The 91,201-nt window shown below is 60.2% G+C and carries 82 protein-coding genes, 2 other RNA genes and 1 riboswitch (1 of these 85 running past the window's edge); of the genes, 58 read left to right on the top strand and 26 right to left on the bottom strand.

The window, feature by feature from the left end:
- Nucleotides 1-174 precede the first annotated feature (174 nt).
- From EAY64_RS11180 to EAY64_RS11130, 11 genes are all read left to right on the top strand, one after another.
- Nucleotides 175-750: a GspH/FimT family pseudopilin gene (locus EAY64_RS11180; protein WP_103524835.1), complete on the top strand. Its 576-nt coding sequence runs from the start codon at nt 175-177 to the stop codon at nt 748-750.
- Complete coding sequence (gene pilV / locus EAY64_RS11175; protein WP_103524834.1) at nt 747-1,238, top strand: type IV pilus modification protein PilV; 492 nt, start codon at nt 747-749, stop codon at nt 1,236-1,238. The genes EAY64_RS11180 and pilV overlap by 4 nt, the downstream gene beginning before the upstream one ends.
- The gene (locus tag EAY64_RS11170) at nt 1,235-2,299 is read left to right on the top strand and encodes a PilW family protein (protein ID WP_103524833.1); all 1,065 of its coding nucleotides are present in this window, start codon (nt 1,235-1,237) and stop codon (nt 2,297-2,299) included. The genes pilV and EAY64_RS11170 overlap by 4 nt, the downstream gene beginning before the upstream one ends.
- Complete coding sequence (locus tag EAY64_RS11165; RefSeq protein ID WP_103524832.1) at nt 2,299-2,850, top strand: pilus assembly PilX family protein; 552 nt, start codon at nt 2,299-2,301, stop codon at nt 2,848-2,850. Before EAY64_RS11170 ends, EAY64_RS11165 begins: the two co-directional genes overlap by 1 nt.
- 12 nt (nt 2,851-2,862) lie before the next feature.
- Nucleotides 2,863-6,969, top strand: a complete 4,107-nt coding sequence (locus tag EAY64_RS11160; RefSeq protein ID WP_103524831.1) for a pilus assembly protein — start codon at nt 2,863-2,865, stop codon at nt 6,967-6,969.
- An 8-nt stretch (nt 6,970-6,977) separates the two neighbouring features.
- Complete coding sequence (locus EAY64_RS11155; RefSeq protein ID WP_103524848.1) at nt 6,978-7,388, top strand: type IV pilin protein; 411 nt, start codon at nt 6,978-6,980, stop codon at nt 7,386-7,388.
- Nucleotides 7,389-7,491: 103 nt separating this feature from the next.
- Nucleotides 7,492-7,992, top strand: coding sequence for a D-glycero-beta-D-manno-heptose 1-phosphate adenylyltransferase (gene rfaE2 / locus EAY64_RS11150; RefSeq protein WP_103524830.1), 501 nt, complete (start codon nt 7,492-7,494; stop codon nt 7,990-7,992).
- On the top strand, nt 7,989-8,957 hold the full coding sequence (locus EAY64_RS11145) for a biotin--[acetyl-CoA-carboxylase] ligase (RefSeq protein WP_103524829.1): 969 nt from the start codon (nt 7,989-7,991) through the stop codon (nt 8,955-8,957). The genes rfaE2 and EAY64_RS11145 overlap by 4 nt, the downstream gene beginning before the upstream one ends.
- Nucleotides 8,954-9,670 carry a type III pantothenate kinase gene (locus EAY64_RS11140; protein ID WP_103524828.1) on the top strand — a complete coding sequence of 239 codons (717 nt, stop codon included), beginning with the start codon at nt 8,954-8,956 and terminating at the stop codon, nt 9,668-9,670. The genes EAY64_RS11145 and EAY64_RS11140 overlap by 4 nt, the downstream gene beginning before the upstream one ends.
- The gene (locus EAY64_RS11135; RefSeq protein WP_103524827.1) at nt 9,667-10,536 is read left to right on the top strand and encodes an SPOR domain-containing protein; all 870 of its coding nucleotides are present in this window, start codon (nt 9,667-9,669) and stop codon (nt 10,534-10,536) included. Before EAY64_RS11140 ends, EAY64_RS11135 begins: the two co-directional genes overlap by 4 nt.
- Before the next feature lie 114 nt (nt 10,537-10,650).
- A complete protein-coding gene (locus EAY64_RS11130) occupies nt 10,651-11,448 on the top strand; it encodes a YoaK family protein (RefSeq protein WP_103524826.1) in 798 nt (265 codons plus the stop codon).
- A 28-nt stretch (nt 11,449-11,476) separates the two neighbouring features.
- Here EAY64_RS11130 and EAY64_RS11125 read toward each other — a convergent pair whose 3' ends face one another.
- The gene (locus tag EAY64_RS11125) at nt 11,477-12,472 is read right to left on the bottom strand and encodes a M48 family metallopeptidase (protein ID WP_103524825.1); all 996 of its coding nucleotides are present in this window, start codon (nt 12,470-12,472) and stop codon (nt 11,477-11,479) included.
- Nucleotides 12,469-13,596 (bottom strand): YjgN family protein, encoded by a 1,128-nt coding sequence (locus EAY64_RS11120; protein WP_147456210.1) that lies wholly within the window; start codon nt 13,594-13,596, stop codon nt 12,469-12,471. The genes EAY64_RS11125 and EAY64_RS11120 overlap by 4 nt, the downstream gene beginning before the upstream one ends.
- A 235-nt stretch (nt 13,597-13,831) precedes the next feature.
- Here EAY64_RS11120 and speB point away from each other — a divergent pair, with 235 nt between their 5' ends.
- Together speB and EAY64_RS11110 are read left to right on the top strand one after the other, a co-directional pair.
- On the top strand, nt 13,832-14,797 hold the full coding sequence (gene speB / locus EAY64_RS11115) for an agmatinase (protein ID WP_103524823.1): 966 nt from the start codon (nt 13,832-13,834) through the stop codon (nt 14,795-14,797).
- 75 nt (nt 14,798-14,872) lie between these two features.
- Nucleotides 14,873-16,006, top strand: coding sequence for a hypothetical protein (locus tag EAY64_RS11110; protein WP_103524822.1), 1,134 nt, complete (start codon nt 14,873-14,875; stop codon nt 16,004-16,006).
- Here the strand turns inward: EAY64_RS11110 and EAY64_RS11105 are convergent, their stop codons facing one another.
- The 4 genes from EAY64_RS11105 to cobT form a co-directional block, all read right to left on the bottom strand.
- Nucleotides 16,007-16,492, bottom strand: coding sequence for a GNAT family N-acetyltransferase (locus EAY64_RS11105; protein WP_103524821.1), 486 nt, complete (start codon nt 16,490-16,492; stop codon nt 16,007-16,009).
- Between the two features lie 133 nt (nt 16,493-16,625).
- Nucleotides 16,626-17,405 carry an adenosylcobinamide-GDP ribazoletransferase gene (cobS, locus tag EAY64_RS11100; RefSeq protein ID WP_103524820.1) on the bottom strand — a complete coding sequence of 260 codons (780 nt, stop codon included), beginning with the start codon at nt 17,403-17,405 and terminating at the stop codon, nt 16,626-16,628.
- Nucleotides 17,402-18,004 carry a histidine phosphatase family protein gene (locus EAY64_RS11095; RefSeq protein ID WP_103524819.1) on the bottom strand — a complete coding sequence of 201 codons (603 nt, stop codon included), beginning with the start codon at nt 18,002-18,004 and terminating at the stop codon, nt 17,402-17,404. The genes cobS and EAY64_RS11095 overlap by 4 nt, the downstream gene beginning before the upstream one ends.
- Nucleotides 18,004-19,038, bottom strand: a complete 1,035-nt coding sequence (gene cobT, locus EAY64_RS11090; RefSeq protein ID WP_103524818.1) for a nicotinate-nucleotide--dimethylbenzimidazole phosphoribosyltransferase — start codon at nt 19,036-19,038, stop codon at nt 18,004-18,006. The genes EAY64_RS11095 and cobT overlap by 1 nt, the downstream gene beginning before the upstream one ends.
- 153 nt (nt 19,039-19,191) lie before the next feature.
- Nucleotides 19,192-19,391: riboswitch (cobalamin riboswitch) on the top strand.
- 176 nt (nt 19,392-19,567) lie between these two features.
- Here cobT and EAY64_RS11085 point away from each other — a divergent pair.
- The 7 genes from EAY64_RS11085 to EAY64_RS11055 all read left to right on the top strand — a co-directional run bounded on the left by EAY64_RS11085 (nt 19,568) and on the right by EAY64_RS11055 (nt 24,355).
- Nucleotides 19,568-21,412 carry a TonB-dependent receptor domain-containing protein gene (locus EAY64_RS11085; protein WP_103524817.1) on the top strand — a complete coding sequence of 615 codons (1,845 nt, stop codon included), beginning with the start codon at nt 19,568-19,570 and terminating at the stop codon, nt 21,410-21,412.
- Nucleotides 21,413-21,502: 90 nt separating this feature from the next.
- Nucleotides 21,503-22,027 carry a bifunctional adenosylcobinamide kinase/adenosylcobinamide-phosphate guanylyltransferase gene (gene cobU, locus EAY64_RS11080; protein ID WP_103524816.1) on the top strand — a complete coding sequence of 175 codons (525 nt, stop codon included), beginning with the start codon at nt 21,503-21,505 and terminating at the stop codon, nt 22,025-22,027.
- On the top strand, nt 22,027-22,902 hold the full coding sequence (locus EAY64_RS11075) for a cobalamin-binding protein (protein WP_103524815.1): 876 nt from the start codon (nt 22,027-22,029) through the stop codon (nt 22,900-22,902). The genes cobU and EAY64_RS11075 overlap by 1 nt, the downstream gene beginning before the upstream one ends.
- A 21-nt stretch (nt 22,903-22,923) precedes the next feature.
- Nucleotides 22,924-23,151 (top strand): hypothetical protein, encoded by a 228-nt coding sequence (locus EAY64_RS11070; RefSeq protein ID WP_103524814.1) that lies wholly within the window; start codon nt 22,924-22,926, stop codon nt 23,149-23,151.
- Nucleotides 23,148-23,459 carry a cell division protein ZapA gene (locus EAY64_RS11065; RefSeq protein WP_059285823.1) on the top strand — a complete coding sequence of 104 codons (312 nt, stop codon included), beginning with the start codon at nt 23,148-23,150 and terminating at the stop codon, nt 23,457-23,459. The genes EAY64_RS11070 and EAY64_RS11065 overlap by 4 nt, the downstream gene beginning before the upstream one ends.
- 32 nt (nt 23,460-23,491) lie before the next feature.
- Nucleotides 23,492-23,674, top strand: a non-coding RNA gene (gene ssrS / locus EAY64_RS11060) — 6S RNA.
- A 66-nt stretch (nt 23,675-23,740) separates the two neighbouring features.
- A complete protein-coding gene (locus EAY64_RS11055; RefSeq protein ID WP_103524813.1) occupies nt 23,741-24,355 on the top strand; it encodes a 5-formyltetrahydrofolate cyclo-ligase in 615 nt (204 codons plus the stop codon).
- A 21-nt stretch (nt 24,356-24,376) separates the two neighbouring features.
- Here the strand turns inward: EAY64_RS11055 and EAY64_RS20395 are convergent, their stop codons facing one another.
- Nucleotides 24,377-24,535 (bottom strand): hypothetical protein, encoded by a 159-nt coding sequence (locus tag EAY64_RS20395; protein ID WP_158604667.1) that lies wholly within the window; start codon nt 24,533-24,535, stop codon nt 24,377-24,379.
- A gap of 129 nt (nt 24,536-24,664) precedes the next feature.
- Here EAY64_RS20395 and EAY64_RS11050 point away from each other — a divergent pair, with 129 nt between their 5' ends.
- The 7 genes from EAY64_RS11050 to EAY64_RS11020 all read left to right on the top strand — a co-directional run bounded on the left by EAY64_RS11050 (nt 24,665) and on the right by EAY64_RS11020 (nt 31,477).
- Entirely contained in the window at nt 24,665-25,123 is a 459-nt protein-coding gene (locus EAY64_RS11050; protein ID WP_103524812.1) for an EVE domain-containing protein, read from the top strand.
- Between the two features lie 52 nt (nt 25,124-25,175).
- A complete protein-coding gene (gene pip / locus EAY64_RS11045) occupies nt 25,176-26,117 on the top strand; it encodes a prolyl aminopeptidase (RefSeq protein ID WP_103524811.1) in 942 nt (313 codons plus the stop codon).
- 31 nt (nt 26,118-26,148) lie between these two features.
- Nucleotides 26,149-26,541 (top strand): hypothetical protein, encoded by a 393-nt coding sequence (locus EAY64_RS11040; RefSeq protein WP_103524810.1) that lies wholly within the window; start codon nt 26,149-26,151, stop codon nt 26,539-26,541.
- 173 nt (nt 26,542-26,714) lie between these two features.
- Nucleotides 26,715-29,333 carry a leucine--tRNA ligase gene (leuS, locus tag EAY64_RS11035; RefSeq protein ID WP_103524809.1) on the top strand — a complete coding sequence of 873 codons (2,619 nt, stop codon included), beginning with the start codon at nt 26,715-26,717 and terminating at the stop codon, nt 29,331-29,333.
- A gap of 114 nt (nt 29,334-29,447) precedes the next feature.
- The gene (locus tag EAY64_RS11030; RefSeq protein WP_103524808.1) at nt 29,448-30,008 is read left to right on the top strand and encodes an LPS-assembly lipoprotein LptE; all 561 of its coding nucleotides are present in this window, start codon (nt 29,448-29,450) and stop codon (nt 30,006-30,008) included.
- A complete protein-coding gene (gene holA / locus EAY64_RS11025) occupies nt 29,989-30,993 on the top strand; it encodes a DNA polymerase III subunit delta (RefSeq protein ID WP_103524807.1) in 1,005 nt (334 codons plus the stop codon). Before EAY64_RS11030 ends, holA begins: the two co-directional genes overlap by 20 nt.
- 250 nt (nt 30,994-31,243) lie before the next feature.
- Nucleotides 31,244-31,477, top strand: coding sequence for a hypothetical protein (locus EAY64_RS11020; RefSeq protein WP_226034325.1), 234 nt, complete (start codon nt 31,244-31,246; stop codon nt 31,475-31,477).
- Nucleotides 31,478-31,561: 84 nt separating this feature from the next.
- Here EAY64_RS11020 and EAY64_RS11015 read toward each other — a convergent pair whose 3' ends face one another.
- Nucleotides 31,562-32,356 carry a lytic transglycosylase domain-containing protein gene (locus EAY64_RS11015; protein WP_103524805.1) on the bottom strand — a complete coding sequence of 265 codons (795 nt, stop codon included), beginning with the start codon at nt 32,354-32,356 and terminating at the stop codon, nt 31,562-31,564.
- A 114-nt stretch (nt 32,357-32,470) separates the two neighbouring features.
- Here EAY64_RS11015 and EAY64_RS11010 point away from each other — a divergent pair, with 114 nt between their 5' ends.
- The 3 genes from EAY64_RS11010 to ahpF all read left to right on the top strand — a co-directional run bounded on the left by EAY64_RS11010 (nt 32,471) and on the right by ahpF (nt 35,557).
- Entirely contained in the window at nt 32,471-32,863 is a 393-nt protein-coding gene (locus EAY64_RS11010; RefSeq protein ID WP_103524804.1) for a YidB family protein, read from the top strand.
- A gap of 282 nt (nt 32,864-33,145) precedes the next feature.
- Complete coding sequence (gene ahpC, locus EAY64_RS11005; protein WP_045845828.1) at nt 33,146-33,715, top strand: alkyl hydroperoxide reductase subunit C; 570 nt, start codon at nt 33,146-33,148, stop codon at nt 33,713-33,715.
- A 291-nt stretch (nt 33,716-34,006) separates the two neighbouring features.
- Complete coding sequence (ahpF, locus tag EAY64_RS11000) at nt 34,007-35,557, top strand: alkyl hydroperoxide reductase subunit F (RefSeq protein ID WP_103524803.1); 1,551 nt, start codon at nt 34,007-34,009, stop codon at nt 35,555-35,557.
- A 203-nt stretch (nt 35,558-35,760) separates the two neighbouring features.
- Here the strand turns inward: ahpF and EAY64_RS10995 are convergent, their stop codons facing one another.
- Complete coding sequence (locus EAY64_RS10995; RefSeq protein ID WP_226034326.1) at nt 35,761-36,270, bottom strand: YcnI family copper-binding membrane protein; 510 nt, start codon at nt 36,268-36,270, stop codon at nt 35,761-35,763.
- 146 nt (nt 36,271-36,416) lie between these two features.
- Between EAY64_RS10995 and EAY64_RS10990 the strand changes: the two genes are divergently transcribed.
- Complete coding sequence (locus EAY64_RS10990) at nt 36,417-36,866, top strand: YiiD C-terminal domain-containing protein (protein ID WP_158604665.1); 450 nt, start codon at nt 36,417-36,419, stop codon at nt 36,864-36,866.
- 97 nt (nt 36,867-36,963) lie between these two features.
- Here the strand turns inward: EAY64_RS10990 and rlmH are convergent, their stop codons facing one another.
- From rlmH to EAY64_RS10950, 7 genes are all read right to left on the bottom strand, one after another.
- A complete protein-coding gene (rlmH, locus tag EAY64_RS10985; RefSeq protein WP_103524801.1) occupies nt 36,964-37,434 on the bottom strand; it encodes a 23S rRNA (pseudouridine(1915)-N(3))-methyltransferase RlmH in 471 nt (156 codons plus the stop codon).
- 127 nt (nt 37,435-37,561) lie between these two features.
- Nucleotides 37,562-37,933 (bottom strand): ribosome silencing factor, encoded by a 372-nt coding sequence (rsfS, locus tag EAY64_RS10980; protein ID WP_103524800.1) that lies wholly within the window; start codon nt 37,931-37,933, stop codon nt 37,562-37,564.
- A gap of 214 nt (nt 37,934-38,147) precedes the next feature.
- Nucleotides 38,148-38,792, bottom strand: coding sequence for a nicotinate-nucleotide adenylyltransferase (gene nadD / locus EAY64_RS10970; RefSeq protein WP_103524798.1), 645 nt, complete (start codon nt 38,790-38,792; stop codon nt 38,148-38,150).
- The gene (locus EAY64_RS10965; protein WP_059285809.1) at nt 38,789-39,370 is read right to left on the bottom strand and encodes a beta-class carbonic anhydrase; all 582 of its coding nucleotides are present in this window, start codon (nt 39,368-39,370) and stop codon (nt 38,789-38,791) included. Before EAY64_RS10965 ends, nadD begins: the two co-directional genes overlap by 4 nt.
- A 265-nt stretch (nt 39,371-39,635) precedes the next feature.
- Complete coding sequence (locus EAY64_RS10960; RefSeq protein WP_103524797.1) at nt 39,636-40,082, bottom strand: GNAT family N-acetyltransferase; 447 nt, start codon at nt 40,080-40,082, stop codon at nt 39,636-39,638.
- Between the two features lie 4 nt (nt 40,083-40,086).
- The gene (locus EAY64_RS10955; protein ID WP_103524796.1) at nt 40,087-41,079 is read right to left on the bottom strand and encodes a DUF2804 domain-containing protein; all 993 of its coding nucleotides are present in this window, start codon (nt 41,077-41,079) and stop codon (nt 40,087-40,089) included.
- A 33-nt stretch (nt 41,080-41,112) separates the two neighbouring features.
- Nucleotides 41,113-41,976: an MBL fold metallo-hydrolase gene (locus tag EAY64_RS10950; protein ID WP_309545430.1), complete on the bottom strand. Its 864-nt coding sequence runs from the start codon at nt 41,974-41,976 to the stop codon at nt 41,113-41,115.
- Between the two features lie 160 nt (nt 41,977-42,136).
- Here EAY64_RS10950 and EAY64_RS10945 point away from each other — a divergent pair, with 160 nt between their 5' ends.
- The 13 genes from EAY64_RS10945 (at nt 42,137) to uriT (ending at nt 62,847) form a co-directional block, all read left to right on the top strand.
- Nucleotides 42,137-42,463, top strand: coding sequence for an ArsR/SmtB family transcription factor (locus tag EAY64_RS10945; RefSeq protein WP_103524795.1), 327 nt, complete (start codon nt 42,137-42,139; stop codon nt 42,461-42,463).
- A 9-nt stretch (nt 42,464-42,472) separates the two neighbouring features.
- On the top strand, nt 42,473-42,910 hold the full coding sequence (locus EAY64_RS10940; RefSeq protein ID WP_103524794.1) for a YeeE/YedE family protein: 438 nt from the start codon (nt 42,473-42,475) through the stop codon (nt 42,908-42,910).
- 2 nt (nt 42,911-42,912) lie between these two features.
- Nucleotides 42,913-43,332, top strand: a complete 420-nt coding sequence (locus EAY64_RS10935; RefSeq protein ID WP_103524845.1) for a DUF6691 family protein — start codon at nt 42,913-42,915, stop codon at nt 43,330-43,332.
- A complete protein-coding gene (locus EAY64_RS10930) occupies nt 43,320-45,029 on the top strand; it encodes a SulP family inorganic anion transporter (RefSeq protein ID WP_226034327.1) in 1,710 nt (569 codons plus the stop codon). Before EAY64_RS10935 ends, EAY64_RS10930 begins: the two co-directional genes overlap by 13 nt.
- Nucleotides 45,030-45,165: 136 nt before the next feature.
- Nucleotides 45,166-46,617: a M48 family metalloprotease gene (locus tag EAY64_RS10925; RefSeq protein WP_103524843.1), complete on the top strand. Its 1,452-nt coding sequence runs from the start codon at nt 45,166-45,168 to the stop codon at nt 46,615-46,617.
- Nucleotides 46,618-46,921: 304 nt separating this feature from the next.
- Nucleotides 46,922-49,585 carry a pyruvate dehydrogenase (acetyl-transferring), homodimeric type gene (gene aceE, locus EAY64_RS10920; RefSeq protein WP_103524793.1) on the top strand — a complete coding sequence of 888 codons (2,664 nt, stop codon included), beginning with the start codon at nt 46,922-46,924 and terminating at the stop codon, nt 49,583-49,585.
- Nucleotides 49,586-49,713: 128 nt separating this feature from the next.
- Nucleotides 49,714-51,354 (top strand): dihydrolipoyllysine-residue acetyltransferase, encoded by a 1,641-nt coding sequence (aceF, locus tag EAY64_RS10915; protein WP_103524792.1) that lies wholly within the window; start codon nt 49,714-49,716, stop codon nt 51,352-51,354.
- Nucleotides 51,355-51,492: 138 nt separating this feature from the next.
- The gene (gene lpdA / locus EAY64_RS10910) at nt 51,493-53,292 is read left to right on the top strand and encodes a dihydrolipoyl dehydrogenase (RefSeq protein ID WP_103524791.1); all 1,800 of its coding nucleotides are present in this window, start codon (nt 51,493-51,495) and stop codon (nt 53,290-53,292) included.
- A gap of 208 nt (nt 53,293-53,500) precedes the next feature.
- Complete coding sequence (locus EAY64_RS10905) at nt 53,501-55,261, top strand: autotransporter assembly complex protein TamA (RefSeq protein WP_226034328.1); 1,761 nt, start codon at nt 53,501-53,503, stop codon at nt 55,259-55,261.
- Between the two features lie 56 nt (nt 55,262-55,317).
- Entirely contained in the window at nt 55,318-59,097 is a 3,780-nt protein-coding gene (locus EAY64_RS10900; RefSeq protein WP_226034329.1) for a translocation/assembly module TamB domain-containing protein, read from the top strand.
- Between the two features lie 104 nt (nt 59,098-59,201).
- Nucleotides 59,202-60,398, top strand: coding sequence for a M20 aminoacylase family protein (locus EAY64_RS10895; RefSeq protein ID WP_103524789.1), 1,197 nt, complete (start codon nt 59,202-59,204; stop codon nt 60,396-60,398).
- A 92-nt stretch (nt 60,399-60,490) separates the two neighbouring features.
- Nucleotides 60,491-61,435, top strand: a complete 945-nt coding sequence (uriH, locus tag EAY64_RS10890; RefSeq protein ID WP_103524788.1) for a uridine-preferring nucleoside hydrolase UriH — start codon at nt 60,491-60,493, stop codon at nt 61,433-61,435.
- Nucleotides 61,432-62,847 carry a uridine transporter UriT gene (uriT, locus tag EAY64_RS10885; RefSeq protein ID WP_103524787.1) on the top strand — a complete coding sequence of 472 codons (1,416 nt, stop codon included), beginning with the start codon at nt 61,432-61,434 and terminating at the stop codon, nt 62,845-62,847. The genes uriH and uriT overlap by 4 nt, the downstream gene beginning before the upstream one ends.
- Here the strand turns inward: uriT and EAY64_RS10880 are convergent.
- Complete coding sequence (locus tag EAY64_RS10880; RefSeq protein ID WP_103524786.1) at nt 62,827-65,997, bottom strand: bifunctional diguanylate cyclase/phosphodiesterase; 3,171 nt, start codon at nt 65,995-65,997, stop codon at nt 62,827-62,829. The two genes, uriT and EAY64_RS10880, sit on opposite strands and share 21 nt — an antisense overlap.
- 105 nt (nt 65,998-66,102) lie before the next feature.
- Between EAY64_RS10880 and rnpB the strand changes: the two genes are divergently transcribed.
- From rnpB to purD, 6 genes are all read left to right on the top strand, one after another.
- Nucleotides 66,103-66,465, top strand: an RNA gene (rnpB, locus tag EAY64_RS10875) — RNase P RNA component class A.
- 143 nt (nt 66,466-66,608) lie between these two features.
- Nucleotides 66,609-67,628 (top strand): tRNA dihydrouridine synthase DusB, encoded by a 1,020-nt coding sequence (gene dusB / locus EAY64_RS10870; RefSeq protein WP_103524785.1) that lies wholly within the window; start codon nt 66,609-66,611, stop codon nt 67,626-67,628.
- 93 nt (nt 67,629-67,721) lie between these two features.
- Nucleotides 67,722-67,958, top strand: coding sequence for a helix-turn-helix domain-containing protein (locus tag EAY64_RS10865; protein ID WP_045845804.1), 237 nt, complete (start codon nt 67,722-67,724; stop codon nt 67,956-67,958).
- Nucleotides 67,959-68,103: 145 nt separating this feature from the next.
- The gene (gene purH / locus EAY64_RS10860) at nt 68,104-69,681 is read left to right on the top strand and encodes a bifunctional phosphoribosylaminoimidazolecarboxamide formyltransferase/IMP cyclohydrolase (protein ID WP_103524784.1); all 1,578 of its coding nucleotides are present in this window, start codon (nt 68,104-68,106) and stop codon (nt 69,679-69,681) included.
- A gap of 75 nt (nt 69,682-69,756) precedes the next feature.
- Entirely contained in the window at nt 69,757-70,611 is an 855-nt protein-coding gene (locus EAY64_RS10855; RefSeq protein ID WP_113024057.1) for a hypothetical protein, read from the top strand.
- Between the two features lie 78 nt (nt 70,612-70,689).
- The gene (purD, locus tag EAY64_RS10850) at nt 70,690-71,967 is read left to right on the top strand and encodes a phosphoribosylamine--glycine ligase (protein WP_103524782.1); all 1,278 of its coding nucleotides are present in this window, start codon (nt 70,690-70,692) and stop codon (nt 71,965-71,967) included.
- Between the two features lie 328 nt (nt 71,968-72,295).
- Here purD and EAY64_RS10845 read toward each other — a convergent pair whose 3' ends face one another.
- The 9 genes from EAY64_RS10845 to EAY64_RS10805 all read right to left on the bottom strand — a co-directional run bounded on the left by EAY64_RS10845 (nt 72,296) and on the right by EAY64_RS10805 (nt 83,990).
- On the bottom strand, nt 72,296-73,687 hold the full coding sequence (locus tag EAY64_RS10845; protein WP_147456209.1) for a capsule polysaccharide biogenesis protein: 1,392 nt from the start codon (nt 73,685-73,687) through the stop codon (nt 72,296-72,298).
- A 165-nt stretch (nt 73,688-73,852) separates the two neighbouring features.
- Entirely contained in the window at nt 73,853-76,006 is a 2,154-nt protein-coding gene (locus tag EAY64_RS10840) for a capsule polysaccharide biogenesis protein (RefSeq protein WP_103524780.1), read from the bottom strand.
- On the bottom strand, nt 76,003-76,608 hold the full coding sequence (locus EAY64_RS10835; protein WP_103524779.1) for an acyltransferase: 606 nt from the start codon (nt 76,606-76,608) through the stop codon (nt 76,003-76,005). The genes EAY64_RS10840 and EAY64_RS10835 overlap by 4 nt, the downstream gene beginning before the upstream one ends.
- Nucleotides 76,608-78,824, bottom strand: coding sequence for a capsular polysaccharide export protein, LipB/KpsS family (locus tag EAY64_RS10830; RefSeq protein WP_103524778.1), 2,217 nt, complete (start codon nt 78,822-78,824; stop codon nt 76,608-76,610). The genes EAY64_RS10835 and EAY64_RS10830 overlap by 1 nt, the downstream gene beginning before the upstream one ends.
- A 29-nt stretch (nt 78,825-78,853) precedes the next feature.
- Complete coding sequence (locus EAY64_RS10825; protein ID WP_103524777.1) at nt 78,854-80,494, bottom strand: polysaccharide biosynthesis/export family protein; 1,641 nt, start codon at nt 80,492-80,494, stop codon at nt 78,854-78,856.
- Between the two features lie 11 nt (nt 80,495-80,505).
- Nucleotides 80,506-81,621 carry a KpsE/RkpR family capsule polysaccharide export protein gene (locus tag EAY64_RS10820; RefSeq protein WP_158604663.1) on the bottom strand — a complete coding sequence of 372 codons (1,116 nt, stop codon included), beginning with the start codon at nt 81,619-81,621 and terminating at the stop codon, nt 80,506-80,508.
- Nucleotides 81,614-82,276, bottom strand: a complete 663-nt coding sequence (locus tag EAY64_RS10815; RefSeq protein WP_103524775.1) for an ABC transporter ATP-binding protein — start codon at nt 82,274-82,276, stop codon at nt 81,614-81,616. The genes EAY64_RS10820 and EAY64_RS10815 overlap by 8 nt, the downstream gene beginning before the upstream one ends.
- Nucleotides 82,273-83,046, bottom strand: coding sequence for an ABC transporter permease (locus EAY64_RS10810; RefSeq protein WP_103524774.1), 774 nt, complete (start codon nt 83,044-83,046; stop codon nt 82,273-82,275). Before EAY64_RS10810 ends, EAY64_RS10815 begins: the two co-directional genes overlap by 4 nt.
- Complete coding sequence (locus EAY64_RS10805; RefSeq protein WP_103524773.1) at nt 83,043-83,990, bottom strand: KpsF/GutQ family sugar-phosphate isomerase; 948 nt, start codon at nt 83,988-83,990, stop codon at nt 83,043-83,045. Before EAY64_RS10805 ends, EAY64_RS10810 begins: the two co-directional genes overlap by 4 nt.
- A 213-nt stretch (nt 83,991-84,203) precedes the next feature.
- On the opposite strand from EAY64_RS10805, the gene EAY64_RS10800 reads away from it, so the two are divergent.
- From EAY64_RS10800 to ptsP, 8 genes are all read left to right on the top strand, one after another.
- Complete coding sequence (locus EAY64_RS10800; RefSeq protein ID WP_103524772.1) at nt 84,204-84,932, top strand: substrate-binding periplasmic protein; 729 nt, start codon at nt 84,204-84,206, stop codon at nt 84,930-84,932.
- Between the two features lie 80 nt (nt 84,933-85,012).
- Nucleotides 85,013-85,600, top strand: a complete 588-nt coding sequence (gene tsaC, locus EAY64_RS10795) for an L-threonylcarbamoyladenylate synthase type 1 TsaC (RefSeq protein WP_226034330.1) — start codon at nt 85,013-85,015, stop codon at nt 85,598-85,600.
- 26 nt (nt 85,601-85,626) lie between these two features.
- Nucleotides 85,627-86,295 (top strand): protein TolQ, encoded by a 669-nt coding sequence (tolQ, locus tag EAY64_RS10790; protein ID WP_103524771.1) that lies wholly within the window; start codon nt 85,627-85,629, stop codon nt 86,293-86,295.
- Between the two features lie 115 nt (nt 86,296-86,410).
- Nucleotides 86,411-87,286, top strand: coding sequence for a drug/metabolite exporter YedA (gene yedA / locus EAY64_RS10785; protein WP_103524770.1), 876 nt, complete (start codon nt 86,411-86,413; stop codon nt 87,284-87,286).
- A gap of 483 nt (nt 87,287-87,769) precedes the next feature.
- A complete protein-coding gene (locus EAY64_RS10780; RefSeq protein ID WP_059286461.1) occupies nt 87,770-88,504 on the top strand; it encodes a GntR family transcriptional regulator in 735 nt (244 codons plus the stop codon).
- Nucleotides 88,501-89,622, top strand: coding sequence for an N-acetylglucosamine-6-phosphate deacetylase (nagA, locus tag EAY64_RS10775; protein ID WP_103524769.1), 1,122 nt, complete (start codon nt 88,501-88,503; stop codon nt 89,620-89,622). The genes EAY64_RS10780 and nagA overlap by 4 nt, the downstream gene beginning before the upstream one ends.
- The gene (locus tag EAY64_RS10770) at nt 89,603-90,625 is read left to right on the top strand and encodes an SIS domain-containing protein (RefSeq protein ID WP_226034331.1); all 1,023 of its coding nucleotides are present in this window, start codon (nt 89,603-89,605) and stop codon (nt 90,623-90,625) included. The genes nagA and EAY64_RS10770 overlap by 20 nt, the downstream gene beginning before the upstream one ends.
- A 172-nt stretch (nt 90,626-90,797) precedes the next feature.
- Nucleotides 90,798-91,201: the beginning of a phosphoenolpyruvate--protein phosphotransferase gene (gene ptsP / locus EAY64_RS10765; protein ID WP_103524767.1), read on the top strand. 2,095 nt of this gene lie beyond the right edge of the window; only the first 404 of its 2,499 coding nucleotides appear in the window; it begins with the start codon at nt 90,798-90,800; its stop codon lies off the right edge, out of view.

Below are 91,201 nucleotides of genomic sequence, written 5' to 3'. Positions count from 1 at the left end.
AGAAGCCCAGCTCAATCGAGCTGGGCTTTTTGCATTGGGCCTGCTGGGCGCGATGCCTCCGTAAGGTGCCAGCCAGCCCGCCATTCGTCAGCAAAAACTTATCGCTAATCAGAAATTTCTCTCAACAATTTACTGAACATATAAGATGTCAGTGTGAAATTTCAGAGATCCGCCATGGCTGCCTCTTGCCAAAAGCGTGGTTTTACCCTGATTGAGGTTGTGGTGGTGATGGCTGTATTTGCCATCTTGCTGGCAATTGCGGTGCCATCCATGTCGCAGTTTGTGACGGAAAACCGCATCAAGCAGGCAGCCACTGATATCAATATGACCTTGCTGAATGCACGCAGCAACGCCATGCGCATGGGTGTGCCTGTGGTGGTGTGTGCTTCTACCGGTACCGCCAGTGGCGGTGTAGCCAGCTGTGATGCAAGTAGCTGGAGTTCCGGCTGGGTGTCGTTTGTTGATTTTCAGCGTACGGGTAGCCCGACTGCATCCGGTGTGCTGGTCATGCATGGCTCAATTCCGTCTTCCCTGTATGTCACGATCACGCCGAGTGCAACAACGGCTTTTCAGTATTTGCCTGGCGGGCAGATGAAGCTGCAGGCCACTGGTTCGGGTGGCTCTGCGGCGACTACCACGACCAAAATCGCCATCTGTGATGTCACTGGGAAGAGCTCCACCATGGCACAACAGGTGAATATTCTGTCCAACGGTCGCCCGCAGCAATTGAGCCTGGGGACCTGCCCATGACACCACGCACAGGTATTTTCCCCAGAAGTGAAGCCGGGGTGACCATGATTGAAGTCCTGGTTGTGCTGGTGATTGTGGCCATCGGCTTGCTTGGCGTGGCGGCCTTGCAGTTGAACAATCTGCGCTATTCCAGCCTGAGTAGTGGCCGTCAGCAGGCTGCGCTGGTGGCGGAGCAAATGGCAGATCGCATGCGTGCCAATCCGAATGCCGACTATTCCAGTGCATCGGGCAGCTACAGCGGCAATTGCTATGCGGCTACCACTAATTGTCCCTCTACCACGCCGGCTAACCGTGCTGCTTTCGATCTGAGCGAGATCCAGGCGATTGCTGCCAGCAGCGGCTTGTCCAGCTCGACAGTGTCCGTGAGCAAGGTGTCCAGTGGCAGCGTGGTGTTCGGTTATCAGGTGACCGTGAGCTGGCAGGAGCGGGCAACCAGTGTCGCCTCGCAGACGGCCACGGCATCGATGTCGGTATTGGTGAGACCATGATGAACAATCCAGCGCGATCGGGGCTGTGTGCTCGTCGTTCCAGTGCAGGCTTTACCATGCTGGAGCTGATGGTGTCAGTCACCATTTCCTTTTTCATCATTCTGGCGGTGAGCAATATTTTCATTGCCAACCAGCAGACGCTGACCGCGCAATCCGGCAATGCGCTGATGACCGATAACGGCCGCATCGGCCTGGCAGTCATCGGTCGCCTGCTGAAACAATCGGGATATTGCGATGAGGCGTCGTACAGTGCCACCGATGCCAGTGGCAACTGGGTGATTCCCTGCAACCATATCAATGCCACTGCCTCGGCTGGCAGTGCCGGCTCCGATGCATATTCCCAAATAAGCCTGGCGGCTTCACCTGCCGTTGCCATCGCCAGCGGCTCCAGCAGTTTCACCTTGAGCAATGGCAGTACCGCCAGTTTGAGTGCGATGGGGCAGTATAGCGACACCCTGACCATCAGTTATATCAGCGGGCCGCAATCCACTTCTTATACGGCCATGCCTGATTGCCTGGGCAACCCCTCTCCGGCGGCCAGCAATGTGATTGTGAGCAATACCTTCTACATTCAAGTGCAGGGTGTCGGCACCGGTAGCAGCCCGCAAGTCATCCGGCCCCAGCTGATGTGCAAGGTGAGCTGGACCGACATCAACGGCAATGCATTGTCCAGTTCGCTGACCAGCAGCCTGGTTTCTTCCGGTGTGGTGGCGGAGAACATTGAACGCATCGGTGTGTTGCTGGGCGTGGACAGTGCCAGTGACGGGATGCCCGATTACTATGCACCGCCCAGTTCTACGATCAGCATGAACAAGGTGTATGCCGTGCGTGTCGTGCTACTGGCACGGCAGGATCCGGTATACAACCAGGTGCGGGCTGAATCCTATGGTGGTTCGAACTTCAATATGTTCGGAAACAGTTATGGGGCGACTGTCTCCACAACCGACAATTCCTGGGTCAAGCCACTGGCGGCAAGCTCGGTGGCGTGCAGCACCAGCAACCCCTGCTGGGCGCGCCGACTGTACGACTCAACCTTTGTCTTGCGCAACAGGATGCCGTGATGCGGCCATCAACCATATTTCTACGACAACAGGGTGCTGCGCTGGTGATCGCGCTGGTACTGCTGGTGGCCATGATGCTGATTGGCCTGACGGCTTTTTATTCGTCCAGGCAGGAGGAGCGCCTGGCGCGTGCCGGGCGTGATGGTCTGATGGCGCGTGAGGCAGCCGAGGCGGCGCTGCGTTATGCCGAGGGGCAGATTGCCAGTGGGGTCATCACCAGTAACCTCGGCTTCAACAGCTGCCCCAATTCAGCATCTACCGGCTTGTGTTCCAACTACGCCAGTGGGCCGATGAGTGTCTTACTGGCATCGGCGGCCATTGCTACCTCACCGACCACCGTGGCGACCGTACCCAGCACGGCATGGAATGGCGGCAACCTGGGTAGCTATAGTTTACAGGCTCCCCGTTATGCGATAGAGGCGATTCCGGATCAGGCAGCAGGGAGTAACCTGAGTACCGAGGGCTATATTTACCGCATTACCAGCTGGGGCTTTGGATTTAACAGCAATATCGTGACGGTGATGGAGTCCATTTACCGTCCTGCGCAGTAAGTGGAGACACAAATGAAAACAAGGGTATCGATTTCCGGCTTGCTGTTATTTTTGTTGTGGGCTCCCTTGGTGTTTGCTGCCTCGGCAGTGTCGATCGGCTCTTTGCCATTGGCAGGTATTGGCTCTTCTTATGGCCCGAATGTGATGTTTGCGCTGTCGGTCGAGTTTCCGACTGCCGGTTCGGCATTCAATACCAAAACCTCCATCGGCAGTGTGGCGGACCTGGATGTCTCCGGCGTGGGGAATACTCCGTTTCTGGGGTATTTTGATTATGCCAAGTGCTATCAATATACCGGCTCAGGAACAACGGGATACTTCAAACCCTATAGCAGTGCAACATTGACTACGGTAGGTAGTTACCAGATCTATACCTGTGATGGTACGGCGTGGAGTGGCAATTTGCTGAACTGGGCCACCATGTCGGCGATTGATGTCTTCCGCGCCACACTGACCGGCGGCAACCGAGCACTGGGGACCGGAGGCTGGTCATCTGGTAATACCACGGCATCGACACTGACCAGCGATTATTCGGCAGGTGATACGACAAGCGCGACCTATCTGCGCCGTGCGGCGGTTGTTCCTGGACAAAACCAGGGTTATAACCTGACCGGTAAAACCGTATCCGGTTTGACCGTGAGTGGTACTAATTATATGGCCAAGATCACGCCATACAGTACTACCTATAAATATCTATGGTTCAGCAATGGTCCGGGTTACGATAGTTCGTCCACCTCTTCACATCCATGGAGTGTATCCATATACCGGTCCTCGGGCAGCACCCAGCCCAGTTCGCCTTATGAAGTGGACAATGCCATTGTGAAAGTGTGTGTCAGTGGCATGGTGGAAACGGGCAGCACCACACCCTATACCTGCAAGCAATATGGCAGTAATTACAAACCGGAAGGCCTGATTCAGACCAATGGCAGCAAGATGCGCTTTGGCGCGGCCAGCTATCTGGTGAATACCCAGTACACTCAGGACGGTGGTGCCTTGCGCGCGCGCCTGAAATATCCAGGTATTTCCCAGTCGGTAACCGGTAGTTCTGGCAGCACCTATACCCTGGGGGCCGAGTGGAATAGTGATGGTACGTTTGTAGTGAATCCGGATGCCAATGATGCGGCATCCCATATCATTTCTTCAGCAGATACCACGACGACCTATGGTAGTACCCTGGCAGTTTCCAATAGTGGTGTGGTCAATTATCTGAACAAATTTGGCGATACCATTACCAGCAACGTCGGTTACAAGGCCTATGACCCGGCAGCCCATCTGTATTACGCAGCTCTGCGTTATTACCGCAACTATGGGAATTACTCCACTTTTACCAATACGCTGAGCAGCAATACCGCCTGGCAGGGTGGTTTTCCGGCCATTACCGACTGGGATGATCCCATCCTTAATTCCTGCCAGAAAAATTTCATTATCTATATTGGCGATAGCAATACCCATAATGATATTGACCTGCCTGGTTCATCCTGGTCAGGAGCAGTAGCACCGACTGACGATACGGCATTCAATGTCTCGACCTGGACCAATAATCTTGGCCAGGATGAGGGGATGAGCAGCCCGCAGTATCAGACGGTCAATACCGGTTCAACCAACTCTCCTCCCTATATTGCTGGCCTGGCATGGTGGGCCAATACCAATAATATCCGGACCAAATCGGGCGATACCAAAACGGCCTCCGTTAGTTCTTTCATGATCGATGTGGTCGAAAGTGGCGGGTACAAAGGTGTAGGGAATTGCGGCAGTTGGAGCACTAAGGTTTGTAACGCTTTCTTCATGGCAGCCAAATATGGTGGTTTTACCGATTCGAATGCCAATGGCTGGCCAGATCTGGCGAGTGAGTGGGCATCTGCAGCCAGTAGCAGCACCAGTACTACGGGTTCTACTTCCATTTCTGTTTTCCCCAGCCCGGCAACTGGCTATACCGGCACACCAACCAACTATGCCCCGGCGAATAACCCGGCAGCCATGATTACGGCGCTGACCAATGCACTGAGCTCGGTTTCCGGCTCTGCCAATGCTTCGCAGTCCGCCTTGACTTCATCAGCGGGAAGTCGGGTATATACTTCGGGAAGTTATGTTTTCCAGCCGGCATTTAATTCAACAGACTGGAGTGGTGATCTGATCGCCAATACTGTTTCTGTTGTGACCAATTCTGCGGGTACCCAGACTCCAGTTTATACCCCTGCCTGGCAAGCCAAGCTGAAGCTGGAGACCCAGTTAAACAGCGGGGTTTCCTCCCGCAATGTCATCACCTATGACTACACAACCATGGCGGGGGCTACATTCAATACCAGTTGGTTCTCCGGGTTGAGCACGAAAAATGATGTGCCCACCGGTACGGCAAGCTTTCAATATTCAGGATTGAATGCCAGTAGTTATGGCAGTTATCGGGTAGATTATTTGCGCGGTGACAAAACACAAGAGAGCACGACCGCTTCGCCCCAATTCCGGGCACGCAATTATCGGATGGGAGATGTGGTGCATTCCACGCCAGTTTACATTCCGACCCCCAAGGCGGATCCGGCTGGTTGTACTTTTGATGCAAACCTGTCGAATCCGACTTCTGACCGGACCAGTATTTTTGCCCGGCCTGCGGCGGTGGCGGTGTCGGCTAATGATGGTTTTACTCATATCTTTAATGCATCCAGTACATCGTCCACGGTGGGTCAGGAGCTGGTTGCTTATTTGCCGGCCAGCATTTTCCCCAATTTGCCCAACCTGGCTTCCACCACATATTCACATCAATTCTTCAATGATGGTAGCCCGGTTTACAAGGATGTTTGTTTTCTCTATGGCAGCACCGGGTCCTTACTGAGCAATCCGGAAGCACGTTCTGTGGTGGTGGGCACGACCGGAGCGGGTGGGACCAGTGTTTATGCGCTGGACGTGACTCATGTGGATAATATGAGCAGCAGCAATGTGCTGTGGGAATTTTCAGCCAAGGATGATGCCAAGCTCGGTTATACCATTGGTAATCCAGTCATTACCAAACTGAGTAATGGTCGGCCAGTCGTGATTTTTGGTAATGGCTTCAATCAGAGCAGTGGCACTACCGCATCATTGTTTGTACTTTATCTGGACAAGCAGTCTGGCACCAGCTGGACAAAAGGCACCAATTATTTCCGCATTGATCTGCCTACGCCTACGCTGCTCAATACCTCTCCCAATGGTTTGTCAGCTCCGGGTATTATTATTAGTAATGGTGCCGTGCAGGCCGCCTATGCTGGTGATCTGAATGGTAATCTGTGGAAATTCAACTTGTCGGCCACCGACCCTAAAACCTGGGCTGCCCCGACTGCACCACTATTTACAGCGTGTAGTTCGTATACTGTCAGTAGCCCGACCACTCTGCTGACCCAGTGTACCGCGAGCACGGTACAGCCGATTACCACCGGAACCTATGTTACCAAAGACCCTCTGCGCGGGTATCTGATCTTGTTTGGCACCGGTCAATATCTGTCGGGTAATGATTTGAATCAGACCAATACTCAGACTCTGTATGGCATCCGCGATGATGGCTTGCTATCGGCAAAGAATACCTTGACGGCCAGCCTGCTGGCGCAAAAGGTGGGTTCACTGGTAACCACAACCACCAGCAATGGTGTTACTTCATCCTATTATTCCATTGTCAATGATGCAACGAACACCAATAGTAGTTGCTCTGGTGCAGCCAGTTATCTGCCATATGGTTGCAATGGTTGGTTTTTGCCCTTGGCGGCAACCGGCTTTACCAGTGGCAGAGAGGTAGCTACTCCGTATATCTATGAAAATACGCTGGCATTCTTTAGTGTGGCCATGCCGTCCAGTAATAGTGTGTGTGGTAGTGGTGGCTCAACCGCTGATTTTGGTCTCAACTACGCGACAGGCACGGGAACAGTATCGGCTATTTATGACACGTCGGGTAATGGATCAATGAATAGCGCCGACCAGGTTGCCAATGCCATGGTCAATAATGGCATTTCTCTTGGAGGCTCGATGATTATTACTTTGGGTGGCACTACCTACCGGTGTTCGACCAGTTCCTCCGGGGCGATTACCTGCACGGCAATGGCCAATTACACGAGTAGCTATGGCCGGTTATCCTGGCGTGAAATTATTCAATCCTGGTGATACAGATCATGCTTAGAAAAGAAACAGGTTTTACCTTGATCGAACTGATGATTACGGTGGCCATCGTCGGCATCCTGGCGGCGATTGCCTTGCCCTCCTATCGCAATTACGTGATGCGGGGGCACCGTGATGAGGCCGAAACAGTCATGCTGCAGGTGGCACAGGAGCAGGAGCGCTACTACACCATGAACAACCAGTACAATATCGGTGTCACTCAGGTCAGCCCGCTGGGCGCAACCGGTAGCTCCATCCTGTACAACATCACCGTGGCCAGCGGTACGGCTCCGGCCGGTTTCCAGGTAAATGCAGTGCCGGCCAATGCCCAGTCACCGGACTCCCAATGCGGCACGCTGACGCTGGACTCGCTGGGTAACAAGGGCTCCAGCGGCACCTATTCTACGGCCGATTGCTGGAAGTAAGCAGGCCGCCATTTCCGATTGCATTTGTTTCTTGGCCGGTGTGCAGCCTGGGGGCGTGACTACCGTATAATGTCGGCCAGTCACGCTCCTAACAGGCTCTGCCATGTCCTACCCCACTCCCGCATTCGAAGACAAGATCTGCGCGCCCGAGGCTCTGGCGGCGCGGCTGGCGGCTTTGCCGCGACCCATCGTGTTCACCAATGGCTGTTTCGACATCCTGCATCGCGGTCATGTCACCTACCTGGCGCAAGCACGCGCCTTGGGTGCCAGCCTGGTGCTGGGACTGAATACTGACGCCTCGGTCAAGCGCCAGGGCAAGGGCGATGATCGCCCGATCAATAGCGAGCTGAACCGTGCCGCCGTGCTGGCCGCGCTGGAAAGCGTCAGCCTGGTGACCTGGTTTGACAGTGACACCCCGGCGGATCTGATTGAACTGGTGCAGCCGGATGTGCTGGTCAAGGGCGGTGACTGGACGGTAGACAAGATCGTCGGCAGTGCCGAAACCCTGGCCCGTGGTGGCGAAGTGCATTCCATCCCCTTCCTGTTTGCTACCTCGACCACGCAAACCATTAACAAGATCCGCGCCGCCGAGGATCAGCAGTGAGCGAACATGCTTTTGCCGTACTGCGTCAGCTCAGCGATGGCCGCTTCCATTCCGGTGCCGATATCGCGCGCGAGCTGGGCTGTTCGCGCACGCTGATCTGGCAGGCGGTGCATGCCATCGAAGAGGAGTTCGGCCTGACTGTGTTCAGCGTGCGCGGCCAGGGCTACAAGCTGGCCGAGGCGTTCGAATGGCTGGATGTGGCGCGTGTGCGCGAGGCGTTGACCACCCCGGCGGCGGAAACATTCACCCTGGCGGTGGCCGAACGGACCGACTCCACCAATAGCCAGCTGATGGCGCGTGCCGCCAGTGGTGGCCTGCACGGCCTGGTGCTGGCGGCCGAGATGCAGACGGCCGGGCGCGGTCGCCTGGGCCGCCGCTGGCAGACCCGGCTGGGCGCTGGCCTGACCTTTTCCCTGCTGTGGCGTTTTGATCGCGGCCTGGCCGAGCTGGCCGGCCTGTCACTGGCTGTGGGGCTGGCGCTGGCGCGCGCTCTGCATCAGCAGGCGGTGCCGGTACAGCTCAAATGGCCGAATGATGTGCTGCTTAATGGCCGCAAGCTGGCCGGCATCCTGATCGAGCTATCCGGTGATGCACTGGGGCCGGCGGCGGTGGTGATCGGTATCGGTTTGAATCTGGATAGCCCCGGTGAAGTAGACCAGCCGGTGGCTTCGCTGGCCGAGGCCGGCATCCGTCTGGGGCGCAACCAGTTACTGGCTGCGCTGCTCAGCGAACTGGCCACGGTGCTGGATACCTTCAATCGCGAAGGGTTTGCTGCGTTCCGTGATGACTGGATGCGTTGCTCCAGCCATGAAAACGCTCCGGTACGGCTGAGTTTTTCCCATGGCGAGCCGGTGGATGGCATTGCCCGTGGGGTGGCAGAAAATGGTGCCTTGCAAGTGGAAACCGCAGACGGCAGCTTGCGCATTTTCCATGCCGGTGAAGTCAGCCTGCGGAGCCGCACATGAAACTGCTGCTGGATGCCGGTAACAGCAGGCTGAAATGGGGCGTGCATGATGGCAGCAGCTGGCTGGCGCAAGGTGCCGTCGCGCATGACGCCATTGCCGGCTTGGCCGCGCAATGGGCTGGCTGGCCGATTCGCACCGTCCATGCTGCCAGCGTGGCCCGCCCCGAAGTGGCCGAGGCCATCGTGCAAGCTGCACCCTGTGCTGTGCTGTGGGTGCGTGCCGCCGCCGCTTTTGCCGATGTGCGCAATCACTACCGCAATCCGGCGGAGCAAGGGGCCGACCGCTGGCTGGCGGTACTGGCGGCGCGCAGTCTGTGCCCGGACGATGTGGTGGTGGCCTGTGCCGGTACGGCGCTGACCGTGGAAGCGCTGACCGCCGAGGGCGATTATCTGGGCGGCATGATACTGCCCGGACAACAGCTGATGCTGCGCAGTCTGGCGCAGGGCACGGCCCAGCTCGACCGCATGGCAGGACAGGTGCAAGCCTTTCCGCAGGGTACGGCCGATGCGCTGGCCAGCGGTGTGCTGGCGGCGCAGTGCGGGGCCATCGAGCGCATGAGCCGGCAGCTGGCCGCACATACCGGTCGTGGCCTGCCGCAAGTCTTGCTGACTGGCGGCGATGCCGCGGTCATTGCCGCGCAACTCGCCGTGCCGCCGCGTATCGTGGATAATCTGGTGCTGATGGGACTCTTGAGAGTGGCGTGCGAATCATGAAGTGGTTTCTGGTACTGATTGTGGTGCTCAATCTGGCGGTAGCCGGCTATGGCTCGTTCAAGCAACGGCCACCGGCAGACGTGCACGCCCAGGAAATCAGCCCGGAGCAGGTCAAGTTGCTGCCGCCCGACTGGCAGCCCGCTTCTGCGCCGGCCGCCGATGCCAGCGCCCCGCTCAAGCTGGTGGCCTCCATGCCGCAAACCGAGACCCTGCAGCCCGGCGATTTGGGCAAGGCGGCTTCGCAGCCGGCCAGCAGCAAACCGGAAGCAGCCAAGGCGAAAGTGGAAGCCTCCAAACCGGAAGCCAAGGCCGTGGTGAAAAAGGCGGTAGAAACAAAACCGGCGGACAAGCCAGCCGACAAGCCGAAAGCAGAAGCCGCCAAGCCAGAGCCGGCCAAGGCGCTGGCCTGCTATGACTGGGGCACGCTGGATGCCAAGTTGCTGGCGCGGGTCAAGGGGGGGCTGCCCAGCCTCAAGCTGAAGGCCGAGCAAATGACGGAAACCGCCAAAGGCGAGGTCAAGGGCACCGGCAAGTTCTGGGTTTATCACCCGCCACTGGCTACCCAGGCCGAAACCCAGACCCTGTCTGCCGAGCTGAAGGATAAGGGCTTTGACAACTACATCGTGCATAACGACCCGTTCAAGGGCAGTGTGTCGCTCGGTCTGTTCGGGCAGGAGGGCGCGGCCAAGGCCATGCTGGCCAAATTGAAAGCCGCCGGTTTCGACAAGGCCATGACCGAACAGAAGGGGCAGAAGGGCGCGGCCACGGTGCTTGGCTTCAAGGCGCTGGAGCCAGCACAGGCCGAACGTCTGCAGGCGCTGCAAAAACGGCTGACGCCGGGGATCCCGCTGCAATCCTGTCGTTGATTATTGCGTTGCAGCAAATGAAACCGGCCCTGCGCTTGTCAGTGGCCCACCTGAAGATGGATGATGAACGGCAATGCGGGGATGTCCCGCCTTGCCGTTTTTTCATGGTCTGCTATGTCCCGACGTTCAAGCAATATCACCCGCCTGCTGGATCGCGGCGCTTTCAATGACCGCGTGCTGCGCCAGCTAGGCGGCTCCATGGCTTTTATCGCCGGTGCGCTCAATGCCGGTGGTTTTCTGGCGGTACATCGCTATACCTCGCATGTTTCCGGCATTGTTTCCGGCATGGCCGATGATCTGGCGCTGGGGGAAATTCGCCTGTCGCTGTCCATGCTGATCATGCTGCTGTGCTTCATTGGCGGGGCCATGCACTCCACCTGGCTGATCTTGTGGGCCAGGCGCCAGCGCCTGCGTGGCGGCTACGGGGTGTCGATGATGGAAGAAGCCGGCCTGCTGTTGCTGTTTGGCCTGTTAGGCGCCGGGCTGGCCAGTCACAAGGGCTTGTTTACCCCGCCCACCGTGATGTTGCTGTGCTTCATCATGGGCATGCACAACACCATCGTCACTAAGCTGTCCGGCGGCCTGCTGCGCTCCACCCACATGACCGGCATTGCCACCGATATCGGCATCGAGCTGGCCAAGATGAGTTATTACAACCACCTGCACAGCCCCAAGATCAAGGACATCAAGTCCAATCGCAGCCGCTTGTGGGTGTACGGCATGATTCTGTCAGCTTTTTTCCTGGGCGGTGTGGTGGGAGCGCTGGGTTTCAAGCACCTGGGTTATGCCTTTACCCTGCCGCTGGCGCTGCTGCTGTTCGCACTTGGTCTGCGGCCGGTGTGGTACGACATGCGCCTGCGCTGGCGCTGGTGGTCGCAGCATCAGGAGCAGGGCGCGGGCCAGCAGGACTAGCTGCCTGCCACATGGTGTAAGCGGCCTGTCAGGCCGGGCATTGCTGGCCATCGGGGTGGCTGCGTTCCTCGCTGCCGGGGTGGCTGGCCAGCAAGGAGGTGGCCGCGCCATCTGCTCCGCCCAGCCGGGTGAGGAACTGGCCAAGTACGCAGGGAGAGCTGCCACGGGCTGCCAGGGCGCGGAAGGCGTAGCGGTCGGCATCACGTTCGAAATCGCGCGAGTATTTCATGTCGGCCAGCATGATGGGTGCCACCGCCAGCACCGGTGTGGTATCGCCAGTGAACAGTGTTACCGCCAGCGACAGGCCGCCATACTGGATCAGCCCGCGCAGCCCGTGCCGTCCCTCCACATGACCTACCTCATGCGCCAGTACGGCATAGATCTCTTCATCGTTTTTGGCTACCTTGACCAACTGGTCGGTCAGGATGACCTGGCCGGCGGGCAGGGCAAAGGCATTGGCACCGATGTCGCGTGAATCCACCACCCGCAATTGATAGTGATAGCGGCTGTCCTTGGGGACGGCCTGCAGCAGCAGCGCCTGCAAGGCATTTTGCCGTGCCTGTGACAGCTGGGAAGGGCGGATGCTATTGGTTTTTTCCAGCAGGCTGATGGTGGGCGCAGCCATTTGTTCTTCGATGGCGATGGGGGTGCGCCGCGCCGCTTCATCGGCCAGCCAGGGCAGGCCGTAGCGATAGCCGCACCAGACGGCGATGATGGTGAGCAGCGCCAGTACGGCCAGCACCTGCCAGCCGCTGTGCAGCCACTCCAGCAGGCGCACACCCAGCGGCAGGCCGCCGCTCAGGTGGCGGCAGCGGTATTCGCTGGCCACTTCGATCACGCCACCATCGGGCAGTTGCAGCTTGTCGGGCAGGCCGGGCAGGCCGGCTTCGAATTCCACCTCGCGTGCCAGATAGCGGTGAGTGTGCACGCCATCGGTAAATACCAGATGGTGGGCATCACGCTGCAGCATCACCGGCCGGCTGGCGGGGCTGCGGCCATCCATATAACTGCCCGGCAGACTCATAGGCCCAGATCCAGTTCAAAGCCGTCGGCGGCGGCATCGCCCAGCGCGCTGCGCGAGGACTGGGGCCGGGCACGGATGGCATCAAGGTCGTCATCGGGAAACATCTTCAGATGCTCTAATCTGTAGCGCAGTGCGCGCAATTTGGCAAAGGGGTAATACAGTCCCAGTGTCAGCATGGTGAGCAGGGCATTGCTGGCATGCAGGTTCATCAGGCCGCGCAGCGTCATGCTGCTTTCAAAGCGGTGCAGCCGGCCATTGCTTTCCAGCAGGACGTGGTTCCACATCACATTGGCCAGCCCGTCGCGCACCACCTGGCCGATGGACATCCACATCAGCAACAGCATCAGGTAGGCCAGAATACCCAGTGCCAGCAGTGCGAAGACACTGAGCCGCTGGTGAAACAGCTGGCCGATGATGGAGGAATACAGGCCGCCGATAAAACCGAACAACAGCATCATCAGCAAACCCAGCACACTGGCGCGGAAATAGACCCGGTAATAGTCGCCGGCGCATTTGAGCATTTCAAAGCGGGCATTGCCAAACCAGGCGTTGTTGACCAGAAAGCGTTGCTGCATGTGGCGGGCATAGGGATAGCCGATGCCCAGCGTCAGTACGGTAATGATCAGCCCCAAGATGAAGGGGCCGACCGCATCCATGGTACTGGCGCGGAAGTTGAAGCGCATCTGGCGCCAGCTGGTGTTGCGCAGGCGAAAACGCATGGCCATCACCACCACCCAGGGCAGGGCCGGCAACAGCAGCAGATAGAGCAGGGCATGCAGCCCCGGTGAGTATTTCTGTGTCACCGCCAGCAGCAGTAGCACCAGGAAAATCAGTGCCCGGCCCTTGAGGATGGCCAGTGGCTTGCCGTGATAGCCGAAACCGGCACCGGCAAAGCGGCTGTGGCCGTACAGGTAGCGATGGCTGCGCACCTTGCCCCAGGCCGAATAGATGCCCAGGGTGAGGATGGACAGCAGCAGGTTGACGATCCAGATGCGGAAGTAAGCCGCACCGCTGCCGCTGAAGCTGAAGCTCAGGCCGTCATCTTGCGGCGCGGGCTGTGGGGCCGGCTGGCCGATGCGCACCGGCTCCATGGCCAGCGTGTAGTCTTGCGACGAGGAAGTCATGATGGCCCCTTTGTGGCATCTGTGGATGTTTTGTCGCGCCAGCGCGGCGGCGGACTTGAACTGCAGCACGGCTCGCGGCACACTGCCGGTTCCGCGCCAAGGGGCGCGGCAGCCTTAACCCGTCGGCTGTGCAAGATGGACGGCAATCGTCAGTCTCCCACTTATTCTAAGCCGCAGTCCATTGTCATGGAATGGGGCGTGGTAGCGTTGGCGTACTCTCTCTTGGAGAGTGTCTGTGACCGATATCATCAAGGGCGATGGCGCAGTGCGCCGTCAGGGCCTGTATGGCTCTTCCATCGAAAATACCTATGCCGGCGTGCTGTCTTTCATGCGCCGCAACTATAGCCGCGACCTGAGTGGCGCTGATGTGGTGGTGTCCGGCATTCCGCTGGATCTGTCCACCACCTTCCGCTCCGGCGCGCGCATGGGGCCGCAGGCTATCCGTGCCGCCAGCGTGCAGCTGGCCGAGCTCAAGCCCTTCCCCTGGGGCTTTGATCCCTTCGACGACCTGGCAGTGATCGACTACGGCGACTGCTGGTTCGATGCGCACAACCCGCTGACCATCAAGCCAGCCATCATCGAGCATGCCCGCCATATCCTGGCCTCCGGTGCCAAGATGCTGACCTTCGGCGGCGACCACTTCGTCACCTACCCGCTGCTGATTGCACACGCGGAAAAATACGGCAAGCCGCTGGCCCTGCTGCATTTCGATGCCCACTGTGATACCTGGCAGGACGACGAGCCGGACAGCCTGAATCACGGCACCATGTTCTACAAGGCGGTGAAAGAAGGCCTGATCGATCCGGCGAAGTCGGTGCAAGTGGGTATCCGCACCTGGAACGACGACTTCATGGGCATGAACGTGCTGGACGCACCGTGGGTGCACGACAATGGCGTGGATGCCACCATCGCCCGCATCAAGGAAGTGATCGGCGATCATCCGGTCTACCTCACCTTCGACATCGACTGTCTGGACCCGTCCGCCGCGCCGGGCACCGGCACGCCGGTACCGGGTGGCCTGACCAGTGCCCAGGCACTGAAGATCGTGCGCAATCTGGGCGATCTGAACATTGTCGGCATGGACGTGGTGGAAGTGGCCCCGGCTTACGACCAGAGCGAAGTCACCGCCATTGCCGCTGCCCATCTGGCCTGTGACATGCTGTGCCTGATGCGTAACAAGAAAGTGGCTGGTACGCTGTAAGAGCCGGCACTTTCGTGTCTTGATAACAGCGTCGCGCCATGGTGGCCCGGCGCTGTTTTGCTGAAAGGGAATGAGATGTTGCCAAGACTGGCCGGATTGCTGTTGTGGATGCTGAGCCTGGCGGTGCAGGCCGCCCCGCTGCTGTTGCAGGGGCATATCGGTAATGCCGCCGTGGTGATGGAGTTGAACATCGGCCAGGGCGGCGAGGTCGATGGCCGCTATTTCTACCGCAAATATCACCAGGACCTGGCCTTGTCCGGCAAACGCATGGCCGATGGCAGCCTGCAGCTGGGTGAGAACCTGCAGTACGACGAACAGCGCAATGATCTCACCCTGCAGCCGCAAGACGGTGGCTGGCGCGGCCAGTGGCATGGCCCCAAAGCCGCCAGGAGCCTGCCGGTGACGCTGGCCCCTTATGAGCCGGCGCAGTGGCCAGCCAGCACCGATGCAGCCCTCAAGCCCATCCGTCAGCGTTCCGGCTATGACTACACCCGGCTGGCCGGACTGTCGCTCAAGCCTGGCAAGCGTGAGCGCATGCAGGGCCACACCCTGCAATGGTGGGATGAGCCGGTGAGCAAGATCCGACTGTTCCGGGTGCTGGATGGTTATCCCGATGCCAGCCTGCAACGGCTGAACCAGCTACTGGCCGAGCGCCAGTGGCAGGAAGTCGCCAGCTATTTCGATTGCCAGCTGGGCGGCACACATAGCGCCGGGGCGGATTTTGAACAGACCATCACCCCGCATCTGCTCAGCAGCAAGCTGTTGAGCGTCAGCATTTTCACCAGTTATTACTGTGGCGGCGCACACCCTGATTTTGCCGACAACCCGCTAACCATCGATGTTGCCACTGGCCAGGCCGTGCAGCTGGAAGACCTGCTCTGGCTGGGCAAGGGCAAGCCGCAACTGGGGCGCCAGGCAGGAGGCGAGCGCAAGGACTACCAGTATGAAGAAAAAGTGCTGGCACCATGGCTGGCCAGCACCATGGCGCGTCTGCACCCGGCGGATACCAAGCCGGGCAATGACGACGACTGCGATTACCGCGACCCGCAGGTGTGGCAGTTTGTCAGCTGGTATGCCACGCCGCAGGGCCTGTATCTGGGGCCATCCTTTGCCCGCGTCGCCCGTGCCTGTGAATACCCGGAGTGGAGTGTGCTGCCGTGGTCGCTGGTGAAGCAGCACCCCGGCGCACGGCCTGATCTCTTGCCCTGATCAGGCGCTGGCGCGTGGACGCTCCGCCTGGGACCGGCGCAAGCTGAAAGGCCAGCGTAGCAAGGCAGGATGTGCCGCCTGCTGGCGCAGCTCCATATAGCGCTCGCCTTGCTGCAGCGGGCCAAAGCCCAGCTGGCGGTAAAAACCGCGCGCATCGCGCGATACCAGCAGAAAGCGGCGTAATTGTTGCAGATCGGGGTGGGCGATGGCGGCCTTGATCATGGCCTGACCCACCCGCTGGCCACGATGCGCAGGCAGCACGAATACATCGGACAGATAGGCAAAGCTGGCGTAGTCGGTAATCACCCGGGCAAAGCCGATTTGCCGGCCTCGATGATAGGCGCCGATCACCAGCGAATGGCGAATGGCCCGTTGCAGCCGTGCGCCATCCATATCGGCAGCCCAGTGCGCCTGCTCCCGCAGAAATTGCAGAATCATGGCCTGGTCGAGGCGGGTGGGGTCGAACGAAATATCCAGATCGGTCATGCGCCAGCTCCACGCAGTGTCGGGGTTGGCGAGCCACCCGGCGTATCGCCCGGTCAGGCCGCTGGCAGCAGTATGCTGAGCCAAGGTCACCGTCTTGTGACAGGACGATGGCAGGTCTTTGACAGCCCGGCCGTCACAGCCAGTGCATATGGTGCAGTGGGATCAGCAGCAGCCCCAGCAGCAGGATTTCACACACTTCGATGCCGGCACCCAGGCAGTCGCCGGTCATGCCGCCCAGCTTGCGCTGGAGCCAGCTGCGCCACAGCAGCCCGGCCAGCGGAGCCAATAGCAGTGCGGGGGCCAGCCAGACAGACAGGGCGAGCAAGGCCAGCAGGCTGATGGCCTGTACCCGCCATTGCGGCTGCCAGGCAAAGCGTTCGCCGCTGCCGGGGGCCAGTGCCGGCAAGGTGGCGGACCAGAACAGGGCAAACAGCCGCGCCCAGGCCGGAACTAGCAGCAGGCCGGCCAGCTGGGCGGGCTGTCTGGCCAGCAGCATCAGCAATACCAGTTTGCTGATGAGGGCGCTGATCAGGGCAATCACGCCAAAACTGCCGACATGCGGGTCTTTCAATACCTCGAAAAAACGTTCGCGTGAACGATGCGCCGCCCCCATGGCATCAGTCAGGTCGGCCAGTCCGTCCAGATGCAGGCCGCCGGTGACGCCTATCCACAGCAACAGGCCAAGCAGCGCCGCCAGCCAGGGGTCGTATTGAGCACCCAGCCACATGGCCAGCCACAGCAGGCTGCCCAGCAACAGGCCGACCGGCGCAAACCAGCGCGCACTGGCGGCCAGCCATTCCGGGTGGAAGCTGCGCAGCTGCGGCGTGGGCAGGCGGGTGAGAAACTGGATGGCCAGAATCAGCGATTGCCACCAGGTTGCCGGCGGCACCGCGGATGAGGGGGAAGGGCTCATGCTTCGCCGGGGCTTTCCAGATGCATCAGATAGGCCGGGTGGCCTTCCAGAATCGACAGCTGGGCAAAGCCGCCGCGTTGTACCGTCATCAGCTTGGCCACGGCAAACTCGGTGCCCAGCAGCTCGGCCAATAGCGCGGTAATCACCCCGCCGTGGCAGACCAGCACCCGGTGGCTGCCGCGCGCAGTCTGAATCCATTCGCTAAAGCCGTTCAGCACCCGGCTGCGGAAAAGGGCATAACTCTCGCCACCTGGCGGGATCAGTTCACCACTGGCCACGCGGCTGCCCCAGTCCGGATGCTGACCGGACAGGATGGCGCGCGACATGCCATCCCAGTCGCCAAAGTCGAATTCGGCAAAGCGCTCGTCCACCTTCAGCGGCAGCGAGCCGTGCAGGGCCTGGTGCACGGCAAATTCGCGGCAGCGCTGCAGGGGGGACGTGGCCATGCTGGTGACCGGTGCCAGCTGGTTCAGCCGCTGCCAGCTGCGGGCCATCTGTTCACAGCCCAGATCATTCAGCGGCAGGTCGGTACGGCCGATCAGCCGGCCGTCGTGGTCGATCTCGCCATGGCGCAGCAGGGTCAGCGTATAGGGGTTCATCAATCCTTCTCCGTCACCCCGGCCTGGGCAAAGGTGGCCATTTCCGCATGCAGCTTGATGGCCAGTTGCAGCAAGGGCACGCAAGTCGCCGCGCCAGAGCCTTCGCCCAGTCGCATGCCCAGTTCCACCAGCGGCTCCAGTCCCAGCGCCTCCAGCGCCAGGCGGTGGCCGGTTTCTTCCGAGCGATGGCTGGCCAGCAGCCAGGCGGCTACTGCGGGGTCGATGGCACGGGCGGCCAGTGCGGCTGCGCTGGCGATGAAGCCATCTACTAGGGACGGCACACCTTGTGCGGCCCCTTCCAGATAGAAGCCAGCCATGGCGGCGATTTCCAGTCCGCCCAGTTCGGCCAGTACCTGTGTGCCGCTCAACTGCTGTCCTTGCAGGCGCTGCAGCGCCTGTGCCACCACGCGGCGCTTGTTGGCGAGGCCGGCATCGTCGATACCGGTGCCACGACCGACGATGAGATCGACCTCCAGATTGGCCAGACGGCAGATCAAGGCCGCCGACGGTGTGGTATTGCCAATGCCCATGTCACCGGCAATCAGCAGATTGGCACCCTGTTCGATAGCGCGGCGGGCGGCGGTGCGGCCCACTTCCAGTGCGGCCTCCACCTCGGCCGTGCTCATGGCAGCCTCAACAGCCAGATTGGCCGTACCGGCAGCGACCTTGGCGTGCACGATGGGCAGGTCCGGCAGCTGGCCCAGCACACCCACATCCACTACTTCCAGCCGGGCGGCGATGGCACGGGCCAATACGCAGATGGCGGCACCGCCGGCGGCGAAGTTCTTCACCATTTCACCGGTCACGATGGACGGGTAGGCCGATACGCCTTCGGCAGTCACGCCGTGGTCGCCGGCAAATACGGTAATGGCCGGTGTCAGCGCGGCCGGAATGGTCTGCCCCTGCCAGGCGGCAAAGCGGCAGGCCACCGTCTCCAGCACACCCAGGCTGCCGGCCGGCTTGGTCAGCGAGTTCTGGCGCTGCAGGGCAGCCTGATAAGAAGCGTGGGCGGGCAGGGCGATGGACTGGGTCATGATGCGGTGTTCTCTGGGTTGGCATGGACTAGTGCGGGACTCTAAGTCATGGGGGACGGCGCGGCAAGCGGCATGCAGGCATGGCCTGGGCATTGCCATTTGCATATTGCGGCAAATCGCTGCCGATCGCTCCATTTTGGCGATAATTGGCTTTATAATCCCCGCCAGACAGGTGTCCGGGCTTTGCCGCCCGGATGAAACGGGAAGCCGGTGCAAGACCGGCGCTGCCCCCGCAACGGTAAGGTCTGGCCATGGAGTGGCCAAGGTTGTGCCATCGCCACTGTGCATATGCAACGGGAAGGCGCACGACTGCAAGACCAAGCCCGGAGACCGGCCTGTCGCCGGCGGCTGCCTGGGCGGCTGCCGGTGCTGGAGTATCGCGGGGAGGCGATCTTGCAGACTGCGGAGCGCGCCAACTGCGCTGCTTCGCATGCCTTGATGTTCAAGCGGCGAAAGCCGTCCTCTTCGCACTCCTCGCGGCAGCGGCCTGTCAGCCCTGCCGGTTTTTCATTTCAGGAGTGTGTGTTTCATGTTCAAGCCGCAACAAATCGGGCTGCTGGTGTCGCTGATCGGCACCGGTATGGCCCATGCCGACAATCTGCCGCAATTCCAGGGTGAGGAAGTGGTGGTGACGGCCAGTCGTCAGCCGCAATCCATCACCAAGACCTTGTCTGACATCAGCGTGATTACCCGTGACGACATCGAGCAATCTGCCGTCACCAGTCTGCCGCAACTGCTGGCACGCCAGCCCGGGGTGGAAGTGGTCAACTCCGGTGGCATGGGCAGCCAGGCCAGCATCTATCTGCGTGGCAGCAATGCCAACCAGACCGTGGTCTTGCTGGATGGCGTGCGCATCGTCTCCGCCACCACCGGCACGACGGCGCTGGAAAACATCCCGCTGGACAATATCGAGCGCATCGAGATCGTGCGTGGCAGCAGTTCCAGCCTGTATGGTGCGGACGCCATTGGCGGTGTGGTCCAGATTTTCACCCGGCAGGGCAGCGGCACCCCGCGTTTCAACGCCACGCTGGGTGTGGGCGACCATGGCCTGTTCCAGTCGGCTGCAGGTGTGGCGGGCAAGCAGGACAATACCGCCTTCAGCCTGCAGGTCAGTCAACAGCAGACCAATGGCATTTCCGCCACCAATGCGCAGAGCAGCAGCTATAACCCGGACCGAGACCCTTATCGCAACCTGTCCTATACCGCCAACCTGACCCAGACGCTGGCTGCCGGCCAAGAGCTATCGCTGCGCTTGTTCCAGGCTAACGGCAAACTGGATTACGACGGCTACAACAGTCATGGTGAAGATCTGCAACGCAGCCGTCAGAGCGGAGCCAGTCTGGAGTCGAAAAACAGCCTGACTGACAACTGGACCTCCACCCTGCGTTTCAGTCACAGCGTTGACCGGCAAGAGCACTGGACCAATGGCGACATGGCCCAGCGTGCCGACCTGTACCAGACTGCCCAGAACGAATGGCTGTGGCAGAACGACATTCATACCGGGCTGGGCAATCTACTGGCCGGCTTCGACTATACCCAGCAGCATGTGGACAGCAGCACCGCCTTTGATGTCAGCGAACGCAGCAACAAGGCGGTGTTCATTGGCTATAGCGGCGAATTCGGCAAGCATTTGCTACAAGCCAGCGCCCGTCATGACCAGGATGAGCAGTTTGGCGGCAAAACCACCGGTCAGCTGGGTTACGGTTATCGCCTGAGCGAGGCGCTGACCGCACGTGCCAGCTACGGCACTGCCTTCAAGGCGCCCACCTTCAATGACCTGTACTACCCGCTGGATAGCTATGGCTATGCCGGCAATCCTCACCTGCAACCGGAAACCTCACGCAATGCCGAGCTGGCCTTGCAATACAAGGCCAATGGCAGTTCGGCCTCGCTGACGCTGTTTCACAACAGCATCGACAACATGATTGCCATTACCTCCGACTACAGCACCATGACCAATATCAGCCATGCCACCATCCGTGGTGCCACGCTGGCGGCGGCAAAGGCTGTCGGTAACTGGGATTTGTCCGGTTCTGCCACCTATCAGGACCCGCTGGACAATTCCGGCCATCAGCAATTGCAGCGACGTGCCCGTGCCTACGGGCAGCTGGCGGCAGCCTACGACTGGGGCCGGGTGACTACTGGGCTGGAGTGGCAAGTCAGTGCCAAGCGGCGTGACACCACCGATAGCGGCAGCAATGTCTGGCTGGGCGGCTACGCGCTGACCAATCTCTATGCCAATTACCGCTTTGCCCGTGAGTGGACGGCCAATTTCAAGCTCAGCAATGTGTTCGACCGCCATTACACCACGCTCTATGGCTACAACACGGCGGGCCTTGGCGCGTATATCGGCGTAAGCTATCAGCAGAAATAAACCCTGCGTGCCACCGTTTGGTGGCGCTGCTTTTTAGCTTTGCAGCCGGGCCTCCTTAGTGGAGGCCCGGTTTTTCGGGATATCAAGTTCATGACTCACCTGATCAGCGGCGGCTCCCGCTCCGGCAAAAGCCGCTACGCCGAACAACTGGCCGTACAGCATGGCGGCCCGGTCACTTACATCGCCACCGCCGAAGTGCGCGATGAAGAGTTTGCCGAGCGGGTGCGCCAGCACCGTCTGCAGCGCCCGGCACACTGGCAGGTGCTGGAAGCCGAGCGTGGCCTGGCCGAACTGGTACTGGGCCATGATCAGGAAGATGGCCTGTTGCTGGTGGACTGCCTGGGCATGTGGCTGATGCGCTTTTTCCGCAGCGACGACCAGTTCGACGAAATGGACTTCGTGCAGGAAAGGCAATGGCTGCTGGAAGCCATTGCTGCCGTGCAGGGCCAGCTCTTGCTGGTGACCAATGAAATCGGCTGGGGCGTGATGCCGATGAGCAGTATGGCACGCCGTTATGGTGATTTGCTGGGCCGGCTCAACCAGGACATCGCCGCCCGCTGCCAGCGCGTCACCCTGGTAGCCTGCGGTCTGCCGCTGGCGCTCAAGGGCGGTTGATGCGGCTGCGTGGCTTTGCCTTGTGGCTGCTGCTGTGTGCTGGCCTGGCCCAGGCGGCGGTCAGTGCGCCTGATGGCAGTGGCAAAGTGCTGACGCTGCCCAGCCCAGCCCGGCGCATTGTGTCGCTTTCTCCGCATGCCACCGAAATGCTGTACGCCATCGGTGCCGGCTCACGGCTGGTGGCTACGGTGGACTATAGCAACTACCCGCCAGCGGCACGCCAGCTGCCCCGGGTGGGCGGCTATAGCGGCGTCAGCCTGGAAGCCGTCATGCGCCAGCAGCCCGATCTGGTTGTCGCCTGGCAGGATGGTGGCAATCCGCGCGAACTGCAGCGCCTGCGCCAGTTGGGCGTGCCGGTGTTCATCAGTCATCCCCTGCAGCTGGAAGACGTCGCCAGCGAGATGCGCAGCCTGGGTCAGTTGACCGCCACCCAGGCGCAAGCTGATGCGGCGGCCAGCCACTATCGCCAGCGTCTGCAGCAATTGCGCCAGCGCTATGCCCGCCGTCCGCCGTTGACGGTGTTCTACCAGATCAGCAGCGCCCCCATCTTTACCGTCAGTCAGCGCAGCTTCATGGGTTCGGTCATGCAGCTGTGTGGCGGGCGCAATGTCTTTGCCGGTCTGGCCCAGGCTGCGCCGCAAGTCAGTATCGAGGCGGTTGTCGCGGCCCAGCCACAAGTCATGCTGGCTGGCCGCGCCGATATCCTGCGCATGTGGGACCGCTGGCCGGCGGTGCCGGCAGTGGCTAAAGCGACGCGCTATGTGGTGGACGAGGACCTGCTGACCATTCCCGGCCCGCGCTTGCTGGACGGGGCAGTGGCCATGTGTGCCACGCTGGACACAGCACGGCGTAGTCTGGGTTTGACGCTGGACTAACCGACCGTTATCCTCGCCGCCATGGACAAGGAACTGGAATATCTCGAATCCCGCGTGCAGGCATTGATTAGCCGCATCAAGGAACTGGAAACCCAGAACGGCCGTTTTGCCCAGGCGCTGGCTGAAGCGCTGAAGGAAAACGCCGAGCTGAATTTCCGTGTGAACGAAACCCGCAATCGCGTGGCCGCGCTGGTGGAGCGTCTGCCGAAGGCGGATGAACCGGAGCAGGGCGCAGGAGAGGCAGAATGAGCGATATCGTGCAGGTGGACATCGAATTGCTGGGTCGTCACTTCACCATAGGCTCACCCGCCGACGAGCGTGAAACCCTGCTGGAAGCGGTCAGACTGCTGGAAGGCAAGATCGACATGATCCAGCAGCATGGCAAGGTGATGGACGCTGACAAGATCGCCATCATGGCTGCGCTGAACATTGCCCACGATTTGTTGCGTACCAAAGTGGGAGAGGGCTTGGAAATGGCCTCATTCCAGCGTAAAATACGCAACATGAGCGAGGCAGCCGACACGGCGCTTCGCGAAAGCCAGCAAGCCCTGTTCTGAACAGGCCGGCTGGTGGACACTACAGGTCAGCTTATCCCCTGCGGTGTTCGTGACGGCAAACAATTCCTTTGTACCAATGCGTTCGCTTCTGGTTGCCAGCGTGAGTCACGGGTGTGTCGCGTCCCTTGCGGACGCGCCCGAAGTGGCTGGCAGGTGACCCTCCCTGGAAACAGGGTACAAGCGAATTATGCCCAAACGACACTCGCGGGGGTCTCCCTTCACGACCCGGCGCATCTTGCTCCGGGTCGTTTTCATTTCTGCTCTCATTTTATTGCTCAGTCATGACGCCATCGTCTTCTGCTGCTACTGACAAGGTCACCCTGCGCAAGAACATCCGGCGCCAGCGCATGGCATTGAGCCCGGCTTATCGCGCCCAGGCCATGCGTGCCGTTGCACGCCATGCCGGTCGTTTGTTGCGGCGGGGCAAGCGGATTGGTGGCTATCTGGCGGCCGGTTCGGAGCTGGATATCGAAATCCTGCTCAGCACCGCCTTGCAACGCGGCGCCAGTGTCTGGCTGCCGCAGATTCCGGCGCGTGGCCGGCGCATGTGGTTTTCCCGGCTGAATGCCACCGGCCACTGGTATCGCCATCCGCGCTACGGGATCATGGAGTTCGATGGCCCCTGCCTGCGGGCAGAGCGGCTGGATGTGCTGTTGCTGCCCCTGCTGGCTGTCGATGCCCAGGGCTATCGCATGGGGCAGGGCGGGGGCTTCTATGACAGCAGCCTGGCCTTTCGTCGCCGCCATTCACAATACGGCAAGCCCCTGCTGGTTGGCGTGGCCTACGATTGCCAGCGGGTCGCTGCCGTGCCGCGCGAAGCGTGGGATGTGCAGCTGGACTATCTGCTAACCGAGTCGGGGCTGCACCGCTTTGCACCAGACCGTTGTGCTAAATAAAGTAGCGGGTGAGGGCTAGTCTCAATGGTCCCAGTGGTGATAACCATGGTCAGCGGGGACAAAGACAGGAACCACCTCCACCGGTCGGAATTCCGGTCCACGATAGGCAACGCGTGGCGGGACGACGACACAGGCGCTCAGTGCACTGGCTAGCAAGATGCCGATCAACAGGCTTTTCATGGTGTTACTCCTGGTTGCAAGGGCGGCGTGGCCCTGATGTTTATCTTGAACCCAGCATAATCCAGCCCGGCAGTTGTAAGATGGCGTAAATTGTTAAGTTAACCTTCCATTCATTAACAGACATTGCTCATGCGCTATTGGCTGATGAAATCCGAGCCGGACGAAACGTCCATTGATGACCTGATGGCCGAACCACAGCGTGCTTTCGAGTGGACCGGGGTGCGCAATTATCAGGCGCGCAATTTCATGCGCGATGAGATGCAGCCGGGTGATGGGGTGCTGTTCTGGCATTCCAGCTGTGCCGAGCCTGGTATCGCCGGCCTGGCGGTGGTGGCCAGCACCGCCCATGCCGACTCCAGCCAGTTTGATCCCGCCAGCCCCTATTTCGATGCCAAATCCCTGCCGGATGCACCGCGCTGGCAGTGCGTGGATGTGCGTTTTGTGCGCAAGACTGCCTTGCTGACGCCGGCCTTGCTGCGCCAGCACCCGCCGCTGGAGCAGATGCAGGTGCTCAAGCGCGGCAATCGGCTGTCGATTACCCCGGTCAGCCCGCTGGAGTGGGACTACATCACCAGCCAGCTGTGCTGAATCCTGCCCTGCCAGTAGTGCCTGTCCGCCTGCCAACCTGACAAGGACGTTGATGCTCTATCCCCCGATTACACCCTACGCCAGCGGCATGTTGCCGCTGGACGGCCTGCACCAGATGTACTGGGAGCAATGTGGCCGGCAGGATGGTCAGCCGGTGTTGTATCTGCATGGCGGGCCGGGCGATGGCTGTGCGCCGATGAGCCGGCAGCTGTTCGATCCCTGGTTTTATCGCGCGGTCTTGTTTGATCAGCGCGGTAGTGGCCGTTCGGTGCCGCGTGGCGAACTACGCGACAACACTACCCAGCACCTGATTGCCGACATCGAACGCCTGCGCGAGCATCTGGGCATAGAGCGCTGGCTGGTGTTTGGCGGCTCCTGGGGCAGCACGCTGGCACTGGCCTATGCCCAGACGCATCCGCAGCGGGTACAGGGCTTGGTTCTGCGCGGGATTTTTCTGGGCAGACAAAGTGAAATCGACTGGTTCATGCACGGCATGCGCCAGTTCTATCCCGAGGAGTGGCAGCGCTTTGTCGCGCCGATTCCCGTTGCCGAACGACAGGACTTGCTGCAGGCCTATTACCGCCGGCTGACCGATCCCGATCCGCAAGTACACTTGCCGGCCTGCCGTGCCTGGGGGCGTTACGAAGGTGCTTGCGTCGCCCTGCGCCAGAATGCCGACGCCATCGAGCGGGCCAGCAGTGAATATGTGGCGCTGTCGCTGGCGCGGCTGGAGGCGCATTACTTCGTGCATCGCATTTTCCTGCCCGAGGCACAATTGCTGCAGCAGATCGAGCGCATTCGTCATATTCCGGCCGTCATCGTGCAGGGGCGCTACGACGTGGTATGTCCGCCGGTCACCGCCAGCGAACTGGCGCAGCACTGGCCCGAGGCTGACTTCCACCTGGTGGAAATGGCTGGCCACTCGCTGTGGGAGGGCGGCATTCTGCAGCTGCTGATGGAGGCGCTGGAAAGCTTCAAACTGCGGCTGTGCTGAACCGGCTGGCCATGTGGCAGTCTGTAAATAGATGAAAACCGCTTTGCGCTTGCTGCTGCTGTTGTGCAGCCTGTTCATCAGCCCCGCCGCATGGGCCTATACCGACGAAGGGCGGCTTCCCTTTGCCGGCCTGCCAGGCGAATTGCCGGCCGAACTGGCTCTGCGTTTTGTCCGCCAGCGGCTGGGGCAGGAGGGGCTGATCGACTATCCGCATTTCCGGCTGATACAGCACAGCCCGGCTCCCGCTTTCGACCGGGCCGACATCACCCTGATTCGCGAAGGTTTGCAAGACGACAGCGTCCAGGCGATACGGCAGCAATTGCAGCTGCGCCACCACGACGGCCGCTGGGAGATAGACGCCATTCATGAAGATTTTTCCTGCTACCGGGGCAAGCCAGGCTGGACCCGCCATCCCTGCCCCTGAGGCGGCGAAGGCTGGCGGCAAGCGTTTGTTTTTGTGCGGCTCTTATCGGCAAGGCCCTCTGGCCGCTATAATGGGCCGATTGAATTTGTGACGGACTGCCCAAGCTGCCCTGCCAGGCGGGGACTTGGGCAGTCCGCCCTTTTGTTTTCCAGCCATTCCAGACAAAGAACACCATGCAAGAAATCTATAGCCCGCGCGAAGTCGAAGCCGCAGCGCAACAAAAATGGCAGCGCACCGCCGCCTTCAAGGCCGTGGAAGACGCCAGCCGTCCCAAGTACTACGCCTTGTCGATGTTCCCCTACCCGTCCGGCAAGCTGCACATGGGCCATGTGCGCAACTACACCATCACCGACGTGCTGGCCCGCTTCAAGCGCCTGCAAGGTTTCAACGTGCTGCAACCGATGGGCTGGGACGCCTTCGGTCTGCCGGCTGAAAACGCAGCCATGAAAAACGGCGGTGCCCCGGCCGCCTGGACCTACGCCAACATCGAATACATGAAGACCCAGCTGGACAGCCTGGGCTTTGCCCTGGACTGGGAGCGCGAGCTGGCCACCTGCAAGCCCGACTACTACCGCTGGGAGCAGTGGCTGTTTACCCGCCTGTTTGAAAAAGGCGTGATCTACAAGAAAAACGGCGTGGTGAACTGGGACCCGGTGGACCAGACCGTGCTGGCCAATGAACAAGTGGTGGATGGCCGTGGCTGGCGCTCCGGTGCTGTGGTGGAAAAGCGTGAAATCCCGATGTATTACTTCGCCATCACCAAGTACGCGGACGAACTGCTCACCAGCCTGGATACGCTGGATGGCTGGCCGGAACAGGTCAAGACCATGCAGAAGAACTGGATCGGCAAGAGCCACGGTTCCGACGTGGTGTTTGCCTACGATGAAGCCAGCATCGGCCATGCCGGCACGATGAAGGTGTACACCACCCGTCCGGACACCCTGATGGGTGCCACTTACGTGGCCGTAGCAGCGGAACACCCGCTGGCCACCCAGGCCGCAGCCAATAATCCGGCGCTGCAGGCTTTCATCGCCGAATGCAAGGCAGGTTCCGTGGCCGAGGCCGACGTGGCCAAGATGGAAAAGAAGGGCATGGACACCGGCCTGTTCGTCATCCATCCGCTGACCGGTGCCAAGCTGCCGGTATGGGTAGCCAACTATGTGCTGTGGGGTTATGGCGAAGGCGCGGTGATGGCCGTACCGGCGCATGACGAGCGCGACTTCGAATTTGCCAACAAATACAACCTGCCGCTGCTGCAAGTGTATGCCCCGGTTGCTGGTGACCATGCTTTCGATGCTACCCAGTGGCAAGACTGGTATGCCGCCAAGGACGACAGCGTACGTACCGTCAACAGTGGCAAGTATGACGGCAAGTCCTTCAGCGAGGCCTTTGATGCCATCGTCGGCGATCTGGAAGCCAAGGCTGCCGGTCAGAAGAAAACCCAGTACCGCCTGCGCGACTGGGGTATCTCCCGCCAGCGCTACTGGGGCTGCCCGATCCCCATCATCCATTGCCCGACTTGCGGCGATGTGCCGGTGCCGGAAAAAGACCTGCCAGTGGTACTGCCGGAAAACGTGATTCCGGATGGTGCTGGCTCGCCGCTGGCCAAGATGCCGGAATTCTACGAAACCAGCTGTCCCAAGTGTGGCGGTGCCGCCAAGCGCGAAACCGACACCATGGACACTTTTGTCGAGTCCAGCTGGTACTACGCCCGCTACGCCTCGCCCAAGTGCGACACCGCCATGCTGGACAAGGCCGCTGCCGACTACTGGCTGCAGGTTGACCAGTACGTGGGTGGTATCGAACACGCCATCCTGCACCTGCTGTACGCGCGCTTCTTCCACAAGCTGATGCGCGACGAAGGTCTGGTCTCCAGCGATGAGCCGTTCAAGAGCCTGCTGACCCAGGGCATGGTGATCTGCGAAACCTTCTACCGCGATCTGCCCAATGGCAGCAAGGACTGGATTGCCCCGCAAGACGTGGTACTGGAGCGTGACGGCAAAGGCAAGATCACCGGCGCAACCCACCGTGTGGATGGCTTGCCTGTGGTGGTGGGCGGCGTGGAGAAAATGTCCAAGTCCAAGAACAACGGCGTGGACCCGCAGGAATTCATCGAGAAATACGGTGCCGATACCGCCCGCCTGTTCATGATGTTTGCCGCCCCGCCAGAGCAGAGCCTGGAATGGTCCGACGCTGGTGTGGAAGGTGCTTTCCGCTTCCTCAAGCGTCTGTGGAAACTGGCCAAGGAACATGCCGATGCCGGCGTGGTGAGCGCCTATGCCGGCGGTGAGCTGAATGCCAGCCAGAAGGAGCTGCGCTTCAAGCTGCACAGCACCATCCAGAAAGTGGCCGATGATTATGGCCGTCGCCAGCAGTTCAATACCGCCATTGCCGCGGTGATGGAGCTGCTCAACACCTACGACAAGACCGACCGCAGCGATGCCGCCGGCCGTGCCGTGGCACAGGAAGTGCTGGAAAGCGTCACCCTGCTGCTGTCGCCCATCGTGCCGCACATCACCGATGCTGTCTGGGCGGTGCTGCGCCCGGGCAGCGAACTGCTGGCACAAGCCTGGCCTCAAGTGGATGAGGCGGCGCTGGTGAAGAGCGAAATCGAAATGATGGTGCAGGTGGCCGGCAAGCTGCGTGGCAGCATCACCGTGGCGGCCGATGCCGCCAAGGATGTCATCGAAGCCGCCGCGCTGGCGCATGAGAACGTACAGAAGTTCATGGAAGGCAAACCGGCCAAGAAGATCATCGTGGTGCCGGGCCGACTGGTGAACATCGTCGTGTAATGGCAAACCGGCCCCGGAACATGCCGGGGTCGCCAACAAACCCGGGCCGGCTCGGACCAGATTCCCCACCGCAGGGGATGGGCTGACCCGGCTTTTTCTTACGGAGAATCAGGAATGACCCGAACCCTGCACTGGCTGCTGCTCACTGGCGCCGTACTCTTGCTCAGCGCCTGCGGTTTTCATCTCAAGGGCGTGGGTGGTACCAGCCGTCCGCTGCCCTTCAGCAGCGTTTATGTGGAAGAGGGTAGTGCCCAGCTGGGGCCCATCCTGCGGGAAACCCTGTCGCGCAATGACAAGCTGGTGATGTTGTCTTCGCCCAAACAGGCCGAAGCCGTGGTCAGCGTACTGGGTGAAAGCCAGTCCAAAGAAGTATCCACCATCAATAGCGGCGGCAAGGTCAACGAGTACTTGCTGAGCTATAGCGCGACGGTGCGCACGGTAATTGGCGGTTCGCCCATCGAGCCGGACATGCAGGTGTCGGTACGTCGTTACATGAATTATTCGGATAGCGATGTACTGGGCAAGGAGCAGGAAGAAAACCTGCTGTGGACGGATATCCGCCGCGATGCGGCCGAGCAGATCGCCCGCCGGCTGGCCTATATCAAACGCCCGGCCGCCATGGGCACGACTGGCCCGCAAAGCCTGAAGCCTGCCAATGCCCAGCCTAAGCCCTGATGCGCTGGAGACGGTGCTGGCCAAGGGGCTGGCACCGCTCTACCTGATTCATGGTGAAGAGGCACTGCTGGCGCTGGAAGCGGCCGACAGCCTGCGCACACATGCGCGTGCACAAGGTTATCAGGAGCGCGAAGTGCTGACGGTGGAGGCCGGTTTCGACTGGTCGCAACTGCGTGATGCCATGAGCAGCGTTTCGCTGTTTGCCTCGCTCAAGCTGCTGGAAATCCGCATCCCCGGTGGCAAGCCGGGCAATGAAGGCGCAGAAGCCCTGCAACAGCTGGCGGCCAACCCGCCACAAGACACCATTACCCTGCTTACCCTGCCACGGCTGGAAAAAGCGCAGCTGCAATCCAAGTGGTATCTCGCGCTGGAAAAAGCTGCGGTGGTGGTGGAAGCCAAGCCGGTGGGCCGTCACGAGCTGGGCAGCTGGATTGCCCGCCGCATGAAACGCCAGCAGCAGCAACTGTCGGGTGAGGCGCTGACTTTTTTTGCCGACCGGGTCGAGGGCAATCTGCTGGCTGCCCGCCAGGAAGTCGACAAACTGGCCCTGCTTTACCCGGCCGGCGAGTTGACGCTGGAGCAGCTGCGCGAGGCGGTGGCCAATGTAGCGCGCTTTGATGTGTTCCACTTGTCCGAGTCCTGGCTGTCCGGCGACGCTGCCCGCGTGCAACGCATGCTGGAAGGCCTGCTGGCAGAAGGCGAATCGCCGGTGCTGGTGTTGTGGTCCTTCACCGAAGATGTACGCATGCTGCTGCGCTTGCGGCAGGGCCTGAAAGATGGACGGCAATTGCGCGATCTGGCGCGTGAATTGCGGCTGTGGGGCGACAAGCAGCGGCTGGCCGAGCCAGCCCTGCGCCGGATCGGCCCGCGCAAGTTGATGACGGCCTTGTCGGAGTGCGCCCGGATTGATCAGCAGATCAAGGGCGTGGCGACTGGCGACCCCTGGCATTCCCTGCGAGGCCTGGCTTTGCTGTTGGCGACATGATGCAGAAAAAACACAGTAATTTTAAATGGTCAGCTTGCGCTGGCCATTTTTTTTTAAATTGAATCAGAATTTATGTGGTTGTTATTTAAATTTCTTTTAATCAACTATTGAGATTGCAAAAGACCTGCCCTATGATTAAGGAGAAGTTAATTCATTTTAAACAATAATAGTTTTAGAAAAAGACGCTATGCAAGACGAGGGAGTCAGAAGTGCTACACCTGCGGGCGAAAGCAGAACCCGCAGCAAAGTCGTGTTGGTGGAAATCATTCACCAGGCGCTGGAAGTTCTGCTGACTGCGGAAGAAGCACGCCTGGTGCACTGGGATGGCCGCATCTTGCGCATACACAAGCTGTCCTCGCGCAAGGCCAACCAGATTCTGCATGCGCCAGATGCCTATCCGGGCTTGCTGGGGGTATTCGACCATCGTGCACACTATCGCGATCTGGCTGAGCCGCTGGGGGAAATTCTGGGCATCCAGCTCTGATGCCGCCGTGGCGGTCGTGACCGGTTCAAACCATGCAAAAAGGCCTTCGCAGGAAGGCCTTTGTCATGCCATGCCCCTGCGCGCTTACAGTGCGGATGCCGTGGTGCCGGACAGCGTCGCAGGCAGGATGACCGCCCGGACACGGGTCTTGCCGGCGCTGGTGCGCAGGCCGTTCTGATAGGCAAGACCACCGCGTTTTTCGTAGGAAGCCAGCACCTTGGCGACATAGTCGCGGGTTTCCTCATACGGCGGGATCGTGTTGCGATACTTCTGCACCGCCCCTTCGCCAGCATTGTAGGCGGCGATGGCCAGCGGCAGATCGTTGTTGAACTGGGCCAGCAGGAAACGCAGATAACGCGCCCCGGCCCGCAGGTTTTGCCGGGGGTCGTTCAGTTCGGTCACGCCAAAGCGCTCGCCAGTGGCCGGAATCACCTGCATCAATCCCACGGCTCCCTTGGGAGACAGGGCTTGCGGGTTGTAGCCGGATTCGACGGTGACAATGGAATGCAGCAGATTGGCATCGAGCTTGAACTCACGTGCAGTCTGGTCGATCAGATGCTTGTACTGGGCGGCCAGCTTGGTGTTGTACGCCGGCGCGTTCACGCTTTTCAGGCCGTCGACACGTGCTGCTGCCGGAGCCGGCAGGCGGTTGTCACTGCTCAGGGTGGCACCCAGTCCGGGGGTGGTGGCATCGTCCAGTGCCGCATTACCGCTGACGCCAGGCTGCGGGCTTTTCTGGTAGAGCTGATAGCGCTCGTCCAGCTGGCGGTTGGCAAGGTGAACCTGGCCCTGATCGTCCACAAAACCATAAAGATCGGCGTGTACGCTGCTGCTGGCAAAGCAGGCCAGCCAGGCCAGGAAAATGGTGATGAATCGCATTTTGATGAAGAGCAGCCCGTATGAGTTTGGGTTTAATGCGCTATTGTACTGATTTTCCTATGCTATTTTGCAAGTAAAGTTTTCTGAAGACATTTTAAACCGAAAGGACTAAGCATGAGCCTGTTTGATCAACTGGGTGGTTTGCTGGGCGGCGAAGGTGGTGGCGTGGCTGGAGCGGTCACTGAACTGATGCAGCAGCAGGGTGGCCTGTTCGGCCTGGTGGAGAAGTTCAATAGCGGTGGCATGAGCGAGCTGGTGTCGTCCTGGGTGGGGACCGGAGGCAACCTGCCGGTGTCGGCCGAGCAGATCCAGCAGGTACTGGGCAATGAGCAGGTGACGGCGCTGGCGGGCAAGTTCGGACTGGACCCGCAACAGCTCAGTCAGGCGCTGGCTGATTACCTGCCACAGGCGGTGGACAAGCTCACGCCGGATGGCCAGTTGCCGCAGGGGGGTGATCTGCTGTCGCAGGGTCTGGGCATGCTGCAGGGCTTTTTTAACAAAAGCTGAATAAACTGAGTGATGTGATAGAAAAAGCCGCCATTTTTTGGCGGCTTTTCTTATTTTACTGTGGCAAGCAGGCCACAGTATCACGAGGATCATCGCGTTGGGTCAGCAGAATCAGTACATCCCGGAGTGGAATTGGCTTTATCTGAATGGTGATAGGAAAATTCTATTTTTAACATTTAAACAATCAAGTGGATCAATTAATACGGGCTGCTTAAGATGCGTACATCAGATGCAAACGCAGCCAAACACTGCATTTTTTTATTTCACCGACTGGAGAAAAACATGTCCGTATCGCTGATCAATACCGAAGTCAAACCGTTCAAGGCTACCGCTTTTCACAATGGCAAATTCATCGATGTCAGCGACGCCGACCTGAAAGGCAAGTGGTCTGTCGTATTCTTCTACCCGGCTGACTTCACCTTCGTCTGCCCGACCGAACTGGGCGACCTGGCTGACAACTACGCCGAATTCTCCAAGCTGGGCGTGGAAATCTACTCGGTATCCACCGACACCCACTTCACCCACAAGGCCTGGCACGACAGCTCGGAAACCATCGGCAAGATCAACTACCCGATGATTGGCGACCCGACCGGCATCATCAGCCGCAACTTCGGCGTGATGATCGAAGAAGCTGGCCTGGCCGAGCGCGGCACTTTCGTGATCGACCCGCAAGGCAAGATCCAGATCATCGAAATCAATGCCGGTGGCATCGGCCGTGACGCCAGCGAACTGCTGCGCAAGGTAAAGGCTGCCCAGTACGTGGCCAGCCACCCGGGTGAAGTATGCCCGGCCAAGTGGAAAGAAGGCGAAGCGACGCTGGCTCCTTCTCTGGATCTGGTTGGCAAGATCTAAGAACCAACTCATGGTCTGCTGCGCTAGTTAAATATGGGGCGATACTGCGTTAAAAACGCCTTCGAAATGCTCATTTACTCCATGTAAATTCCGCTTTCTCAGTCGTTTTCGCCTTGTCTCGCTCTAGCTCGCGAGACCCTGAACAGGCTCTTCGCCCACCATGGTGCCGTGCCGCGTACTGCGGTACGGCCTCCGGGCCGCAGCCAGCGGCCCGTCTCCCTACTACCCGATTGCAGCGGCAAGCTGTTGGCAGCACATGAGCTTGCCAGTGCAATTGCCTGAGGACTTCCCATGCTCGACACCACCATCAAAACCCAACTGACCGCCTACCTGGAAAAACTGCAGCAGCCGATCGAACTGGTTGCCAGCCTGGATGACAGCGCCAAGGCGCAGGAAATGTTCAGTCTGCTGCAAGACATCGCCAGCCTGTCGCCCAAGGTGACGCTGAACAGCAATGGCCTGGCTGCGCGTCGCCCGTCGTTTGCCATTGCCCGTCCGGGTGCGGCGGGGCGTATCGAGTTTGCCGGTATCCCGATGGGCCACGAATTCACCTCGCTGGTGCTGGCCTTGCTGCAAACCGGCGGCCATCCGCCCAAGGTGGACGAGGACACCATCGCCCAGATTCGCGGCCTGCAAGGCAGCTACCAGTTTGAAGTGTTTGTCTCGCTCAGCTGCCACAACTGTCCGGACGTGGTGCAGGCCGTCAACCTGATGGCGGTGCTCAACCCCAATGTGCGCAGCGTGATGATTGATGGTGGCGTGTTCCAGCAGGAAGTCACCGACCGCCAGATCATGGGCGTGCCGGCCATTTATCTGAATGGCGAACAGTTCGGCAGTGGCCGCATGGGCCTGGAAGAAATCATCGCCAAGCTGGATACCGGTGCCGTGGCGCGTGAAGCGGAAAAGATTGCCGCCAAAGAGCCGTTCGACGTGCTGATCGTCGGTGGCGGCCCGGCCGGCGCTGCTGCCGCCATCTATGCCGCCCGCAAGGGTATTCGTACTGGTGTGGTGGCCGAGCGTTTTGGTGGCCAGGTGCTGGATACGCTGGCGATTGAAAACTTCATCTCGGTGCAGGAAACCGAAGGGCCGAAGCTGGCCATGGCGCTGGAGCAGCACGTCAAATCCTACGATGTGGACGTGATGAACCTGCAACGCGCTGCTGCGCTCAAGCCAGCACAAAACGGCCAGCTGGCCGAGGTGACGCTGGAAAGCGGTGCCGTGCTCAAGAGCAAGGCGGTGATTGTGGCCACCGGTGCGCGCTGGCGCGAAATGAATGTGCCGGGCGAAGCCGAATACCGCGCCAAGGGCGTGGCCTACTGCCCGCACTGCGATGGCCCGTTGTTCAAGGGCAAGCGCGTGGCGGTGATCGGTGGTGGTAACTCCGGCGTGGAAGCCGCCATCGACCTGGCCGGCATCGTCAGCCATGTCACCCTGCTGGAGTTCGGTGACAGCCTGCGCGCCGATGCGGTATTGCAGAAGAAGCTGCACAGCCTGCCCAATGTGCGCGTCATCACCAATGCCCAGACTACCGAGGTGACCGGTGATGGCCAGAAGGTAAATGGCCTGAGCTATCAGGAGCGCATTACCGGGGAAACCCACCATGTGGTGCTGGAGGGGATCTTCGTGCAGATCGGCCTGCTGCCCAATACCGATTGGCTGAAAGGCAGCGTGGCGCTGTCGCCGCGCGGCGAGATCGAAGTGGATGCCAAGGGTCAGACTTCGGCCGAGGGTGTGTTTGCTGCTGGCGATGCCACCACGGCACCGTACAAGCAGATCATCATCGCCATGGGTGAAGGCGCCAAGGCCAGCCTGTCGGCCTTTGATTACCTGATCCGTCAGTAAGGCCGTCAGTAGCGCCCTGCAGCTGCCTGGTTTATTTGTCGCAGCGGCACGGGCCACATAGCAGCAGCCCCTTGCATCGTCATGCTGCAAGGGGCTGTTCATTTGTTGCCGGTAGCGCGTTGGCGCTTAGTGCCGCTAACAAAAAACCTGCTGCTGCCTTGCGCCTCTTTGCCCAGAGACGCTACGCTATTTTGTTAGCCCTCTTAGTGCTGGTGTGCCTGACCTGGCTCGGTCACCTGCAACACGGCGGCAGGGAATTTCAGGCTGTGCGCATCCTGGCCATCCGCCGGAATCTCCACCCAGTTGTTGCTGCCCTGGGCACATTGCTGCGTCACCTTGAAATACAGCTTGCCCGGCTGGGCGGCAATGCGCGTCTGGAACACGAATTCATCGTAAAAATCGCCCGGCAGATTGCCACCCGTCCAGCTGATGCGGCTGACATCTTCCTTCACCACGCTACCGTGGTTGTCAAAGGGCTTCACTGCGCTCTTGCTCACTTGCACCTGCCAGCCGGCCTTGGGCATGGGGCGCGCCAGCTGCGCGCCTTCCGGCAGTTCCACGCTGATGCCGGTGGTGGGGCTACCAGCGCAGCCATGGCCCACTTTCAGTACGGCCTTGTAATAGCTGCCGCTGGCCGCGCTGGTGGTTTCCAGGGTGACGTGGGCTTGGGCAGCGGTGGACAGCAGCAGGGCGAGGGCAGCGAGTTTTTTCATGATGTCTGGCATGGGGCAGAGGGATGATGTGCGGCGGATTGTAAGGGAAATGCGGATGCCGGCCCTGCGGCATCTTGTCGCAGCCACTGCTGCCTGTTCTGGCCGGCTGTGGCATGCTGGGGCTTGTTTGCAGGAAAGGAATTGCCGTGCAGGACTACCAGGATATCGAACAGTATCTGTATCAGGCCATCCCGCTGGCGCAGGCGATGGCGGTGAAAGTATGTCATGCCGAGGAGGATGCGATCACGCTGGCCGCGCCGCTGGAGCCGAATATCAATCACTGTGCCACGGTGTTTGGTGGCAGCGCGGCAGCCGTGGCCACGCTGGCCGGCTGGCTGCTGGTGTACCGCAAATTGCAGGCGCTGGGGCTGCGCGGCCAGGTGATGGTGCGGCGCAGCCAGATGGATTACCAGAAAGCCATGCACGGCGCGTTCACCGCCCACACCCTGCCGTTGGCAGACACGGCCTGGCAGCGCATGGCGGCTGCCTTGGCCAAGGGACGCATGGCACGGCTGACGCTGGCAGTGCGCCTGGAGTGCGCCGGACAGCAGGCGGGCCGGCTGGATGGCGAGTTCGTGGTGTTGCCGCTCAGCTGAGTGCGGCAGACAAGAGACCTGGAAGCGCTAACAAAACCTTGCGGAGAACCCGGGCCAGGGTGGCACAACCCGGGAGCGCGGGTTTTGTTTGCGGGTCTTATTCGCGGTGGTAGGGGTGGTTGTTGAGGATGGAGTAGGCGCGGTAGATCTGCTCGCCCAGCATCACCCGCACCATGCCGTGCGGCAGCGTCATGGCGGATAATTGCAACAGCACGTCGGCGCGCTGCTTGAGTTCGGCGGACAGGCCGTCGGCCCCGCCAATGATAAAGCACACATCATCGCCACCCGCCATCCATTCTTTCAGCCCGGCAGCCAGCCGCACCGAAGTCCAGTTCTGGCCGCGCTCATCCATCACCACCAGCTTGCAGCGGGCCGGGATGGCGGCCAGCAGCCTATCGTGCTCGGCAGCAATGCCTTTTTCCGCCGTGACGCCACCGCCGCGTTTTTCCGGTTTGATTTCTTTGAGTTCCAGGCTGATGTCGCGGCCAAAGCGTTTGGCGTAGTCGTTATACGCTTCGTCGACCCAGCGCGGCATCTTGGTGCCGACGGCAAGAATGGTGATTTTCATGGCAATGCTTCAGCGCGCAGTAGGCAGCAGGGGCATGACGCTGCCTGCGATGGGGAAATACGGAGGATGGCGGCAGACGGGGCGGGTGCCGCTCGTCTGCCGCGCCTGATGCAGCCTGGACGGCGTATCAGGTATTGGCTTGCCACGGACGACCGCCAACCGGGGTAAAGCTCGGCTTCTGGCCGCCCCACAGTTGTTCCAGGTCGTAGTAGTCGCGTACCGCCGGCAGCATGACGTGGACGACCACGTCACCAGCATCTACCAGCACCCATTCGCCGCTTTCGTGGCCTTCGGTGCCAACCAGATCAACGCCGGCTTCCTTCAGGGTCACTGCCACGTTGTTGGCCAGTGCCTTGACCTGGCGATTGGAGTCGCCGGTGGCCACGATCATGCGCTGAAACAGCGATGTCAGCGCGGAAGTGTCCATTTCGATGATGTCTTTGCCCTTGATGTCTTCCAGGGCGGTAAGTGCCAGTTTGGCAATGTCTTGAACTTCCATGATGTCCTTTGATGTCGGTGGTGATACGTGGCGGCAGCATGGCGGCCAGAGGTATCAGGTAAAGATCGTTTGCCGCAACCTGCGGCAAAAACGGGCAGGGGCCGCGACCAGGGGCGGGCGGCCCGGCCGGCAATTCAAGTGCCGGCACTGGAAAACCGTTGTGTGCTACCGGCGCAGCGATGTGTGGCAGGCAGGCGTGGAACGGCTTCTTGCTTCAGAGATATAGCCGGTGCTGGCGAATATAGTCCAGTACCGGCGCGCAGAGCAGATGCTCGACGCTGGCGCCGCTTTGCAAACGGTGGCGTATCACGGTGGCCGAGACATCCAGCGGTGGCAGGGCCAGGGGGCGCATTGTACCGGAAGGCGCGCCATTTGAAAAATCAGTGACTTGGCGCGCCTGCCATTGTGTGCGCACGGCGGCGGGAAGCCGGGCGGCATCGAAGCCGGGGCGCAGTGCCACGGCGATGTTGGCCAGCTCGAATAATTGCTCCCAGCGCCGCCAGGTATGCAGGCTGGCCAGCGAGTCACCACCGATCAGCCACCATAGTGCTGGGTCGGGGCCGATTTCGGCGCGGATTTCCTGCAGGGTGTCGATGGTATAGGCCGGCTTGTCGCGCAGTACTTCGCGTGGGTCGACCGTGAGACCGGGCAGGCCGTGGCTGGCCAGTTGCGCCATCTCCAGCCTTTGTTGCGGGCTGGCATGGGGACCGTGCTGGCGGTGGTAGGGCTGGCCGGCAGGGATCAGCCGCACTTCGTCCAGCCGCAATTCCTGGCGAAAAGCCTGCGCCATGCGCAGGTGGGCGGCGTGGATGGGATCGAAAGTGCCGCCAAACAGTCCCAGCGCAGCCGCTTGCGTCATTCCTGTACGGGTGGTTTGCCGGTGTAGCCGTCGATGATCAGTTCCAGCCGGCCGGTGGACGGATGAATCACCATGCCGTGGATGGGAATGTCCTTGGGCATCAGCGGGTGGTTGCGGATGGTCTGCACGCTGTGGCGCACGCTGTCGGACACGTTGTCAAAGCCCTTGAGCCAGTTGTCCAGATCAATGCCGGCATTGCGCAGGGTGTGGATGGTGTCTTCGCTGATGCCCCGTTCGGTGGCGTGGGTCAGGATTTTGTTGGGATCGATGGCGCGCATGCCGCAATCACGGTGGGCTACCACGCAGATTTCTTCGGCGCGCAGTTCGTAGACCGCCACAATCAGCGAGCGCATGACCGAACCCCAGGGATGGGTGATCAGCGCGCCAGCGTTCTTGATCAGCTTGGCATCGCCGTTTTTCAGACCCATGGCCTTGGGCAGCAGCTCGACCAGGCGGGCATCCATGCAGGCGAGGACGGCAAGGCCTTTATCGGGGAATTTGTCGGTTTTGAATTGCTCGTATTCGCGGTTTTCGACGAAGCTCCGATTGTGCTCGAGAATGGTATTCAGCACACCCATGCGCGTAATCTCCTGGCTGAGGTTAGATTGAGTGCTCTAATCGGGGCGCCATGCTAACACTAGTTAGTGACGAAGAGGGGGTATTTCGCCATGGCACCCGGCTCGACAGCGGGGCTATGGTAGACCAGATTCAGGCGGGAAAGCCAACTTTGTTGCCCTGCGGTATCGGGCCTGCTTGTCCTGATTTGCAAAGGGTTTTTCCCGCGCCTGCCGGGAGAGCCTGGCCGGACGGCGGCCGGCCAGGTGGGGTTGGTGCCGGGGCCTGCTAGCGGTTGTCGTCCAGTTGCTTGCGGAAGGTTTTCTGGGCATTGCTCAGCTGGTAGCCCTGATTCTGGTAGAAATCCGGCGCTTCTTCGCGGTGGATGGTGGAACGCAGCGTGACCGTGGTCGCACCCTTGGCCAGTGCCCAGCGTTCGGCCACATGGACCAGGGCGCGGCCGGCACCGCGTCGTCGCCAGCGCAGGCCCACCGCCAGCCCGCCGATTTCCACTGCCGCTGGTGCTTCCAGCAGCGGCCGCCAGAAAGCATGCAGCCAGCCGGCCACTTCGCCTTCGATTTCCGCCACCCACAGCTGGTGCAGATCAGGGCTGCCCAGCAGCATGGTCAGCCGGTTGCCCAGGGCTTCCACCCCGGAGGGGTAGCCCATCTCGGCGGTGAGTGCGGTCAGGGCCGGTACATCCTGGTAGTTAGCCGGCCGGATAATGATGGTCATGGTGTTACCAACGTGCGTAATGGTCTTCGGTGACGCCGCTCAGTGCCTGCACCACATGGCGCGTACCGCTGAGTGGATCAGTCAGATAACCGTCGAAACGGCCTATGGCTTGAATATAACGGCTACTGGCGATCAGAAGGTTCTGATTTTTTGCCCGCATGCCTTCCGGGCTGAATTGCAATTCCAGCAAACCGTCGCGGCTGCGCAGTTGCCAGGGTTGTAGCGGCTGTTGCGGATCGAATGTGAATTCAACTGCAGACAGCGGGTATAGCTTGCCCTGTAGCCAGCAGGCATTTTCTGCTTCCCCCATATATCCCTGTTGCAGATTGAAGCCCAGCCCGCTGCTGTGGGCGCTGGCCCAGCGCCAATCGGTACGGCGCGCCAGCAGGCCATTGGAATAATCCAGGCTGGCGACGGCACCATCCAGCGAAAAGCGCTGTCCCTGGCAATCGGCAAAGCCACTGACCGCCAGTGCGGTGGATTTGTGGGTGGAGTGGGCCAGCCAGTTGGCCGGGCCAATGGCTGCCAGCACCGGTGGCATCGGGTCGAGCCCGACGTGAGCGGCCAGCCGCAACTGGGGTGAGCTGACTTCCACCGCCAGGCGGCTGCCTTGACGCTCAAAGCGCACGGTCAATTCCCTGCCGGCAAAGCGGGCGTCGGCAAATGGCTGGTCGGCGAGCTGTGCACCATGCTGGGGAAAACTGTCGGCGGCGACATCGGCCAGGATACGGCCCTGGCGACGGTCAAACAGATAGGCAAAGGCCGCTGCGGTCCAGCCCACATCCACTACGGCCAGGCCGATAACGTAATCGGTATGTGTCAGTGCCAGATATTGCCAGCGCTTATGGCGCAGTGGCCGCAGCAGCCGCTGCCAGCGCGTCATCGGCAGGGCTAGCCAGTCGAGCTGGGCGATGCAGCCCTGGTAGCGGCCATGCTGTGGCTGGCCCTGGCTATCAAGCAGACTCGGTGGTGCGGCGGGAAGGGCAGACCAGCTCATGCGGATGACCGGGGCTTAAACACTTGTTCGAGTCTACAGCATATCCAGCGGTATTTTCAGGTAACGCACGCCATTGTTTTCTGCTGCGGGCAACTGTCCGGCGCGGATGTTGACCTGGATGGCCGGCAAGATCAGCTGTGGCATGTCCAGCGTGGCATCGCGTGCCTGACGCAAGGCGACAAATTCGCTTTGGCTGATGCCCGCATGCAGGTGGATATTGTGCTGTTTCTGCTCGGCTACCGTGCTTTGCCAGGCGATGGGGCGTGGCTGTGGCGGATAGTCGTGGCACATCAACAGGCGGGTGTCATCCGGCAGCGTCAGCAATTTTTGCACCGATTGATAGAGCATGGCAGCATCGCCGCCGGGAAAGTCGCAGCGGGCGCTGCCGACATCCGGCATGAACAGGGTGTCACCGACAAACACCATGTCACCGATCTGGTAGGCCATGTCGGCCGGAGTATGGCCGGGTACGAACACAGCCCTAGCCGTGAGCTGGCCGATATGGAAGACCTCGCCATCTGCGAACAGGTGATCAAACTGGCTGCCGTCGCAGGTGAAGTCCTCGCCCAGGTTGAAGACGCCTTTGAACAGCTGCTGGACCTGGGTAATCCCCTCGCCAATGGCCATGCGACCACCCGCCTGCTGTTGCAGCCAGGCGGCTGCCGACAGATGATCGGCATGGGCATGGGTTTCCAGAATCCACTGCAGGCTAAGATGCTGCTGCCGGATAAAATCCAGTACGCGCCCGGCGGATCCGTGGGCGATGCGTCCGGATTTGGCGTCATAGTCCAGCACCGGGTCGATGATGGCAGCGTGGCCTCCCGGCTGGTCGTACACCACATGGGAAATGGTGGCGGTTCCGGGGTCGAAGAAGGAAGCGAGCTGTGGCTGCAGCATGGTGAACTCCGCAACAGGATGGGATGGGTGATAGGCCGGTATGGCTGGCACTATCGCACACTGCGAAACATTATACTATAATGTATATTATAAAAATAAGCCGGTATCAGCCAGCGTTGCATAGCGCACAACGGCCGGGCCGGTAGTCGGGATGGTGACAATGGATTTGAGCATATTGCGTGATAACGCCAGCCGGGCTGCCGCCCTGCTGAAGAGTCTGGCCAACGAAGACCGGCTGATGCTGTTATGCCAGCTGGTGGATGGTGAGAAGACGGTTTCCGAACTGGAAAAACTCACCGGTATCCGCCAGCCCACCTTGTCGCAGCAGCTGGGCGTGCTGCGCAACGAGGGGCTGGTGGCAACCCGACGCGAAGGCAAATGGATTTATTACAGCATCGCCAGCGCCGAGGCCATGATCATGCTGTCGGCGTTGCATGGCGTGTTTTGTGGTGACGGTACGGATGATGGATCTTCCGCACCACATTGAGGAGAAAGCGTGCAGATAGCCTGGGATAGCTTTACCCCGTTCGCTTCGCTGGCTGGAGGGCTGCTGATTGGGCTGGCCGCCAGCTGGCTGGTGCTGATGAATGGCCGCATTGCCGGCATCAGCGGCATGCTGGGTGGCTTGGTGGACCGGGCCGGCGACTGGCCGCTGCGGCTGGCCTTCGTGCTGGGGCTGATCGCGGCGCCCCTGGCTTGGCGTGGATTGATCGGTCCTCTGCCTGTGCCACAGTTGACTACGCCCTTGCCGCTGCTGTTGCTAGCCGGCGTACTGGTGGGCATTGGCACGCGGCTGGCTGCCGGTTGCACCAGTGGCCACGGGGTGTGTGGGCTGTCGCGCTTGTCGCCGCGCTCCTTGCTGGCCACGCTCAGCTTCATGGGCAGTGCCGGGCTGACTGTCTTTGTGATGCGTCATCTGTTGGGTTGGGGCTGACCATGGCCAAGTTACTGTCTGCACTGATTGCCGGCCTGTTATTCGGCTTGGGCCTGTTGTTGTCCGGCATGAGTAACCCAGCCAAGGTACTGGGTTTTCTCGATGTGACTGGCCGCTGGGATCCCAGCCTGGCGCTGGTGATGGCTGGCGCCATTGCCGTGGCGTTTTTTGCTTTTCGCCGGGCCGAAGGCCAAACCCACTCCGTGCTGGGTGAGCCGCTGCAGTTGCCCGACAAAAGCCGGCTGACCCTGCGGCTGGTGCTGGGCAGCGTGCTGTTCGGCATCGGGTGGGGACTGGCTGGCATCTGTCCGGGGCCTGGCCTGGTACTGGCCGGCATGGCGCTGCCCGCTGGCTGGTGGTTTGTGGCGGCCATGCTGCTGGGCATGTTGTTGTTTCGCCCGCTGTCGCGATGCCTGCCCTGAGCCGGCTATTGCCGGACTGGCTCCGCGGCTATCGTCGTGGCTGGCTGACGGGTGATATCACCGCTGGCGTGGTGGTGACCCTGCTGTTAGTGCCGCAGAGTCTGGCCTATGCCCTGCTTGCCGGCCTGCCGGTGGAGGCTGGCTTGTATGCCAGCGTGGCACCGCTGCTGGTATATGCCTTTATCGGTCGTAGCCCGGCACAGTCGGTCGGCCCGATGGCGCTGACCTCGCTGCTGACTGCCGCCACCTTGTCGCGCTTTGCCGATGCCGGCGCCACCGACTATCTGGTCCTGGCGGTATGGCTGGCGCTGCTCTCCGGCCTGATGCTGCTGGCGATGGGGCTGGCGCGGCTGGGCTTTATTGCCGACCTGTTGTCCGAGCCGGTACTGGCTGCCTTCACCACCGCCTCTGCCTTGTTAATCATCCTGTCGCAGCTGGCCCCCCTGTCCGGTCTGCACAACCCAGGCAACTCCCTGCCGCAATGGCTGGTGGGCATGTGGCATCAGCCAGTCTCGTGGCAACCAGCTGCGCTGTTGGTGGGCCTGCTGGCCCTGGCTTGGCTGCTGCTGGTGCGACGCTGGGGGAGCAGTCTGCTGCAAAGGCTGGGCCTGTCGGCCGATACCGCCGGTATCTTGGTGCGTACTGCTCCGGTACTGGCCATGCTGGCGGGCATCCTGCTGCTGCCCACATCGCTGCAGGTGCCGGTGGTCGGCCCGGTGCCGGCCGGCCTGCCGCGGCTGGTACTGCCTGCCATCGGGCTGGAACAACTGGCCGACCTGGCCTTGCCGGCCTTCTTCATTGCCCTCATCAACTATCTGCAGAGCCTGTCGGTGGCGCAGCTGCTGGCTGCGCGCACTCAGGATAGCGTCGACCCCGACCGCGAACTGGTGGCACTGGGTCTGTGCAATATCGCCTCCGGGCTGGTGGGCGGCTTCCCGGTGACCGGCGGGCTGAGCCGTTCGGTGGTCAACGCCGAGGCCGGTGCCCGTTCCCAGTTGGCCTCGCTGCTGACCGCTGCTGGCATGCTGCTGGTGATGTGTCTGGCCACTTCCGCGCTTGAGCATCTGCCCTTGCCGGTACTGGCTGCCACCATCATTGCGGCGTTGCTGGCCATGCTGGATATCGGCAGCCTGCGTCGTGCCTGGCTGACCGAGCGTGCCGATGCCGTGGCCTGGCTGCTGACCTTTGCGCTGGTGCTGTTGCTGGGCGTGGACAGCGGCATCATGGCCGGAGTGCTGGTGTCGCTGGCGACACTGTTGTGGCGCAGCAGCCGGCCGCATATTGCCGAGCTGGGGCGGTTGCCTGGTACTCATCATTTTCGCAACTGCCAGCGTCACGCGGTGGAAACCCTGCCCGGCGTGTTGCTGCTGCGGGTGGATGAGAGCCTGTATTTCGGCAATGCCCGTCAGGTTGGCACGATCTTGCTGCAGAGAGCCGGGCAGACGCCCCATGTGCGCCAGCTGGTGCTGGTGATGAGTGCGGTCAACCGGGTGGATACCACCGCCTTGTCGATGCTGGAGAGGCTGGACCAGCGCTTGCAGCAGGCCGGGGTGCGGCTGCATCTGTCAGAAATCAAGGGGCCGGTGGCGGATATCCTGCAGCGCAGCGGACTGGGGCAGCGCTTTGCCGGTCGGGTACATCTGTCGACACAGGCCGCCTGGCAAAGTCTGGCAGGCTTGCCGGATTATCATATCTAAACAACTCTCCTGGCAGGATGCCGCGTCTTGGTGCTGGTCCGCACGGTATGGGGCGGCTATGCTGTGGCTGTTTCCGGCGCTGGCCGCCTTGCCGGCCGGCATGCAACCAAATCGACGCTGCCCGCTCACACCAAAGATGAAAAAGACCTTGCTGGCCAGCCTGCTGGCCATGACCCTGCTGCAACCGCTGGTAGTCTATGCCGATCTGCCTTCCCTGCCTGATCTGGGCGAGATATCCGATGCTTCCTTGTCGATGGCCGACGAAGCCCGTATCGGCCGCGATTTCATGCGCGCCATGCGTGATGCCGGCGATGTGGTGGAGGATGCCGAGGTCAACGACTACATCAATGTCCTGGGGCACCGGCTGTCCGCTGCGGTGCGCATGCCGGGGCTGCAACTCACCTATTTTGTCGTCAACGACAAGCAGATCAACGCCTTTGCCATGCCCGGCGGCTATGTCGGCATCAATAGCGGCCTGTTGGTCGGCACTCAGAGCGAGGGCGAGCTGGCATCGGTGGTGGGGCATGAAACCGCCCACATCACCCAGCGCCATATCGCACGCATGAAGGCCGTCAGCGACGCCACCAGCCCCTTGCTGCTGCTGGGGACAGTGCTGGCCGCGGTACTGGCATCGCGTGCTGGCGGTGGCCAGGCCTCCATCGGCACCTTGTCCGCCGGATTGGGCTTGCAGATATCCAACCAGCTGTCATTCTCGCGCGATTTCGAACGCGAAGCGGATCGGGTGGGCATGCAATACCTGGCCCAGGGCGGTTTTGACGTGCGCGCCATGCCGGCTTTCTTCCAGCGGCTGGATGCGGCCAACCGCTATAGCGACAACAATGCCTATGCCTTTTTGCGTACCCATCCGGTGACTTCGCAACGTATCAGCGAGGCGCAGAATCGCGCACTGGAGTACCCGGTGAAAATGAAGGCCGACAGCACCGCCTACCTGCTGGTACGGGAAAAACTGCGTGTCATGACCATGTCGCCGGATGAGGCGGTGGGCTATTACCAGACCATGCTGGAAAAAGGCCAGTATCTCAATGAGGGGGCTACATGGTACGGGATGTCGCGCGCGCAACTGGCCAGCCACCAGTTGCCGGCCGCACGCAGTGCACTGGCCAAGGCAGAAAGCCGCTTGCCGGCTGATCCCATGCTATTCGGGCAGGAGGCGGCCATCGCCCGCGAGAGTGGCGACTGGAATGCTGCCCTGGCCAGCTTGCGCCGTGGACAGGCACAGTTCAAAGACAGCCAGCCCTTGCAATTGGCCGAACTGGATGTCCTTATAGATAGTGGCAACCGCATGGCAGCACAGGCTTTGCTGCGCCAGCTGCAAAGCCGCTATCCGCGAGAAGCCACACTGTATCGCAGCGAGGCCCGGTTGTTTGCAGACAAGGATGCCCAGCGCTATCACGCAGCTCTGGGCAATGCCTTCTACTTCGAGCGGCGCTATGAGGCCGCTCTGGAGCAGTTCCAGTTTGCCGCGCAAGCCAAGGGCGATGACTTCTATCAGCGGTCTTCCATCGAAGCGCGCATGCGCGAAGTTGAAAAAATGCTGAAAGAAGAAAAGAAGGACTCGGGGAAGTAAACAGGAGTTGCGACTGCATGACGCCGTATCGCAAAAAAACAACATGATGCAGCGCAATATACTGATAAACGGAGCAAATATTGAGTGATAACCCTAATTGCCTATTCCGTTGTCGCCTCCTGAAACTATACACTCCGCAACACCAGAAGAGCTTTTCATAAATGAACATTTTTATTGCGAAAGTGATCGTTTATAATCTGTCTCCAACGAGTCCGGTTCGTTTTTTCGTTTTCGATCCGGTAACACAATAAAGTGGGCATGGACTTGATCCCTGCCCCGGTCACCCCCGATGTGAGGATGAGATATGGCTGCAACCTTCCCTGACGATATCGATCCCCTGGAAACCCAGGAGTGGACTGAAGCGCTGGAGTCGGTTCTGGATACCGAAGGTTCCGAGCGTGCGCATTTCCTGCTGGAAAACCTGGTCGAGCGTACCCGCCGCCGCGGCGCTTACCTGCCCTTCGACGCGACCACCGCGTACCAGAACACCATCCCGGTAGGCAAAGAACAGAAATCCCCCGGTAATCACGAGATGGAGCACCGCATCCGCTCCATCAACCGCTGGAACGCCGCCGCACTGGTACTGCGCGCTGGCAAGAAAAACCTGGAACTGGGCGGCCATATCGCCAGCTTCCAATCCTCCGCCACCCTGTACGACGTGGGTTTCAACCACTTCTGGCGCGCTCCCAACGACGAGCAGGACGGCGATCTGATCTACTTCCAGGGCCATATTGCTCCGGGCGTGTATTCCCGCGCCTTCCTGGAAGGCCGCCTGTCCGAAGCGCAGCTGGACAGCTTCCGTCAGGAAGTGGATGGCGATGGCCTGTCTTCCTACCCGCACCCGTGGTTGATGGATGACTTCTGGCAGTTCCCCACCGTTTCCATGGGTCTTGGCCCGCTGATGGCCATTTATCAGGCCCGCTTCCTCAAGTACCTGGAAAGCCGTGGCCTGGCCCGCACGCCGGGTCGCAAGGTATGGTGCTTCTGCGGCGACGGCGAGATGGACGAGCCGGAATCCCTGGGTGCCATCTCCATGGCCGCCCGCGAAGGCCTGGACAACCTGATCTTCGTCATCAACTGCAATCTGCAGCGCCTGGACGGCCCGGTACGCGGCAATGGCAAGATCATCCAGGAACTGGAAGGCGACTTCCGTGGTTCCGGCTGGAATGTGCTGAAAGTGATCTGGGGCAGCCGCTGGGATCCGCTGCTGGCCATGGACACCAAGGGCCTGCTGAAGAAGCGCATGAACGAATGCGTGGATGGCGACTACCAGACCTTCAAATCCAAGGACGGTGCCTACGTTCGCGAACACTTCTTCGGCAAGTACCCGGAGCTGCGCGAAATGGTGGCCAATATGTCCGATGACGAGATCTGGGCACTGAACCGTGGCGGTCACGATCCGCACAAGGTCTACGCCGCTTACCACGAGGCTACCCACAACGCAAACGGTCGTCCGACCGTGATCCTGGCCAAGACCATCAAGGGCTATGGCATGGGTTCCTCGGGCGAAGCGCAGAACATTGCCCACCAGGCCAAGAAGATGGATATCGAAAGCCTGCGCAAATTCCGCGACCGCTTTGGTATTCCGGTATCCGATGCCGACCTGCCGAACGTACCGTACTACAAGCCGGCCGAAGACAGCCCGGAAATGAAGTACATGCGCGAACGCCGCGCCGCGCTGGGTGGCTATCTGCCGGCCCGCAAGCCGGTGAAGGCTCCGCTGGCCATTCCGGGTCTGCACGTGTTCGACAGCCAGCTGGGTGATTCGGGTGAGCGCGAGTTCTCCACCACCATGGCCTTCGTGCGCATGCTGGGCACCCTGCTGAAAGACAAGAACATCAGCAAGCAGATCGTCCCGATCGTGCCGGATGAATCCCGCACCTTCGGCATGGAAGGCATGTTCCGTCAGTACGGCATCTGGTCCACCCAGGGTCAGAACTACGTACCGCAAGATGCCGACCAGCTGATGTTCTACAAGGAATCCAAGGACGGCCAGATGCTGCAGGAAGGCATCAACGAGCCGGGCGCGATGTCCTCGTGGATTGCCGCAGCCACCAGCTACGCCAACCACGGCATCCCGATGATTCCGTTCTACATCTACTACTCGATGTTCGGTTTCCAGCGTATTGGCGACCTGGCATGGGCTGCCGGCGACATGCGCGCCCGTGGCTTCATGCTGGGCGGCACTGCCGGCCGTACCACGCTGAACGGTGAAGGCCTGCAGCACGAAGACGGCCACAGCCACATCCAGGCTGGCCTGATCCCCAACTGCGTGTCCTACGACCCGACCTTCGCCTACGAGCTGGCAGTCATCCTGCAGGATGGTCTGCGCCGCATGTATGGCGAGCAGGAAGACGTGTTCTATTACATCACCCTGATGAACGAGAACTACACCCACCCGGCCATGCCGCAAGGCGCCGAGCAGGGCATCATCAAGGGCATGTACCTGCTGAAGGACGGCGGCGATGCCCAGGTGAAGGTACAGCTGATGGGTTCCGGCACCATCCTGCGTGAAGTGATGGCCGCGGCTGACCTGCTGCGCAACGACTTCGGCATTGCTTCCGACATCTGGAGCGTGACCTCCTTCAACGAACTGCGTCGCGACGGTATGGAAGCTTCCCGCTTCAACCTGCTGCACCCGACCGAAGCTGCCCGCAAGTCCTTTGTCGAGCAGCAGCTGGAAGGCCGCAGCGGTCCGGTGATTGCCGCTACCGACTACATCCGCAACTACGCCGACCAGATCCGCGAATACGTGCCGGGTCGCTACGTGGTACTGGGTACCGACGGTTTCGGTCGCTCCGACAGCCGCGCCAAGCTGCGCGAGTTCTTCGAAGTGGATCGTCACTACGTTGCCGTGGCTGCCCTGTCCGCCCTGGCCCGCGAAGGCAAGATCGAAGCGGCCAAGGTGGCCGAAGCGATCGCCAAGTACGGCATCAAGGCTGACAAGCTGCCTTCCTGGAAGGCATGAGGCCGGGCCGGATACGGCCAAGCTTGAGGTAGGGAGTCCGCAGTGCAGCAGCGCGGCGGACTCCGCAACGTAGCCGAATATCGGCGGGGGTGCCGCACCGGTGCCGCCGCCCTACGGATGGAAAGCTCATGAGCAATCTGATCGAACTGAAAGTGCCCGACATCGGTGGGCACAGCAATGTAGACATTATCGAAGTGTTCATCACCGCCGGTCAGACCGTGGCGGTGGACGACTCGCTGATCACCCTGGAAACCGACAAGGCCACCATGGAAGTGCCGGCCGAAGCGGCTGGTGTGATCAAGGAAGTGAAAGCCGTCGTGGGTGGCAAGATTTCCGAAGGCGACGTCATCGCCATTATCGAAGTGGGCGCCAGCGCAGCTGCTCCGGCTCCGGCAGCAGCTGTAGCTGTAGCTGCTCCTGTTGCAGCCCCGGTTGCGGCTGTTGCTGCCGCGCCTGCCGCCCCGGCAGCCAGTGGTCGTATCGATATCGTGGTGCCGGATATCGGTGGCCACAATGGTGTGGATGTGATCGAAGTCTCGGTCAAGGTAGGCGATGTCATCAGCGTGGACGACTCGCTGATCACGCTGGAAACCGACAAGGCCACCATGGAAGTGCCAGCCACTGCTGCGGGCAAGGTGTTGGAAGTCAAGGTTGCCGTTGGTAGCAAGGTAAGCCAGGGTGACCTGATCGTGGTAGTGGAAGGCGCTGTTGCCGTTGCACCGGTGGCCGCTCCTGCTGCAGCACCGGCTCCGGCTGCTGCGCCCGCTCCGGCACCTGTTGCCGCTGCGCCTGCTGCCGTTGCCCCGGTTGCCGCCAGCGCCAGCCTGCCTGCCATCAACGAAGCCAGCTTCTCCAAAGCCCACGCGGGTCCGTCGGTACGCCGTCTGGCGCGCGAACTGGGCGTGGACCTGGGCCGCGTCAAGGGTACGGGCCGCAAGGGTCGCATCATCGATGCCGACGTGAAGGCCTTTGTGAAGGGCGTGCTGCAAAACCCGGTTGCCGCTGCACCGGTTGCCGCTGCTGGCTCTGGCGTGGGTCTGGACCTGCTGCCGTGGCCGAAGGTGGACTTCGCCAAGTTCGGCCCGATCGAAACCAAGCCGCTGTCGCGCATCCAGAAGATTTCCGGTGCCAACCTCAGCCGCAACTGGGTGATGATCCCGCATGTGACGTTCAACGACGAGTGCGACATCACCGAGCTGGAAGACTTCCGCAAGACCATCGGCAAGGAATGGGAAAAGTCCGGCCTGAAGATTTCGCCGCTGGCCTTCATCATCAAGGCCGCTGCCGAAGCGCTCAAGGCTTTCCCCAATTTCAACAGCTCGCTGGATGGCGACAATCTGGTGCTCAAGCAGTACTACCACATCGGCTTTGCCGCTGATACGCCGAACGGTCTGGTAGTACCGGTCATCAAGAATGTCAACCAGAAAGGCATCAAGCAGATCGCCAAGGAACTGACCGACCTGTCGCTGCAAGCCCGCGAAGGCAAGCTCAAGCCGACCGATATGCAAGGCGCCACCTTCACCATCTCCAGCCTGGGTGGCATTGGTGGCAGCAGCTTCACGCCTATCGTGAATGCGCCGGAAGTGGCCATCCTGGGTGTGTGCAAGAGCCAGATCAAGCCGGTATGGAACGGCAAGGAATTCGCACCGCGCCTGATGTGCCCGCTGTCGCTGTCCTTCGATCACCGCGTGATCGACGGCGCGGCTGCCGCACGCTTCACCGTGCATCTGGGCAAGCTGCTGTCCGACGTGCGTCGCCTGATCCTGTGAAATCGTGAGTAGGGAGTGGGGAATGGTGTCTGCTGCAAGGCAGGCCCTCCCCATCGGGAAAACGAACTGATAAAGGAAGTGGGTGGTGGATGGCGGACGGAGTAACTCTCTACTCCCCATTCCCCACTCCCAAACGCCATGAGCAATCTGATTGAACTGAAAGTCCCGGATATCGGCGGCCACAGCAATGTGGACGTGATCGAAGTCTTCGTGAAGCCGGGCGATGTGGTGAGCAAGGACGACAGCCTCATCACTCTGGAAACCGACAAGGCCACCATGGAAGTGCCGGCGGAAACCGCTGGCGTGGTGAAGGAAGTCAAAGTGGCCGTGGGCAGCAAAGTGAGCGAAGGCGACGTGATCGTCATCGTCGAAGCCGCTGCCGCCGCCAGCGCTGCCCCGGCAGAAGCCAAGCCGCTGGAAACCACCGGTGTGGCCTCTGCCCATACCGATGCCGGTTTCGCCCCGCAAGCAGCCCCGGTAGCCGCCAGCCATGGCGGCGGTGCCGATATCGAATGCGACGTGATGGTACTGGGCGGTGGCCCTGGTGGCTATTCCGCCGCCTTCCGCGCTGCCGATCTGGGCCAGAAAGTGGTCATCGTCGAACGTTACTCCACCCTGGGTGGCGTGTGCCTGAACGTGGGCTGCATTCCGTCCAAGGCCCTGCTGCACAATGCTGCGGTGATCGACGAAGTCAGCCATCTGGCGGCCAACGGCATCAAGTTCGGCAAACCGGAAGTGGATATTGATCTGCTGCGCGGCTACAAGGAAAAGGTCATCGGCAAGCTGACTGGTGGCCTGGCCGGTATGGCCAAGGCGCGCAAGGTGCAGATCGTGCGCGGTAATGGCCGTTTCATCGACCCGCATCATCTGGAAGTGTCGGTGACTACCGGCAATGGCCGTGAAGAATCCGGCGAGAAAACCATCGTCAAGTTCAGCAATGCCATCATCGCCGCCGGTTCGCGCGTGGTGAAACTGCCGTTCATCCCGGATGATCCGCGTGTGGTGGACTCCACCGGCGCACTGGAATTGAAAGCCGTACCGGAAAAGATGCTGATCATCGGTGGCGGCATCATCGGTCTGGAAATGGGTACCGTGTACTCCACGCTGGGCGCCCGCCTGGACGTGGTGGAAATGCTGGACGGCCTGATGCAGGGTGCCGACCGTGACCTGGTCAAGGTATGGCAGAAGTGGAATGCCCACCGCTTCGACAACATCATGCTCAACACCAAGACCGTGGCTGTCGAGCCGAAGGAAGACGGCGTGTACGTTACCTTCGAGGGTGAACAGGCCCCGAAAGAACCGCAACGCTACGATCTGGTGCTGTACGCCACCGGCCGTGCGCCGAATGGCAAGCTGCTGGCAGCGGAAAACGCTGGCGTGGCGGTGACCGACCGTGGCTTCATCCCGGTGGACAAGCAGCAGCGCACCAATGTGCCGCACATCTACGCCATCGGCGACATCGTCGGTCAGCCTATGCTGGCACACAAGGGTGTGCATGAGGGCCACGTGGCGGCGGAAAACTGCGCCGGTCACAAGGCCTTCTTCGATGCCCGCGTGATTCCGGGCGTGGCCTATACCGATCCGGAAGTAGCCTGGGTAGGCATGACCGAAGACGAAGCCAAGAAGCAGGGCATCAAGGTGGAGAAATCCGTCTTCCCGTGGGCTGCTTCCGGTCGCGCCATTGCCAATGGTCGCGATGAAGGCTTCACCAAGCTGATTTTCGATCCGGCTACCCATCAGGTGATCGGTGGCGGCATTGTCGGCCCGCACGCCGGCGACATGATTGGTGAAATCTGCCTGGCGATTGAAATGGGCTGCGATGCCGAAGACATCGCCAAGACCATTCACCCGCACCCGACCATGGGCGAATCCATCGGCATGGCTGCCGAAGTGTTCGAAGGTAGCTGCACCGACTTGCCGCCGCAGCGCAAGAAGTAAGCCGCCAGCCCGGCCACCCTGCCGGGCAGGCAGCCTGCAGTCCCGACCCGCCGCTGGCGGGTCGTGTCGTATCTCTCTCAGTCTTGTGGCGGAATATTCCGCCTTTTTTTATGCCGGCAGCCCAGCTGCATGTACGGTTGCCTATTGCCTTGCTGCCGACATTCCTCGCCAGACTGAACCAGTTTCGCTACCATCAGTCGGACTCCTGATGAATGTCGACATGCTGCCACGCACCTATCCCCTTGCCTTGTCATCCGCTTTTGCCCTCGCCCTGTGCGCTGCACCGGCCTGGGCTAAAGTCGATTACACCGTCAGTGTGGAGGCCCCGGCGGCACTCGCTAGCCTGCTCAATGACCATCTGGAGCTGATTTCCGCCCGCAATGATGCGGATCTGGACGATTTCCAGCTGCAGGCCATCATCAAGGAAACCCCCTCCGCCGCGCAGGCGCTGCTGGAAACCGAGGGGTATTTTTCTGCCCGCATCCGTGTGGAAGAGCAGGGGGCGCAGCATTATGTGCTCAAGGTAGAGGCCGGTGAGCCGGTCATCATCGACGATGTCACCCTGCAGCTGAACGGCCCGATTCGCCAGCAGGCGGATTATCAGCAAAGGCTGGCCGCCGTGCTGGAGGCCTGGGCGCTGCCGATGGGCGCCCCCTACCGCCAGGACGACTGGAGCAGCAGCAAGCGTGCCATCTTGCGCCTGCTCACCATCGACCGTTTTCCGCTGGCCCGCATTGTCAAAAGCCAGGCCGACATCGACCCGCAAACCCATCGCGGCCAGTTGCTGGTGCAGGTGGACAGCGGGCCGCAGATTAGCTTCGGTCCCACCCATATCAGCGGCAACCAGCGCTATCCGCTGAGCGTGGCCACCGGGCTGGCCGATTTCCGCCAGGGCGATCCCTATCAGCAAAAAAAGCTGCTGGATTACCAGTCGGCGCTGGAGCAGTCACCGCATTACTCCGGCGTGGTGGTCAGTGCCGACATGGCCCGCATCAGCGATAACGAAGTGCCGGTGGAAGTCAGCCTCACCGAATTCCCCAAGCAGAAGCTGGAGCTGGGCCTGACCTACGACTCCGAAGATGGCCCGGGTACGCGTATCGGTTACGACTATTACAATCTGTTTGGCAAAGGCTGGACCGGCTCGGCCTTGCTGGACTGGAAAAACAGCGACCGCAATCTCAGCTTCGGTCTGGGTTTCCCGCGCCAGGCCAACGGCTATTCGCACTCGATTACCTCCTCGTTCAAGGAAACCGATATCCAGGGGGTGAAAACCACCACCGTGGATGCCGGTGCCTGGCGCATCCGTTCGCATGACAAGATCAATGCCCGCTTCGGGGTGGAATTCATCCAGGAAAAGGAAACCATCGGCAACACGCCCAGCAACAATACCCGGGCCCTGCTCGGGGTATTCGGCTGGACGCGGCGCGATGTGGACGACCCGCTGCGCCCGCGCTCCGGCACGCTGCTGGATGTGTCGCTGTCCAGCACGCTGGGCGCCTTGCTGTCCACCACCAGCTTTGTACGCGGCTATGCCCGTGGCGTGAGTTACTGGAGTCCCTGGCCCAAATACGGCACCTTGCTGACCCGGCTGGAGCTGGGGCAGGTGTGGGCCAAGGATAGCGATGAAGTACCGTCTTCCCAGCTATTCCGTGCCGGTGGCTCGAACAGCGTGCGTGGTTACGACTACCAGAGCCTGGGCCTGCCCGGCGCGGACGGCGCGGTGGTGGGGGGGCGGGTGGTGGCGACCGCCACGCTGGAATACCAGATTCCGGTGGCCAAGGACTGGGCCATTGCCCTGTTTCACGATGCCGGTAATGCCGCCCAAAGCTGGCAGAGCTTCAAGCTGGAACACGCCAATGGTGTCGGCCTGCGCTGGCTCAGTCCGGTGGCGCCCTTGTCGATGGATATCGCCAAGGCCGAGAAAGACGGCAAATTGCGCTGGAACATGAGCCTGGGGCTGGCATTCTGATGAGCGAAAACCTGCCCCCCGTCCCCCCGTCCCCACCATCCCCGCCGGACACCTCAGTGCCAGCCACGCCGCCGGCCCGGCCTCGCCGGCGCTGGTGGCGCTATGTCTGCCTGCTGCTGGTGCTGGCCCTGTTCACGGCCCTGGGCTGGCTGACTGGTAATGAGCAGGGTTTTGCCTGGTTGTGCCAGCAGCTACCAGTGCTGACCGGGCAGCAACTGAGCATCGCGCGTAGTGAGGGCACGCTGTGGTCGGGCTTCACTCTGCACGATATCCGCTGGCGTGCGCAGTACGAGGATGCCGACATCGACCGCCTGCAACTGCAGTGGCAGCCGGCAGCCTTATGGCAGGGCCAGCTACAGGTGCAGGCACTGAGCATTGGTCATGTGCGGTTGACGACGCGGCCCAGCCCGCCCACGCCGGCCACCGGTGCGCCAGCCTCCTTGTCACTGCCGCTGGCGGTGCAAGTGGACAAGCTGGGCCTGGACAGCCTTACCCTGTTGCCGGCCGATCTGCGGCTATACGGTTTGCAGGCGAGCTATCGTTACGACCGGCAGCAGCACCGTATGCAGCTACACCGGCTGCAAACCCCCTGGGGCAGTAGCAGTGCCACGCTGCAACTGGCCGACAGCAGCCCCTTTGCCCTCCGCGGCCAGCTGCAGGCGCAGGGTGAGCTGGAGCAGATTCCTCTGCTGGCCGGACTGAAGCTGGGCGGCAGCCTGCTGCAACTGCAAGTGGATGGCACGGCCAGCGGCAAGGGCATGCTGGCCGAGGCACATGGCCAGCTCCATCCCTTTGCCCTTAACCCCTATAACCGCTTCCGCCGGCTGGATGTACGCGTTGGCGGCATCAATCCGCAGGCCATCATGCCGGCCTGGCCCAAGGCCCGGCTCGGTTTTGCCATTCATGCCGAGCCTGATGGCGGGCCACGCATCAAGGGCGGGCTGTCCCTGCTCAACAGCCAGCCCGGCCCGCTGTCAGCCAGCCAGCTCCCCTTGTCGCTGCTGGTGGGTGAGTTCCGCGCCGACGAAAAAGCACTGCATCTGGACAAGCTGATGGCCCAACTGGGCGGTGGTCAGCTCAACCTCACCGGCAAGGTCGAGCACAACTCGCTGGACATCGTGGCGCTGCTGCACAATATCGGCCTGCGTACCCTGCATGAGGCTGCGCCGGATGATGTCATCAAGGGCACGGCACGGGTGGTCGGCGCACTCAGCGGACCCGACATCAAGGCCAGCCTGTATGGCAAGACCCTGCAATTGCAGACCGCTGTGGGCTTTCAGCAGGCAGCAGGCGGCAAGGTGCTGCTGCTGCGCCAGCTTGATCTGACTGCCGGTGCCGGCAAGGTGGCGCTCAGTGGGCAGCTGGGGCTGGAGGGACGGCAGGAATACCAGCTGGAAGGCAAATTGCTCAAGGCTGATCCTTCCCGCTTGCAAGCCGGTTTGCCGGTTGGCGAACTGAATGCGGCCATCAAGGCCAGCGGTCAGCTGGCAGAGCCGCTCAGCGGCAAGCTGGGACTGCAGTTCGCCCCCAGCCGGCTGTCCGGTGCTGCGCTGTCCGGCCAGCTCAGTACCGACTGGCAGGGGCAGCGTGTGCGCCAGCTGGCGGCCGACCTCAGGCTGGCCAGCAACCGGCTGCAGGCCAGCGGTGCCTATGGTGCGCCCGGCGACAAACTCAAGCTGTTGATCGATGCTCCCAATCTGGCGCTACTGGGACGGGATTTCTCCGGCGTGATCAAGGGTCAGGCCGAACTGGCCGGGACTCCCAAGGTGCCGCTGCTTAGCGCCAGCCTGCGCGCCGAGCGGCTGCGCCTGCCTGGTAATCTGGCAGTACAGAGCCTGAGCCTGGACGGCGACATCAAGGCCGACCCCAGCAGTCCTTTCCGTTTGCAACTGGCGGCGGACAAGCTGCAGGCCGGCAGTTTCAGTGCCGAGCAACTGCGGGCGCAGGGCAGTGGCACCCGCACTCGCCATCACCTGCAGCTGGATGGACGATTACGGCTGGATGGCCGCCCCTATGGTGTACAGCTGGCGGCCAGTGGTGGTCTGCCGGTCAATAGTGGCCAGTGGCAAGGCGTGCTGGAGCGGCTGGAGATCACTGGCAAGCCCGGACTGAGCCTGCAAACCCCGCTGGCACTGGAAGCGGGGGCGGCACGCATCAAACTGGGGAGTACCCGGCTCGCGCTACTGGGTGGCAGCCTGAGCCTGAGCGAGCTGACCCGTAGCAGCAATGGCGACCTGAGCACGCGCGGACATGCCGAGGGCTTGCGGCTCGCCGAACTGGCCCCGCTGCTGCAGCTGCCGGTCGAGCAGAATCTGCTGCTGGATAGTGGCTGGGATCTGAAGCTGAACGGTAATCGGCCGCAAGGCCAGCTCTGGCTGAAACGCGTGGCCGGCGACATCAGCCTGCCGGCCGAGGCCGGACGTCCTGCCGCACTGGGCCTGAAGGCTGCGCAGCTCAAGCTGCATTTTGACGGAGGCAGCCTGTTGTTCGACACCGACATCGACAGCCGCTATGCCCAGCTGACAGGCAAGGGCAGCCTGCCGTGGAATGGCGGGGTGATCGATAGCCGCACCCCGCTGGCAGCCACCGCCTCGTTGTCACTGCCGTCATTGGCGGCCCTGGCGCAGCTGTCATCACCCTCGCTCGAACTGTCCGGCCAGCTGTCGGCCAATCTGGCGCTGGCTGGGCCATTAGGGCAGTTGCAAGCGCAGGGTTCCATCCTGGGTAGCAAGCTGCTGCTGGCCGACCACAAAACCGGTATCCGGTTGGGAGACGGTGTGCTGCAGGCCAGACTGAGTGGCCGCAGCCTGATTCTCGACAAACTGCGTTTTGCCGGTGGCCAGGGCGAAGTCAGCGCCAGCGGTAGTCTGGATATGAAAGAAGCCGGCCCGGATGCCAGAGTGCGGGTCACGCTGGACAAGTTCAGTGTGTTCGATAAGCCCAGCCGCAAGCTGGTGGTGTCCGGCAGCACCGAACTGAGCATGGTGGACCGGAAAATTTCGCTGACTGGCCGTATTCGTGCCGATCAGGGCCGTATCGACCTGCCCAAGACCGGTGCGCCCAGCCTGAGCGATGACGTGGTGGTCAAGGGGCGAGAGACTGCCGAGCCGTCAGCCTTTGCCAGCCTGCCGCTCACCGTGGCGCTGGATCTTGATCTGGGCGAGCGTTTCCGCCTGGTCGGCCAGGGTCTGGACGTGGAGCTGACCGGCGTGGTCAAGGTCACGGCCAATCCGGGCATGCCGCCGGGCGCGCGCGGACAGGTCCGGGTAGTGAAGGGGCGCTACAAGGCGTATGGCCAGGATCTGGACATCGAACAAGGCATCATCAGTTTTGTCGGCCCGCTGGACAATCCGGTGCTGAATGTCGTGGCCAAGCGTCACCTGTCGCCGGTGGGGGCTGGTGTAGAGGTCTCTGGCAGCGTGGCCGCGCCGCGCATCCGGCTGGTGGCTGATGAATCGATGTCGGAAAAGGACAAGCTGTCCTGGCTGGTGCTGGGCCATGCCGCCAGCGGCGACCGCGACGATGCTGCGCTGGCGGCTTCCGCCGGCATGATGCTGGCCGGTTCCATCAATGATCAGGTTGGCCTGTTCGACGAGCTGGGGCTGGCCAGCCGCAAGGAAAGAACCCTGGCTAATGGTACGGTAAGCCCGGCCGAGCAGGTGGTGACGGTGGGGCGCCAGCTCACCCGCGAACTCTACCTGGGTTACGAATATGGCGTGACCAGCGCGGATCAGGCGGTCAAGCTGGCCTACCAGCTGAGCAAGGGCTGGTCCATGGTCTTGCGTGCCGGCACCAATACCTCGGTGGAGTCGCGCTACACCCTGCGCTTCGATTAGCTACCCACTGCTGGCGGGCAGCCCTGCACTTTGTCCCGGTATCGCCCGCCAGCAGTTTTCTCCCAGTCTTTGCAGTCCTGTTCCTGATTGCGGAGACTGTTTCCATGCACAGCGCCATCCTGCCCGGCATCCTGCGTATCAACGATGAAATGGTGGCCCTGCGCCACCAGCTGCATGCCCATCCCGAACTGGGTTTCGAGGAATTCAATACCCGGCGGCTGGTGATGGAAAAGCTGCAAGAGTGGGGCTACCAGCTCACCGAGGGCATAGGCGGCACCGGGGTGGTGGCGACACTGCATTGCGGTCGCGGGCGGACCATTGGTCTGCGGGCCGATATGGACGCCCTGCCCATCCAGGAGGAAACCGGCCTGCCCTGGGCCAGCCGTATCGATGGCAAGATGCATGCCTGCGGCCACGATGGCCACACCGCCATCCTGCTGGCCGCCGCTTGCGAGCTGGCACACAGCCGGCGTTTTGCCGGCACCCTGCACCTGATTTTCCAGCCGGCGGAGGAGGGTCATGGCGGCTCCGGAGCCAAGCGCATGCTGGATGAGGGGCTGTTTCAGCGCTTTCCCTGCGATGCCATCTTCGCCCTGCACAATATGCCGGGCATCCCGCTGGGCAAGCTGGGTTTCCGTGCCGGTGCCTTCATGGCCTCCACCGATACCATCACCATTCTGATCCACGGCACGGGTGGCCATGGCGCGATGCCACAACGTGCCGTCGACCCGGTGGTGGTGGCCGCCTCGCTGGTGCTGGCATTGCAGACCATCGTCTCGCGCAATGTGCCACCGCTGGAAACCGCCGTACTCACCGTGGGGGCCATTCTGGCCGGTGATGCTGCCAATGTGATTCCTGCCAGCGCCGAATTGCGCCTCACCGTACGCGCGCTGAATCCGGCCGTGCGTGAGCTGCTGCACCAGCGTATCCACCAACTGGCCGAGCAGCATGCCGCCGGTTTCGGCGCGCGGGCCGAGGTGCGGTTTCAGCATGGCTACCCGGTACTGGTCAACGATGATGTCATCACCCAGCAGGCCATGTTGCTGGCAAGCGAGTGGCTGGGTGAACACAACGTTATCCGCGATCTGGAGCCGCTGACCGGCAGCGAGGACTTTGCCTATTGGCTGGAGCAGGTGCCCGGCTGCTACTTCATTGTCGGCAATGGCGATGGTGAGGGCGGCTGCATGGTGCACAACCCCGGTTATGACTTCAACGACCAGGCCTTGCCGCTGGCCGCCAGTTTCTGGGTACGGCTGGTGGAACACTGGCTGGGGCCGGCCACGGCCGCCACGGCGGATTGATGGTGGAAACTGGCGTTTGCGCCAGCATTCACCGGGCTGGTCGCCGGTTCACAATGGCAGCCCTGTTTTCATCGCCCGCATAAGGACACCCCATGCCCCGCAAGATCATCCTCGATTGCGACCCTGGCCACGATGATGCCATCGCCATGCTGCTGGCACACGGCAGTCCGGCCATCGAACTGTTGGCGGTCACCACGGTCGCCGGTAACCAGACACTGGAAAAGGTGACGCGCAATGCGCTGGCCGTGGCCGAAATAGCGGGCATCCAGGTCCCCATTGCTGCGGGTTGCCCACGTCCACTGGTGCGGGAAATCGAAGTGGCGCCCTCCATCCACGGCGATAGCGGCATGGATGGCCCGCAGTTGCCAGCGCCACGACGCCAGCTGGATCCGCGCCATGCGGTGGATCTGATCATCGAGCTGATCATGCAGTACCCGCCGGGGGAGATCACGCTGGTGCCGACCGGCGCGCTGAGCAATATCGCGCTGGCGGTACGCAAGGAGCCACGCATTGCCAGCCGGGTGCGCGAGGTGGTGTTGATGGGTGGTTGCTATCACACCGGCAACTGGAGCGCGGTGGCCGAGTTCAATATCAAGATCGATCCCGAGGCCGCCCACATCGTGTTCCACACAGCATGGCCGCTCACCATGGTGGGGCTGGACCTAACCCACCAGGCATTGGCCACCCCTGATGTACAGGCGCGCATTGCCGCGCTGGGGACGGCCCCGGCCCGCTTCGTGCAGGAACTGCTGGCCTTCTTTGGCGAGACCTACCGCCGTGAACAGGGCTTTACCTCTCCGCCGGTGCATGACCCCTGTGCCGTGGCCTATGTCATCGACCCGCAGGTCATGACCGTGCGCAAGGCACCGCTGGATGTGGAGCTACAGGGTGCGCTGACACTGGGCATGACCGTGGCCGATTTCCGTGCGCCGCCGCCAGCAGACTGCCATACCCAGGTTGCGGTACAGCTGGACCATGCCTACTTCTGGGATATGGTCATTGACGCTTTGCAACGTATCGGCGCGGGGCAGTCATGAACCGGTCCGCCCCTTCCATCGCCAGCCTGATGACAGCGCTGCTGGCCGCCTGTATCGCGTTTCAGCTGAATGCCAGCATGCTCAGCCCGGTGCTGGTGACCATCGCCCGCGAATTGCAGGCCAGCGATGCCGCCGTAGGCATGTCGCAGACGGCCTTTTTCACCGCTGCCGCCCTGTTTTCGCTGTTTCTGCCCCGTCTGGGCGACATGCTGGGCCGGCGGCGCGTGTTATTGGGCATGTTGTTGATCATGCTGGGTGGTAGCGTACTGGCAGCACTGGCACCTTCCATCGCGGTACTGCAACTGGCCCGGCTGGTCCAGGGGGTAGCCGGCCCGGTGGTGCCGATCTGTCTGCTGATGCTCTACCACGAGGTGAATGAGCCCCGGCGCTACGGCCTGCTGATGGGAGTGATCACGGCGGTCAATGGTGGCATCGCCGGCATCGATGCCATTGCCGGAGGGCTACTGGCGACCCACTTCGGTTTTCGGGCGGTATTCTGGTGCATTGCCATCGTCGCCGCCGTGGCCTGTGTGCTGGTTGCCAGGTATGCACCCGAGTCGCGCCCGTCAGCCGGGGCAGCCATGGACTGGCCCGGCGTGGGGTGGCTGGTGCTGACGCTGGCCAGCCTGCTGTGGGCGCTGAATCTGGCGGCCTCGCCAGGCCCGGCCCAGTGGGGCGGCATCGGTGGCATGGTTTTGCTGGCGCTAGTGGCTTTTGCGCTGTTCCTGCGCCGGCAGCAGCACAGCCCGCAGCCGCTGGTGGCCCTGGATATCCTGCGCCAGCGCAGCACCTGGGCCTTGCTGCTGACCACGATACTGACCATGAGCGGCGTGTTCGCCATCATCAATGGCCTGGTGATGGCGCATGCCCAGCAAGCGGGCAGTGGCTTTGGCCTGGCGGCGGATCATGCTTCCTGGTTGTTGCTGACCCCCTATGCGCTGGTGGGCTGGCTGGTGGGGCCATGGGCGGGGCGGCTGGCGCCGCAATGGGGATATGGCCGGGTATTGCGGCTGGGCTTGGCCGGCAGCATGCTGGCCATCGTGCTGATGCTGGTTTTGGGCCTGTACAAGCTGTGGTGGATGGCAGCTGCCTGCGTGCTGGCCGGCGTGGCTTATGCCGGTACGGCCAATATCATGCTGAATGGCCTGGGCGTGGTGCTGTCGCCGCCGCAATATCCGGGGCTGTTACCCGGCCTGAACGCGGGGGCCTTCAATCTGGGGGCCGGGCTCAGCTTTGCTGTCTTGCCTGCGCTGCCTGTCTGGCTGCCGGGCGTTCCCGCTGCTGCCAGCGGCATGCTCGCCGGCTTGGGCATTGTGTGCCTGGCCTGGCTGACTTCCTTGCTGATACCGCGTCCGCAGGCGGCCGAGCTGGCCCGCACGGAGGGCCGGCTGTCAGCTGACCAGCTCGCCTAGCTGGCGGGCAATGGCGCTGGCGTCCTGTGGCTTGCCCAGCAGGTAGCCCTGAAGGCCGCCGCAACCCAGCTGGCGTAGGAAGTCGCGTTGCTCCACGGTTTCCACGCCTTCGGCCAGCGTGCTCATGCCCAGCGCCCGCGCCAGGTGGATGATGGCGGACACGATGGCGGCGTCTTCGCTGTCGCCGGGCAGGTCGCAGACAAAGGAACGGTCGATCTTGATGGTGTCCGGGGCAAAGCGCTTGAGGTAGGCCAGGCTGGAGTAGCCGGTGCCAAAGTCATCGACCGATAGCCGCACCCCCATGGCCTTGAGGATGGCCAGCTGGCGCGAGGCCAGGTCGGCGTCTTCCATCAGGGTGCTTTCAGTGACCTCGATTTCCAGACAATGGCCGGGCAGGCCGCTCTCTTGCAGCGCATCCCGCACTTCGTCGGTGAAGTCCAGCCGTGCCAGCTGGCGGGCCGACACATTGACGGCGATCTTGGGCAGCTGCAGGCCCTGTGCCTGCCAGCGTGCCATCTGCAGGCAGGCTTCACGCATGACCCAGCGCCCCAGCGGCACGATCAGCCCGCTGTCTTCCGCAATGGGGATGAAGCGGCCGGGCATGATCAATCCTTCTACCGGGTCCTGCCAGCGCAGCAATACCTCGCAGCCAATCAGCGCCTGGCTGTGGATGTCGTATTGCGGCTGGAACAACAGGAACAGCTCATCCTGTTCCAGCGCCCGGCGCAGCCGGTTTTCCAGTTGCAGCCGGTCTGCCACCTGGGTATTCATTTCGCGGGTATAGAAGCGGAAGGTATTCCGGCCATGGGCCTTGGCATGGTACATGGCCAGGTCGGCATTCATCAGCAGGGTCTGGATGTCATCGCCATCACCCGGCAGCAGGCTGATGCCGATGCTGCATCCCACCACCAGGGCATTGCCATCGATATCAAACGGTGCCTGCATGGCGCGCAGGATGCGCTCGGCAACCTGGGCCGCCTCGTCCGGCTGGGCGATGGCCGGCAGGATGAGCACGAACTCGTCGCCACCGGTGCGGCCCACGGTATCCAGTTCGCGTACCGCACCGCACAGGCGGCTGGCCACCTGCTTGAGCAGCTCGTCGCCGCTGTTGTGGCCCAGGGTGTCGTTGATGTTCTTGAAATGATCCAGATCGACAAACAGCACGGCCAGCTGGCCACCGTGGCGTTCTGCCAGGCGGATGGCTTGCTGCAGGCGGTCGTTGACCAGGATGCGGTTGGGCAGGTCGGTCAGGGCGTCATATTCCGCCAGATGCTGGATGCGTGCCTCGTGTTCCTTGCGCTCGGAGATATCGGTAAACAGCGCCACGTGGTGGGTGATCTGGCCCTGTTCGTCGGTCAGCACACTGATATTCAGCCACTCGGGGAAGGCTTCGCCGTTTTTACGGCGATTCCAGATTTCTCCTGACCACTGGCCGCGTCTGGCCAGGCTGTCCCACATGCGGCTATAGAAATCGGCATCGTGCTGGCCGGAAGCCAGCAGGGCCGGGGTCAGCCCCAGTACCTCCTGCTCGTCAAAGCCGGTAATCAGGCTGAAGGCGCGGTTGACGGCCAGGATGCGGTTATCGGCATCGGTAATCAGAATGGCTTCATTGCTGGATTCGAACACCTTGGCCGCCAGCCGCTGCTGGCGGTCGGCATGGTGACGCTGGCTGATATCGCGGGCGGTGGCGCACAGATAGTTGTCACCGTGGTAGTCGATGCCGGTCAGGGTCACTTCCAGATGCAGATGCCCCTGGCGACATTGCAGCCGGGTTTCGAAGGTGTGCGGCAGGCTGACGCCGGCCGGGGCAAACAGCTGTTTTTTCAGTTGCTGCTGTCCTGCCGCTTCGGCACCCAGACAATCCAGTGCCGCGCGATTGGCATAGACCAGCCGGCCATCGGCCGCTTGCAGTGCGACCAGATCAGTGGCGTGGTCAATCATGAAATGGCTGAGCTTCAGCTCGCGGGCGCTGGCTTCCAGCTCGGCATGACTCTGGCGCAAATCCTGCTGGTAGCGCGCCACCAGTGCATTCATCCAGCGCACGAAGAACCAGGAAAACAGCGCGGCACTCGCCATGGCCAGCAGGGTCATCAGCAGGGTGGTATCGATACGGCGCAGCAATTGCTGGTCCAGTTGCTGGCGGGCCTGCACGCTGCCGTCGCGAATCGACTGGATATGCATGGCCGTCACCATGGTCCATTCCCAGCCCGGCAAATGGCGGGCATAGGCCAGGTGGGCCACCGGATTGGCGCTGCCGGCTTCGCGCACGGCGTACTCCATGAAGCCACCACGCTTGCCCAGTTGCAGGACTTCCAGCACCCGCTTGCGCAGCTCGGGTTGCAGCGCCAGGTAATGCCTGCCTTGCAAGGCAGGATCGGCGGGGTAAAACTGCAGAATCCCCTGGTCGTCCACCACCATGAAATCATCACCATCGCGCCCCATGTGCATGCGGGAGAGCAGGGTAATGGCCCGTTGCTGCAGACTGGCCTCGACATTGGCAATGTATTCGCCGCTGCCGATGACCCAGTGATAGGGGGTGAACTGGCGCGAATAAGCCACTTTTTCCGACATGTTGTGGCTGCCCGGCAGATACCAGCGATAGGCGGTAAAGCCTTGCTGCTCCGGGTTGCTGACCGAGTCGATCAGCGCTTGCATGATGTAGCGGCCATGGTCGTCGCGGTTGTCCAGCAGCGAGCTGCCTTCGCGCTCCGGCGCGGTGGGCAGCAAGACGCAGCGTCCGTCCATGGTGTCGATGAAGAAATAGCCGCGCCCTTCGAAAAAGCGCAGCGGGCGTAGTGCCTCGACAATCAGTCCCTTGACCCGCGCTTCCGGCAAACGCTGGTGTTCACGCTGCCAGATGCCTTCGGCCACATGGTAGGCCTGGTCGACTTGTTCTTTCAGTTGTTGCTTGAGGGTGTCGGTGGAGTGATCGCGCAGGGCCAGCAAGGTCAGGGCGGTGTGATCGCCAGCGGATTGCAGGTAGTCGCGGGCATGCTGGTAGGCATCGCCTTCGATCTGTTGCTGACGCGAATGGAAATCTGTCCAGCTGGTCAGCAGGAAATAGCCTGCCAGCGTCAATGCCAGCAAGAAAATGATGACCAGCGTGCCAAGCAGCTGCAAGCGCGACAGCTTGGCCTGATTGAGCTCCATTCTTAAACGAACCCCGCAAAAATGACCGCTTAGTATAAATGAATGCTATTTCGCTGCAGGAAAAAATGCCGCGTGTTTGATCTGCTTCAGGTAAACTGCCGGCTGGAAGTCAGACAGACAGTCGCCGCGCCGCTGCGCAAGCAGGGGCGGGGAGGAAAGTCCGGGCTCCGTAGAGCATGATGCCGGCTAACGGCCGGGCGCCGTGAGGCGACGGAAAGTGGAACAGAGAGCTGAACCGCCGATGGCTGACTTGTCAGCACAGGTAAGGGTGAAAAGGTGCGGTAAGAGCGCACCGCGGACGTGGCGACACGGACGGCAGGCTAAACCCCATCAGGAGCAAGACCAAATAGGGGGGCGTTAACGTGGCTCGCGTTGTCCCCGGGTAGGTTGCTTGAGACTGTCGGTAACGGCAGTACTAGAAGAATGACTGTCCAACGACAGAACCCGGCTTATCGGCTGACTTCCAATCCCCACCCCTCCAGCAGTACCCGGCTGTACCATTTCTTCTCGCTATCGACCTTGCTCAAAAAATAAGCAAAAAGGTTTTTACTGCTCAAAAAAAAAGCATTACAATGGCCGCCCTTTTGCTTGTTTGACCGCAGAAAATCCTGATGCGCATTGGTCCTCATACCCTGAAAAACCGGCTGATCGTGGCACCCATGGCCGGTGTGACGGACAGGCCGTTTCGCATGCTGTGCAAGAAAATGGGCGCAGCCATGGCGGTGTCGGAGATGATTACCTCCAACAAATCGCTGTGGGCTACCGCCAAGACCTTGCGCCGGGCTGACCATGCCGGCGAAGTGGAGCCGATTTCGGTGCAGATCGCCGGTTCGGACCCGCAGCAGATGGCCGAGGCCGCGCGCATCAATGTCGAGCAGGGTGCGCAGATCATCGACATCAATATGGGTTGTCCGGCCAAGAAGGTGTGCAATGTGGCGGCTGGTTCAGCGCTCTTGCGCGACGAAGCGCTGGTCGGACGCATTCTGGAAGCGGTGGTCAGGGCGGTGGAGGTGCCGGTTACGCTGAAAACCCGCACCGGCTGGAGCCCAGAGCACCGTAATGCCCTGCGGGTGGCCAAGCTGGCAGAAGACTGCGGCATTGCCGCGCTGGCCTTGCATGGCCGCACCCGGGAAGACATGTACCGGGGAGACGCCGAATACGACACCATCCGTGCGGTCAAGGCCAGCATCGGCATTCCGCTGATTGCCAACGGTGATATCGATACCCCGCTCAAGGCGCAGCAGGTGTTGCAGTACACCGGGGCCGACGCGGTGATGATAGGCCGGGCAGCGCAGGGCAGGCCGTGGATTTTCCGCGAGATACAGCACTTCCTCGACACCGGCGAGCTGTTGCCGCCACCGCAGGTGAGTGAAATCAGCCAGATCATGCTGGAGCATCTGGATGATCTGTACGGGTTTTATGGCGAATACTCCGGCTGCCGTATCGCACGCAAGCATATTGCCTGGTACACCAAGGGGCTGAGGGGCTCCAACGAGTTTCGCCAGGCGATGTACCAGCTGGAAGACACCGGCGCGCAACGGCAGGCGGTGGCCGGCTACTTTGATCAGTTGGCCGCGCAATCCGAGCGGCTGGAATATGACTCCCTGTCGCAGGAGTCGCTGCCAGGCTAGCCGGCAGGGCAGTACGGCGGTAAAGGTGCCCGGGGCCGACATCGGGGCGGAGCAGCAGTGTTCACACGAAATGCTGAAGACAGAACAATAAACATGCAAAACAACGAACATATTTCCCAGTCGGTACGGCTGGCGATGGAACAATATTTCCGTGATCTGGACGGCGAGATTCCCGCCTCCATCTACGACATGGTGCTGGCCTGCGTGGAAAAGCCACTGATAGAGGTGGTGCTGACACACACCCAGGGCAACCAGACTCGGGCTGCCGAGTTGCTGGGGCTCAATCGCAATACCCTGCGTAAAAAAATGAAGTCGTATGATTTGATATGAAGATAAACCGGCCATACCCCACACAGGATGGCCGGTTTTTTTGTGCCTGCCGCCAAGGCAGGACATACCCGACCAGACCTGATGCGGGCATCAGGTCCAAGCTTGACCAGTTTTTTTCATTCATTAGCCAAGGTGGTAGAGAAACATGACCAAAATCGAACGCGCGCTGATCAGCGTCTCCGACAAGACCGGTGTTCTGGAATTCGCACGGGAACTGGCCAAACTGGGCGTGCACATCCTGTCTACCGGCGGCACCGCCAAACTGCTGGCCGATAACGGCGTGCCGGTGACCGAAGTATCCGACTACACCGGCTTCCCGGAAATGCTGGATGGCCGCGTGAAGACCCTGCATCCCAAGGTGCACGGCGGCATCCTGGGTCGTCGCGACCTGCCGGAACACGTGGCCAAGATGGCCGAATACGATATCGGCAATATCGACCTGGTATGTGTCAACCTCTACCCGTTTGAAGCCACCATCGCCAATCCGGACTGTGTGCTGGAAGACGCCATCGAGAACATCGATATCGGCGGCCCGACCATGGTGCGCTCCGCTGCCAAAAACTGGGCCCATGTCGCCATCGTCACCGATGCCGCCGACTACGCCGCGCTGACTGCCGAGCTGCAAGCCAATGACGGCAAGCTGGCCAAGACCACCCGTTTCGAGCTGGCCAAGAAGGCCTTCACCCACACCGCCGCTTACGACGGTGCCATTTCCAACTACCTGACCAGCCTGGCCGATGGCGTGGTAAGCGGCAAGCCGGAACGCGTGGCCTTCCCGAACCGCCTGAATGCCCAGTTCGTCAAGGTCCAGGACATGCGCTACGGCGAAAACCCGCACCAGTCCGCCGCCTTCTACCGCGATCTGGACCCGGCCGCCGGCACCATCTCCGGCTACCGCCAGCTGCAGGGCAAGGAACTGTCCTACAACAATATCGCGGACGCCGATGCCGCCTGGGAAGCCGTCAAGACCTTCGACCAAACCGCCTGCGTCATCGTCAAGCATGCCAACCCCTGCGGCGTGGCCGTGGCCGGTGACACCCTGAGCGCCTATCGTCTGGCCTTCGCCACCGATACCACCAGCGCCTTTGGCGGCATCATCGCCTTCAACCGTCCGGTGGATGCCGAAACCGTGGAAGCGGTAACCGGCCAGTTCCTGGAAGTGCTGATCGCCCCGTCCTTCACCGAAGAAGCCAAGGCCATCATCGCCGCCAAGAAAAACGTGCGCGTACTGGAAATTCCGCTGGAAGCCGGTGCCAACCGTTTCGAACTGAAGCGCGTGGGCGGCGGTGTGCTGGTACAAACCCCAGACATCCGCAATGTGGCGCTGGACGAATTGCGCGTGGTGACCAAGCGTCAACCGACTCCGCAAGAATTGTCCGACCTGCTGTTCGCCTGGCGCGTGGCCAAGTTCGTCAAGTCCAATGCCATCGTGTTCTGCAATAAGGGCCAGACTGTCGGCATCGGCGCCGGCCAGATGAGCCGCGTGGATTCCACCCGTATCGCCGCCCGCAAGGCACAGGATGCCGGTTTGAGCCTGCAAGGTGCCGTGGCTTCCAGCGATGCTTTCTTCCCCTTCCGCGACGGCATCGACGTGATCGCCGAGCAGGGCATCAAGGCCATCATCCAGCCGGGTGGCTCCATGCGTGACGAAGAAGTGTTCGCCGCCGCCGACGAGCATGGCATCGCCATGGTGCTGACCGGCGTGCGTCATTTCCGTCACTAAGCCGTGCCCGCCTCCCCGCTGCCTTGGCGGCGGGGAGCGCAGTGCCCTATTGCGCCAGCGCCTGGCGGAGACCCCGTGAACAAGACCAACAGGATCATGCTGCTGATTGTGCTGATCGTCGGCCTGGCCGCCGGCATTGTCTGGCTGGAGCTGCCGGCGACTACCCCGGTGGTGACCCCTGCCAGCGTGGTGCGTGCGCCGGACCTGAACCGGCTGGCCGAACAGGCCGTGGCGGTCTATCGCAGCAGCCAGGGCATGCAGGCCGGGCCCAAACCGGGCCAGTGGAAGCTGCAGGCGCAGGCCAGCAATAGTCCGGGGCCGTTTGTCGGCGTGTTTGGCCCCTTGCAGCTGGTGCGAGATGGCCAGGGCCGCCAGCTGTTGCTGAGCACCTTTGTGGCAGATACGGCAGATTCGGCCGGCGAGGGCATGGACAGCTTTGCCGCCTCCGGCATCAGCCGGCTGTTGTGCTTTGTATTGCAAGATGGCCAGTTCGTGCTGCAAACCGAAAAACAGCTGGAAATGGGGACCAACGGCATGGCCGCTGCTGCCCGGGTGGTGCAACTGGGGCCGCAGGAGTGGGGCTGGGTCCTGCAAAGCGGCTATGTGCAGCAAGGCTATACCGCCAGCACGGTGGAGTTTTTCCATGCCACGGCCAGCGACATCCGCAGCATGGGCCGTCTGACCGAGCAGGCCGACAACAAGGGTGTCTGTGCCGATGACGGCGCTGCCGGCTGCCCGGCGCTGACCGATCTGCAGGTGCACTGGCAGCTGCTACAGCAAGCCGGCCAGCCGGTTGGCCGTTTCTACCCGCTGGACATCCGCTGGCAGGGCCGCATCGACGGCAAGCCGGTCAGCGGCCAGCGCCAGTTGCTGCCGGATGCAAACAGTGGAAACTACCCGTTTCCCCCCAGCTTGAATGTACAATTCTGACCGTAGTCCCACCATGGCTGCGGCACAATGCCGGCGACGGCAACAAGCCTGTCGCCCAACGATGAAGGATCTCGCAAGATGAAAGTGTTGGTAATCGGCTCTGGTGGCCGCGAACACGCGCTGGCCTGGCGCATCGCCAAGTCCAGCCGCGTCTCCAAGGTGTTTGTGGCACCGGGCAATGCCGGCACCGCGCTCGACCCCAATCTCACCAATGTCCAGCTCACCAGCAATGAAGAACTGGTCGCTTTTGCCCGCAGCGAAGACATCCAGCTGACCGTGGTCGGCCCGGAAGCCCCGCTGGCCGCCGGTGTGGTGGATGCTTTCCGTGCTGCCGGCCTGAAAATCTTCGGCCCCACCCAGTATTGCGCCCAACTGGAAAGCTCCAAGGACTTCGCCAAGGCCTTCATGCAGCGCCATGGCATTCCCACTGCCGGCTACCAGACCTTCACCGAGGCTGGCGAGGCGCATGCCTATGTCGATGGCAAGGGTGCGCCCATCGTGATCAAGGCCGATGGCCTGGCTGCCGGCAAGGGTGTGGTGGTGGCATTGACGCTGGAAGAAGCGCACGCCGCCATCGACGACATGCTGGTCGGCAACAAGATGGGCAGTGCCGGTGCGCGCGTGGTGATCGAAGACTTCCTGCAGGGCGAAGAAGCCAGCTTCATCGTCATGGTGGATGGCGATCACGTGCTGCCGATGGCCACCAGCCAGGATCACAAGCGCCTGCTGGACGACGACCTTGGCCCGAATACCGGCGGCATGGGTGCGTATAGCCCGGCACCGGTGGTGACTCCGCAGGTACACAACCGCGTGATGCGCGAAATCATCCTGCCGACGGTGCAAGGCATGAAAAAGGATGGCCACAGCTATACCGGCTTCCTGTATGCCGGGCTGATGATAGACAAGGACGGCAACCCGTTTACCATCGAATTCAACTGCCGCTTTGGCGACCCGGAAACCCAGCCCATCATGGCGCGCCTGAAGTCCGACTTCACCGTGCTCCTGGAGGCCGGTGTCAACGGCAAGCTCGATCAGGTCGAAGCTGAATGGGACCGCCGTGTGGCGCTGGGTGTGGTACTGGCTGCCGCCGGCTACCCCGAAGCACCGCGCAAGGGCGATGTCATCAGCGGCTTGCCGGCCGAAACCGCCGACAGCATGGTGTTCCATGCCGGAACCACCTTTAACGACAGCAAGCAGGTGGTGAGCAATGGCGGCCGCGTGCTGTGTGCGGTGGGCCTGGGGGACAGTGTCAAGATGGCACAGGCCAAGGCCTATACCGTGGCCGATGCCATCCATTTCGATGGTTGCCAGCTGCGTCGTGACATTGGCAGCAAGGCCATCAACCGGCCCAAATAAGCGCAACTCATCCGCGCCATCCAGTGAACGGCATCCGCAAGGCTGCCGTTTTTTTTGCGACTTTTTTATAGGAGACAGCCATCTCTTGACAGGATATTCACCGGCCCGGGGCTATATTTTTTTCATCGAAGCCGCCTGTGTCCAGGAGAAAAAAATGTTCTGTCAGCACCATGCAAACGCCACATCCCCGGAGCCCGACAGTTGGGGCCATGCCCTGCTGCGTTTCATTCGACACGAGCGCCGCTGCTGGCGGCGCGTCGGCTACTGGCTGGCCCGCTTCAACAGCGAAACCCCGGCCATGCGCTGCTGTGCCTGGCATGCGCAGGTTTCAGGTCGGCCACAGCAACTGGCAGGCCATTACCATCAGCATGGTGAGAATGAATCTGACACGATGACGAGATGATGCAGGGGCGGAGCCTGTCTGGGGAGCCATCCAGTGGCACTGACCATAAAAAGAGCCATTGAGCTGGGTATGGTGTAGCAATGATAGGCGTAACTGCTGATAGCGCTGTGGATCTGGTGTCGGCGTGCACTGCCAGAATGCAGCTAGTGGGCACTGCGCGGTCAGCCCAGCTATGTCATACAGCGCGCTACCCAGCGTGATGACTGGTTTACCGTGATACAGGGCCGACAGACCGACTGTACTGTTGATGGTAATTACTCCTCGACTGGCTTTGAGCAGTGATGGCAGATGGGCATCATGCAGATAATGCACACGGTGGCTGACGCCTTGCTGTTGCGCGACCTGTTGTATCAGTTGCTGATAATGCCGGTGCCCCCTATCCATCGGGTGGTGTTTCAGCAGCAGGTGGTGATCGTGTGCTGCATGGCCGGCAAAGGACGTGATGATCTGGATAATGAACTCGCGCACATCATCGTAGCTGCTGTGATGCAGCACCTGACTATCATTGAATACTTGCAGGGCGACCAGAAAGAATCGGTTCTGCCGCAGATTCAGCATGTCCCTACGTAGCCGGTATTCTGTAAGAACATAAAGCATTTTGCGCAGCCCAGAGCGTATCCATCGCCATGCTTCAGGTATTGGTTGGAGTGGTTTGTGGTGTATGTAATGCGGATAGCGCCAATGCAACAGCCAGCAGGCGCTGTAATACGCTACCGCCGACATCGCCATGCGCGAATAAGATGCTTTAACCGGTTTGGCCGGAAGAAGTGTGTTTGGAACAGGAGTCGACAGCAAATCGGAATATCTAGCTAGCGATGAGCGTGCATTTACACCGTCTTGTTCCAGTGTGATGTAATCCGGGCGCAGGTAGCCTTCTTCAAATACAAAGAATGCCATATTGCACTGTTCAGCAATTGCCGCTGCGACCTGGTGATATTGGCGACAGTCTTCGAAGCAGACGATGGCCTCGATGCCTCGTTTGGCCAGGTAGGCGTGTAGCCAGATGGCAAACTCTTCGGGCTTGCCGCGGTAATGTTCTGCTTGCCCGCTCCGATAAAAAAGCCAGTCACCACCATTGAATAACACGCGGTAAACCATGTATTTGCGTTGTTGCAACCAACGACTGAACTGGTAAAAGAAAATGCCCATTGGCCCTTGCAGCAGCAATATGCTCCTGTGTCTGAGCAGGGCTTGTAGTGCAGGAGTATGTGCTGCCGAAAGTGAGGAAAAAGTCTCCCATCCTGTGCCGGTGGAGTCCGGCGGTATCATCGGGCGGGATCGTGATAAATTGTTGGGCGGCAAATGCGGCTCCTGCACGGTTTCGGATACCTTGCCAGTGACATGTGTCTTGCTGCCTCTGGCAGCTTAAGTACAACCGAAAATGCAGAATGAATCTGTTACCGGATACTGGTTGGCATGCCGGAAATATCCTGGATGCACGGCGATAGACATCAGTCAGCTGCAAGATATGCCGGCACTTAGTCAGTGCATGACACTGCGCCAGAGCATGCGTAGCTTGCCCAGTTGTTTGGAAAGCCAATTGTCATGCAGGCGGGTCGTGGTTTTGTCGACCTTCTGGCAGGAAAGCAGAGTGGCTGCCTGGCTGGCTGAGATGGCATTACCACTGACGGGATCGATATAACAGGGATAGAGCAATAGGCTGGCGGCAATCAACTCCTTCAGTACCAGGCGTCTGGAGCGACGTTTCCAGGCTGGATGAATCGCGCCACTTGCCAGTGGAACATGGGCAAACACATCCTCAGTCAGACCCCACCCGGCATAAAAAGGCAGACCGTAGCAAACCACATGCTTGCCGCGCAGCAATGCTTCAAAACCCGTGAGCGAGGTCATGGTGTGTACTTCGTCCACCTGTTGTAAACAGAGATGCATATCGCACTGTGTCGTGACCATGTCAGCCAAGCCGGCGCTGTCTTCAGTCGCGATGCTGCCAATGCGGTTGCCACTGACTACATCGGGATGTGGTTTGTAAACGATGAACGCTGTTGGGTATGCCCGCCGTACCGCTTTGAGCAGATCAAGATTAGTATGTATCCATGGTGAGCCGGTAAGAATCGAGGCATCGTCTTCCACTTGCCCTACCACCAGAATGACGACAGCGGGCCTGGGTAGGGGGAGCTGTAATGCATCCTGACCAACATTGTATTTGCCTAGCCCGGCGCCGAGCAGTTGTGCCCGTAGTGCTTCTGCTTCTACCAGATCCATGTCTTCAAACTGCTGTGTAGCCAGTAGTGTTTCCAGGCGAGAGGGCTGACGCGGGTCGAAATAAATGCCTTCATCATCCAGTACCAGTGATAGGGGCGGAGTCAGGTTCGAACCCAAACCCACTGAGCGGATGAAGCCATCTTCTATCCGCAGCACCGGCCAGCCCCGCTCTTGTGCCAATTGCAGTGCAGCGGGCTGGCCGCTGCCCCATAGGGCAATCTTGCGTACCGGCGTAGCGGAAGAGTGTCGCAGTGCCGTGGCAGAGCCCACAAAGCGCAGCTTGCAGGAAGGCAATTGCAAAAAGGGTGTAAGCACTGCCCGCTTCCACCAGCTCATGCCGATGCAGACCAATTCCCCGCGTAGGCGATCATTGATAGTTTTCTGGCGACGCAGGTGTTGAATGACATCGAACAGCGTGCCTGGTCCTCCGCTGCCCGGATGCAGGTACCGGCAGTATTGCAGATAGGCTGCAGCGAACAATTGCTGCAGCGTTGCCGCTCCCCGTCGTTGGGCCAGATCGGCAGCCAAAGAATGACGATCATCGCTCAGACCCCAGCCGGCGTACCAAGGTTGGCCGAAGGTAATGACTGGTTTTCCACATAGCAGGGCTTCAAAGCCCAGTTGGGAACAGACGGTGTAAACCTGCGAAACATGTGGCAGTAGCGTAAGTGGGTTGGCATCAACGCCTAGCAGCTTTACGCGCTCCTCCATTCCGACTAGCCGGGTAAGATAGCCCTGCTTCTTGCCGCACAATACATCTGGATGTGTTTTTACCCAGATCTGCTTGGTCGGGTTTTCCTGCATGGCGGCACGCAACATTTGCCGGAAAGTGTCGGCATCAGCATTGCCATAAAGTACGGACATATCGCCCACGGTCTGATCGACCACCAGTACCGCATCGTGCTGCCAGGCCTTTGGTGGTGCGAAGTCTGGTGCGTGGTTGTATTTGGATAAGCGGTAAGCCATTAACAAGTCTATGCCACGGCCGGCATCATCTAGCAGAGCTTGTGCGGCCACTTGTCGTTCCGGCTCGGCAGTGCTCACGCCGTCGGCGATCAATTGCCTGATCAGAACCTCCAGCCGGGACGGTTGGCTGGCGTCATAGTAAATACCAAGATCATCCACCACGATGGACCAGGGGGGGGAACCCTGCACACCCAGTCCCAGTGAGCGGATGAAACCGTCCTCCAGTGCCAGATAGAGCCCATCACTGTACTGGGCATGCCGGCGTAGCGACTTAGTTGCCGGTTTATGCCCCCAGCCTGCCCAGATGCGCTGCTTTGGCTTGTGGTAGCAACCCAGAGGGTACCAATGACAAGGGCGCTGTAGCAGTGTTTCCAACCCCGGCAAATTGAACAAGCGCCATGAGCGGATGGCGATATTATCACCGTAGCGATATGTGTTTTGGCTCATCCCAGCAAGCGTCTGTCCCAGTTGATGCCTTGTCGAATAGCGCGGGCAGGAATACCGGCTATGACCTGACCACTATCGGGAAAGCTGTCGCATACCAGAGAGTGAATCCCCACAACACAGTTGCTTCCGATATGGCTTCCTTTGAGTATGGTGCAGTGTGCGCCAATCCAGACATGGTTTTCCACATGAATATCGGCTGCAGGATTAATCCGCTTCCCGTCACTGGATTGAAAAATTGCGTGAGAGTCTGTTGAACGTATTTCAATTCCCCAGGACAGCATGCAGTCTGTACCAATAATAATGCGGCTTCCCTCTCCACATATCAAATTAGCTCCGCCTATGGTGCAATCATCTCCTATCTTTATTTGATTGCCGTCCGCAATTTTCATGATAAAGCTGCCTTTTAGTCGGCACGAATCCCCAATGTGTAGCATGTTTCCATTGCTTTCAATTTGGATGTTTAATTCGTTTAGTTTACATTCACGACCAATAATAATTTTATTATTATTTCCTTTGGTTTGAATACGTAGGCTTGGTTGATTATCCAACGCCGTTGCGCTGTGAAGCTCATTGCCAAAGCCAAGCATTGAAATATTTGCCATCAGAGTATTTTGCCAAGTAGGTTAAGCAGACGATAGCGAGAGTCTAATAAGAATGATCGAGGGTCTTCGCGTAATTTTTTTATCTTACGCTCGCGGGTAGATTGTAGGGGCTTGGCCATTGCTTTTTCCATTTCTGTCCCATTTTTTTTGGGTTGAATATTAATGCTTTGCTTTTCTGTTGTAATGGGCTGCGATTGAGCTGGTTTTGGGGTGCGGTGGCGATCAAATAAAATTGAACTTTGCGGGACGGTTTTTTCTTGCGGGTAATAATTGATCCCGGTTTGTCCTGGTATTCTTATTTGGTAAAAATCAATAGAGGTTGTAATGGTCATGCGGCCAGTTCCTTGCCATGGTATTTCACGGGTTTGGAAATAGCCAAATGAATAATAATCCATGATCAAGTATTTCAGGAATCGTAAAGTGACTTCTTGGCGTGGTTGGAAATGTCTCAGTCCATTTTCAATATCATTAATGGTTGTGACTTGATGATTCAGTAGTGGAGAGCCATAAAATGCCTCGCCGGCTAGTAAGATCGGCTTTTCATAGAGCATGGCGAGAATCCCAACCCCCGAGTTGATGAGAAGCACTGCTGAACTGATGGCAAGCAAATCCTTGATATTGATGTTATTTGCGAAAACAGCGCCAGGCAGGTCAGGGGTTTCATCCTCGAGAGGGTGTTTCTTGATAACAAAAACATATTCATCGTGGAGCCGATTCATCGCACCTCTGACAAGATCAATAAATCCATTATATCCACCTATATTTTTACAGAAATGGGTTATAACCGTATCGCTTGGTCTTTGTAGTGGAATGAAAATTATTTTTTTATGTCTTGGCAACATTAATTTTTTTCTTGTTGCTTCTATGCCTAGTAGTGCAGGCTGTTTTTCTAGTGATTCGTCTAGTGTTTTTTCTTCAATAATATAATTACTAATGAAATTTTTTTCGTTTTCCGAGATGGGTTTGTTCCAGATTTCCTCGCTGAATCTTGCACTGTCTGCATTGAAGCCAGTGTCATCAAAAAAGATCGAATTACGTAATGCGCCTCGCTCGGCAATTAAAAATGAAATATTATTATTCTTTATGGTTTCAAATAATTCCTGGCGATGTTCGTTTGCATAAGGGTTGTGGAAAAGTACTCGGGTTATCTTGTGTTTTTTAATATATGATATTAATGTGCTTGCGGTGAAGTTTTTTTCGTCTTCGCAGAAAATTTCTCCAAAAAAAGGAGCAGTTTTCCTATTGTAAATAAATGGGTTTGTTAAGGAAAAACATAATGTCTTTCCCTTGTCTAGTGCGGCAAGAGGAGGGGGTTCTTCTCCTCGTGAACTAAATTTCCTTACTTTCTCTTCAAATAATTTCTTATTTATGGCTTTCCGTTTCATGTAGCCGGAATGGTCATCAATGGCATGCCAGGAGTGAAATAAAACAATTCCTTTCTGAAAGGTAATGTCGCCAAAAAGCCTATAAATACTTTTCCAGCCTTGATAGCGGTTGATGTGACGAAATGATTGATTGTCGGTCAAGAAGTTTTCCGGAAGGGGGAAGTAGCGCGACGCACGAATGCAGCGTGTGTTGAATTCGATATCTTCATAACCCCATTCTATGAAATCTTCATCATAACCACCCCGTGATAGGTAATAATTTCGGTTGAATACAGTCACGGATGTGCCGGTAGAGAATTTTTCTATGTGGTTGGTGTTCTCGTTAAGTAGGTGTTGAATAAACAAATTCTTGCGCAGATGGCTGGGAGTGATGTGATAAAGCTCGGTGGCGGGTTGTGTAAGATAGATGACACCAAACATCAAGAAAAGAGATGCATTATTGGTTAAGTTTTGTATTTGTATTTCATTGAGCACATCGCGATAAAATCCATCGTAAGGCATTAAGTCGACATCTTGAAACATGATGAATTCAGATGGAATGGCACATGCTCCAATATTGCGTGCTCTACTCATGCAGACGGGGTCAAGCTCACTTTCAATGTGCAGATAGTTATATCCGTAGCGTTGACATAATTTTTCTAGTTCCAGGCGTATATGATTCGGTGAGCCATCATCTGCTATGGTGAAGTGGACAGAATTTGGCCGCTGCGTGTCCATTAATGGGTAATTTAGTCTCTCTAACAAATCTGGACGTTTGTCAGTCCAGCGGAATGGAATGATCACTTCAAGCATGGTTGATGTGTGATTTGTTTTTAATTGAAAAGGCTTCATATTTATTACCGAAAATAAATGTATAAATTTTAAAATGAAAATATTACTTTGGCAGAAACAGCAATTTGATACAAAATCTGGGTTATTCCACGCGTTATCTCAATGTTCTTTGCTTCTATTTTGGGTAATACCATTATTTCATCGCCGGCAAGAATGGGTGGGTTGCGTTCTGTAATGACTGCACCGCTTTGTCTCATAATCACGATGCGAGAATCGTCCGACTTTTGCATGAAACCGCCAGCGCGTTTGATATAGTCAGTTGCGCTCAGGCCGTGCTGCCAACTCAGTGCATTGGGAAACAGCACCTCGCCATGTACCTGCACCACACTGCTCTTTTCAGGGATGCGAATGATGTCGCCATCTTCCAGCAGGGTGCTGCTGAGATTCTCTTCATTCAGAATCACTTGCCCCTTGGGGGTGACCTTCCTTGCCTGCTCGACGAATTTGCTGATCAGCTCGGCCTCCTTGCTGCGTAAATCGGCTTCTTCCTTGGTTGCAGAACGGGCGGAGAGTGCGCTTTCCTGTAGTTTGTTGAGCGCGACGTCTAGCATTTCCTTTTGTCGTTGAGCGACGGAATGGCGAAACAGTTGTAGCGCACTGGTTTGCGACATGCGGTTGCCACGCAGTTGGACAAGGATGTCGGCCATACTGGCACTATAGGGAAGAACGATGGCATGTTCGCCGGAGTGAGCTCCTTCCACGCGGATCTGGATTGTGCCGGCATAGCGGTCGGCGGTGACGGTTAGCTGGTCGCCGTCTTCCAGTTGCAGCCCATCGATGGCAGCCAGTGCGTGGTATTCGCTGCGGCGCGCGCTACCCTGGCCACGCACAATGCTGACGTGGGTGGCGCCAGGTTTTGGCCTGGCCATGGCCAGAGCCTGCTGCAGCGTGATGCTGGGATGGGGAAATTCGAAGTCATAGGCGTTGTACACCTCGCCACGCATGGCGAAAGTATGCTGACGCGGTCCTACGACGATCACGTCACCATCGGCAAACTGGGTAACATCCAGTTGTCCGTCCAGCAGGAAGCGGTAGAGATCGATCTGCAGTCGCAATTGTCCGGCGCGCAAGATGCGAATATCCACGTAACTGCCTCTGGCGCTGTCAACGCCGCCGGCCTTGTCCAGATAGCTGAGTGGGCTGTCGGCCGCCAGGCCGCCATAGAGACCAGGTTGTTTGACGTAGCCTGTAACGAAGACCTTGACCGGCTGGGCCGTATCCAGACTGGCGTACATGCGCACATTGGATTTATACACTTTGCCGAGTTGTTGGTTGATGTGTGAGTTCAGTTCGGCATTGCGTACGCCAGCCACTGCGACTGGGCCAACATTGGGGATGAAAATATTGCCTTGTGGATCGACTGGCAATTGGCCGTCGTAGGGAAATGCCCCCCACAGGCGCAGATTGATGCGGTCACCCAGGCTGATCCGGTAGTCTGGATTGAAGCCGCTGCTTTGTATCTGGCTAAAATGGCCGTCGAATAATTGCGCTCCAAACATGTTGGAAGTTGCTTTTCCCGGATAAACCGTGGCTGCTTGAGCAGTAGCAGCGTTTTCAACACTGGTCGCGGCCAAGGCTGCTGCTCCAGAGGCCAGCCATGCCAGACCGAGCAGTAGCGCGAGGCTTGTGGGCAGCGCAGTTGTCCGTGCGTGTTGGGATGAGATGCGCATGAGTGTGTTGCCTAGGTGTAATGGTCTTCAATGATGGCGATGGCCAGTTTTAGCGTGCCGCACAGCAGTAGCAGTACCAGTGCGGCGCTGATCAGCCACCACCCGCGCTGCGGATATTCGGCCTCTTCTGCAAGGCTGGGAGTGGCAATAACTGCCAGGCTTTTGATGTTGCGGCCACTATCGACCCGGGCTTTTTCCAGACTGTTGAGTGCTAGCTTGTAGAGATCGGTGGCAAAGTCGAGTCGTCCCTTGAGTTCGGTATATTCAGCAGTGGTGCGGTTTAGGCGATCACCGGAGGGGGCGCTGAGCTTGGCTTTTTCCTTTTCGATTTGTTGTTTCAATGCGCTCAGGGCATGCCGCGCGGCTTCGATCTGGGGAGCATCTGCCTGCAGGTAGCGTTGCAGATTGTCTAGTTCTGCTTCTTGTTGTGCCTGGCGGGTTTCCATTTCGGCGATCATGCGGCTGGCCGCCAAGCCTTGCTCTATCGGGTTGATGACCCGGTGCTGGTTCTGAAAGCGGAGTAGTCGTTCACGCGCCTGGCCCAGCGCTAGATAGGCATGGTCGGTTTCCTGGCGGGCGAACTGCATTTCTTCGCGTGCAATCTTGTGGGAAAGCTCGTTGAGGAAGCGTCCGCTTTCCTTAAGCAGGATTTGGTTCAAATGTTTGGCTGCGGCAGGCGTGAAGCCTTCGCTGCGCACGATCAGCATGCCGGTCTTGTCGTCAAAGCGCAGGCTGAGCCGATGGCGGTAGTAGTCCAGCAGTTGTTCCCTGCTTGCATCGGCCGGCAATTGGTAGAACCAATCCACACCGGCGTTACCAAAGGCATGGTGCAAGTTGAACTGCTGTTGGACCAGGTACAGCATGTCCGGTGATAGCAGATATTCTTGCAGTAGCATTGCATCGTCGCGCAGGGTGCTATTACTGAAGCTACTGCCGATGAGGCTGCCCAGCGTCAGTTCTGCATTACTGGCTTGGCCCGCTTGTTTCACCACGATGCGAGATTCGCTGACATAGCGTGGCTGTGCCAGCAGCAGATACACACCAAGTAATGTCAGTGGCAGGACGATGCACCACAGCGTCAGGGATTTGCCACGCAAGCGCAGCAGCAGCGCTGGCGTGTCAGACATGGTTCTCTGCCCGGTATTGTGCGATGCCGAGGTCAACATCATCGAAGTAGCGCAGGCCCTGGCTATCTAGCAGCAGGGCGACATCACAGAACTGGCGTAGTTGCTCGAAATTGTGTGAGACAAAAATGAATTGGCTGTGCTGGCGGCGCTGTTGGATCAGTGCGGCGCTTTTCTGTCGGAATACGGCATCGCCCACCGCGGTGATTTCATCCAGCAGGTAGTAATCGAAATCGAAAGCCATGGATAGTCCGAAGCCCAGGCGTGAGCGCATGCCGGAAGAGTAGCTTTTGAGTGGCATGTCGAAGTAACGCCCCAATTCGGCAAACTCTTCTACAAAACCTACCTTGGCAGCCAATTCATGTGGTTTGGCATATAGCCGTGCCACGAACTTGACGTTTTCCCGACCACTCATGCTGCCTTGGAAGCCAGTGGATAAGCCGACTGGCCAAGAAATAGATTTATTGCTGTGAATGCGCCCATGATCTGGGCGATCCATACCGCCGATCAGCCGCAGCAGAGTGGATTTGCCGGCACCATTACGCCCGAGCAGGGCAACGCTTTTGCCAGAGGGAATTTCCAGATTGACCTGTCGGAACAAGTAATGCCGGCCGGCAGGAGTCTTATACGATTTGCAAAGGTTCTCGAAACGGATCATGAGCGCCGCAGGGCATTGGCCCGGCCTTTGTAAAACAGCAGGCTGAAAAACAGCAGGCCAAGGGTCCACAGCAGCAGATAGCTGCCATGGACATGGTCTGCCGGATAGGATGTCACCAGAGCGTGGCGGATTAGTTCCAACGCATGTGCAAGTGGATTCCACAGTAAATAGGCCTGATATGGTGCAGGCACCAGTGCCAGAGGGAACATCACCCCGCTGAGGAAATACAGTGGCTTGATCAGTAGCGGAATGAGCTTTTCACTTTCTGGATAAGCATGGCCAAGCAGCATGAACAGCAGGCCCAGACTGAAACTGAAGAGCAAGAGCAACAACCAGTAGCCACACAGTGCAGGGAGCTGATCCAGTGCAATGTTCTGTCCGGCTAGTGCCAAACACAGCAATAGCAGCAAGAAGACTGCCGTACCAATGACACCCTCCAGCAGAGTGCGTGCCAATATCAGATCGATGGCTTGCACCGGGCGGTAGCTGAGCAGGCCCTGATTGGCATCAAGTGCATTGAGGGAGCGGGAGACGATCTGGTTGAACATCAGAAATGGCAGCACTCCGCACAACAGAAACAGTGGAAACGGAATGGAAGGAATACTACGGTGCATGATGTAGCCAAATAGCAGCAGCAAGATGCTTATATGCGCCAACGGCTCCAGCAGACACCACAGATAGCCCAGCCGGTATTTGCCAAAACGGGTTTTCATTTCCCGCAGAAACAACGCCAGCACGGTGCGGCGGATCAGGTCCAGTTGCGGTTTCATGTGCACAGGTCAAGCAGCCTGATGACCCCTGTTGCTACGTGCTGAGGGTTGATTGCCACCAGCGCGGTGACTTGGTGACGTGCCATTTTTTCTTGGGCTGCACCTAATGGCGCGTCCTGCGGAATGGTGAGTGGGTCGGGTGTCATTAACTGGTGCGCCTGCAACTGGCCGAGTGCTTCATGCTGTTCCATGGCTCGACGCAGATCGCCATCTGTAATGATGCCCAGCGTCTTTTGTGCCTCGTCTACGACTAGAGATAGTCCCAACTGGCCGTGTGTCATCGTGTTGACGATGGTGCGGAAGGGTGCCGACAGTGCGCAGCTGGGAGGGTGCCGGTGCATCACGTCGCCTACCCGGGTCAACAGTTTTTTTCCCAGCGATCCGCCGGGATGTCGTCGGGCGAAGTCTTCTGGCTGAAATGCCCGCTTTGTCATGAGCGCCATGGCGAGGGCATCTCCCATCACCAGCATCATGGTGGTGGAGGTGGTGGGGGCCAGATTATTCGGGCAGCACTCGCGGGGAACATCGACATGGAGCGTCAGATCGGCGGCAGTGGCCAGTGTAGACACAGCCACCGCCGTGATGGCGATGACTGGTACGCCAAGCTGTTGCAAGTGTGGGAGCAGCCTCCGGACTTCATCGGTTTCACCACTGTAGGACAGCAATAGCACACTGTCCTGGGCAGTAATCATGCCCAGGTCGCCATGAAAAGCTTCTGCAGGGTGAACAAAAAAGCTGGGGCTACCGGTGGAGGCCAGGGTGGCGGCAATCTTGCGGCCGATGATGCCAGATTTTCCCATGCCACAGACCACCAGCTTGCCTTGTGTGGCAGCAATCAATTGGACGGCCTGCTCGAAATCCACTGACAGACTCTCGGCCTGTTTAAGCAGGGCATGTCCCTGCTGCAAGAATACATTTGCACCTATTTGCACGCTGTCGGGCATGGGTGCCACTTTTCTGATGATGCGAAGCCTTCACTTTAGGGCTAGTCTGACTCGTGATCTATCAGACTGGTCATGCCATTTGGGAGGATCAGTCTGCTGTCATTCACCTCTATTTCTTGCCAACACAAGCACCAGATAGCGTAAGTCCACATCCTTGGCTAAGGTGAACTGAGGGCGCAGGTATGATTCCTGTGTTGTTTCGGGAGGGGTAATATGCGCATCCAACTTCATCTAGCCAGCCTGCTGCTGTTGTGCAGCCAGTTGGCCCAGGCAGCCCCTCCGCTCAAGGTGCTGACCGAGGATTACCCGCCCTTCAACATGATGGGGACGGGCGGCCACATCAGTGGATTGTCCACCGACATCGTGCAGGAGCTGTTCCGACGCGCTGGCGTCAGTTATGGCATCAGCTTGCTACCGTGGATACGCGCGTTCAATCTGACGGTGCTGGAAGCCAATACCTGTCTTTACTCCACCACCCGTACCGATAGCCGCGAGCATCAGTTCAAGTGGATAGGCCCGCTGGTGGAAAACCCCTGGGTGCTGTACGCCCGTGCCGACAACCGGCATGCCATCCTGTCTCTGGAAGAAGCGCGCAGCTTCAAGATCGGCGGTTATAGCGGCGATGCCATCTCGCAATACCTGATCGACCGTGGCTTTGATGTGGATCTGGCCAACACCGACCAGCTCAATGTCAAAAAGCTGCTGGCCGGTCGCATTGATTTCTGGGCCACGGGCAAATACCTGGGTGCTTCCTTGCTGGCGCGGGAAAAGGTCAGTCAGCTCAAACCCGTGCTGACCTTCAATACCACCTTGCTGTATCTGGCCTGCAATCCGGCCATGCCGGACAGCCAGGTGCAGCAGTTGAATGAATTGCTGCGTGGCATGCAGCACGACGGTACGCTGGCGCGCATCAATGCCAAATATCTTAACCAGAAAGACTGAAATCGCAGCAGATCGCGGTTTCGCCGCAGGGGACGCTGCCGCTACAATGGCAGCTTCTGTTTTTTGTGGTTTGTTCGCCGATGTCCCACCTGCCATTGCGGTTGTCCCGTCGCCGCTTGCCCAAGGCCGGCCTGATGCAGCAGGCAGCTGCGCGCTTGCGAGCGGGTGGCGTGATTGCCTATTCCACTGAGTCCTGTTTTGGCCTGGGCTGTCTGCCCGAGGATGCGCGCGCCATCCGGCGTGTATTGGCGGTGAAAGCCAGACCGAACCACAAGGGCCTGATCGTCATCGCTGCCGATGTCAGCCAGATCCGCCATCTGGTGCAGCCGCTGACGGCGGCACAATGGGCGGAACTTGCCGGCTACTGGCCCGGTCCCTATACCTTTTTGTTGCCAGCCTCGCATCAAGTGCCACCGGCCTTGCGCGGTCGCCATGCGCAGCTTGCCGTGCGCATTACCGCCCATGGCGAGGCTGCGGCCTTGTGCCGGGCGCTGGGCACGGCGCTGGTGTCGACCTCGGCCAACCGCGCCGGTCAGCGTTCGCTCAAGACGGCCCGTGCTTGCCGGCAGGCTTTTGGCGAGCGGGTCTTGACCCTGCCCGGCCGTATCGGCAAGCGCAGAAAGCCTTCCACCATCATCGATTTCGCCAGCGGCCGCGTTTTGCGCTAGGCCGCGCTTTTAGACAAGGAAACATCGTGCAGCAGATTTCCATTTTCAGTCTGGTGATGAACGCCAGTCTGGTGGTGCAGCTGGTCATGGCCGGCCTGGCCGTGGTGTCCGTGCTGTCCTGGGCGCTCATCTTCAACAAGATTGCCGTGCTGCGCGCGGCACGACGCCACAGTGACGAGTTCGAGCGCAATTTCTGGAGCGGGGCCGACCTGAACCGGCTGTACGAGGATGCCAACCGGCGTAACGACACCGTGGGCATGGAGCGCATCTTTCAGTCTGGCTTCGCCGAATTCCTCAAGCTGCGCGGTCGCAGCAGCGCCGAGCTGTCCGACATCATGGATGGCTCGCGCCGTGCCATGCGTGCTGCCGCCCAGCGTGAGCTGGATGCACTGGACAGCCATACTTCCTTTCTGGCGACGGTAGGGTCGGTCAGTCCCTATGTCGGCTTGTTCGGCACGGTGTGGGGCATCATGCATGCCTTTATCGGGCTGGGTAATGCCGGCCAGGCCACCTTGTCCACGGTGGCGCCGGGTATTGCCGAGGCACTGGTGGCCACGGCCATCGGCCTGTTCGCCGCCATCCCGGCGGTGGTGGCCTATAACCGCTTTGCCACCGATGTCGACCGGCTGGCTACCCGCTTTGATACCTATATGGAAGAGTTTTCCAACATCCTGCAGCGGCTGGCCACCCGCTAGGCAGCAGGGTAGAAGGCCGGGATTGTTCTGTCTGCAGAACAGATATTTTCCCGGCAAGGCTTGAGTTTTCTGCATGCGGAAGGCATGGTAAGCGGCCAGTATCCCCGAGTCTGCCATGCCTTCCCGCCACGCTTCGCTGTCCATGCTGACCCTGTCAGCCTTCTTTGCCCTGTATGTGATCTGGGGCTCTACCTATTTCTTCATACGCATCGGTATCGAGTCCTGGCCGCCCTTCATGATGGCCGGCTTGCGTTTTCTGTTTGCCGGCAGCGTGATGCTGGCTTTCCTGCTGCTGCGTGGCCATCGTCTGCCTAGCCGGCAGGAGCTGCGCGGGGCCGCCATTCTGGGGGTGTTGATGCCGGCCATCGGCAATGGTTTTGTCACCCTGGCAGAAAAACAGGTGTCCTCCGGGGTGGCGGCGCTGGTGGTGGCCACCGTGCCCTTGTTTACCGTGCTGTTTGGCCGTTTCTGTTTTGGCCTGCGCGCCACCCGGCGTGAGTGGGCGGGTATCGCGCTGGGCATGCTGGGCATGCTGGTACTGAATCTGGGTTCCAATCTGCGCGCCAGCCCGCTGGGGGCGTTCTGGCTGCTGTTTGCGTCGGCCGGCTGGGCGCTGGGTTCAGCCTGGAGCCGGGTCATCGTGCAACCCAAGGGGCCGATGGGCAGTGCCTGGATGATGATTTTTGGCGGTCTGGCCCTGCTGCTGGGCAGTACTGTGGTGGGCGAACGGCTGGCAGCCGCACCGTCATGGCAGGGCTGGGCAGCCATTGCCTATCTGTCGATCTTCGGCTCCATGCTGGCCTACAGCGCTTATCTGCATCTGCTGAAAACTGTTTCGCCGGCGGCAGCCACCAGCTATGCCTACGTCAACCCCATCATCGCGGTGATGCTGGGGGTATTGCTGCTGGGTGAACATGTTGGCCAGCAGGAAATCATCGCCATGGTCATCATCCTGTCTGGGGTCATTCTCATCAGCTGGCGCAAGCGCTGATCACTTGTTGCGGCCCGTGGCGGCCGCTTCACTTCACTAGCAAAGGGCCGTGCATAAGCAGCGGCCCTTTTTTCATGCCTGCGTCCGAGCACATACCAGTTGCTGTGGTTTTCTGGCCACGCTGGCCGCGCAATGCCAGCACGGCCATTTGCTGGACCAGGCCACGCCACCGCCGTCGGCAGCTGCCGGCTCATACCGCAAGCTCTGCACGGTTTAGCTTGTTATTTATTACCAATTCAATACCAATTAATGGTTGTACTTGATATGGCAGCCAGCAAACCGTGCTTGCAAGATGCCCAGCGCTGGTGGCAGCTACTACCTGTCGTTTTGCCAATGATCATGGATTTACTGATGATTCGAGAAAATTGGTATTGACGTGGTATTTAAGTGGTATTAACTTCATCAGCAATCCAGCCGCTAGGCGCAGCCGGGAATGAGTGCGATATTGAGCCTGTTATCGTCAAGACCACATGCAGACCGCTTATGGAAAATCGCTGGAGTGCACTCAAGCCCGAGGGTGAATCCACCACCCCGCTGTATTTGCAACTGGCCAGAAAACTGGCCGATGCCATTAATGCCGGCTGGTGGCAGGCCGATGAGGCCCTGCCATCGGAGCGGACTTTTTCTGAAGAACTCGGTATTTCGCGGGTAACTGCCCGCAAGGCCATGGATGTATTGCTGGAGCAGGGGCTGATTCGCCGCCGTCATGGCTCGGGCACCTTTATCACGCCCCGGCTGGAGCAGCCCCTGTCGCGGCTGACCGGATTTACCGAACAGCTGCGTCAGCGCGGGTTCGAACCTTCGTCGGTATGGCTGGAGCGGGGCATTCATCCGCCCAGCAACGACGAGGTGATCAAGCTGGGCTTGTCCCCCACCTCGCAGGTGGCGCGGCTGAAGCGGCAGCGGCTGGCTGATGGCGTGGTGATGGCGATAGAGATGACCACATTGCCAGTGGCCTATCTGCCAGAGCCGCATAAAGTAGGCAACTCGCTGTACGCCTACCTGGATGCCGCTGGCCACTCGGTGGTGCGCGCCTTGCAGCATATCCGGGCGGTGAATGCCTCGCCGGAGATTGCGGCGCTGGCCGGCATCCGCCAGGGCGAGGCCATGCTGTTGATTACCCGGATCGGCTTCAATGCCGACAATCTGGCAATAGAACTGACTGATACCTATTGCCGTAACGATTACTACGACTTTGTCGCTGAACTGAGACGATGACGACACAACATGTACTGCAGGGCCGCATCCTGAGCGGCAATGGCTGGCTGGACGGCACGATCACCCTGGGTGCGGATGGCCGCATCGCCGCCATCGATGGCCGGCTGGCCTCTGGCCGCGCGGTAGAGCGTTACATCCTGCCCGGCTTTATCGACCTGCATGTACACGGCGGCGGCGGGGTGGACATCATGGAAGGCGGCCGCGCGGCCGAAGCGGTTGCCCGGCTGCATGCGCAGCATGGCACCACCGCCATGCTGGCCACCACCATGACCGCGCCAATGGACGAGATTGAAAACGTGTTGGCCGCGCTGGGGCCTTGCTGCCGTCAGCGCACCCCCGGCACGGCACGGCTGCTGGGCGTGCATCTGGAAGGCCCGTACATCAATCCGGGCAAGCTGGGTGCCCAGCCGGACGATGCTTGTCGTGCCGTGCTGTCGCAAATCGACAAGCTGGGTCAACTGGCCCCCATCGCGCTGCTGACGCTGGCACCGGAAATTCCCGGCCATATGGAGATCATCCGTGCGCTGAGCGATGCCGGCATCCGGGTGCAGATCGGCCATACCCTGGGTAGTTACGAGGATGGCGTGCAAGCGCTGCAGCAGGGTGCGGCTGGTTTTACCCATTTGTTCAATGCCATGAGCGGCCTGCATCACCGCGAGCCGGGCATGGTGGGGGCCGCGCTGGCGCATGCCGAATATGCCGAGCTGATCCCGGACCTGCTGCATGTGCATCCCGGCGCCATCCGTACTGCCTTGCGTGCCATTCCGCGGCTGTACTGCGTCACCGACTCCACTGCCGCTGCCGGCATGCCGGACGGTGAGTACAAGCTCGGTTCGCATGCGGTGACCAAGTGCATGGGGGGAGTGCGGCTTGCCGACGGCACGCTGGCCGGCAGTACGCTGACCATGGATCAGGCCTTGCGCAATCTGCTGGCCATCGGGCTGCCGCTGGCCGAGGCCTCACACCGGCTGTCCTTGTATCCGGCCGACTACCTGGGCCATGCCGACCGTGGCCGGCTGGAAGCCGGCGCCTGGGCCGATGTGCTGGTGCTGGATGATGCCTTGAATTTGCTGGATGTCTACCTGGAAGGGGAACACCTTGTCGTCTCTGATGTATGAAGAAGCGCTATCTGCGGCGGATGCCGTGGCCACACAACACATGTATGCCGACGAGGGCCTGGCGGTGCTGGGCCGCGAACTGGCTACCGCCCGGCCCACACTGGCGCTGACCGTGGCGCGTGGCAGCTCCGACCATGCTGCCAGCTATTTTGCCTATCTGGCCATGCAGCGCCTGGGTGTGCCGGTGGTGTCCCTGCCCATGTCGCTGGTGACCCTGCATCACGCGCCGCTGGCGGTGAAGGGACAACTGGCGGTGGCGCTGTCGCAGTCGGGCCAGAGCCCGGACCTGATCGACACCATGAGCCGCCTGGCCGAAGCCGGTGCCCGCACCGTGGCGCTGGTCAACAAGCATGAATCGCCGCTGGCTGCTGCCTGTGAGTGGTCGCTACCCTTGTGTGCCGGCGAGGAAAAGAGCGTGGCCGCCACCAAGAGCTATATCGCCTCGCTGTCGGCGGTGGCCCGGCTGGTGGCGCACTGGCAGGGTGATAACGGCCTGCTGCGGGCGCTGGATGCGCTGCCGGAGCAACTGAAAGAGGCCTGCCGCCAGGACTGGAGTGCTGCCATTCCGGTGCTGGCTGGTGCCGAACGCATCATGGTGGTCGGGCGCGGTCTCGGCTTTGCCGTGGCATTGGAAGCTGCGCTCAAGTTCAAGGAAACCTGCGCCATCCAGGCCGAAGCCTTCTCTGGTGCGGAAATCAAGCATGGGCCGATGGCGCTGATCGACGAAGGCTACCCCTTGCTGGTGTTTGCCCCGCGAGGACCGGAGCAGCAGGGGCTGATTGCCCTGGCCGCCGAGATGCGTGGCCGTGGAGCGCGGGTGCTGCTGGCCGCGCCGGCCGATGAGCCCAGCCGTGACCTGACGCTCAGTGTTGCGGATGACGAGGCACTGGATCCCTTGCTGGCCATCCAGAGCTTCTACCTGATGGCTGCACGATTGTCCGAGGCGCGTGGCCTCAATCCCGATACCCCGCGTCATCTGTCCAAGGTAACGCGCACGCATTGAAGCCTGATCCAGACATGGCTGCCAGCAGGCCGCCAATGACAGACCAGGCACGGTTTGGCGCCGTGTCCGGCCCGGCTTGCGCCTATTGCTGGCGCAGCAGGCCGGGCAGGGCCTGAACGCCAGGAGTCCTCCCTGCGGGACGGCACCTCCTGGCTTAGACAGGAGGATGTCGATGAACCCTTCGCTGCAACTCATGGCCCCTTTCAGCGGGCCGCTGCTGTCCTTGCCGCAAGTGCCCGATCCGGTGTTCGCCGGCCTGATGATGGGCGATGGCCTGGCCATCGAACCCCTGTCCTCCACCCTGCTTGCCCCCTGTGATGGCGTCATCAGCCAGTTGGCGCGCACCCACCACGCCCTGACACTGACTGCTGCCAATGGCGCGGAAATCCTGCTGCATATCGGCATCGACACCGTGCAGCTGGGTGGGGCCGGCTTTACTGCCCTGGTGGCACAGGGCGACCGCGTGCGACAGGGGCAGGCCTTGATCGAGGTCGATCTGGATGTCGTGGCGCGCCGGGCAGCTTCGCTGATCAGCATGCTGGTGATCGCCAACGGCGAACACTACCAGCTGGACGA

It is taken from the genome of Aquitalea palustris, from assembly GCF_003693445.1.
Lineage (GTDB): Bacteria > Pseudomonadota > Gammaproteobacteria > Burkholderiales > Chromobacteriaceae > Aquitalea > Aquitalea palustris.
Note: the sequence above shows the minus strand (reverse complement) of the source record. Positions and strands in the feature narration are given on the sequence as shown.

Excerpts from the sequence above, each read along its gene's own strand:
- uriT (WP_103524787.1), top strand. The coding sequence starts at position 61,432 with ATGAACCGGTCCGCCCCTTCCATCGCCAGCCTGATGACAGCGCTGCTG.
- EAY64_RS10955 (WP_103524796.1), bottom strand. The coding sequence starts at position 41,079 with ATGAGCTGGTCTGCCCTTCCCGCCGCACCACCGAGTCTGCTTGATAGC.
- rlmH (WP_103524801.1), bottom strand. The coding sequence starts at position 37,434 with ATGAAAATCACCATTCTTGCCGTCGGCACCAAGATGCCGCGCTGGGTC.
- EAY64_RS11010 (WP_103524804.1), top strand. The coding sequence starts at position 32,471 with ATGAGCCTGTTTGATCAACTGGGTGGTTTGCTGGGCGGCGAAGGTGGT.
- EAY64_RS11180 (WP_103524835.1), top strand. The coding sequence starts at position 175 with ATGGCTGCCTCTTGCCAAAAGCGTGGTTTTACCCTGATTGAGGTTGTG.
- aceE (WP_103524793.1), top strand. The coding sequence starts at position 46,922 with ATGGCTGCAACCTTCCCTGACGATATCGATCCCCTGGAAACCCAGGAG.
- purD (WP_103524782.1), top strand. The coding sequence starts at position 70,690 with ATGAAAGTGTTGGTAATCGGCTCTGGTGGCCGCGAACACGCGCTGGCC.
- pilV (WP_103524834.1), top strand. The coding sequence starts at position 747 with ATGACACCACGCACAGGTATTTTCCCCAGAAGTGAAGCCGGGGTGACC.
- EAY64_RS11140 (WP_103524828.1), top strand. The coding sequence starts at position 8,954 with ATGAAACTGCTGCTGGATGCCGGTAACAGCAGGCTGAAATGGGGCGTG.
- rfaE2 (WP_103524830.1), top strand. The coding sequence starts at position 7,492 with ATGTCCTACCCCACTCCCGCATTCGAAGACAAGATCTGCGCGCCCGAG.
- EAY64_RS20395 (WP_158604667.1), bottom strand. The coding sequence starts at position 24,535 with ATGAAAAGCCTGTTGATCGGCATCTTGCTAGCCAGTGCACTGAGCGCC.
- EAY64_RS10960 (WP_103524797.1), bottom strand. The coding sequence starts at position 40,082 with ATGACCATCATTATCCGGCCGGCTAACTACCAGGATGTACCGGCCCTG.
- rsfS (WP_103524800.1), bottom strand. The coding sequence starts at position 37,933 with ATGGAAGTTCAAGACATTGCCAAACTGGCACTTACCGCCCTGGAAGAC.
- EAY64_RS11110 (WP_103524822.1), top strand. The coding sequence starts at position 14,873 with ATGTTGCCAAGACTGGCCGGATTGCTGTTGTGGATGCTGAGCCTGGCG.
- EAY64_RS10950 (WP_309545430.1), bottom strand. The coding sequence starts at position 41,976 with ATGCTGCAGCCACAGCTCGCTTCCTTCTTCGACCCCGGAACCGCCACC.
- EAY64_RS11095 (WP_103524819.1), bottom strand. The coding sequence starts at position 18,004 with ATGAACCCCTATACGCTGACCCTGCTGCGCCATGGCGAGATCGACCAC.
- EAY64_RS10820 (WP_158604663.1), bottom strand. The coding sequence starts at position 81,621 with ATGTCTGACACGCCAGCGCTGCTGCTGCGCTTGCGTGGCAAATCCCTG.
- EAY64_RS11120 (WP_147456210.1), bottom strand. The coding sequence starts at position 13,596 with ATGACTTCCTCGTCGCAAGACTACACGCTGGCCATGGAGCCGGTGCGC.
- ahpC (WP_045845828.1), top strand. The coding sequence starts at position 33,146 with ATGTCCGTATCGCTGATCAATACCGAAGTCAAACCGTTCAAGGCTACC.
- EAY64_RS10880 (WP_103524786.1), bottom strand. The coding sequence starts at position 65,997 with ATGGAGCTCAATCAGGCCAAGCTGTCGCGCTTGCAGCTGCTTGGCACG.
- EAY64_RS10865 (WP_045845804.1), top strand. The coding sequence starts at position 67,722 with ATGCAAAACAACGAACATATTTCCCAGTCGGTACGGCTGGCGATGGAA.
- EAY64_RS11040 (WP_103524810.1), top strand. The coding sequence starts at position 26,149 with ATGAAAACCGCTTTGCGCTTGCTGCTGCTGTTGTGCAGCCTGTTCATC.
- EAY64_RS11165 (WP_103524832.1), top strand. The coding sequence starts at position 2,299 with ATGCGGCCATCAACCATATTTCTACGACAACAGGGTGCTGCGCTGGTG.
- purH (WP_103524784.1), top strand. The coding sequence starts at position 68,104 with ATGACCAAAATCGAACGCGCGCTGATCAGCGTCTCCGACAAGACCGGT.
- EAY64_RS11075 (WP_103524815.1), top strand. The coding sequence starts at position 22,027 with ATGCGGCTGCGTGGCTTTGCCTTGTGGCTGCTGCTGTGTGCTGGCCTG.
- cobS (WP_103524820.1), bottom strand. The coding sequence starts at position 17,405 with ATGAGCCCTTCCCCCTCATCCGCGGTGCCGCCGGCAACCTGGTGGCAA.
- leuS (WP_103524809.1), top strand. The coding sequence starts at position 26,715 with ATGCAAGAAATCTATAGCCCGCGCGAAGTCGAAGCCGCAGCGCAACAA.
- cobU (WP_103524816.1), top strand. The coding sequence starts at position 21,503 with ATGACTCACCTGATCAGCGGCGGCTCCCGCTCCGGCAAAAGCCGCTAC.
- EAY64_RS11135 (WP_103524827.1), top strand. The coding sequence starts at position 9,667 with ATGAAGTGGTTTCTGGTACTGATTGTGGTGCTCAATCTGGCGGTAGCC.
- EAY64_RS11105 (WP_103524821.1), bottom strand. The coding sequence starts at position 16,492 with ATGACCGATCTGGATATTTCGTTCGACCCCACCCGCCTCGACCAGGCC.
- EAY64_RS10935 (WP_103524845.1), top strand. The coding sequence starts at position 42,913 with ATGGCCAAGTTACTGTCTGCACTGATTGCCGGCCTGTTATTCGGCTTG.
- ahpF (WP_103524803.1), top strand. The coding sequence starts at position 34,007 with ATGCTCGACACCACCATCAAAACCCAACTGACCGCCTACCTGGAAAAA.
- EAY64_RS10965 (WP_059285809.1), bottom strand. The coding sequence starts at position 39,370 with ATGGGTGTGCTGAATACCATTCTCGAGCACAATCGGAGCTTCGTCGAA.
- EAY64_RS10930 (WP_226034327.1), top strand. The coding sequence starts at position 43,320 with ATGCCTGCCCTGAGCCGGCTATTGCCGGACTGGCTCCGCGGCTATCGT.
- EAY64_RS10780 (WP_059286461.1), top strand. The coding sequence starts at position 87,770 with ATGGAAAATCGCTGGAGTGCACTCAAGCCCGAGGGTGAATCCACCACC.
- dusB (WP_103524785.1), top strand. The coding sequence starts at position 66,609 with ATGCGCATTGGTCCTCATACCCTGAAAAACCGGCTGATCGTGGCACCC.
- EAY64_RS11070 (WP_103524814.1), top strand. The coding sequence starts at position 22,924 with ATGGACAAGGAACTGGAATATCTCGAATCCCGCGTGCAGGCATTGATT.
- EAY64_RS11125 (WP_103524825.1), bottom strand. The coding sequence starts at position 12,472 with ATGAGTCTGCCGGGCAGTTATATGGATGGCCGCAGCCCCGCCAGCCGG.
- lpdA (WP_103524791.1), top strand. The coding sequence starts at position 51,493 with ATGAGCAATCTGATTGAACTGAAAGTCCCGGATATCGGCGGCCACAGC.
- tsaC (WP_226034330.1), top strand. The coding sequence starts at position 85,013 with ATGTCCCACCTGCCATTGCGGTTGTCCCGTCGCCGCTTGCCCAAGGCC.
- aceF (WP_103524792.1), top strand. The coding sequence starts at position 49,714 with ATGAGCAATCTGATCGAACTGAAAGTGCCCGACATCGGTGGGCACAGC.
- yedA (WP_103524770.1), top strand. The coding sequence starts at position 86,411 with ATGCCTTCCCGCCACGCTTCGCTGTCCATGCTGACCCTGTCAGCCTTC.
- EAY64_RS10835 (WP_103524779.1), bottom strand. The coding sequence starts at position 76,608 with ATGGCAAATATTTCAATGCTTGGCTTTGGCAATGAGCTTCACAGCGCA.
- pip (WP_103524811.1), top strand. The coding sequence starts at position 25,176 with ATGCTCTATCCCCCGATTACACCCTACGCCAGCGGCATGTTGCCGCTG.
- holA (WP_103524807.1), top strand. The coding sequence starts at position 29,989 with ATGCCCAGCCTAAGCCCTGATGCGCTGGAGACGGTGCTGGCCAAGGGG.
- EAY64_RS10905 (WP_226034328.1), top strand. The coding sequence starts at position 53,501 with ATGAATGTCGACATGCTGCCACGCACCTATCCCCTTGCCTTGTCATCC.
- EAY64_RS11015 (WP_103524805.1), bottom strand. The coding sequence starts at position 32,356 with ATGCGATTCATCACCATTTTCCTGGCCTGGCTGGCCTGCTTTGCCAGC.
- EAY64_RS10800 (WP_103524772.1), top strand. The coding sequence starts at position 84,204 with ATGCGCATCCAACTTCATCTAGCCAGCCTGCTGCTGTTGTGCAGCCAG.
- nadD (WP_103524798.1), bottom strand. The coding sequence starts at position 38,792 with ATGACGCAAGCGGCTGCGCTGGGACTGTTTGGCGGCACTTTCGATCCC.
- EAY64_RS10830 (WP_103524778.1), bottom strand. The coding sequence starts at position 78,824 with ATGAAGCCTTTTCAATTAAAAACAAATCACACATCAACCATGCTTGAA.
- EAY64_RS11030 (WP_103524808.1), top strand. The coding sequence starts at position 29,448 with ATGACCCGAACCCTGCACTGGCTGCTGCTCACTGGCGCCGTACTCTTG.
- EAY64_RS10895 (WP_103524789.1), top strand. The coding sequence starts at position 59,202 with ATGCACAGCGCCATCCTGCCCGGCATCCTGCGTATCAACGATGAAATG.
- EAY64_RS11130 (WP_103524826.1), top strand. The coding sequence starts at position 10,651 with ATGTCCCGACGTTCAAGCAATATCACCCGCCTGCTGGATCGCGGCGCT.
- EAY64_RS11160 (WP_103524831.1), top strand. The coding sequence starts at position 2,863 with ATGAAAACAAGGGTATCGATTTCCGGCTTGCTGTTATTTTTGTTGTGG.
- EAY64_RS10995 (WP_226034326.1), bottom strand. The coding sequence starts at position 36,270 with ATGAAAAAACTCGCTGCCCTCGCCCTGCTGCTGTCCACCGCTGCCCAA.
- EAY64_RS11065 (WP_059285823.1), top strand. The coding sequence starts at position 23,148 with ATGAGCGATATCGTGCAGGTGGACATCGAATTGCTGGGTCGTCACTTC.
- cobT (WP_103524818.1), bottom strand. The coding sequence starts at position 19,038 with ATGACCCAGTCCATCGCCCTGCCCGCCCACGCTTCTTATCAGGCTGCC.
- EAY64_RS11055 (WP_103524813.1), top strand. The coding sequence starts at position 23,741 with ATGACGCCATCGTCTTCTGCTGCTACTGACAAGGTCACCCTGCGCAAG.
- EAY64_RS10840 (WP_103524780.1), bottom strand. The coding sequence starts at position 76,006 with ATGAGCCAAAACACATATCGCTACGGTGATAATATCGCCATCCGCTCA.
- EAY64_RS11170 (WP_103524833.1), top strand. The coding sequence starts at position 1,235 with ATGATGAACAATCCAGCGCGATCGGGGCTGTGTGCTCGTCGTTCCAGT.
- uriH (WP_103524788.1), top strand. The coding sequence starts at position 60,491 with ATGCCCCGCAAGATCATCCTCGATTGCGACCCTGGCCACGATGATGCC.
- EAY64_RS10945 (WP_103524795.1), top strand. The coding sequence starts at position 42,137 with ATGGATTTGAGCATATTGCGTGATAACGCCAGCCGGGCTGCCGCCCTG.
- EAY64_RS10805 (WP_103524773.1), bottom strand. The coding sequence starts at position 83,990 with ATGCCCGACAGCGTGCAAATAGGTGCAAATGTATTCTTGCAGCAGGGA.
- EAY64_RS10810 (WP_103524774.1), bottom strand. The coding sequence starts at position 83,046 with ATGAAACCGCAACTGGACCTGATCCGCCGCACCGTGCTGGCGTTGTTT.
- EAY64_RS11085 (WP_103524817.1), top strand. The coding sequence starts at position 19,568 with ATGTTCAAGCCGCAACAAATCGGGCTGCTGGTGTCGCTGATCGGCACC.
- EAY64_RS11155 (WP_103524848.1), top strand. The coding sequence starts at position 6,978 with ATGCTTAGAAAAGAAACAGGTTTTACCTTGATCGAACTGATGATTACG.
- EAY64_RS10925 (WP_103524843.1), top strand. The coding sequence starts at position 45,166 with ATGAAAAAGACCTTGCTGGCCAGCCTGCTGGCCATGACCCTGCTGCAA.
- EAY64_RS11050 (WP_103524812.1), top strand. The coding sequence starts at position 24,665 with ATGCGCTATTGGCTGATGAAATCCGAGCCGGACGAAACGTCCATTGAT.
- EAY64_RS10825 (WP_103524777.1), bottom strand. The coding sequence starts at position 80,494 with ATGCGCATCTCATCCCAACACGCACGGACAACTGCGCTGCCCACAAGC.
- EAY64_RS10815 (WP_103524775.1), bottom strand. The coding sequence starts at position 82,276 with ATGATCCGTTTCGAGAACCTTTGCAAATCGTATAAGACTCCTGCCGGC.
- nagA (WP_103524769.1), top strand. The coding sequence starts at position 88,501 with ATGACGACACAACATGTACTGCAGGGCCGCATCCTGAGCGGCAATGGC.